Origin of the sequence: Celeribacter baekdonensis B30 (genome assembly GCF_000299875.1) — a bacterium.
GTDB lineage: Bacteria > Pseudomonadota > Alphaproteobacteria > Rhodobacterales > Rhodobacteraceae > Celeribacter > Celeribacter baekdonensis_A.
This window is the reverse complement of sequence record NZ_AMRK01000009.1, coordinates 1-113,926: the sequence shown is the minus strand read 5'-3', so window position 1 is coordinate 113,926 and position 113,926 is coordinate 1. Positions and strand designations below refer to the sequence as shown.

110 protein-coding genes (1 of these 110 cut by a window edge) are annotated in these 113,926 nt (G+C 58.7%); 51 read left to right on the top strand and 59 right to left on the bottom strand.

The genetic code is table 11. The features are described from left to right. The 3 genes from hrpB to nirD all read left to right on the top strand — a co-directional run. Positions 1–1,669 carry the 3' portion of an ATP-dependent helicase HrpB gene (gene hrpB, locus B30_RS15385; protein WP_009573049.1) on the top strand. The gene continues 761 nt to the left of window position 1, outside the view, so the window shows 1,669 of its 2,430 coding nt (coding positions 762–2,430); its start codon lies off the left edge, out of view; the stop codon is at positions 1,667–1,669. A gap of 304 nt (positions 1,670–1,973) precedes the next feature. Continuing rightward, entirely contained in the window at positions 1,974–4,421 is a 2,448-nt protein-coding gene (gene nirB / locus B30_RS15380) for a nitrite reductase large subunit NirB (protein ID WP_040402683.1), read from the top strand. Further along, positions 4,418–4,738: a nitrite reductase small subunit NirD gene (gene nirD / locus B30_RS15375; protein WP_009573046.1), complete on the top strand. Its 321-nt coding sequence runs from the start codon at positions 4,418–4,420 to the stop codon at positions 4,736–4,738. Before nirB ends, nirD begins: the two co-directional genes overlap by 4 nt. A 21-nt stretch (positions 4,739–4,759) precedes the next feature. Here nirD and B30_RS15370 read toward each other — a convergent pair whose 3' ends face one another. Together B30_RS15370 and gndA are read right to left on the bottom strand one after the other, a co-directional pair. Next, entirely contained in the window at positions 4,760–6,187 is a 1,428-nt protein-coding gene (locus tag B30_RS15370; RefSeq protein WP_009573044.1) for a TrkH family potassium uptake protein, read from the bottom strand. 178 nt (positions 6,188–6,365) lie between these two features. Further along, a complete protein-coding gene (gene gndA, locus B30_RS15365; RefSeq protein WP_009573043.1) occupies positions 6,366–7,787 on the bottom strand; it encodes an NADP-dependent phosphogluconate dehydrogenase in 1,422 nt (473 codons plus the stop codon). 197 nt (positions 7,788–7,984) lie between these two features. Here gndA and B30_RS15360 point away from each other — a divergent pair, with 197 nt between their 5' ends. Beyond that, positions 7,985–8,443, top strand: a complete 459-nt coding sequence (locus B30_RS15360; RefSeq protein WP_009573042.1) for an NUDIX hydrolase — start codon at positions 7,985–7,987, stop codon at positions 8,441–8,443. 180 nt (positions 8,444–8,623) lie between these two features. Further along, a complete protein-coding gene (locus B30_RS15355; protein ID WP_009573041.1) occupies positions 8,624–10,096 on the top strand; it encodes an inorganic phosphate transporter in 1,473 nt (490 codons plus the stop codon). A 79-nt stretch (positions 10,097–10,175) separates the two neighbouring features. On the opposite strand, the gene argF is transcribed toward B30_RS15355, so the two are convergent. From argF to B30_RS15335, 4 genes are all read right to left on the bottom strand, one after another. Next, on the bottom strand, positions 10,176–11,102 hold the full coding sequence (argF, locus tag B30_RS15350) for an ornithine carbamoyltransferase (RefSeq protein WP_009573040.1): 927 nt from the start codon (positions 11,100–11,102) through the stop codon (positions 10,176–10,178). A 19-nt stretch (positions 11,103–11,121) separates the two neighbouring features. Next, the gene (locus B30_RS15345) at positions 11,122–12,288 is read right to left on the bottom strand and encodes an aspartate aminotransferase family protein (RefSeq protein WP_009573039.1); all 1,167 of its coding nucleotides are present in this window, start codon (positions 12,286–12,288) and stop codon (positions 11,122–11,124) included. A 254-nt stretch (positions 12,289–12,542) separates the two neighbouring features. Next, positions 12,543–13,373, bottom strand: a complete 831-nt coding sequence (locus B30_RS15340) for a trypsin-like serine peptidase (RefSeq protein ID WP_009573038.1) — start codon at positions 13,371–13,373, stop codon at positions 12,543–12,545. 62 nt (positions 13,374–13,435) lie between these two features. Beyond that, on the bottom strand, positions 13,436–14,248 hold the full coding sequence (locus tag B30_RS15335) for an ABC transporter permease (RefSeq protein ID WP_009573037.1): 813 nt from the start codon (positions 14,246–14,248) through the stop codon (positions 13,436–13,438). Positions 14,249–14,479: 231 nt separating this feature from the next. On the opposite strand from B30_RS15335, the gene B30_RS15330 reads away from it, so the two are divergent. The 4 genes from B30_RS15330 to B30_RS15315 all read left to right on the top strand — a co-directional run bounded on the left by B30_RS15330 (position 14,480) and on the right by B30_RS15315 (position 17,827). Continuing rightward, a complete protein-coding gene (locus B30_RS15330) occupies positions 14,480–15,070 on the top strand; it encodes a GcrA family cell cycle regulator (protein ID WP_009573036.1) in 591 nt (196 codons plus the stop codon). A gap of 328 nt (positions 15,071–15,398) precedes the next feature. Then, positions 15,399–16,325, top strand: coding sequence for an ABC transporter ATP-binding protein (locus B30_RS15325; RefSeq protein WP_009573035.1), 927 nt, complete (start codon positions 15,399–15,401; stop codon positions 16,323–16,325). Then, positions 16,322–17,083, top strand: coding sequence for an ABC transporter permease (locus B30_RS15320; RefSeq protein ID WP_009573034.1), 762 nt, complete (start codon positions 16,322–16,324; stop codon positions 17,081–17,083). The genes B30_RS15325 and B30_RS15320 overlap by 4 nt, the downstream gene beginning before the upstream one ends. A gap of 168 nt (positions 17,084–17,251) precedes the next feature. Further along, positions 17,252–17,827 (top strand): YceI family protein, encoded by a 576-nt coding sequence (locus tag B30_RS15315; protein ID WP_009573033.1) that lies wholly within the window; start codon positions 17,252–17,254, stop codon positions 17,825–17,827. A 91-nt stretch (positions 17,828–17,918) separates the two neighbouring features. Here the strand turns inward: B30_RS15315 and B30_RS15310 are convergent, their stop codons facing one another. Together B30_RS15310 and B30_RS15305 are read right to left on the bottom strand one after the other, a co-directional pair. Continuing rightward, positions 17,919–19,142 carry a cytochrome b/b6 domain-containing protein gene (locus B30_RS15310; protein WP_009573032.1) on the bottom strand — a complete coding sequence of 408 codons (1,224 nt, stop codon included), beginning with the start codon at positions 19,140–19,142 and terminating at the stop codon, positions 17,919–17,921. A 184-nt stretch (positions 19,143–19,326) separates the two neighbouring features. Then, positions 19,327–20,595 carry an OmpP1/FadL family transporter gene (locus B30_RS15305; protein ID WP_009573031.1) on the bottom strand — a complete coding sequence of 423 codons (1,269 nt, stop codon included), beginning with the start codon at positions 20,593–20,595 and terminating at the stop codon, positions 19,327–19,329. Between the two features lie 249 nt (positions 20,596–20,844). Here B30_RS15305 and rimO point away from each other — a divergent pair, with 249 nt between their 5' ends. The 3 genes from rimO (at position 20,845) to B30_RS15290 (ending at position 23,580) form a co-directional block, all read left to right on the top strand. Next, on the top strand, positions 20,845–22,266 hold the full coding sequence (gene rimO, locus B30_RS15300; RefSeq protein WP_009573030.1) for a 30S ribosomal protein S12 methylthiotransferase RimO: 1,422 nt from the start codon (positions 20,845–20,847) through the stop codon (positions 22,264–22,266). 135 nt (positions 22,267–22,401) lie between these two features. Then, positions 22,402–23,085, top strand: a complete 684-nt coding sequence (locus B30_RS15295) for a DUF5677 domain-containing protein (RefSeq protein WP_009573029.1) — start codon at positions 22,402–22,404, stop codon at positions 23,083–23,085. A gap of 102 nt (positions 23,086–23,187) precedes the next feature. Further along, a complete protein-coding gene (locus B30_RS15290; RefSeq protein ID WP_009573028.1) occupies positions 23,188–23,580 on the top strand; it encodes a rhodanese-like domain-containing protein in 393 nt (130 codons plus the stop codon). A gap of 7 nt (positions 23,581–23,587) precedes the next feature. Here B30_RS15290 and B30_RS15285 read toward each other — a convergent pair whose 3' ends face one another. After that, complete coding sequence (locus B30_RS15285) at positions 23,588–23,938, bottom strand: YigZ family protein (protein ID WP_040402715.1); 351 nt, start codon at positions 23,936–23,938, stop codon at positions 23,588–23,590. A gap of 165 nt (positions 23,939–24,103) precedes the next feature. Between B30_RS15285 and B30_RS21510 the strand changes: the two genes are divergently transcribed. Then, complete coding sequence (locus B30_RS21510; RefSeq protein ID WP_009573026.1) at positions 24,104–24,643, top strand: DUF4405 domain-containing protein; 540 nt, start codon at positions 24,104–24,106, stop codon at positions 24,641–24,643. 66 nt (positions 24,644–24,709) lie between these two features. On the opposite strand, the gene B30_RS15275 is transcribed toward B30_RS21510, so the two are convergent. The 4 genes from B30_RS15275 to B30_RS15260 form a co-directional block, all read right to left on the bottom strand. Then, the gene (locus tag B30_RS15275; protein ID WP_040402682.1) at positions 24,710–25,006 is read right to left on the bottom strand and encodes a DUF6455 family protein; all 297 of its coding nucleotides are present in this window, start codon (positions 25,004–25,006) and stop codon (positions 24,710–24,712) included. A gap of 24 nt (positions 25,007–25,030) precedes the next feature. Next, a complete protein-coding gene (locus B30_RS15270; protein ID WP_009573024.1) occupies positions 25,031–25,300 on the bottom strand; it encodes a DUF6455 family protein in 270 nt (89 codons plus the stop codon). 347 nt (positions 25,301–25,647) lie between these two features. Then, positions 25,648–26,289 carry a pentapeptide repeat-containing protein gene (locus B30_RS15265; protein ID WP_009573023.1) on the bottom strand — a complete coding sequence of 214 codons (642 nt, stop codon included), beginning with the start codon at positions 26,287–26,289 and terminating at the stop codon, positions 25,648–25,650. A gap of 79 nt (positions 26,290–26,368) precedes the next feature. Continuing rightward, entirely contained in the window at positions 26,369–27,076 is a 708-nt protein-coding gene (locus B30_RS15260) for a M48 family metalloprotease (protein ID WP_009573022.1), read from the bottom strand. Between the two features lie 153 nt (positions 27,077–27,229). Here B30_RS15260 and B30_RS15255 point away from each other — a divergent pair, with 153 nt between their 5' ends. Continuing rightward, complete coding sequence (locus B30_RS15255) at positions 27,230–27,469, top strand: hypothetical protein (RefSeq protein ID WP_009573021.1); 240 nt, start codon at positions 27,230–27,232, stop codon at positions 27,467–27,469. 9 nt (positions 27,470–27,478) lie between these two features. Here the strand turns inward: B30_RS15255 and B30_RS15250 are convergent, their stop codons facing one another. After that, on the bottom strand, positions 27,479–27,742 hold the full coding sequence (locus tag B30_RS15250; protein WP_009573020.1) for a DUF167 domain-containing protein: 264 nt from the start codon (positions 27,740–27,742) through the stop codon (positions 27,479–27,481). 110 nt (positions 27,743–27,852) lie between these two features. Here B30_RS15250 and B30_RS15245 point away from each other — a divergent pair, with 110 nt between their 5' ends. Both B30_RS15245 and B30_RS15240 read left to right on the top strand, forming a co-directional pair. After that, positions 27,853–28,431: a nitroreductase family protein gene (locus B30_RS15245; protein ID WP_009573019.1), complete on the top strand. Its 579-nt coding sequence runs from the start codon at positions 27,853–27,855 to the stop codon at positions 28,429–28,431. After that, the gene (locus tag B30_RS15240) at positions 28,431–29,126 is read left to right on the top strand and encodes an EI24 domain-containing protein (protein WP_009573018.1); all 696 of its coding nucleotides are present in this window, start codon (positions 28,431–28,433) and stop codon (positions 29,124–29,126) included. Before B30_RS15245 ends, B30_RS15240 begins: the two co-directional genes overlap by 1 nt. A 2-nt stretch (positions 29,127–29,128) precedes the next feature. Here the strand turns inward: B30_RS15240 and B30_RS15235 are convergent, their stop codons facing one another. Together B30_RS15235 and mce are read right to left on the bottom strand one after the other, a co-directional pair. Then, positions 29,129–29,410 (bottom strand): DUF1467 family protein, encoded by a 282-nt coding sequence (locus B30_RS15235; RefSeq protein ID WP_009573017.1) that lies wholly within the window; start codon positions 29,408–29,410, stop codon positions 29,129–29,131. 27 nt (positions 29,411–29,437) lie between these two features. Further along, positions 29,438–29,842 carry a methylmalonyl-CoA epimerase gene (gene mce / locus B30_RS15230; protein WP_009573016.1) on the bottom strand — a complete coding sequence of 135 codons (405 nt, stop codon included), beginning with the start codon at positions 29,840–29,842 and terminating at the stop codon, positions 29,438–29,440. A 175-nt stretch (positions 29,843–30,017) separates the two neighbouring features. Here mce and B30_RS15225 point away from each other — a divergent pair, with 175 nt between their 5' ends. Next, positions 30,018–30,737: a response regulator gene (locus B30_RS15225; protein WP_009573015.1), complete on the top strand. Its 720-nt coding sequence runs from the start codon at positions 30,018–30,020 to the stop codon at positions 30,735–30,737. A 189-nt stretch (positions 30,738–30,926) separates the two neighbouring features. Here the strand turns inward: B30_RS15225 and aspS are convergent, their stop codons facing one another. After that, positions 30,927–32,717, bottom strand: coding sequence for an aspartate--tRNA ligase (gene aspS / locus B30_RS15220; RefSeq protein WP_009573014.1), 1,791 nt, complete (start codon positions 32,715–32,717; stop codon positions 30,927–30,929). 204 nt (positions 32,718–32,921) lie between these two features. Here aspS and B30_RS15215 point away from each other — a divergent pair, with 204 nt between their 5' ends. From B30_RS15215 to B30_RS15205, 3 genes are all read left to right on the top strand, one after another. Then, positions 32,922–34,235, top strand: a complete 1,314-nt coding sequence (locus tag B30_RS15215; protein ID WP_009573013.1) for a glycosyltransferase family 87 protein — start codon at positions 32,922–32,924, stop codon at positions 34,233–34,235. A gap of 98 nt (positions 34,236–34,333) precedes the next feature. After that, the gene (gene carB, locus B30_RS15210; protein WP_009573012.1) at positions 34,334–37,693 is read left to right on the top strand and encodes a carbamoyl-phosphate synthase large subunit; all 3,360 of its coding nucleotides are present in this window, start codon (positions 34,334–34,336) and stop codon (positions 37,691–37,693) included. A gap of 345 nt (positions 37,694–38,038) precedes the next feature. Continuing rightward, the gene (locus B30_RS15205; RefSeq protein ID WP_009573011.1) at positions 38,039–39,367 is read left to right on the top strand and encodes a DEAD/DEAH box helicase; all 1,329 of its coding nucleotides are present in this window, start codon (positions 38,039–38,041) and stop codon (positions 39,365–39,367) included. 116 nt (positions 39,368–39,483) lie between these two features. On the opposite strand, the gene B30_RS15200 is transcribed toward B30_RS15205, so the two are convergent. Further along, a complete protein-coding gene (locus B30_RS15200; RefSeq protein ID WP_009573010.1) occupies positions 39,484–39,948 on the bottom strand; it encodes a hypothetical protein in 465 nt (154 codons plus the stop codon). 407 nt (positions 39,949–40,355) lie between these two features. Here B30_RS15200 and B30_RS15195 point away from each other — a divergent pair, with 407 nt between their 5' ends. Then, complete coding sequence (locus B30_RS15195) at positions 40,356–40,943, top strand: thymidine kinase (protein WP_009573009.1); 588 nt, start codon at positions 40,356–40,358, stop codon at positions 40,941–40,943. Positions 40,944–40,987: 44 nt separating this feature from the next. Here the strand turns inward: B30_RS15195 and B30_RS15190 are convergent, their stop codons facing one another. From B30_RS15190 to B30_RS15175, 4 genes are all read right to left on the bottom strand, one after another. Further along, complete coding sequence (locus B30_RS15190; protein ID WP_009573008.1) at positions 40,988–41,329, bottom strand: tRNA-binding protein; 342 nt, start codon at positions 41,327–41,329, stop codon at positions 40,988–40,990. Continuing rightward, positions 41,329–42,132: a pyrroline-5-carboxylate reductase gene (gene proC / locus B30_RS15185; protein ID WP_009573007.1), complete on the bottom strand. Its 804-nt coding sequence runs from the start codon at positions 42,130–42,132 to the stop codon at positions 41,329–41,331. The genes B30_RS15190 and proC overlap by 1 nt, the downstream gene beginning before the upstream one ends. Positions 42,133–42,287: 155 nt before the next feature. After that, entirely contained in the window at positions 42,288–42,788 is a 501-nt protein-coding gene (locus B30_RS15180) for a YbjN domain-containing protein (RefSeq protein ID WP_009573006.1), read from the bottom strand. Positions 42,789–43,106: 318 nt separating this feature from the next. Next, positions 43,107–43,355 (bottom strand): accessory factor UbiK family protein, encoded by a 249-nt coding sequence (locus tag B30_RS15175; protein WP_009573005.1) that lies wholly within the window; start codon positions 43,353–43,355, stop codon positions 43,107–43,109. 102 nt (positions 43,356–43,457) lie between these two features. Here B30_RS15175 and lgt point away from each other — a divergent pair, with 102 nt between their 5' ends. The 5 genes from lgt (at position 43,458) to B30_RS15155 (ending at position 47,698) form a co-directional block, all read left to right on the top strand. Then, positions 43,458–44,351 (top strand): prolipoprotein diacylglyceryl transferase, encoded by an 894-nt coding sequence (lgt, locus tag B30_RS15170; RefSeq protein WP_009573004.1) that lies wholly within the window; start codon positions 43,458–43,460, stop codon positions 44,349–44,351. 5 nt (positions 44,352–44,356) lie between these two features. Further along, positions 44,357–45,427 carry a class I SAM-dependent methyltransferase gene (locus tag B30_RS15165; RefSeq protein ID WP_040402680.1) on the top strand — a complete coding sequence of 357 codons (1,071 nt, stop codon included), beginning with the start codon at positions 44,357–44,359 and terminating at the stop codon, positions 45,425–45,427. Further along, positions 45,424–46,182, top strand: a complete 759-nt coding sequence (pgeF, locus tag B30_RS15160) for a peptidoglycan editing factor PgeF (protein WP_009573002.1) — start codon at positions 45,424–45,426, stop codon at positions 46,180–46,182. Before B30_RS15165 ends, pgeF begins: the two co-directional genes overlap by 4 nt. A gap of 317 nt (positions 46,183–46,499) precedes the next feature. Further along, positions 46,500–46,646 carry a hypothetical protein gene (locus B30_RS22390; RefSeq protein WP_193217713.1) on the top strand — a complete coding sequence of 49 codons (147 nt, stop codon included), beginning with the start codon at positions 46,500–46,502 and terminating at the stop codon, positions 46,644–46,646. A gap of 242 nt (positions 46,647–46,888) precedes the next feature. Beyond that, positions 46,889–47,698, top strand: a complete 810-nt coding sequence (locus B30_RS15155; RefSeq protein WP_009573001.1) for a Hint domain-containing protein — start codon at positions 46,889–46,891, stop codon at positions 47,696–47,698. Between the two features lie 112 nt (positions 47,699–47,810). Here the strand turns inward: B30_RS15155 and B30_RS15150 are convergent, their stop codons facing one another. After that, positions 47,811–48,311: an Lrp/AsnC family transcriptional regulator gene (locus B30_RS15150; protein WP_009573000.1), complete on the bottom strand. Its 501-nt coding sequence runs from the start codon at positions 48,309–48,311 to the stop codon at positions 47,811–47,813. Between the two features lie 345 nt (positions 48,312–48,656). Between B30_RS15150 and trxB the strand changes: the two genes are divergently transcribed. Then, on the top strand, positions 48,657–49,601 hold the full coding sequence (gene trxB / locus B30_RS15145) for a thioredoxin-disulfide reductase (RefSeq protein ID WP_009572999.1): 945 nt from the start codon (positions 48,657–48,659) through the stop codon (positions 49,599–49,601). A 305-nt stretch (positions 49,602–49,906) separates the two neighbouring features. Beyond that, positions 49,907–51,619: a bifunctional sulfate adenylyltransferase/adenylylsulfate kinase gene (locus B30_RS15140; RefSeq protein ID WP_009572998.1), complete on the top strand. Its 1,713-nt coding sequence runs from the start codon at positions 49,907–49,909 to the stop codon at positions 51,617–51,619. A 75-nt stretch (positions 51,620–51,694) separates the two neighbouring features. Here the strand turns inward: B30_RS15140 and B30_RS15135 are convergent, their stop codons facing one another. From B30_RS15135 to B30_RS15125, 3 genes are all read right to left on the bottom strand, one after another. After that, positions 51,695–52,177, bottom strand: coding sequence for a cytochrome b (locus tag B30_RS15135; RefSeq protein ID WP_009572997.1), 483 nt, complete (start codon positions 52,175–52,177; stop codon positions 51,695–51,697). 273 nt (positions 52,178–52,450) lie between these two features. Further along, positions 52,451–52,690 (bottom strand): DUF1150 family protein, encoded by a 240-nt coding sequence (locus B30_RS15130; RefSeq protein ID WP_009572996.1) that lies wholly within the window; start codon positions 52,688–52,690, stop codon positions 52,451–52,453. 4 nt (positions 52,691–52,694) lie between these two features. After that, on the bottom strand, positions 52,695–53,108 hold the full coding sequence (locus tag B30_RS15125) for an Hsp20 family protein (RefSeq protein ID WP_009572995.1): 414 nt from the start codon (positions 53,106–53,108) through the stop codon (positions 52,695–52,697). A 210-nt stretch (positions 53,109–53,318) separates the two neighbouring features. Between B30_RS15125 and B30_RS15120 the strand changes: the two genes are divergently transcribed. The 3 genes from B30_RS15120 (at position 53,319) to B30_RS15110 (ending at position 55,209) form a co-directional block, all read left to right on the top strand. Next, positions 53,319–53,537 (top strand): YdcH family protein, encoded by a 219-nt coding sequence (locus tag B30_RS15120; protein ID WP_009572994.1) that lies wholly within the window; start codon positions 53,319–53,321, stop codon positions 53,535–53,537. Positions 53,538–53,636: 99 nt separating this feature from the next. After that, positions 53,637–54,122, top strand: coding sequence for a 5-(carboxyamino)imidazole ribonucleotide mutase (purE, locus tag B30_RS15115; RefSeq protein WP_009572993.1), 486 nt, complete (start codon positions 53,637–53,639; stop codon positions 54,120–54,122). Continuing rightward, the gene (locus B30_RS15110) at positions 54,115–55,209 is read left to right on the top strand and encodes a 5-(carboxyamino)imidazole ribonucleotide synthase (protein WP_009572992.1); all 1,095 of its coding nucleotides are present in this window, start codon (positions 54,115–54,117) and stop codon (positions 55,207–55,209) included. The genes purE and B30_RS15110 overlap by 8 nt, the downstream gene beginning before the upstream one ends. 6 nt (positions 55,210–55,215) lie before the next feature. On the opposite strand, the gene B30_RS21505 is transcribed toward B30_RS15110, so the two are convergent. The 4 genes from B30_RS21505 to B30_RS15090 all read right to left on the bottom strand — a co-directional run bounded on the left by B30_RS21505 (position 55,216) and on the right by B30_RS15090 (position 58,885). Then, the gene (locus B30_RS21505; RefSeq protein WP_009572991.1) at positions 55,216–55,716 is read right to left on the bottom strand and encodes a GNAT family N-acetyltransferase; all 501 of its coding nucleotides are present in this window, start codon (positions 55,714–55,716) and stop codon (positions 55,216–55,218) included. A gap of 299 nt (positions 55,717–56,015) precedes the next feature. Beyond that, a complete protein-coding gene (gene groL, locus B30_RS15100) occupies positions 56,016–57,659 on the bottom strand; it encodes a chaperonin GroEL (RefSeq protein ID WP_009572990.1) in 1,644 nt (547 codons plus the stop codon). A gap of 42 nt (positions 57,660–57,701) precedes the next feature. Then, positions 57,702–57,989, bottom strand: coding sequence for a co-chaperone GroES (locus B30_RS15095; RefSeq protein WP_009572989.1), 288 nt, complete (start codon positions 57,987–57,989; stop codon positions 57,702–57,704). A 233-nt stretch (positions 57,990–58,222) separates the two neighbouring features. Then, positions 58,223–58,885: a DUF2161 domain-containing phosphodiesterase gene (locus B30_RS15090; RefSeq protein WP_009572988.1), complete on the bottom strand. Its 663-nt coding sequence runs from the start codon at positions 58,883–58,885 to the stop codon at positions 58,223–58,225. A gap of 119 nt (positions 58,886–59,004) precedes the next feature. Here B30_RS15090 and B30_RS15085 point away from each other — a divergent pair, with 119 nt between their 5' ends. The 8 genes from B30_RS15085 (at position 59,005) to B30_RS15050 (ending at position 65,520) form a co-directional block, all read left to right on the top strand. After that, positions 59,005–59,904 (top strand): hypothetical protein, encoded by a 900-nt coding sequence (locus B30_RS15085; protein WP_009572987.1) that lies wholly within the window; start codon positions 59,005–59,007, stop codon positions 59,902–59,904. A gap of 124 nt (positions 59,905–60,028) precedes the next feature. Beyond that, complete coding sequence (locus B30_RS15080; RefSeq protein ID WP_009572986.1) at positions 60,029–60,949, top strand: manganese-dependent inorganic pyrophosphatase; 921 nt, start codon at positions 60,029–60,031, stop codon at positions 60,947–60,949. A gap of 62 nt (positions 60,950–61,011) precedes the next feature. After that, positions 61,012–61,491, top strand: coding sequence for a GNAT family N-acetyltransferase (locus tag B30_RS15075; RefSeq protein WP_009572985.1), 480 nt, complete (start codon positions 61,012–61,014; stop codon positions 61,489–61,491). A gap of 96 nt (positions 61,492–61,587) precedes the next feature. After that, positions 61,588–62,463: a TIGR01459 family HAD-type hydrolase gene (locus B30_RS15070; protein WP_009572984.1), complete on the top strand. Its 876-nt coding sequence runs from the start codon at positions 61,588–61,590 to the stop codon at positions 62,461–62,463. Between the two features lie 179 nt (positions 62,464–62,642). Further along, positions 62,643–63,086, top strand: coding sequence for a MaoC family dehydratase (locus B30_RS15065; protein ID WP_009572983.1), 444 nt, complete (start codon positions 62,643–62,645; stop codon positions 63,084–63,086). A gap of 27 nt (positions 63,087–63,113) precedes the next feature. Continuing rightward, on the top strand, positions 63,114–64,040 hold the full coding sequence (locus B30_RS15060; protein ID WP_009572982.1) for a bifunctional riboflavin kinase/FAD synthetase: 927 nt from the start codon (positions 63,114–63,116) through the stop codon (positions 64,038–64,040). Then, positions 64,037–64,486, top strand: coding sequence for a YcgN family cysteine cluster protein (locus B30_RS15055; protein ID WP_009572981.1), 450 nt, complete (start codon positions 64,037–64,039; stop codon positions 64,484–64,486). The genes B30_RS15060 and B30_RS15055 overlap by 4 nt, the downstream gene beginning before the upstream one ends. Further along, positions 64,486–65,520 (top strand): threonine aldolase family protein, encoded by a 1,035-nt coding sequence (locus B30_RS15050; protein ID WP_009572980.1) that lies wholly within the window; start codon positions 64,486–64,488, stop codon positions 65,518–65,520. Before B30_RS15055 ends, B30_RS15050 begins: the two co-directional genes overlap by 1 nt. Here B30_RS15050 and B30_RS15045 read toward each other — a convergent pair. Continuing rightward, positions 65,517–66,116, bottom strand: coding sequence for a 2-hydroxychromene-2-carboxylate isomerase (locus B30_RS15045; RefSeq protein ID WP_009572979.1), 600 nt, complete (start codon positions 66,114–66,116; stop codon positions 65,517–65,519). The genes B30_RS15050 and B30_RS15045 overlap by 4 nt on opposite strands. Before the next feature lie 209 nt (positions 66,117–66,325). Here B30_RS15045 and B30_RS15040 point away from each other — a divergent pair, with 209 nt between their 5' ends. Further along, positions 66,326–67,342: a ribose-phosphate pyrophosphokinase gene (locus B30_RS15040; RefSeq protein ID WP_009572978.1), complete on the top strand. Its 1,017-nt coding sequence runs from the start codon at positions 66,326–66,328 to the stop codon at positions 67,340–67,342. A gap of 86 nt (positions 67,343–67,428) precedes the next feature. Here B30_RS15040 and B30_RS15035 read toward each other — a convergent pair whose 3' ends face one another. The 8 genes from B30_RS15035 to B30_RS15000 form a co-directional block, all read right to left on the bottom strand. Further along, positions 67,429–67,698: an H-type lectin domain-containing protein gene (locus B30_RS15035; RefSeq protein ID WP_332835021.1), complete on the bottom strand. Its 270-nt coding sequence runs from the start codon at positions 67,696–67,698 to the stop codon at positions 67,429–67,431. Positions 67,699–67,968: 270 nt separating this feature from the next. Further along, entirely contained in the window at positions 67,969–68,379 is a 411-nt protein-coding gene (locus B30_RS15030; RefSeq protein WP_009572976.1) for an ATP synthase subunit epsilon, read from the bottom strand. A gap of 136 nt (positions 68,380–68,515) precedes the next feature. After that, a complete protein-coding gene (gene atpD, locus B30_RS15025; RefSeq protein ID WP_009572975.1) occupies positions 68,516–69,940 on the bottom strand; it encodes a F0F1 ATP synthase subunit beta in 1,425 nt (474 codons plus the stop codon). A gap of 19 nt (positions 69,941–69,959) precedes the next feature. Then, on the bottom strand, positions 69,960–70,832 hold the full coding sequence (locus B30_RS15020; protein WP_009572974.1) for a F0F1 ATP synthase subunit gamma: 873 nt from the start codon (positions 70,830–70,832) through the stop codon (positions 69,960–69,962). A gap of 23 nt (positions 70,833–70,855) precedes the next feature. Next, positions 70,856–72,391, bottom strand: a complete 1,536-nt coding sequence (gene atpA / locus B30_RS15015) for a F0F1 ATP synthase subunit alpha (RefSeq protein WP_009572973.1) — start codon at positions 72,389–72,391, stop codon at positions 70,856–70,858. After that, complete coding sequence (locus B30_RS15010; protein WP_040402703.1) at positions 72,391–72,951, bottom strand: F0F1 ATP synthase subunit delta; 561 nt, start codon at positions 72,949–72,951, stop codon at positions 72,391–72,393. The genes atpA and B30_RS15010 overlap by 1 nt, the downstream gene beginning before the upstream one ends. Positions 72,952–73,471: 520 nt before the next feature. Continuing rightward, the gene (locus tag B30_RS15005) at positions 73,472–74,320 is read right to left on the bottom strand and encodes a DUF481 domain-containing protein (RefSeq protein ID WP_009572971.1); all 849 of its coding nucleotides are present in this window, start codon (positions 74,318–74,320) and stop codon (positions 73,472–73,474) included. Positions 74,321–74,608: 288 nt separating this feature from the next. Then, the gene (locus B30_RS15000) at positions 74,609–75,358 is read right to left on the bottom strand and encodes a class I SAM-dependent methyltransferase (protein ID WP_009572970.1); all 750 of its coding nucleotides are present in this window, start codon (positions 75,356–75,358) and stop codon (positions 74,609–74,611) included. A 62-nt stretch (positions 75,359–75,420) separates the two neighbouring features. Here B30_RS15000 and gloB point away from each other — a divergent pair, with 62 nt between their 5' ends. From gloB to B30_RS14985, 3 genes are all read left to right on the top strand, one after another. Next, complete coding sequence (gene gloB / locus B30_RS14995) at positions 75,421–76,200, top strand: hydroxyacylglutathione hydrolase (RefSeq protein WP_009572969.1); 780 nt, start codon at positions 75,421–75,423, stop codon at positions 76,198–76,200. Between the two features lie 238 nt (positions 76,201–76,438). Further along, entirely contained in the window at positions 76,439–78,772 is a 2,334-nt protein-coding gene (gene clpA / locus B30_RS14990) for an ATP-dependent Clp protease ATP-binding subunit ClpA (protein WP_009572968.1), read from the top strand. Positions 78,773–78,861: 89 nt separating this feature from the next. Then, on the top strand, positions 78,862–79,833 hold the full coding sequence (locus B30_RS14985) for a M23 family metallopeptidase (protein ID WP_009572967.1): 972 nt from the start codon (positions 78,862–78,864) through the stop codon (positions 79,831–79,833). A 6-nt stretch (positions 79,834–79,839) separates the two neighbouring features. On the opposite strand, the gene B30_RS14980 is transcribed toward B30_RS14985, so the two are convergent. The 3 genes from B30_RS14980 to B30_RS14970 form a co-directional block, all read right to left on the bottom strand. Further along, on the bottom strand, positions 79,840–81,483 hold the full coding sequence (locus B30_RS14980; RefSeq protein WP_009572966.1) for a peptidoglycan -binding protein: 1,644 nt from the start codon (positions 81,481–81,483) through the stop codon (positions 79,840–79,842). Between the two features lies 1 nt (position 81,484). Then, entirely contained in the window at positions 81,485–82,666 is a 1,182-nt protein-coding gene (locus tag B30_RS14975) for a hypothetical protein (RefSeq protein ID WP_009572965.1), read from the bottom strand. 85 nt (positions 82,667–82,751) lie between these two features. After that, the gene (locus B30_RS14970; RefSeq protein WP_009572964.1) at positions 82,752–83,324 is read right to left on the bottom strand and encodes a gamma-glutamylcyclotransferase; all 573 of its coding nucleotides are present in this window, start codon (positions 83,322–83,324) and stop codon (positions 82,752–82,754) included. A 104-nt stretch (positions 83,325–83,428) separates the two neighbouring features. Between B30_RS14970 and B30_RS21500 the strand changes: the two genes are divergently transcribed. After that, the gene (locus tag B30_RS21500; protein ID WP_009572963.1) at positions 83,429–84,430 is read left to right on the top strand and encodes a DUF2125 domain-containing protein; all 1,002 of its coding nucleotides are present in this window, start codon (positions 83,429–83,431) and stop codon (positions 84,428–84,430) included. Positions 84,431–84,433: 3 nt separating this feature from the next. Here the strand turns inward: B30_RS21500 and B30_RS14960 are convergent, their stop codons facing one another. From B30_RS14960 to B30_RS14940, 5 genes are all read right to left on the bottom strand, one after another. Next, positions 84,434–84,970, bottom strand: a complete 537-nt coding sequence (locus tag B30_RS14960) for an extensin-like domain-containing protein (RefSeq protein WP_009572962.1) — start codon at positions 84,968–84,970, stop codon at positions 84,434–84,436. A gap of 224 nt (positions 84,971–85,194) precedes the next feature. Next, positions 85,195–86,118 carry a prephenate/arogenate dehydrogenase family protein gene (locus B30_RS14955; protein WP_009572961.1) on the bottom strand — a complete coding sequence of 308 codons (924 nt, stop codon included), beginning with the start codon at positions 86,116–86,118 and terminating at the stop codon, positions 85,195–85,197. Beyond that, a complete protein-coding gene (gene hisC, locus B30_RS14950; RefSeq protein WP_009572960.1) occupies positions 86,115–87,203 on the bottom strand; it encodes a histidinol-phosphate transaminase in 1,089 nt (362 codons plus the stop codon). The genes B30_RS14955 and hisC overlap by 4 nt, the downstream gene beginning before the upstream one ends. Positions 87,204–87,453: 250 nt before the next feature. Then, entirely contained in the window at positions 87,454–88,074 is a 621-nt protein-coding gene (gene rpsD, locus B30_RS14945) for a 30S ribosomal protein S4 (protein WP_009572959.1), read from the bottom strand. Positions 88,075–88,298: 224 nt separating this feature from the next. Continuing rightward, the gene (locus B30_RS14940) at positions 88,299–89,360 is read right to left on the bottom strand and encodes a Hint domain-containing protein (protein WP_009572958.1); all 1,062 of its coding nucleotides are present in this window, start codon (positions 89,358–89,360) and stop codon (positions 88,299–88,301) included. A gap of 551 nt (positions 89,361–89,911) precedes the next feature. On the opposite strand from B30_RS14940, the gene B30_RS14935 reads away from it, so the two are divergent. After that, complete coding sequence (locus tag B30_RS14935) at positions 89,912–90,763, top strand: sugar phosphate isomerase/epimerase family protein (RefSeq protein WP_009572957.1); 852 nt, start codon at positions 89,912–89,914, stop codon at positions 90,761–90,763. 85 nt (positions 90,764–90,848) lie between these two features. Here B30_RS14935 and B30_RS14930 read toward each other — a convergent pair whose 3' ends face one another. From B30_RS14930 to B30_RS14890, 9 genes are all read right to left on the bottom strand, one after another. Further along, entirely contained in the window at positions 90,849–91,601 is a 753-nt protein-coding gene (locus B30_RS14930; protein WP_040402697.1) for a 3-keto-disaccharide hydrolase, read from the bottom strand. A 97-nt stretch (positions 91,602–91,698) separates the two neighbouring features. Continuing rightward, complete coding sequence (locus B30_RS14925; RefSeq protein WP_009572955.1) at positions 91,699–92,247, bottom strand: gluconate 2-dehydrogenase subunit 3 family protein; 549 nt, start codon at positions 92,245–92,247, stop codon at positions 91,699–91,701. Further along, positions 92,247–93,935 carry a GMC oxidoreductase gene (locus B30_RS14920; RefSeq protein ID WP_009572954.1) on the bottom strand — a complete coding sequence of 563 codons (1,689 nt, stop codon included), beginning with the start codon at positions 93,933–93,935 and terminating at the stop codon, positions 92,247–92,249. The genes B30_RS14925 and B30_RS14920 overlap by 1 nt, the downstream gene beginning before the upstream one ends. A gap of 34 nt (positions 93,936–93,969) precedes the next feature. Next, positions 93,970–94,860: a hydroxypyruvate isomerase family protein gene (locus B30_RS14915; RefSeq protein ID WP_009572953.1), complete on the bottom strand. Its 891-nt coding sequence runs from the start codon at positions 94,858–94,860 to the stop codon at positions 93,970–93,972. Between the two features lie 155 nt (positions 94,861–95,015). Then, positions 95,016–95,951, bottom strand: a complete 936-nt coding sequence (locus B30_RS14910; RefSeq protein ID WP_009572952.1) for an ABC transporter substrate-binding protein — start codon at positions 95,949–95,951, stop codon at positions 95,016–95,018. 34 nt (positions 95,952–95,985) lie between these two features. Beyond that, on the bottom strand, positions 95,986–96,990 hold the full coding sequence (locus tag B30_RS14905; RefSeq protein ID WP_009572951.1) for an ABC transporter permease: 1,005 nt from the start codon (positions 96,988–96,990) through the stop codon (positions 95,986–95,988). After that, positions 96,987–98,492, bottom strand: a complete 1,506-nt coding sequence (locus tag B30_RS14900; RefSeq protein ID WP_009572950.1) for a sugar ABC transporter ATP-binding protein — start codon at positions 98,490–98,492, stop codon at positions 96,987–96,989. The genes B30_RS14905 and B30_RS14900 overlap by 4 nt, the downstream gene beginning before the upstream one ends. Further along, on the bottom strand, positions 98,485–99,609 hold the full coding sequence (locus tag B30_RS14895) for a Gfo/Idh/MocA family protein (RefSeq protein WP_009572949.1): 1,125 nt from the start codon (positions 99,607–99,609) through the stop codon (positions 98,485–98,487). Before B30_RS14895 ends, B30_RS14900 begins: the two co-directional genes overlap by 8 nt. Before the next feature lie 4 nt (positions 99,610–99,613). Then, entirely contained in the window at positions 99,614–100,672 is a 1,059-nt protein-coding gene (locus tag B30_RS14890) for a sugar phosphate isomerase/epimerase family protein (RefSeq protein WP_009572948.1), read from the bottom strand. Between the two features lie 157 nt (positions 100,673–100,829). Here B30_RS14890 and B30_RS14885 point away from each other — a divergent pair, with 157 nt between their 5' ends. The 4 genes from B30_RS14885 to B30_RS14865 all read left to right on the top strand — a co-directional run bounded on the left by B30_RS14885 (position 100,830) and on the right by B30_RS14865 (position 107,304). Further along, positions 100,830–101,840 (top strand): LacI family DNA-binding transcriptional regulator, encoded by a 1,011-nt coding sequence (locus B30_RS14885; RefSeq protein WP_009572947.1) that lies wholly within the window; start codon positions 100,830–100,832, stop codon positions 101,838–101,840. Positions 101,841–103,001: 1,161 nt separating this feature from the next. Beyond that, a complete protein-coding gene (locus tag B30_RS14875; RefSeq protein WP_009572946.1) occupies positions 103,002–103,709 on the top strand; it encodes an ABC transporter ATP-binding protein in 708 nt (235 codons plus the stop codon). Beyond that, the gene (locus B30_RS14870) at positions 103,709–106,072 is read left to right on the top strand and encodes an ABC transporter permease (RefSeq protein WP_009572945.1); all 2,364 of its coding nucleotides are present in this window, start codon (positions 103,709–103,711) and stop codon (positions 106,070–106,072) included. The genes B30_RS14875 and B30_RS14870 overlap by 1 nt, the downstream gene beginning before the upstream one ends. Then, positions 106,069–107,304 carry an efflux RND transporter periplasmic adaptor subunit gene (locus B30_RS14865; protein ID WP_232616930.1) on the top strand — a complete coding sequence of 412 codons (1,236 nt, stop codon included), beginning with the start codon at positions 106,069–106,071 and terminating at the stop codon, positions 107,302–107,304. Before B30_RS14870 ends, B30_RS14865 begins: the two co-directional genes overlap by 4 nt. Positions 107,305–107,638: 334 nt before the next feature. Here the strand turns inward: B30_RS14865 and B30_RS14860 are convergent, their stop codons facing one another. Further along, entirely contained in the window at positions 107,639–108,529 is an 891-nt protein-coding gene (locus B30_RS14860; RefSeq protein ID WP_009572943.1) for a LysR family transcriptional regulator, read from the bottom strand. A 101-nt stretch (positions 108,530–108,630) separates the two neighbouring features. Between B30_RS14860 and B30_RS14855 the strand changes: the two genes are divergently transcribed. After that, a complete protein-coding gene (locus B30_RS14855; protein WP_009572942.1) occupies positions 108,631–109,389 on the top strand; it encodes an SDR family NAD(P)-dependent oxidoreductase in 759 nt (252 codons plus the stop codon). Continuing rightward, a complete protein-coding gene (locus B30_RS14850; protein ID WP_009572941.1) occupies positions 109,386–109,748 on the top strand; it encodes a carboxymuconolactone decarboxylase family protein in 363 nt (120 codons plus the stop codon). Before B30_RS14855 ends, B30_RS14850 begins: the two co-directional genes overlap by 4 nt. A 773-nt stretch (positions 109,749–110,521) precedes the next feature. Here B30_RS14850 and B30_RS14845 read toward each other — a convergent pair. Both B30_RS14845 and B30_RS14840 read right to left on the bottom strand, forming a co-directional pair. Further along, on the bottom strand, positions 110,522–112,201 hold the full coding sequence (locus B30_RS14845; protein ID WP_009572940.1) for a glycoside hydrolase family 13 protein: 1,680 nt from the start codon (positions 112,199–112,201) through the stop codon (positions 110,522–110,524). A 49-nt stretch (positions 112,202–112,250) separates the two neighbouring features. Then, positions 112,251–113,852 carry an alpha-amylase family glycosyl hydrolase gene (locus tag B30_RS14840; protein WP_051130641.1) on the bottom strand — a complete coding sequence of 534 codons (1,602 nt, stop codon included), beginning with the start codon at positions 113,850–113,852 and terminating at the stop codon, positions 112,251–112,253. Positions 113,853–113,926 lie beyond the last annotated feature (74 nt).

Genomic DNA, 113,926 nt, shown 5'->3' with positions numbered 1-113,926 from the left:
CGACCAGCGCGCCGCAATTGCTCCCTGTGCGACGGGTCGCAAGATCGTGTTGGCCACCTCCATCGCCGAGACCTCTTTGACCATCGAAGATGTGCGCATCGTCGTGGACGCAGGCCGGGCGCGGCGGGCACGGTTTGATCCGGCCTCGGGCATGTCGCGGCTGATCACCGAACGCGCCTCAAAGGCCGAGGCCGAGCAACGCCGGGGCCGTGCCGGACGGGTTGCCGAGGGCGTGTGCTTCCGATTCTGGACCAAGGGCGAAGAAGGCGCAATGCCCGCCTTTGCCCCGGCCGAAATTGAAACGGCAGACCTCACGGGATTGGCCTTGGAACTGGCGCTTTGGGGGGCGTTTGAATCGGACCTATCGTTTTTGACGCCCCCACCACCGGGGCCTTTGGCGGAGGCGCGTGCCTTGCTGCATGGGCTGGGCGCGCTGGATGAAACGGGACGGATTACGGCGCATGGCAAGGCTCTATCGACCAAACCGCTGCACCCGAGACTTGCACATATGCTGCAATTGGCGGGGGCGCAGGCGGCAGATTTGGCGGCTTTGTTGAACGAACGCGATCCTTTGCGTGGCGCAGGCGTTGATTTGGCGCTGCGCATCCGCGCGCTGCGTACGCCGGGTCAGGGGACACCGGGCACGATGGATCGCGGCGTGATCGAGCGGGTGAAACAGGAGGCCAAACGGTTGCGTGCGGGCGCGAGTGAAGGCCCCAAAATGAGTCTGGGTGAGATGGCCGCATTGGCCTACCCGGACCGCATTGGCCTGCGTCGCAAAGGCGATCAGGCGCGCTATATCCTGTCGGGCGGCAAGGGCGCGGTGATGGACGATGGTGATCAAATGGCTGGCGTCCGGTTGATCGTCGTCACCGACACAGACGGCGCGCCGCGTGAGGCAAAAATCCGGCAAGCCGTGGAACTCACTGAGGCAGAGCTGCGCGCGCTTTATGGCGAGCAAATCATGTGGCGCGAGATATGCCAATGGGACAAGCGTGAAAAACGGGTGGTGGCGCGCAAACAGGAGTGTTTTGGCGCGCTGGTCTTGGAGGATCGTCAGTGGAAAGAGGCCCCGCCTGAGGCGATGGCCCTCGGGGCGCTCGACGGGCTACGCCAGATCGGATTGCCATGGAGTGACGCTGCCAAACGCTTTGCCGCACGGGTGCGTTTGATGGGAGATGATTTTCCCGATGTCTCTGAGGCGGCTTTGATGGAGACGCTTGAGACATGGCTTTTGCCGCATCTCAAAGGCGCGCGCTCCGAAACGCAATTGCGGTCTCTGGACATCACCGAGGCGCTCCGCGCAATGTTGGATTGGAGCCAAATGCAGCGGCTGGACACAGAAGTGCCCGGACAGTTCGTCAGCCCGGTCGGGCGCAAATTACCGATTGATTATTCCGGCGAGCACCCCGAGGTGACGGGCCGCATTCAAGAGTTTTTTGGCACCACCACCCACCCGACGGTCGGGCCAAACCGCGTGCCGCTCAAGGTGGTTTTAACCTCCCCCGCGCATCGTCCGGTGCAGGTCACGATGGATTTGCCTGGGTTTTGGAAAAGCTCCTACGCCGATGTGCGCAAGGATATGCGCGGGCAATATCCGCGCCACCCCTGGCCCGAAGACCCGACCGAAGCCGATCCGACTCTGCGGGCAAAACGGCGCGGAACTTAGGCACCCCGCCTTTGCTGCACTGCATCATTTCTAAGCGAGACGGCATATCCCTCCGGATTTGGTGCTGAAAATCCGGGCACTCTATAATTTTGCCCCAAAACTCTGGCCAATCTTCGGATTCTGAATTGCTTAATTCAAGGACCGCTTCCAAAAGCAAAGCGTGAAGCTGTTTCACAGGCGATCGCAGAGTGGCGATCCGACCTTTTGTCCCAAAGACCGGGACGCGCGGCAATGGCGCTGCATTCTCACTGAAACGAAACTGGGCTCGCATGATGCGACCCGCGTTCTGAGATGGAGTGCCATTATGTCGAAGAAACACCTAGTGATCGTTGGAAATGGGATGGCGCCTGGGCGGATGTTGGAACATCTGTTTGAGGTGACAGACGCCTATGACGTGACGATTTTCAACGCCGAGCCGCGCGTCAACTATGACCGGATCATGCTGTCGCCGGTGCTGTCGGGCGAAAAAACCTATGCCGATATCATCATCCATGGCGAAGGCTGGTATGAGGAACACGGGATCACGCTCCATCAGGGCGAAAAGATCACCGAAATTCACCGCAACGAGCGTAAAGTCGTCTCTGAGACCGGGCGCGAAGTGGCCTATGACAAGTTGGTGATCGCCACCGGGTCGAACCCGTTTATCATTCCTTTGCCGGGGCATGACCTGCCGGGCGTTTTGGCCTATCGCGATCTGGACGACACCGGCGCGATGATCGAAGCCTCCGACAAAGGCGGGCGCGCGGTTGTGATTGGCGGCGGGCTTTTGGGACTGGAAGCGGCGGCGGGCTTAAAACAGCGCGGCATGGAGGTGACGGTCATTCACCTGATGCCGACGTTGATGGAACGCCAACTCGACACGGCGGCTGGCTACCTGTTGCAAAAGGAATTGGAAGGCCGCGGGATCGAAGTCCTGTGCGAGGCCAACACCAAACAGATTTTGGGCCAAGACCGGGTTGAGGGCGTGGAACTGGCCGATGGCCGGGTGATCGACGCCTCGCTCGTGGTCATGGCCGTGGGCATCCGCCCGAATGTGCAAGTGGCGCAAGAGGCCGGGCTTGAGGTCAACCGCGGTATTGTGACGGATGCGACGATGAAAACCTCTGATCCGAACATCTATTCGGTCGGCGAATGTGTTGAGGTCGGTGGCCTGGTCTATGGCCTTGTCGCACCGCTTTACCGCATGGCGAAAGTGGCGGCGGATCACTTGGCGGGCGCTTCAGAAATGGCCTTTGCCCATGCTGAAACACCGACAAAACTCAAGGTCACCGGTTGTGATCTCTACTCCGTTGGCGATTTTGCCGAGGGCGACGGACGCGAAGACATTGTGCTGCGCGATGCGATGCGCGGGACGTATAAGCGCGTGATCCTCAAGGACAATAAGATCATCGGCGCGGTGCTTTATGGCGATGTCGCCGATGGTGGCTGGTACAACGAGCTGTTGAAATCCGGCGAAGACATCTCCGAGATGCGCGAGACATTGATCTTTGGTCAGGCTTATCAGGGCGGCGCGGGGGCTGACCCTTTGGCCGCGGTCGCAAATCTCTCGGATGATGCGGAGATTTGCGGCTGTAACGGCATTACCAAAGGCACAATTGTGACCGCGATCCAAGCCAAAGGTCTGACCTCGCTGACCGAAGTGCGCGCCCATACCAAAGCCTCGGCGTCTTGCGGCACCTGCACCGGGTTGGTTGAAAATGTCATGGCGCTCACCTTGGGCGATGCGTTTCAATTGCCCGCCTCCGAGGGCATGTGTCCCTGCACCACCCACAGCCACGGCCATGTCCGCCGCTTGATCAAAGCCAAGGGCCTCAAATCCATCCCCGCCGTCATGCAAGCGCTGGAATGGACCACGCCGGAAGGCTGTGCCAAATGCCGTCCGGCGTTGAATTATTACCTCGTGGCCGATTGGCCGGGCGAGTATGTCGATGATCAACAGTCGCGGTTCATCAACGAACGCGTCCACGCCAACATCCAAAAGGACGGCACCTATTCGGTCGTACCCCGGATGTTTGGCGGCATCACCACGCCGGACGAGCTGCGCGCGATTGCCGATGTGGCGGACAAATATGAAATTCCGACCGTGAAGGTAACAGGCGGGCAAAGGATCGACCTTTTGGGCGTCAAAAAGGAGGATTTGATCCCGGTTTGGGCCGATCTCAATGCCGCAGGAATGATCTCCGGGGCCGCTTATGCCAAGGGCCTGCGCACAGTGAAAACCTGTGTCGGTTCCGATTGGTGCCGCTTTGGCACCCAGGACTCCACCGGCTTGGGCATCAAACTTGAGCACTATCTCTGGGGCGCATGGACCCCGGCAAAACTTAAACTCGCCGTGTCGGGTTGCCCGCGCAACTGTGCGGAAAGCACCTGTAAGGACATCGGCATCGTCTGTGTCGATAGCGGTTATGAGGTGCTCTACGGCGGGGCCGCCGGGCTTCACATCCAAGGTACGACCAAACTCGGCACCGTGCCGACCGAAGACGACGTGATCGAGGTGGTCGGCGCATTGACGCAATATTATCGCGAAACCGGGTTTTATCTGGAACGGATTTACAAATGGGCGGATCGGCTGGGCTATGACCACATCCGCGAGGTGATTCTGGACGATCTGGAACAGCGCAAAGCCTATAATGCACGCTTTGCCCATGCCCAGAGTTTCGCGCAAGTGGACCCATGGGCCGAATTTGTTGGCGGCAAAGATGCGCATGAATTCAACCCAATCAACATCAGAAAACTGGAGGCGGCGGAATGAACGTCCAGACCAAAACCTGGGTCAGCATCGGCCCGCTCACCGAGATTCCGCGCCAAGGCGCGCGCTGTGTCAAAAACGGCGACATGAGCATCGCGGTGTTTCGCACCTCACACGATCAGATCTTTGCCCTCGAAGACAAATGCCCGCACAAGAACGGCCCCCTGAGCCAAGGGATCGTACATGACGGCTGCGTCACCTGCCCCTTGCACAATTGGGTGATCTCGCTTGAGACCGGCGCGGCTCAAGGCGCAGATGTTGGTCAGACCACCACATTCGAGATCAAGATCGAAGACGGCAACGTGCTTTTGGCGCTGTGACCTTTTCAGGTCGGGCGCCTCTTACCGAGACGACACCAGTTCGCGCCAAAACAGTGGCGCGAACAGGGCGTAGACTGTGGCCATTTCGAGCCGCCCCAAATACATGCCAAAGGTCAAAACCAGCTTCGACGGCGTGTTGAGCGTGGCGAAATTACCCGCCGGGCCAATGATATCCCCCACCCCCGGCCCGACATTGGCCAAGGCCGTCAGCGAGCCGGAAATGGCGGTGGACATGTCTTGGCCGAAGAAACTCAACAGGATCGCCATCACGCCAAACGTGGCGGAATAGAGCACAAAAAACGCAATCACACCAGAAAGCGCATCGGGGGCGACAGGGCGGCCTTCGTATTTGACAAAAGTGACCCGGTGCGGCGCGTAGCTTTTGCGGATTTGTGCAATCAACGCCCGCCCCGCCACCAACCAGCGCATCGCCTTGGCCCCGCCTGCAGTGGACCCGGTGGCCCCGCCCACAGCGGTCAAAACGAAAAAGGCGGCAACGGCAAAAGGTCCCCAAAGCGTATAATCCGTGGTGGCGTAGCCAGTGGTGGTGACGATGGAGACGACATTGAACGCGACAAGGCGGAGCGCATCAAACAGGGTTTCACCCCGCACCATCATGAGCCAAAGCGACAGGCCGGATATGGTCAACGCAAGGGTCGTCAACATGGCGGAAACCTGTTCAGACTGCCAAACGCCGCGTCGGACCCCTCTGATATACCACGCAAAAGGCAAAGCGCCCGCGAGCATGAATGCGGTGCACACCCATTGCAGGAAGGCGCTGTCGAAATGGCCAAAAGACGCATCATAGCCGGAATAGCCCCCCGTTGAGAGCGTGGTCATCGCGTGGGTGACCGCGTCAAAGGGTGACATGCCGCCGATCAGATAGAGCAAGCCGCAAAGGAAAATCAAAGCGAAATAGATTTGCAGCGTCGCAGAGGCAAACATCGTGGCATTGCGCAGTTCTTTGCCGCCTTGTTCCGAGCTTTCAGAGCGAAACAATTGCATCCCACCGACTTTCAAGATCGGCAAAAGCGCGATGCCGGTGACGATAAAACCGACACCGCCAACGGCCTGAAGCATGGCGCGCCACAAGATAATGCCCCTCGGCGTGGCATCCAGACCCGACATGACGGTGGAGCCAGTGGTGGTGATGCCCGACATCGCCTCGAAAAATGCATCCACAAAGGACAGATCGAACAGGTACAGCGGCCCCGCGCCACACAGAGCGGCCACCATCCAGACCGACGAGGTCATCAAAAACGTGTGCAGCGGCCGCAGCCCGGTGGCGTCCGGCGACGTGGCCAGCGCAAGCGCTCCGCCGAGAAAGCCAAACAAAAGGGCGGGCACTTCAAACAGGCTTGCGGTGTCAGGAAAGAGCAGCGCCACAACGCCCATGAGAGCGGCGAAAAACACCATCACCAACCCATTGATGAAGACGACGAAACTCATGTGCCACTTGCCTTGCTGTGGGCCGCCGTGGCCTCAATCTGGAGGCTCAAGCGATCATGCTTCTGAAAACCACGAAGCCCCTCTCCATGCAAGGGGTGGCATGGAGAGGGGCGGATTTCGCATGGGCGTTGTGTCGGGCGGGTCGCTGCGCGCCTAGATTTATCTCACGAAATTTGCCTCAACTGTGGGACACGGTTCCAGCCCATGGCCCGTGCTGCCCCGCACCGCCATCGACCCGCTCAAACCCGTGCGCGCCAAAGAAATCGCGTTGTGCCTGGACCAGATCGGTGGTGCCGCGGCCCTGACGCATGGTGTCGAAATAAGCCAAGGCATTGGCAAAGGCCGGGATTGGCAGACCTTTGAGCGCAGCATAGGCGACCACACGGCGCAGCGCGGGTGCGCCCTCGCGGATCATATCCGCAAAGGTCGGCGCAAAGATCAGTTGATCATGGGGCAGGCCCGCGCGGATCGCTTGCGCCATGTCGTCAAGCAACGCCGAGCGGATGATACAGCCTTCGCGCCACACTTCGGCAGCGGCGGCAAGATCAATGCCCCAATCATAGGTCGAGGAGGCGGCAATGAGGATTTTGAAGCCTTGATCATAGGCAATGAGTTTTGCCGCCAAGAGCGCTTTTTCAAGCGTGGCATCAGAGGGCATCGGCATGGTTTCAACCGCATCATCGCCAAACAGCGCCTGCCCCGCCTCGCGCGTTGCTTTTTCCGAAGACCACGACCGCGCGGCCACGGCGGCCTCGATGGTAGAGGGCGATTGACCCAGGGTGATTGCCTCAATCGCGGTCCAACGCCCGGTGCCTTTTTGGCCCGCCGTATCGACGATCACATCGACCATCGGCTGGCCGGTTTTGGGATCAGCGGTCTGAAGCACCTTACCGGAGATTTCGACCAGATAGGATTTGAGCGGGCCTTTGTCCCAGGCTTCAAACAGCGCGCCGATCTCGGATGGGGTGCGCCCCGCCCCATCGCGCAACACCCCGTAGACCTCGGCAATCATTTGCATATCGGCATATTCAATCCCGTTGTGGACGGTTTTGACGAAATGCCCGGCCCCATCCGGGCCAAAATGCGCCGCACAGGGCTGACCATCATGTTTGGCGGAAATCGCTTCGATGATGTCGCGGATGACCTCATAGGAGGCTTTGTTGCCGCCAACCATGATCGATGGCCCATGACGCGCGCCCTCTTCGCCGCCCGACACGCCCATGCCGATAAAGTTCAAACCCTTTTCTCGCAGCGCCGCCTCGCGACGGCGAGTGTCGTGAAAATTGGCGTTGCCCGCATCAATAATCATATCGCCCTCATCCAGCAGCGGCCCCAGGTCTGCGATCACCGCATCCACTGGCCCGCCCGCCTTGACCATGATGATGATCGCACGCGGCTTGGACAGCGAGGCCACGAAGTCCTCATAGGTCTGCGCCGGCACAAGCCGCTCGGCCAAATCGCCTGCAGAGGCCACAAACGCATCTGTGACCGCGCCAGTACGATTGTAAACAGCGATGGGAAAGCCGTGATCGGCAATGTTGAGCGACAGGTTTGCGCCCATGACGCCAAGGCCAACGAGGCCGATACGCGCGTGTGACATGATAAGGTCCTTTTGACGTTCGAGAATGTGGCAAGGGCACAGATGCGCGGGGTTTTCAGAACCTCAGGCCGCCCAGCTCCCCTTTCAGATATAGCGCTATCATTCAGGAACAAGACATTTTCCAAGAAAACTTGAAATCCTCTGCGCCTTGCTCTATGTATATACAACAAACAAAAACACAGGCACGTTTCTCACCGATGGTTATGCTTTTCAAATCCGCTCTAACGGGGGTCTTGGACCCCCTTTTGCGCCGCCCTGACCGGGTTCAGGCGGCGGCTTTGTGTTGGCGTAAGGGTAAGAAAGGCAAAGAGGTGCTTTTGATCACCTCGCGCGACACTGGTCGTTGGATCATCCCCAAAGGTTGGCCGATCGAGGGGTTGGACGGCGCGGGCACGGCGGCGCAGGAGGCTTGGGAAGAGGCCGGGGTCAAACCCGGCAAGATCAAGCGTCAGCCGCTTGGTCTCTACCACTATGTCAAACGCCTCTCCAACGGTATCCCTGCCCCGATCGAGGCCTCGGTCTACCCGATCGAAGTGGCGCGTTTGGCGGATAAATTCCCCGAATGCCGTGAACGCAAACGCAGTTGGATGTCGCCCGAACAGGCGGCCATGCTGGTGGACGAACCTGAGCTGCAGGACCTGCTGCGCGCGTTTTAAGGCACCCCTGCGCAGGCTTGCACCCCAAGGCCAAGTCCGGTCGGTGGCCACAGGTCCCGGTTTGCATGCTTCACTTTGTCATGAAACCCTTGAAATACGGTGGCGGGCGCGGTAGCGCTGCGCCGCTTGTAACAGTTTTATGACGACCCTCAGGGGGAGGGAAAGCCATGAGGGATCAACATGAGTGACCAAGACGGCAAACAGTGGACCACACTGGACAAAGACCTCAACCGCATCAGCCAGCTTGAACATGCGACGCTGTACATCGGGCGACCGATGGTGGGCTTGGGTGTGGCGCTGGCCTTTATCATCGTAGCCGGGCTTGGTGCGGCTGTGGTGTTTGGCGGGCAACCGGGGTCGGCCCTGGTGATCGCTGCGGCGGCTTTGGGCGCCTATATGGCGATCAATATTGGTGCCAATGACGTGGCCAACAATATGGGCCCTGCGGTGGGTGCGAATGCATTGACCATGGGCGGCGCGATTGTGATTGCGGCGCTGTGTGAAAGTGCGGGGGCGTTGTTGGCGGGTGGCGATGTGGTCTCGACGATCTCAAAGGGGATCATCGACCCATCCGCCATGGCAAACACCCAGGTGTTCATCTGGGCCATGCTCGCGGCGCTGTTGTCCTCGGCCCTTTGGGTCAATTTGGCGACATGGATCGGCGCGCCGGTCTCCACCACCCATGCCGTTGTCGGCGGTGTCATGGGCGCGGGCATCACGGCGGCGGGCTTTGCCTCCGTCAACTGGGCCTCAATGGGATTGATCGCCGCGTCTTGGGTGATTTCGCCACTGTTGGGCGGGGTGATTGCCGCCGGATTCTTGTGGTTCATCAAAGCCCAGATCATGTACCAGGACGACAAAATCGCAGCGGCGCGCCGTTGGGTTCCGGTTCTGATCGGCATCATGATGGGCGCGTTTGCGACCTATCTGGCGATTAAAGGGCTTAAGAAACTGATCAGCATTGACCTGACAACCGCGCTCCTGATTGGTGCGGCGGTTGGCGGGTTGTCCTATGTGATTTCCGCGCCTTTGGTGCGCCGTCAATCCGAGGGGCTTGAAAACCGAAACAAATCATTGAAGGCGCTGTTTGCCCTGCCCTTGGTAATCTCGGCAGCCCTTTTGTCCTTTGCCCATGGCGCCAATGATGTGGCCAATGCGGTCGGTCCGCTGGCCGCGATTGTGCATGCCAACGCCTTTGGCGAATTCGCCGGCAAGGTCAATATCCCGCATTGGGTGATGGTGATCGGCGCGCTTGGGATTTCTTTTGGTCTGGTGCTGTTTGGGCCGAAACTGATCAAAATGGTCGGCTCACAGATCACCAAACTCAACCCGATGCGCGCCTTTTGCGTCGCACTCTCTGCCGCGATCACGGTGATTGTCGCAAGTTGGCTGGGCCTGCCCGTATCCTCCACCCATATCGCCGTGGGCGCGGTGTTTGGCGTTGGATTTTTCCGTGAATGGTATCATGATAAACGTCTGCGCGAGACTGTGGTCAAAGAGGCGGTGCGCGTGGCAGATGAAGAGCGGAGGCGGCGCAAACTGGTACGTCGCAGCCATTTCATGACCATTGTCGCGGCTTGGATCATCACCGTCCCGGCCTCGGCGGCCCTTTCTGCGGCGGTGTTTTTTGTCCTGTCGCATTTCACAAACTGAGCCGGACCAGACCGCAGCCAACACAAAACGCGCCCAGAGAGTCCTCGGGCGCGTTTTCTTTTGCAAAGCCTGACCTCGGTTAAACCCCGACACACCAGCGCATGATCGCCTTTTGCGCGTGAAGCCGGTTTTCCGCCTCGTCGAAAATCACCGATTGCGGCCCGTCCATCACATTGTTGGTCACCTCATCACCGCGGTGCGCGGGCAGGCAGTGCATGAACAGCGCGTCGGGGTTGGCATGTGACATCAGCTTGCGATCAACCCGGTAAGGGCGCAGTTGATTGTGCCGACGCTCCCGCGCCGATTGCGGATCATGCATCGACACCCAGGTGTCGGTGACCACAAGATCGGCACCTTTGACCGCCTCTTCCGCGTCGCGCACGATCTCGATCTTTGACCCTTTGGCGCGCGCCTCTTCGATAAAGCCCATTTCGGGATCAAGCGGCTCTGGCCCGGCGAAGGTGAAATCAAACCCAAACTGACCGGCGGCATGAATGAACGAGGCGCACACATTGTTGCCATCGCCACACCACACCACCTTTTTGCCTTTGATCGGACCGTTATGTTCCTCAAATGTGAGGATATCGGCCATGATCTGACAGGGATGGGTGCGGTTGGTCAGGCCGTTGATCACCGGGACGGTGGCGTATTCGGCCATCTCCAACAGGGTCTGTTCCTCAAAGGTGCGGATCATGATCATGTCAACATAGCGCGACAAGACGCGAGCGGTGTCGGCGATGGTTTCGCCATGACCCAGTTGCATATCCGCGCCCGAAAGCACCATGGTCTGGCCGCCCATTTGGCGCACACCCACGTCAAAAGACACGCGGGTCCGGGTCGAAGGCTTTTCAAAAATCAGCGCGACCATTTTGTCTTTGAGTGGCAGCTCGGCATCCAGCGCGCCTTTGGGTTGGCCCAAACGCGCCTGTTTGGTGGCTTTCGCGCTTGCGATGATCTGATGAAGATCGTCGGCACTCGTGGTGTGAATATCTAGAAAGTGGTTCATTTTACTATCTTTTCTTATCTCAGAGCGCCTTGGCGGCGGCATCAATCCGCGCCACGGCGTCGGAAATGTCATCGTCGGAAATGTTCAGCGCGGGCAACAGCCGCACCACATTGTCGGCGGCGGGTACAGTCAAAATGCCCGCCTCATAGCCCTTCGCAACCAGATCACCCGGCGCGACTTTGCATTTGAGGCCCAGCATAAGCCCCTGCCCGCGCACGCTTTCAAAAACGTCCGGGTGGGCGGCGACAAGACCTTCGAGCTTTTGACGCATCAGGCTCGCCTTGCGGTTCACCTCGGCCAAAAACGCCGGATCGGACACGATTTCAAGCACTTTGGCCCCAATGGCACAGCCCAAAGGGTTGCCGCCATAGGTCGAGCCATGGGTGCCCGCCGTCATGCCCGACGCAGCCTCTTCCGTGGCCAAAACCGCGCCCAGAGGGAAGCCCCCGCCGATGCCTTTGGCAATCATCATGATGTCCGGCGTCACGGCGGCGTATTCATGGGCGAACAATTTACCGGTCCGGGCCACACCGCATTGGACCTCGTCAAAAATCAACAGGATGCCTTTTTCATCGCACAGATCGCGCAGGCCTTTGAGGCATTGATCGGGCACGACGCGAATACCACCCTCGCCCTGAATCGGTTCGATCATGATCGCCGCGGTTTTGTCAGAGACAGCCGCCATCAGCGCATCGTGATCGCCAAAGGGCAGATGGACAAACCCCGGCATCAAGGGACCAAAGCCCTTGACCATTTTCTCGGCGCCCGAGGCGGCGATGGCCCCGGTCGAGCGGCCATGGAAACAGCCGTCAAAGGTGATGATCTCGATCTTATCCGGCTGGCCCTTGGTGTACCAATATTTGCGCGCCATTTTGATCGCCAGTTCGGCGGCCTCGGTGCCCGAGTTGGTAAAGAAACAGGTGTCGGCAAAGGTCAGATCGACCAGCATATCCGCCAGCTTTTCCTGCGCCGGGATTTTATAGAGGTTGGAAACATGCCAGAGCGTATCGGCCTGATCCTTGAGGGTCTGCGCTAGGTCCGGGTTGGCATGGCCCAGCGTGTTGACCGCGATCCCCGCGCCCAAGTCCAAAAAGCGTCGTCCATCCGCCTCAATCAGCCAAGAGCCTTCGCCTTTGACGAAAGACAGCGGAGCCCGGTTATAGGTCGGCAAAACGGAAGAGATCATGGGGTTTACCCTTTTGAATGAACAGGCCCCATGGGTGGCGCTATGCCTTGGGGCTGTCAACGGTTTCGGAGTGATTTATGAGGCAGATGCGCCAGTTTGGCGCGAAAATGTGCCGGATTGGGCACGGATGAACGGACGTCAGAGAGGCGTTAGCGTCGACGTCGGGGCGTGGAGATATATGTGGTCACGGTGTTCATGCGCCGGGTTTTCCGGCAAATCGCCCGCCAAGTCAAAGCAATTCTCATGTGGCAGGTTTATTTCGCGGGCAGGAATTTGGAATTGCCCAAGCTTTGCGTGCCGCCACTGCCCACAGAAATGCGTTTAGCCACCACGGGTTTGGCCGCAACTTGCGCCGCGCCCAAGGCAATTTGGCGTTTGAGCGCCGCAACCCGGTCACTCAACGCCATGCCAAACCCCACCTTGCGCCCGTCGCGCAACCCCACGGAGGAGACGACAGAGACAATCGCGGGCCGCACCCCGTCATAGGCAAAGACCGGCGCGCCAGAGGAGCCAAAGGTGATGTCACAATCGAAACTGTAAATATCTTGCGAAAAATCAATCACATGGCATTCGCGCTGAATCGAAAGCGCGTCATTGCGACCCCGCCCGTAAGAGGCGACCATAAGTTCTCCACGGGGTTTCGAGGTTCGGTGAATGGGAAAGGGCGCAGCTTGGGCGCGGGCAATCGGCGAGGCCAGTTTGATCAGCGCCACATCGCGGCGAATATTGCCCGCCGTCACGCTATCGGTGATGTCATAGCCGGGCGTCACGGCCACGGCGATCCCGCGCGAGGCGGCAACATAGTCGCCATTACGCAGCCCGGCGCGAAAGGTGATTTGATCTGCCGCATAGGGGCGGTTTTTGCCATCCACCACACAATGCGCCGCCGTCAAAACCAGATCCGGCGCAATCAACGCGCCCGAACAGGTCAAATGCCGCGCCACATCCAGCCGCCCAACGCCCTCCCAGCCAATCAATTCGGCACGGCGATCGGCGCTGTCCAATTCGCTGGGCAGGCTGTCGGCGGCAAAGGCCGCAAGCGGGACGAGCAGGAACAGAATAACGGCAGAAAGGAAACGGACCATGGCACACCTAAACAAGATAATGCCATGGTATATAAATGGTGAATTAGGCCAAAATTTGGCGCTTAGGATTTCAACTTGGTGCCGCGTTTGAACAAGACCCAACAGGTGAAAATCAGTGCCGCCGTCACGACGCCCATCACCACAATGCCAAGCCATGGCGAGCTGTCCGAACGGCCAATGATGCCAAAACGCACCCCGTCAATCAGGTAAAACACCGGATTGAGATGGGTGATGACGCGGAACCACTGCGGCAGGCTTTCGACCGAATAGAAGGTGCCGGAGAGGAAGGAGAGCGGCGTGATGATGAAATTGGTGATCGCGGCCATTTGGTCGAATTTCTGCGACACGACCCCGGCCAAAATGCCCAAAGCCCCCAAAAACAGCGCCCCCAACGCGATAAAGGCGAGCGCAAAAAACGGATGTGCCAGACCAAGCCCGACAACAAGCGCCATGCCCAACCAGATTGCCACGGCGACGAACAGCCCCCGCGCCAATCCCCCGGCCAGATAGCCCAGGACCAATTCAATCGGCGAGAGCGGCGGCATCAAGGTGTCGACAATGTTGCCCTGAACCTTTGAGATCACAATCGAGGAAGAGGTGTTGGCAAAGGCGTTTTGGATCACGGTCATGGTCAAGATGCCCGGCGCAAGGAAATGCACGAAGGGCACCCCCATGACGTCCCCGCGCGACGGGCCGATGGCGAGGGAGAAAATCGTCAAGAACAGCGCAGCCGTGACCAAAGGCGCCAAAAGCGTTTGGGTCCAGACGGTGGCAAAGCGGCGCACTTCGCGCATCGCCAGTGTGTAAAGGCCAAGCCAATTGACCCGACCAAACCGCCGCACCCCCATTTGCACCTCATTATGTGCCATTTCCATTGCCGCTCTCCCTTGCTATAACCCGTTTTGCCCCAAAGGACGCCGCGTGTGGAAACCCGTATTACGATTTCCGCCCGCGCCCGCTTGTAACCGCAAGCGGTGTGTTTAAAATAGGGGTCAACACGAATTCTCAAGCGGTCCTGCCTGCAAACGGGTTGTGCAGGGGCGCTTTTCGCGGTTTGGCTGAGCCGAAAGGCCACCATATGCCGCAAGACAACCGAAGGAAGCATCATGTCCTGGACCGATGAGCGCGTCGAAACTTTGAAAAAAATGTGGGGGGAGGGTCAATCCGCCTCACAAATCGCCAAGGAGCTTGGCGGTGTGACGCGCAACGCGGTGATCGGCAAGGTCCACCGTTTGGGCCTCTCGAACCGTGCGGGCACGACGGGTGCTGCGGCCAAACCGGCGGCGGCAAGCCCGGCCCCCAAACCCAAACCCGCCCCCAAACCCAAACCCGAACTCAAAACCAAGGCGGACGCGCCTGTGGAAAAAGAGATCGAGCCCGCAGCAGAGCCCGCACCTAAACCGATGAGTGCGGCGCGCCGCCAGATCATTCCGGCGGGGCAGCCCTTGCCGCCACAACCCTCGGCCAATGAAATTCCGGCTGAGGCGCTGGCAAAGGTCAGCGAAGTCGAGAAAAAGGCCAAACGGATTTCCGTGATGGAACTGACCGAGAAAACCTGCAAGTGGCCGATCGGCGATCCGGCAACCGAGGATTTTTGGTTCTGCGGCCTACCTTCTCAGGCGGGTAAACCCTATTGCGAGGCGCATGTGGGCGTGGCGTTTCAACCGATGTCATCGCGCCGAGACCGCCGTCGCTAACGCGACGCAACCTCTTGAAACACGTTATTAAAGCGTCACGCCTTTAACCTGAAACGGGGGAAAGGCCTGACGCTGCCAGACTAATCAATGTTGTGGGCGTTCCGCCATAAGCCCGTGAAATCGGGTTTATGGCGGAACGCTTTAAAGGGCCGTTTTTAACAAGCGGCTCTATATGTTTATGTGGTAAAGGTTGCCCGACTTTTCGACCTGTGCGCGGCGCCCAACGATCATGGCTGTGCATTTTAGACCACCGCACCCTGCCACTCTGCGCGCTTGCTTCACTGAAAACACCCCCTATTTAGAGAGCACCCCAATAAAGAGGACCGACATGGCAGCCATCATCTCCATTCGCGATCTGAAGAAATCCTATGACAACGGCTTTGAAGCGCTCAAAGGCGTGTCTTTAGACATTGAAAAAGGCGAAATCATTGCCCTGCTCGGCCCCAATGGCGCGGGCAAAACCACGCTGATCGGCGCGGTCTGTGGGCTGGTCACGATCTCTTCGGGACAGGCCTTGGTCGGCGGGTTTGACGTGGCCAAAGAGCCGCGTCGCGCCCGCCGTTTGATCGGATTGGTGCCGCAAGAACTGGCGCTCGATCTGTTTGAGACGGTGTGGAATTCGGTGCGGTTTACACGCGGGTTGTTTGGCCTGCCCCGCGACGATGCCCATATCGAAAATGTGCTCAAATCCCTGTCGCTTTGGGATAAAAAAGACAATCAATGCAAAGAGTTGTCTGGCGGGATGAAACGCCGGGTGATGATCGCCAAGGCGCTCAGTCACAATCCCGAAGTGTTGTTTTTGGACGAACCGACGGCAGGCGTTGACGTCAATCTGCGCCGCGACATGTGGAAAGTGGTCGGCGATCTGCGCAACACTGGCGTGACAGTGATTTTGACTACGCATTATATCGAAGAGGCCGAAGAAATGGCCGACCGCGTGGCGGTGATCAACAAAGGGTCGATTCTTTTGGTCGAGGACAAAACCCAGTTGATGCAAAGCTTTGGCCGCAAGGTTTTGACACTGGATTTGGGCGCACCGCTCGCAACTCTGCCCGAAAGCCTCGCCGATTATGATCTGAGCCGCTCCGAAGACGGAAAACAGCTGTCCTATGCCTATGACACCCGCGAGGCGCGCACCGGGATCACCCGGTTGATCACCGATCTGGCCGCCGAGGGCATTCATGTGCGCGATCTCGACAGCACAAAAAGCAGCCTTGAGGATGTGTTCCTTGATCTGGTGGAGGAAAAGGCATGAACTGGCGCGCGATTGGTGCAATTTACCGCTTTGAAATGACGCGGTTTTTCCGCACCATCTATCAATCCATTCTCAGCCCGGTTCTGTCCACCGTGCTCTATTTCGTGGTCTTTGGCGCGGCCATCGGCGGGCGGATCGACACGGTCGAAGGCATCGCTTATGGCGCTTTTATCGTCCCCGGCCTGGTGATGTTGTCGGTGCTACAACAATCCATTGCCAACGCCTCTTTCGGCATTTATTTCCCGAAATTCACCGGCACGATCTTTGAACTTTTCTCTGCCCCCGTGTCATTTTTCGAAATCGTCATGGGTTTTGTCGGCGCGGCAGCGACCAAGAGCCTGTTCGTGGCGGTGCTGATCATCGCCACTTCCTTTGTCTTTGTCGATCTCCACATCGTCCATCCAATCTGGGCCATGGTGTTTTTGATTCTGACGGCGCTGAGTTTCTCGCTTTTGGGCTTTATCTTGGGCATCTGGGCGAAAAGTTTTGAACAGCTCAACATCGTGCCAATGTTGGTGGTCACGCCTTTGGTCTTCCTCGGCGGCGCGTTTTATTCCGCCGCGATGTTGCCGGGGATTTGGCAGGTCGTGGTGAAATTCAATCCGGTTCTGTACCTGATCTCAGGCTTCCGCTGGGCGTTTTTTGACGTCGCAGATGTGCCTGTGACCCTCTCCTTGGCGGCGATCACGGTGTTTTTGGCACTCTGCCTTGCGGTGATCGGGTGGATTTTCAAAACCGGATGGCGGCTTAAATCCTAAATTCAGCGGGCAGTTGGTTGGTATTTGCACAGCTATCCGCAAATACCCGCCGATGATCGTTCGTCTGTGCACAAATTCTGTTTGACCCTGTGGAATTGTGTAAACTCCACGGGCGCTTAGATTTGTTGCATCGCAACACAAACAACCCCTTATCAAAGAGAGTTTCGTATGAAATCTATCCTGTTGTCCTCCGCCCTGATCCTTGGCCTTGGCGCTGCGGCTTCCGCAGAGCCGGTGAAATACGTGCTCGACGCCTCGCACAGCCAAATCGTGTTCACCTATGAGCACTTGGGCTTTTCGACCACCACCGGCGTGTTTTCGGGCTTTGACGGCGAAATCATGTTTGACGCCGCAGACGCCGCCGCCTCCTCTGTCACCGTCGCCTTCCCGACCGACAGCCTTTACACCGGTTGGGCCGAACGCACTGCGCACTTCCTGACCGACGATTTCTTTGGCGCAGAGGCCAACCCGACGATTTCCTTCACCTCCACCGGCATCGAAGTGACCGGCGAAACCGAAGGCAAAATCACCGGCGATCTGACCATCAACGGCATCACCAAATCGGTGGTTTTGGATGCGGAAATGACCCAGATGGGCGATCACCCGATGGCCGGCAAACCTTGGGTTGGCTTTGACGCCGAGACCTCCGTGCTGCGCTCCGACTTCGACATGGGCATGTACACGCCCTATATCTCTGACGAGGTTCAGATCGAAATTTCCATCGAGGCGATGCAGGCTGAATAAGCCCCCTCCCGACGCCACAGACATAAAGAAGGCCGCTGGATCACTCCTGGATCACTCCAGCGGCCTTTTCTATTGCGCCGAAACGCCCCGCTCAGGGCGCACGGGTCGCGGTCAGACTGACATCCACGGTGACAGAATAGCCCACGGTTGATTCGTCCGCATACCCCGCGCCCATGCCGAAATCACGGCGATCCAAGGTGGCTTGTCCTGCCATCGTCGCCGTATCCCCTGCAAGATCCAGGGTGAAATCGAGCGTCACAGGCACTGTTTGCCCGACCAAGGTCAGCATGCCCGCCACCTGATGGTCTGGCCCAGCCCCCGTGCGGGTGATCGGACCGGCAAAGGTGGCGGAGGCATAGGTCGCGGTGTTGAAAAACTCCGGCCCCTGCGCCTGTGCGGTGACCGACCCAAGAGTGAGCGAGGTCGTGTCGATGGTCACCGACACCTCCCCCGTGCCCGCGCCCGGGTCATAGGCAATGGCGGCGGACCAAGTGGCAAAGCGGCCCTCGACACCCGCCCCCATTTGCATGACGGTGATCCCCAGACTGCCCTCTTGTACGGTCCAAGCGGGCAGGTCAGAGGTGGGAACTGCGGCGGTTGCGACGGGCGCGCTGGTCGGCATTTGTGCGGCTTCGGCTTCCGGCATCGGCGGCTTCGGCCCAAAGACCGCAAAGCCAATCACCCCAGCCCAAAGCACGATCGCAACCAGCGGCGGCACGGCATGGGGCGTGGTGGCCCTTTGACCCGGCGTTCCGGCATCGCGCCCCTGGAGCATCCGCGCCAAAACACCATCGCGTTCGAACACCGCATGTTTGAGCGCCCCCGCGATGTGCAGACCAACGGTCAGGTAGATCACCAAAGCCGACAGCCCATGCACCGCGCCCGCCGTCTGGGCAAGGGTTTCGGATTTAACGACGAAAGGCAGGTTTTGGCCAAAGGGCCAAAGGATCGGCGCAAAGCCACTTTCCGCCGAATGCAGCACCCAACCGGACAGCGGCATGACGATGATCGCACCATAAAGCGCCCAATGGATGACCTCGGCCAAAAGCGTCTCAGCCCGGCGCGCAGGATGCACCGGCACCGGGCGCGGCTGGGTCAGCGCCCAAAGGATGCGCAACACGGCGAGAAACAGAACACTGACGCCGATGGTTTTATGTACGGAATAGAGAGTTTTAAGGAACTCGGCCGTGTCCGCCGTGCGCGGAGTATTTTCGCCGATCAGGCCCAGCGCCAGATCGGTCAGGATCAAAAGCGCGATGACCCAGTGAAACAGACGGGCGATCAGCCCGTAGCGAGTGTCGGTGTTGGCCAGCATTGTGAAACCTTACGTTGGGGAGGGAACGTTTGGTCCACTCTACGCCAAGCTGCGCATCAAGGCACCCGATTTGGCCGCACAGAATTTGTGCGGGGACGCGCGAGTGGAGCCTGCATAACGCAGCCCCATAACGCAGCAAAAAGGGCGCCCCAACGGACGCCCTTCTCTCGGGGTGTGGCAAAAATCAGAAGGTGCGAGTCCAGCCGATCGAAGCGGAGATTTGGCTCATGTTCAAATCAACCGTGCCGCCCGTTGGTCCCAATGGGGTCATTTCCGGGCCGGAGACGGTGTTTTCCGGTACATAAGAGAGCGAAAAATCAATCCGGTCGCGTGCATTTATCTGACGCGATCCGCCAACCGTAAAATGATCTTCGACCACACCGGGAGCCAGGATGCCAAAGGTCACATCATCCGCGCCCACCGGGTTCGCCGCATGGGCATAGCCCACACGCCATGTCATATCCGGCGAGGCCTTCCATTCCGCTCCCAAACGGATCACCTCGACATCCTCCCAACCAAAACCCGCGCCGCCATCGGCACCAAGCGCGCCTGAGGACATGGGATTGGCCACGGCGGGCGCATCGGAGTAAAAGATTTTCTGGTAATCCAGCAGCAAGGCCAGATCAGAGGTCGGTTGATACGCCAGACCAATGGTGACCGAGGGCGGGATGTCAAAATCGCCCCCGCCCTCAAACAGCCCGGCGTATTTATCAAACTCGGACATATTGAATTTCGTTTGTGCCGAAAGACCGAGGGTCAGTTGATCACTCAGCTCATATTGCAGACCAACGCGCAGGCCGAGGCCGGTGGAATAATCATAGCCATTGTCGGTGAGCGCGGTTGGATCGACGGAAATGCCGGAAAACGCCGCAAGCCCTTTGGCCTCAAACGCCTGCACTGCCAAAGTCGGTGCGATGCCATAAGACAGCCGCCCGAGTTTTTGCGCATAGGTGACCGAGACAAAAAGCTGAGTCAGATCGACCCCCGATTCTCCGCCGCAAAACACCCCCGTGCCGCCGCCACAATTGGCATTGGGCACGGCATCATAGCTTGTGTTCATTCCGCCATTGCCATAGGCGGCAAAGTTGACCACCGCGCCGTTCGACAACGGCAGGTTATAGGCGGCGTTGGGGACGGGGAAAAACGATTTGCCGCTGTCGATGGTGCCGGAGGGGACAAAGCCCGTGCTGTCACCCGTAAATCCACGGCTTGGCGAAAATGCCTGAAGGCCAAGGCTCATTTCCCGGCCCACAGTGGCGACACTCGCCGGGTTGATCGCGCCGGACATGGCGTCTTGAGAATAGGCCACCCCGGCGCCCCCAACACCGCGTTGGGCGGGGCCATAGCCCAGCGCAAAATAACCTTCGGTCGCGCTGGCGGTTTGGGGCAAAGCGCCAGCCATCAGGCACAGCACGACGGGTCCCGCAAAACGGGTTTGGTCTTTGACGAACATTCTTTCCCTCCATTGTTTTCGGGGATGCGACCGCACTCCTCCTTGCGGCGTGATCGCGCCCGAATTCGCGTCACGCGAACATCCCGCGACGCTGTGCATATTATTTATGGGATCACAGTGCCGTGATCTCCATAAACTTATGCGAATATTTATAACCATGCGACAAAATTTTCCGCCGCGTAGCAGCGCAAGGCACGCGGCAACGCAACAGGGCTTTTCCGATCATCCCGTTCGGAGTATATCGCGAGGATGAGTCAGAACCCGCCCAACCTCCGCCCCGATCTTGCGCCCAAAGCGCAGTTTGACACTGTCGCTCGCCCCGAGGACCGCAATGGCCAGCCCACGATTGGGATGGTCTCTTTGGGCTGCCCCAAAGCCTTGGTCGACAGCGAACGCATCCTGACGCGCCTGCGCGCCGAAGGCTATCAAATCAGCGCCGATTATGCCGGGGCCGATGCGGTCATCGTGAACACTTGCGGGTTCCTGGATTCGGCGAAAGCCGAGAGTTTGGAGGCCATCGGCGAGGCCTTACAGGAAAACGGCAAGGTCATCGTCACCGGCTGTCTGGGCGCCGAGCCCGACTACATCACCGGGGTCCACCCGAAAGTTTTGGCGGTCACCGGTCCGCATCAATACGAGCAGGTTTTGAATGCCGTCCACGGCGCCGTGCCGCCCTCCCCCGATCCGTTCATCGACCTTCTGCCCGCTTCTGGCGTAAGCCTGACCCCGCGTCATTTCAGCTATCTGAAAATTTCCGAAGGCTGCAACCACGCCTGCAAATTCTGCATCATCCCGGACATGCGCGGCAAATTGGCCTCGCGTCCGGTTCATGCGGTGTTGCGCGAGGCGGAAAAACTGGTCGAGGCAGGTGTCAAAGAACTCTTGGTGATCTCGCAAGACACCTCTGCCTATGGCTTGGATCGTCGCTATTCGACCCATCCGTGGAAAGACCGCGAGGTGCGCAGCCACATCACCGATCTGGCGCGCGAGTTGGGCCAATTGGCCTCCGCCGATGAGCTTTGGGTCCGGCTACATTACGTCTACCCCTACCCGCATGTGCGCGAGTTGATCCCTTTGATGGCGGATGCGGGCAACGCGGTGCTGCCCTACCTCGACATCCCGTTCCAACACGGCCACCCGGATGTTTTGAAACGCATGGCGCGGCCTGCGGCCTCGGCCAAGGTTCTGGACGAAATCGCCGCCTGGCGCGGCATGTGCCCGGACATCACCCTGCGCTCGACGTTCATCGTCGGCTACCCCGGCGAGACCGAGGCGGAATTTGAATATCTGCTGGATTGGTTGGACGAGGCGCAATTGGACCGGGTCGGGTGTTTTCAGTACGAAAACGTCGCGGGGGCGCGCTCGAACGCCCTGCCCGATCATGTGGCCCCCGAGGTCAAACAAGAGCGCTGGGACCGGTTCATGGAACGCGCCCAAGCGATTTCCGAGGCCAAATTGGCGGCCAAAGTCGGGCAGCGGATGCAGGTCATCGTGGATGACATCGACGAAGACGGCATCGCCACCTGCCGCACCAAAGCGGACGCGCCGGAGATCGACGGCAACCTGTTTATTGATGCGGGGACTGAGGGGCTGAGTGTTGGGGATTTGGTGACTGTGGAGGTGGATGAGGCCGGGGAGTATGATTTGTGGGGGTGCCTCCCAAAGAAATGATCCGGGGGATCATTTCTCGGAGGCAACGCGCGGGAGTGCTGAAAGCACGGAGTGCCGGGTCACTTTCAAATAAAACCAATCCGGATGACTGTTTCCGAAATACACGAAATCATAACTCTTAATTAGGCGAATGCGTTGCAAAAGCGGAACTTCGACGAGGCAAGAAAACTTCAAAACGAGTTAGAGCAGGAACTCGATGAAGTGGAATATATTGTCGGGAGTTTCGAAGCCGCATTCGAACTTAGCCTTCTCGGCACGATCAACTCAATTTGCAAGAGCATTATTATACTTTTTGAAAACTATAGAACATACGACCTCAACATTCTTCTAAGATCACTTTTTGAGCATTTCATAGAACTAAAACTACTGCGCGATGGCCCAGAGCGCCACAAGGACCACGCGTTCAATTTTTTCAAGGGAATACGTACCAACCTGAACGAAGGGAAGAATGGAAATCCGTTTGCGGCGTCTATTGGCAAGATGGAGAACTTGTCAGACCATATAGCCGATACGCAATCAAGACTCGATCAACTGAAAGAGAGCGGTGCCAAGGTGTCCACGAAAGTCGCCGATTGGCAAAAGGCTGGGTACGGCGAAGTCTATGAGATTGTTTACAGAAACCTTTCCCAGTACGCTCATCCATCCTATTCTGGTGGTATAAGTAGAAATATAGCAATTACAGGCGATACGGAGGCTTTTGTGATCTCTTCCAACTCCGAAATGCCTGAAGAATCGGTCTTCACCCTCGTTGACGGGCTTTGCGCCGTGCTTGAGGAAAGCTTGGACATCATCGGGCAAATGAAGGACCCCAGTGACTGACCCGAGGGTCAGGCGCTAGCGATGCCTTGCATCGCTTTGATCTCGGATCAAACTGGACCTCCTCACCTCCACAGGGTTAAATCCCCCAAACGGAGGACCCCCATGCTCAAAAACTACAAAGACCTGCTCGGCGCGGCGCTGGCGATGATTGAGACGATCCCGACAGAAGAGGCGATCAAGCTCGTCAAAGACGACTCCATCGTGTTTGTCGATCTCAGAGACCGCCGCGAGTTGGAGCGCGAGGGTCGCATTCCCGGCGCGTTTCATTGTCCGCGGGGCATGTTGGAATTCTGGATTGACCCCGAAAGCCCCTACCACAAACCGATTTTTGCCGAGGGCAAGACATACGTGTTTTACTGCGCCTCGGCGTGGCGGTCTGCCTTGGCGACGAAAACCTGTGTCGAGATGGGGTTGGAGCCGGTGGCGCATGTCGGCGGCGGGTTTACGGCGTGGAAATTGCACGGCGGGCCTGTCGAAGAGGTCGAAAAGCACTAAGACACTCTCAAAGCCGGTCCAAATAATAGCGCACCGCATCCTGGACATGGCGAAACCGATCGCCGCCCAAATGTTTGCCGCCATACCAACGGGTGACGACGATGAGGTGATCGGTCAGGCCTTCACGTTCCAACATCCGCAGGATCACCATTCCCGCGCCGCTTTCGCCGTCATCGTTTTTGACGGGCGTGCCATCCGCGAGCAAAAGTCCCCATGTGTTGTGGGTGGCCTTGGCGAATTTCTTTTGCTTGCAGAGGGTCTTGATCAGGACCTTTGCGGCCTCCGCGTTGGCACAGGGCGCGCCTGAGACGGCGTATTTGGAGCCGCGATCCGAGATGATGCCATCGAAAATCTGCATAGGCCCGGTATAAATGCCCCGCGCGCCGGGCACCACAGCAATCCGACCCCGCCAAGCCGGGGTCATATCAACGACAGCGTGAAAATTCATGATATTATGGCGGGGCTTCGCGACGGATTGGCACGCCTGTCGCGTAAAACGTGAAAGCACCGTAAAGGAAAGACCATGTCCACCCTCCGTAAATTCGCCACACCGCTGACCATCGGTACATTTTTGATCGTCGGGATCACCGGCACGTTTTGGTATTTCCATATCGTCACCGATTTGGGACGCTGGCTACATGAGATCATCGGATTGGCGATGATGGCCGTGGTGGTCTTTCATGTGGTGCTGAACTGGCGACCGTTTAAACTCTATTTCAAACGCCCGATTGCCTTGGTTTTGATTTTGGCCAGCGTGGCAGTCACCGGCTACGCCTTTGTAGGCGTGGGCGAGACCGAAGGCGCAGGCGGGCCGCCAAACTTTGCCGCGTTCTCGGCGTTTTCGGATGAAAGCCTGACCACGCTGGGGCCGATCTTTGACACCACAGGTGAGATTTTGGTCACGCGCTTGACCGATGCAGGCTATAGCGGCGTCTCCCCCACCTCCACCATCGCGGATGTGGCGGGCAGCAATGTCCGCGCGCAGATGACCGCGTTTTCGGCGCTGGCGGTTGATGGGTCGGGCTTTGGCGGCCAAGCCCGCGGCGCCGCAGCACGCGATTGATGTTGTCACCATCAATCATGCGAAAGGGGCCGATCTGGCCCCTTTTTGCTGCGTCAAAAGACCCGGTCAATTCGCGCTGATCTGGCCCTGAACCGCACGCACATAGTGGAGTTCTTGCGTGTTCAGGCAGTACTCGGGCGGTAAAACTTGCGGCCCCTGATGGTCCAAAAGCCAAATGATACACGCGTCATGTTGAGTGCAATCACCGCATCGGCTCACCATATCAGACAGTTCTTGCAGTGAAATGTCGCCCGAGGCCGCCGCACGTTCGACATCGGCACCAAGGCGCTCGGCCATCCCATGCATCAGGCAAGCGTTGCCCGGACGTGGGTATGTCAGTTGAAAGGGGGCTGTCTGTGACATCATTCGTCCTCCATAGGGCTTGGGTTACCGTACCGCGAGGCGTTCAAGATCGGCTTTATTGCGGCAATACCCCGGAGCCTGTCGTGCGGTCGTTTCCATCTCTGCATGGGCGTCGAGAAATTTGACGCAGAGATCGGGGCAGGTGCAGCTCAGGCAGCGATAAACGCGGTTATGGCCTTCGACCTCTGTCGGTCCTTCGCCACGCTGCGCGATCTCGGTCAAATCCACGCCTAACGTTTCCGCCATCCGATCCACCAAAAGAGCATGCGTGTCATAGTGTCCAAATTTGGTCATAGCGGCCTCCGATCCACGGTTGAGATGCGTTAAATATCCGCAGCAAACCAACCACGAGGCGGCGCACAGACTCTTTGATCCGTGTCAAAAACGGGGGCTGAGGGCCGCTATCGCCGGGATTGCCGCAAACATGCATAAAATTAAGGCGCTCATTGCCGATTTTTGAAACTGTTGTGGGCACGATCTGAACACGTGTCCAATTCGAATCTCAACCCTCAGGCCATGGTCGGCATGTGAGGATCGAACCTGTCGCGGTTTTGGGTCGCACAGGGCAATATGGTTGGCGCAGATTCCAGAAACCAACGGTCATGGGGTCGGCTTTGAGTGTCTGAAGACATCCCCGCCGCTCAAAGAACCAGCACACCCAACCCGTGCAACAACTCTGTTGCTTGGTTTTTCGAAATGATCGCGCCTTTAAAGCAAGTCGCCGTCGAGAAGGTCAGAACGCCAAGGTCCGCTGCCCGCAGGTCTGCACCTTCAAAGCGCGCGGTCGCAAGATGCGCATTTTGCAGGCGGCAATTGTCAAAGGTCGCATCACGAAAATCACACCCGGCCAGATCAGCCTCGGTAAAATCGATGCCATCCAAGTGACATTTTCGAAAATTCATTTCGCGCAAAAATGCACTCGATAGAAGGGAGCCGTTGAAGTCTATTCCAAGTGCACGCGTATCCTTAAAGTCTGCGCCTGTGAGCTTACAATCGTGAAACTTGGCGCTGGACACATCCGCTCCCGTCCAGTTTGCAAGAGACAGGTTGCAGGCCTGAAAATGCGCATCCGACAGGCGCGCGTAACTGAAATCAGCTTTGATCGCTCTGCACGTCAAGAATGTGCACTCTTCCATGAGTGCGCTTCTAAAGCTGCAATCTTCGAAAACGCATCCCTCAAATCGAAACTGTGACAGGTCCATCCCATCAAAACGCTGCGCACGAAACTCGCATGAGATAAAATCCGTCCTGTCGAGATTGCTGATGTCCTCAATGATCTCCATTGGTGGCCAAGCGTCCTTTCCACGACGTTACATCGTGGGTCATGCAATGTGTTTGGATTGTGCGCCCTTCGGCACGGACCTACAGCGTCGCCATGGTCCGGCGCACGGTTTCGATCCGTTGCGTGTTCGGCGGGTGCGAGCCAAGGAAGCGATCGCCCGGATCGGGAATGCGGGTAAAATATTCAGCTCCGCGCACCGGGTTATATCCGGCACGATAGGCGATCACCGTGCCCAATTGATCGGCCTCCAACTCATAGGATTTCGAATAGCTCCGCGCGCCCACCGTGGCACCGATGTTTTGCGCGGTCTCAATCGTCGAGGCATCCCCCCCAATCGCCGCAATCAACACGCCGCCCAAAAGCGCGCCCGTGATGGCCGTCTGCTCCGTGCGTGCCAAGTGACCCGCGATGTGATGCGAGGCCTCATGCCCCATCACAAAGGCCAATTCGTCGGTGTTTTGCACATCCGCGATCAAAGCGACGGTAAAGGTCAGGACAGGCCGACCGTTTGCGTCCAGAGATTGCCACGCGTTCGAAGGGGCTTTGGGATCGGTTTCGACCACAATTTTGAAATCGCAATTCGCCCCAGCGGTGCGGGCGCGACATTCGCGTTCGGCCACGGGTTCGACCCGAGCGACGACCGCGGCAAAATCACTGACCGAGACGGAGCCAGATCGCGACACAGGCGGGGACATAGATTGGGATTGCGGGCGGCTGTCCACAGGCGGTGTCGTGGTCATGTCGACACAGCCGGACAATAGCCCCGCGATCATCACAGTTGCGAACATGTGTTTCACGTTAAAGACAGTCCTTTTTCATCACACCCGAAAGACATGACATCACAGAGATATGCGCCTTAGAAATAGGCGCATGTTGCGCCCCTGGCCAGTCACACAAATGTGCGCACTTGCATTCGGCCATGGGCAGAGTAGCATCGGGACATGTTTACCATTGAACACGACTTCGACGCCACCGTTGTGACCCTTATGGACGAAGGTGAATTCGTCCTGCAAGAGGATGTCATCATCAATGCCTTTTCCGAATGCGTGACGATCGAGCAGCTTGATCCACGCACGGATCGGGTCCAGAAAATCACCCTGTCGATGCGGCAATTGCATGATCTGGGTGCGGCTTTGGACCTCCCCGAGGGGGCGTATCGGTTGACGCCCGTCAAAGACTAGACATCAAAATCAGCTCCGGCGAAACACCTTGTCGCGCGAGGTTTCGCCGCGCACCAGTTCGAGCGTGGATTTGGCAATGCCCAAAGATTTGGCCAAGAGTTTCACCACGTCTTTCGTCGCCTTGCCGCCTTCGGGTACGGTTGTGACATAGACCCGGACTTGCCCGTCCTCCACCGTCACAACATTGCGTGAGGCTTTCGGCGTGACGCGCACGGATAACATATCGCCGTCAAACGCCGCCTCAATCGCCTGTTTCAACGCCTCTTTGTCCATCTTACTCGTCTGTAATTGCTCGGCTTATCGGCCTAATTGCATTTGCCCGGTTGAATCTGACTGTAAAACCTCCGACATGAAACATCAAACGCGCAACCAAAAGGCCAGACATGCCCAACCCCAATTCTGCCGCCCTCGATTTTTTGCTCACCCGTCGCTCTCGCCCGGCCAAAACATTGGTCGCACCGGTGCCGGACAAATACGCGCTCAAACCGATCCTGACGGCCGCCCTGCGCACACCGGATCATGGGAAACTGGAGCCTTGGCGGCTGATTGTGTTGGAAAAAGCGGCGCTGACGCGACTGGCCGGGATGATCGCGCCTTTGGGGCACAGCCTCGGGATCGACCCGGAAAAGATCGAAAAAGCCCGCCACCAATTTGCCGATGCCGATCTGGCCGTGACGGTGGTGTTTTCGCCAAAAGACAGCGAAAAAGTCCCCCATATCGAACAGCTTTATTCCGCAGGCGCTGTCTGCCTGTCGCTTTTAAACGCGGCTTTGGCGGCGGGTTGGGGGGCCAATTGGCTGTCGGGTTGGGCCTCGCATGATCGGTCTTTCGTGGAAAACGGTCTTGGCCTTTTACCGCACGAAAGCATCGCAGGCTTCATCCACATCGGCACAGAATCCTGTGCCCCGCCCGAACGCCCCCGCCCCGAGTTGGATCAGGTTGTAAGCTGGGTGGATCAGTGATGTTTGGCGATTTTTCCAAGGCCTTAGGGCAACTGAGCGACAAACGCTTTCAGGCCGTGTTGCTCAAAGGATTGGGCCTGACCGTGGCGCTTTTGGTTGCAATCTATCTGGCCTTTGTCTGGGTCATCGGGGTGTTTGTGCCGGACACATTCTCCCTGCCCTTCATCGGTGAGGTGCATTGGATCGACAATGCGCTCTCAATCGGCTCGTTCTTCTTTATGATCCTGCTGTCGATGTTCTTGATGGTGCCGGTGGCCTCGGCCTTTACCGGGATTTTCCTCGAAGAGGTGTCGGAGGCCGTCGAAGACCGGCATTTCCCCGGCCTGCCGCCCGTGCCCCGTCAAACGATCTCTGATTTGGTGATCGACAGCTTGGGCTTCCTCGGTGTGATCGTCGCGGCCAACCTTGTGGCACTAGTGCTGTACCTGTTGCTCAACATCGCCGCCCCGGTGATCTTTTGGGCCTTAAACGGCTTTCTGTTGGGACGGGAGTATTTTCAAATGGTTGCGATGCGTCGCCTTGGCCGCGAGGGCGCAAAAGCGGCGCGCAAACGCCATATGCCGGAGATTTGGCTGGCCGGCGCTTTGATGGCCGTGCCTTTGTCGATCCCCGTGGTCAACCTGTTGATCCCGGTGCTGGGGGCCGCCACATTCACCCATATGTTCATGCGGCTTGAGGGCAAACAGATCCGTTAGGCTTAGCTGTCGGCCACGGACGGCAGATTTGCCGTCCAGTCCATATCGTGCCAGGTGATGCCGCTGTAGCTGATCAACCCGACAAGGACGATCCAGATCGCTGTGGCAAACACCGTCACCCAGATCGCTTTGCGTTTGGGATTGTAATTGGCCGGGGCACCGTCATGGGTTCCGGCCACTTTTTCACCCATGTCCCCTTGGGTTTTCAACCCGATGGGCAAAGCGATGAACATGGTCATGAACCATGTCACGGCATAAAGCACGATTGCAGAGGTGATCGCCATGACGCGCTCCTTTTCGGTTCAACCGACTTAGACTTGTTCCAACTCGACCAGACAGCCGTTGAAATCTTTCGGGTGCAAAAACAACACCGGCTTGCCATGCGCGCCGATTTTCGGTTCGCCCGTGCCCAAAACCCGTGCGCCCGCCTCTTTCAACTTATCGCGCGCGGCCAAAATGTCATCGACCTCATAGCAAATGTGATGAATGCCACCCGCCGGGTTCTTTTCCAAAAACCCGTTGATCGGGGAGTTTTCACCGAGCGGGTACAACAGCTCGATCTTGGTGTTGGGCAATTCGATAAACACCACGGTCACACCATGATCCGGCTCGTCTTGCGGCGGATTGACCTTAGCGCCCAGCGTGTTGGCATATTGCGCCGCAGCGGCGTCCAGGTCAGGCACGGCGATGGCGACGTGGTTGAGGCGTCCGATCATGATGTTTCCTCCAAAAGGCAGCTCTTTGGCCCCAGCTTATCACCCGCAGCGGGGTGCCTCGCAAGGGCAAAGCGGCAACGTTTTGCGCAACCATTGTCCAGCTTGTCTCTCGGTTAACCGCTCATTCACCAGTTTTGCGGTTAACTCTGAGTCGCACTGGATGGAGCTGTGACCAATGACCGATGATCTTGAAAGCCTGTTGGCGCCCCAAAGCCCAACTCCCGAACGCCCTCTTTTGGGTCTGACTGTTCTTGTTGTCGAGGACAGCCGGTTTGCCTCTGAGGCGATGCGGCTTTTGTGTTTGCGCTCGGGCGCGCGTATTCGCCGCGCCGACAGCCTTCAGTCCGCACGTAAACATTTGCGGGTCTACCGCCCAAATGTTGTGATCGTGGATCTTGGCCTGCCCGACGGATCGGGCGCGGAATTGATTGACGAATTGAGCCACGCCCGCCCCGGCGTTGACGTTATTCTGGGCATGTCGGGTGACAGTGGTGCTGAGGCACTGGCTTCGGCGGCCGGGGCCAATGGGTTTATCGAAAAACCGATTTCCTCGCTGGGCGCGTTCCAGGAAAAGGTTCTCTCTTGCTTGCCGACGGGCACGCGCCCCACCGGGCTTCATGTTATCACTGACGAAGAAATTTGGCCGGACAAGATCGCGTTGCAGGATGACTTTGTCCATATCGCCGATCTTCTGACCACCGATGGTGGCGAAGATATGTTGGATTACATTGCACAATTCCTGTCGGGCGTGGCACGCACGGCAGGCGATGCGGAAATGGAAACGGCGGCGCATAGCTTGGCCGATCACCGCGAACAGGGGCTGCCCTATGGCTCTGATCTGGCGCGGATTGCCGGGCTGGTTCAGGCCCGGATCGAACCGCGCAAAGTGGTGTGATCCACGCGCTTTGGAGGCTGTGACGGCGATACCCATCCAAAAGCGGTGCCGCCTCACATCCCAAAAGCAAAAGGCGCGAAGGATGCCCTCGCGCCTTTTCTCGGTTTCAAATTTCACAGCCCTGAGACTGCGCCGCGGCCCCGCCTGTTCAGCACTGAAACAGCCCATTGGGCCGTTGTCCGAGCCGCCTCACTCTTGTGGAATGACCCGGATGTTCAACTCGCGCAGCTGTTCATTGGTCGGCTCGTTCGGAGCGCCCATCATCAGGTCTTCGGCGCGCTGGTTCATCGGGAAGAGAATGACTTCGCGGATGTTGTCCTCATCGGCCAAAATCATCACGGCCCGATCAATCCCAAGGGCACAACCGCCGTGCGGCGGCGCGCCGTATTGGAACGCGTTGACCATGCCGCCAAAGCGTTTTTCGACCTCATCCTTACCGTAACCGGCCAGTTCAAACGCCTTGAACATGATCTCCGGCTTGTGGTTGCGGATCGCGCCGGACACCAATTCATAGCCGTTACAGGCCAGGTCATACTGCCAACCCAGCACCTTAAGGGGGTCACCCTCAAGCGCGTCCATCCCACCTTGCGGCATGGAGAACGGGTTGTGTTCAAAGTCGATCTTGCCGGTTTCTTCATCCTGCTCGTAGATCGGGAAATCGACGATCCAGGCGAATTTGAACGCATCGCGCCAATTTTCATCCTCGGGAGCTTTCGGCGTCTCTTCCCAGATCACGGTGCGGGCTTTGCCAGCGACACGTTGGAAAGATTTCGGTTTACCGCCCAAGAAAAAGGCCGCATCACCGATCTCAAGACCAAGCTGTTGACGGATCGCTTCGGTGCGTTCCGGGCCGATGTTTTTGGCCAAGGGACCGGCGGCTTCCATCTGTCCGTCGGTTTCCCGCCAGAAGATATACCCCATCCCCGGCAGGCCCTCTTGTTGAGCGAACTTGTTCATCCGGTCGCAGAATTTGCGCGAGCCGCCTTTCGGGGCCGGAATGGCGCGGACTTCGTTGCCCTCTTGCTCCAAAAGCGAAGCAAAAATGGCAAAGCCAGAACCGCGGAAATGCTCGGACACGTCCTGCATCTTGATCGGGTTGCGCAGGTCGGGCTTGTCGGTGCCGTACCATAGTGCGGAATCGCGATAGGAGATTTGCGGCCAATCGCGGTTCGACAAACGGCCTTTGCCGAATGTGTCGAACATCCCGGCAATCACCGGCTCCATGACATCAAAAATATCCTGTTGGCTGACAAAGGACATTTCCATATCGAGCTGATAGAAATCGGTCGGCGAGCGGTCGGCGCGCGGGTCTTCGTCGCGGAAACACGGCGCGATCTGGAAATATTTGTCAAAGCCCGACACCATCAACAGCTGTTTGAACTGTTGCGGCGCTTGCGGCAGGGCATAGAATTTGCCCGGATGCAGGCGAGACGGCACGAGGAAGTCGCGCGCGCCTTCGGGGGAGGACGCGGTGATGATCGGCGTTTGGAATTCGTTGAACCCGTTGCCCCACATACGCTGACGCAGATCTTTGACCACGTTGGAGCGCAGGATCATGTTTTGTTGCATCGCCTCACGACGCAGATCGAGGTAGCGATATTTCAGGCGGGTCTCTTCCGGGTATTCCTGATCACCAAAGACCATCAAAGGCAATTCTGCCGATGCGCCCAGCACTTCGATATCGCGGACAAACACTTCAATCTCGCCGGTGGGGAGTTTGGTATTTACAAGGCTCTCATCGCGGGCCTTCACGGTGCCATCAATGCGGATACACCATTCCGAGCGGACCTTTTCCATGGCGGAAAACGCCGGGCTGTCGGGATCGCACAGCACCTGAGTGACACCATAGTGATCGCGCAGATCGACGAAGAGGATACCACCGTGATCACGGATGCGATGCACCCAACCAGACAGGCGGACAGTGTCGCCCACATTGGATGTGTTCAAATCGGCGCAGGTATGGCTGCGATAGACATGCATTGACTTTGGCCCTTTGGGTATACGGATGGTTCCTGCCGATACACCCGTCCGAGGCCGGAAAGTCAAGGGCGGGCACACGTGAAAAGCCCCGCCCCCTTGTCGGGCGCATGTCTAAAAGGTTAAGCAAACGCGACCACCCGTTATAAAACAAAACATATTATACTGAATTTTCGTTACTAGGTGACGCGTTCAAGAGGTAGGCAGATGACTGAATTTTGGCGCAGGGTTCTGACCGGCAACGACTGGCTTGGTTTGGCCTTGATCGGTGCCTTTGCCCATATGTGCTACATCACCCTGCTTTTGAAAGGATATTTTGCCACCGATCTGAGCGCCTTCTACGCGGCGGGACTTGCCATCGCCAATGGCACACCGGACATCATGTTTGACACCGTGCCAACGGGGTTGGTGATTGGAACCCCTGAACGGATTCAATCCCTGATGGCCGACGCCGGTCTGCCGATCGACCAAACCCCGCCCTATCTCTACCCGCCGATTTGGGCCTATCTTCTGGCGCCTCTCACCCGCGTTTTGTCAATACATACGTTTTTTGATGTGATGATGGGGGTCCAGTCCTTCATGCTGGCGATGATGCCCTGGATCGGTTATCGAATCGCACGTCCCCGTACGCTCAAAGCCCCGATCTGGCTGCTCTGCGGCTTTTTTCTGTTGTTTGTTTCAACGACCAATCTCACAGCCGTTGCCCAAAACCAGTTACAGATCACAGTCACCTTTATCACCATGCTCGGCCTCTTGGCCCTGACCCGAGGCAAAAGCAAAACCGCAGGCGTGCTCATCGGAGTTGCCGCAGCACTCAAAATCGCACCTGCCGCCTTTGGGCTTTTGTTGCTGATCCGACGCGATTGGCGCGCGCTTGCGGCAATGGCCGTGACGGGGCTGGGTCTCTTGGCCATCAGCCTGATGTTTGGCGGGCTGCCACTGCACCTGACGATGCTTGAACGTCTTCAGGACATCAATGCGGCCACGATCCTCTCAAGAGCCAATCTTTCGCCGGAAATGGTGCTCTATGAGTTACGCCGTGTGGTTTTGAGCATCCCGCCCAATGTCACGCGCATGGGGACGAGCGCGGTTTTTGATGCGCCAGCTTGGATTCAAATCCTCCCGAAACTGTGTGTCCTCGGTGCGCTCATCTGGATTGTGATCATTCATTTGCGCCATCACACCACCGTAGGTCTTGACGCGCTGGTGTTGTCGCTGGCGGTCGCTTTGTTTGGACCGCTGTCCTGGATGCATTATTTTGTCCTACCGCTCGCCCTGACCCCCATATTGTTCACCGTGTTCACGCCCCGCACCAGTTGGCTCTGGGTCATCGCGGGGGGATTTTTGACATCCGTTGCACTGACCGTCAGGCTCAGCGACCTGAACCAAGATGTGATGTGGTCGCCCATGCCCGCAACCGGGTATTACCTCGCTTTATTCGTGGCATTGCTCATCCATGCTGCGGTCATGCCACGGTGCAAAACCGCCAACGGTGAAATTTCGGCAATATCCGCCACCTAAAGCCTTGCACCCACGGTCTCCATAGCTATAACCCACGACAATTTGCGCGCACCCTGTTAGAGGGTACGCAAAAGCTGCTCAAACATCCGGGGTCCGCCATGCCGAAGAGAACCGATATTTCCTCCATCATGATCATTGGTGCGGGGCCGATCATCATCGGGCAGGCCTGTGAATTTGATTACTCCGGGGCGCAGGCCTGTAAGGCGCTCAAAGAAGAGGGCTACCGGGTCATTCTGGTGAACTCCAACCCGGCGACCATCATGACCGACCCGGACATGGCAGACGCAACCTATATCGAACCGATCACCCCCGAAGTGGTGGCCAAGATCATCGAAAAAGAGCGCCCTGATGCGCTTTTGCCCACCATGGGCGGACAGACAGGTTTGAACACCGCGCTGGCGCTGGCGGATCTGGGCGTGTTGGACAAATTCAACGTCGAACTCATTGGTGCGAAACGCGAAGCCATTGAAATGGCAGAAGATCGCAAATTGTTCCGCGAAGCGATGGATCGTCTTGGCATCGAGAACCCGAAAGCCACGATCATTGCCGCGCCGAAAAAAGACAATGGCAAATATGACATCGCGGCGGGTCTGGCCGAGGCGATGGACGCGCTCGAAGACATTGGCCTTCCGGCGATCATCCGCCCCGCCTTCACCTTGGGCGGCACCGGCGGCGGCGTGGCCTATAACCGCGACGATTACGAACTGATCTGCCGCTCTGGCCTTGAAGCCTCGCCGATGGCGCAAATCCTCGTCGATGAGTCGCTTCTGGGCTGGAAGGAATATGAGATGGAGGTGGTGCGCGACACCGCCGACAACGCCATCATCGTCTGTTCGATTGAAAACGTCGACCCGATGGGGGTCCACACAGGCGATTCCGTCACCGTGGCCCCGGCGCTGACGCTGACCGACAAAGAATACCAACTGATGCGCACCCATTCGATCAATGTGCTGCGCGAGATTGGCGTCGAAACCGGTGGGTCCAACGTGCAATGGGCGGTGAACCCGGTCGATGGCCGCATGGTTGTGATCGAAATGAACCCGCGCGTGTCGCGTTCCTCGGCGCTGGCCTCGAAAGCCACGGGTTTCCCGATTGCCAAAATCGCCGCAAAACTGGCCGTCGGCTATACACTGGACGAGTTGGACAACGACATCACCAAGGTCACGCCCGCCTCGTTTGAGCCGACCATCGACTATGTCGTCACCAAAATCCCGCGCTTTGCCTTTGAAAAATTCCCCGGCGCTGTGCCCGAACTCACCACCGCAATGAAATCCGTGGGTGAAGTGATGGCGATTGGCCGGACCTTTCACGAATCGATGCAAAAAGCACTGGCTTCGATGGAAACGGGCCTGTCTGGCTTTGACGAAATCGACCTGCCAGACATGCCGACGCCTGCGCAAATCATCGAGGCAGATGGCAAAGCCGACACGCTGTCACGGATTTTCTTGGGCGTGGATGCCGCAGCGCAACAGATGATCGACAAAACCATCACCCGCGAACTGGCCCGCGCCACGCCGGATCGTCTGCGCGTGATCGCCCAAGCCATGCGCTTTGGCTTTACCGACGAAGAAATCAAAGAGATCAACAGCTTTGATCCTTGGTTCCTGGCCCGGATTCGCGAGATCCTTGAGGCCGAAGCCGGTGTGCGCAAAGAGGGTCTTCCGGTGACCGAAGCGGGCCTGCGCAAGCTCAAGATGCTCGGTTTTACCGACGCGCGTTTGGCGGCATTGACCGGACGCGACGAGGCCAATGTCCGCCGCGCCCGCCGCAATCTCGGCGTCAACGCCGTGTTCAAACGCATTGACACCTGTGCCGCCGAATTCGAGGCCCAGACCCCCTATATGTATTCGACCTACGAATCCCCGATGATGGGTGAAGTCGAATGTGAAGCGCGCCCCTCTGATCGCAAGAAAGTGGTCATTCTGGGCGGCGGTCCGAACCGCATCGGCCAGGGCATCGAGTTCGATTATTGCTGCTGCCACGCCTGTTATTCGCTCACCGAGCAAGGCTATGAGACGATCATGATCAACTGTAACCCCGAGACCGTGTCGACCGATTACGACACCTCGGACCGGTTGTATTTTGAACCGCTGACCTTTGAACATGTGATGGAAATCCTGCGCGTTGAGCAAGACAACGGCACGCTGCATGGCGTGATCGTTCAGTTCGGTGGCCAGACGCCTTTGAAACTCGCCAACGCGCTTGAGGCAGAGGGTATTCCGATCCTCGGCACCACGCCGGACGCGATTGATCTGGCCGAGGACCGCGAGCGGTTTCAGGACCTCGTGACCCGTCTGGGCCTGAAACAGCCACACAACGGCATTGCCTCAACCGACGCCCAAGCCCTTGCGATTGCAGAGGATATTGGCTTCCCTCTGGTCATTCGTCCGTCTTACGTTTTGGGCGGTCGCGCGATGGAAATCGTGCGCGATATGGATCAGTTGAACCGCTACATCTCCTCCGCCGTGGTGGTGTCGGGCGACAGCCCGGTGTTGTTGGATCACTACCTGTCGGGCGCCACCGAGATCGACGTCGACGCCCTGTGCGACGGCACAGAGGTGCATGTCGCCGGCATCATGCAGCACATCGAAGAAGCTGGCGTTCACTCCGGCGATTCCGCCTGTTCGCTGCCGCCCTACTCGCTCAAACCCGAGATCATCGAAGAGCTGAAGGTCCAGACCAAAGCTCTGGCACTGGCGCTCAACGTGGTTGGCCTGATGAACATTCAGTTCGCGGTCAAAGACGATGAGATTTTCCTCATTGAGGTCAACCCGCGCGCCTCGCGCACCGTGCCGTTTGTCGCCAAGGCCGTGAACAGCCCGATCGCCTCGATCGCCGCGCGCCTTATGGCGGGTGAGAAACTAAGCGATTTCACTTTGGTTGACCCAAGCAAAACCGGGCGTTTTGCGGTGAAAGAAGCCGTTTTGCCCTTCGCCCGCTTCCCCGGTGTCGATACGATCTTGGGGCCAGAGATGCGCTCCACCGGCGAAGTCATGGGCACTGACGCGACCTTCGCGCGCGCCTTCCTGAAGGCGCAAATGGGTGCGGGCACCGACCTGCCAAGCGAGGGCAAAGTGTTCATGTCGGTGAAAAACTACGACAAGAAACCAAAGATGGTGGAAGCCGCGCAGACCTTGGTCGAGCATGGTTTCGAGATCATCGCCACCCGCGGCACAGCGAAGTTTTTGCATGAAAACGGCGTGGCCTCGACCGTTGTAAACAAGGTCTACGAGGGCCGCCCAAACATCGTTGACATGATGAAAAACGGCGAGATCGCTTTGGTCCTCAATACGACCGAGGGCACACAAGCTATTGATGACTCGCGCGAAATCCGCAAAGTCGCGCTCTACGACAAAATCCCCTACTTCACCACAGCCGCCGCATCCCACGCCGCCGCCATGGCGATCAAATCGCGCACCGAAGGGGAGATCGAGGTCTGTAGCTTGCAGGATATGTAAGCCCCCCAAACGCACGAACACATCCCCAAACGCCCTGCTTTTTTGCGGGGCGTTTGGGGTCGGTTTTGCAGCGCAGCGATAAACCTTGACTTATCCCCCAAACTATCGCATCTGTCGCCCATCGACACCCAATGCTGCCGCGTGAGCAGCCGCGTTCATGTGAAACGCCTCAGGTGGTCGGTGACGGGCGGAACACGCCCACAAGGTTCCCAAATCACGCAGGGGTCCGGCGGAAAGACGGGGCGGGCATGTGGCCCTCACCGGAGACCTTTTCCGCGACCATTCAAGCCGTCCCATTTTGGGGCGCGTTTCGCGTGTGGGTTGCCGCCCACCCAAAGGATATACATGACTGATTTTTCCACGCTCGGCCTCAAGCCGCGCCTTCTGACGACCTTGGCCGAAATGGGCCTGACCGAGGCCACCCCGATCCAATCCCGCGCCATCCCCGAAGTGATGAATGGCCGCGACGTGATGGGTTTGGCTCAAACCGGCACCGGCAAAACATTGGCCTTTGGCCTGCCGCTTTTGGACATGGCGCTGAGTTCGGGCGACAAACCCGCGGACCGCACCGTGCGCGCGCTGGTTTTGGCACCGACCCGCGAGTTGGTGAACCAAATCGCCGACAGCCTGTTCCCCTTCATGAAGGGCACCCACCTCAAGCTCAACCGTGTTGTCGGTGGCGTGTCGATCAACACCCAAATCAACCGTTTGCAACGTGGCACGGACATTTTGATCGCCACTCCCGGTCGTTTGATGGACCTGATCGACCGCAAAGCGGTGCGCCTGAATGAGACCAATTTCTTGGTGCTCGACGAGGCCGACCAGATGCTCGACATGGGCTTTATCCATGCGCTGCGCAAACTAGTGCCGATGTTGGCCAAAGAACGCCAGACCATGCTGTTTTCGGCCACCATGTCGAAACAGATGAACGAGATTGCCCAAAGCTACCTCACCTCCCCGATCCGCATCGAAGTCTCGCCTGCGGGTAAAGTGGCCGATAAAATCGACCAAGAGGTTCACTTTATCCCGCAACCCGAAAAACTTGACCTGCTCAAAAAACTTCTGGGCGAGCATAAAGACGAACTGGCCTTGGTGTTTTCGCGTACCAAACATGGCGCGGAACGGATGAGCAAACAACTGACCGCCGCGGGCTTTGTCGCCGGGTCAATCCACGGCAACAAATCCCAGGGCCAACGCGAGCGCACCCTCAAAGAGGCACGCACCGGCAAGATCCAGGTGCTGGTCGCGACCGATGTGGCCGCGCGTGGCATCGACATCCCCGAAGTGCGCCACGTCTACAACTACGAGTTGCCGAACGTGCCGGAGAATTTTGTGCACCGAATTGGTCGGACCGCGCGGGCGGGCCGCGCCGGCAAAGCGATTGCGTTTTGTGCGCCTGACGAGCTTGGCGATTTCCGCGCGATTGAAAAAGTGATGAAACTGTCGATCCCGATTGCCACGGCGGCCTCTTGGGCCCATGCCGACGCGAAAGCCCCGGCAAAGGCCAAACAAGGCGGCGGTCGTCGTCGGGGTGGTGGCGGCGGCGGCTTTGGCGGCGGCAATGGTGGCGGTCAGCGTCGCGGCGGCGGTGGCTTTGGCAAACCCGGCGGCGCGCCGAAAGCGGCCAATGGCGGACGCCCCCAGCGCAACCGTGGTCGTAGCGCTGAGGCGTAAATCGGCATTAAGAACCTGATAGAATTGAAAAAAGAAGCGGCTTTGGCCGCTTCTTTTGCGTTTGGATCAGAGGCCTGATCTCTTAGATAGCCTCGCGAACAAGGCAAAGCGACCCTTTAGGTCACCTCATGCTCCAAATGCAATTTCATCGAAATCAGCACATGTTGCAGTTCAAGCGTCTCACGCAAAAGCCGTTTTGCTTCGTTGATGGTGATGATCCCATCCTCGATGGCACCGGAATATTCGGCCATCAGCATCGCAAAACGCTGCGACAGGGCCACGACATCGGTGTTGACTCCACCGTTGCCCGCACGCGCGCCCTCGTTGCGCGCCGCATCATAGGAGAGGGCCACGCCTTTCAGTTCTGCCAAGGCGGAAGTGACATGTGGGTAGCTCGCCGCCGATTCCAGTTGGGCCACAGCGTCCACGGGCATAAAACGATCAGCATGTTCCTCAGACGTTGAATAATACCGACCTAAAGTGGCCTTGGATTTTCCAGTCAAGGCACATGCGGCCTCAAGCCCAACGTCTTTGACCAAAGCCTCAGTGTGCTTTTTCAAATAATTTCCAGCTGCGTCCATAAACACCGTCCTAACACGAACCACGACCCATTCTTTGGGACATTCCCCCGATGGGGAATTCACCCCACCCTTTCCCATTAAATTCCTAAATATCACATGACATACAAGTGTCTACCTGCCGTTGCAGGGAATTCATCAGTATCCGATGCCTTAAAACATCGGGTCGGGTGGAAGCCAGTTTGGGAAGGACGTTGCGTCAACACTGTCAGATCTCGGCACCCTCATCCCCTGCCCATCTGGGCAACCGCCGGTTCTTACTTGGATGTGTCCCCCTCTTCCGGCTTCCACCCGTTCGTGTTCCGAGGTGGCCTTTCTATACATTCTGACCGCGAGAACGGGTAGAATTTTTCGCTTAGCCCCCCCGAGGCATCTTGATCCCAACCAGCCCTTTCTGGCACACCGCCGCCATGGCAAAACTCTATTTCCAATATTCCACGATGAACGCAGGCAAATCGACCCTGCTGCTTCAGGCGTCTTATAATTATCGCGAACGCGGTATGGAGACCTATTTGATCACGGCGCGGTTTGATCATCGCGCCGGAGAAGGTCACATCGCCAGCCGGATCGGCATCGGCGAAGAGGCGGATACGTTTGACGAGGGTGATGATCTGTTTGCCAAGATCAACGATCGCCTGGCGCAAGGCTCCGTGGCCTGCGTCTTTATCGACGAAGCCCAGTTTTTGACCAAGGATCAGGTCTGGCAATTGGCCCGCGTGGTCGATGATTTGAACGTACCGGTGATGGCCTACGGCTTGCGCGTCGATTTTCAGGGCAATTTGTTTCCCGGCTCTGCCGCCCTTTTGGCGCTGGCTGACGAGATGCGCGAAGTGCGCACGATTTGCCATTGCGGGAAAAAAGCAACGATGGTGGTGCGCATGTCGGAGAGTGGCATGGTGTTGACCGAAGGGGCGCAGGTCGAGATTGGCGGCAACGAGCGCTACGTGTCGCTGTGCCGCCGCCATTGGCGCGAGGCCGTGGGTGACCGGGCCGATTGAGCCCGATCTGAGTGTTTAGGTCACGGTAAAGACAGCGGCAAAGATCAATGCATCCGCCCGCCGTTGGGCACCGACAGGTTGGGCTGGGCCAAAACCACCGCACCGTTTTCATCGGGAAAACCCAACACCAAGACTTCCGACATGAAGGGGCCGATTTGGCGGGGTGGAAAATTCACCACCGCCATGACCTGTTGGCCAATCAGGGTTTCGGGCGTGTAATGCACGGTGATCTGGGCCGATGTTTTTTTCTCGCCCACATCAGGCCCGAAGTCGATCCACAGCTTGATCGCGGGCTTGCGCGCCTCGGGGAAGGGTTCGGCGCGCAGGACGGTGCCGACGCGTATGTCGACGGCGAGAAAATCGTCAAAACTGATAGGATCGCTCATCAGGCCAGTTCCTCGTCGCGTGTGATCGCAGCGGCAACGGCGCGCTCCATCAGAGGCACGAATCCGTCCGTCTCATCCATCAAGACCCGCAGCGCCTCGGCGGTGACGCCCCCCGGAGAGGTCACGTTGATGCGCAACTGTGCCGGGCCTTCGTCCGAGTCTTCGGCCAATTGCCCTGCGCCACCCACGGTCGCTTTGGCCAATTGCATCGCCATATCTGCGGACAAACCCGCCTTTTCACCGGCCAAAGCCATAGCTTCGATGAGGTGGAACACATAGGCCGGACCACAGCCGGAAATCGCCGTCAAAGGCCGGATTTGCGCCTCGGTGTCGAGCCGCACCACCTGTCCCACTGCTTTGAGCAAGCCTTCGGCCATATCAAGGGCAGCACCCGAAACCTTGACATTGCCAACGATCCCGGTGATGCCGCGCCCGATGGCGGCGGGGGTGTTTGGCATGGCGCGAATGATCGGCGTGTCTGCGCCCAACATGGTCTCATAAGTGGCAATGGAAATCCCGGCGGCCACGGTCAGGAACACAGTGTCGCCATTGCCAAGCTTTTGCAGCGTGGGCAAGGCATCGCCCATCATTTGCGGTTTGACCGCGACCAAAACGATGGCGGGATTGGCGGGCAGATCGGTGTTGAGCGCCACGCCGGTCGATTGCAGCCACTCAGAGGGATGTGGATCAAGCACGGTGACCGAGCTGGGCGGCAGACCACCCGCGAGCCAGCCCTTGAGCATGGCCGAGCCCATTTTCCCGCAGCCCAAAAGCACGAGCCCTCGTGTTTTCAAATCGTCCATGATCGTATCCTTCACCTTGGCCAAAAAAAGACCCCCTGAGGGGTCAGGGGGCACTTTATCAATCCTCATTCCGAGTGCAACGCACTGAGGCCTTGCGTTTCTGCGCGGGCACCTTGCCCGACGCTCTCATGGGGCCTTGCGTTTCTGCGCGCAGCTTACGCCCGGCCATAGGCCTCGCAAATGGCGACTTCCATCGCCTCGGCGGGCGTCCGATCCGACCAAGCGGCCAATTGGAAGGCCGGGTAAAACCGCTCAGACGCGCCCACTGCAGCCCCGATCAGACGGTCGACCTGTTCCGGCCCAGCGATTTGACCGCCCGAGAGCACCAAACCATAACGATAAACCATCAGATGTTGTTCCGGCCAATAGGTGAAAGCGCCAGTCCAAATCTGATCATTGGCGCGATTGAGCACCTCATAGATGTGCGGCAGCTTGTCTTCGGGCGGCTCCATTTCAAAGGTGCAGATCAGACGCAGGGTCTCGTCAAAATCAGACCATGCGAGCGTGAGCGAATAGGTGCGCCACTGACCCTCGACCGCCATGGCGATCTGATCTTCGGTCACCCGATCGAATTCCCAATCATTGTGTTCGGCCAAATGCTCGCACAGGTCGATCGGATGGATTTCGCTGGAAAAATTTTGCTCAATAAACGACATACGCGGCCTCGTCTGTTTGCGTCCTGTGGCCTGCGCGACATCCCCGTAACGACCACTAAGACTTGGTGCCTGCTCTAGGGGCGGCGGGTTTACCGCGTTCCCTTACCAGATATGGTGTGCGCAAAGCACTGGGCCTGTAAAGCGAAATATTTATGTTATCCCCAGCAATCGACGCTCATCCACAGCTTGCCCATTTTTTTCCACAGAGCTGTAACCCCGCCTGTGGACAAGAAAAAAGGCCCCCGAAACGGGAGCCTGATCGCCGGGCACAGGCCCGGTCATAATGCTGGAAAAGGCGGTCGGTTTGACCCGAGCCCCTCAGACCTTTTTCTTGCGTTCCATCATGTCGAGCCGTTTTTTCAACTCTTCATTCTCTTCGCGGGCCTTTTGCGCCATGGCGCGCACCGCGTCGAATTCATCGCGGGTGACGAAATCGCGGTCGGCCAACCAGCGGTCCACCAAACCTTTGAGCGCGGTGTCCGCCTCTTCTTTCGCTCCCTGAGCCACGCCCATGGCGTTGGTCATCAACTGGGAGATGTCATCGAGGATCTTGTTGCGGGTTTGCATGGCTGTCTCCGAAACGCATTCGTGAATATCTCTTCCCTATATGGGGGGCAAAAGGGCAAATCACAAGGTTGACTTCCCCGCCGCTCTTGAGACAGTTGCGCCATGTTTCAAATGATCCCCGCCGTGATACAATTCCCCGACCTGTCGCCCATCTTGTTTGAGCTGGACCTTGGACCGATTCACTTTGCGCTGCATTGGTATGCGCTGGCCTATATCGGTGGTTTTCTGATCGGCTGGCTGCTGATCATGCGCGCGCTCAAAACGCCGCGGCTTTGGCCGAATGACACTCCACCGATGGATCGCAGCGCGTTCGAAGACCTGCTGACATGGCTGATTTTGGGCGTCATCGTCGGCGGGCGTCTGGGCTATGTGTTGTTTTACAAACCGGGTTATTACCTCTCCCATCCGATTGAAATCCCGATGGTGTGGCAAGGCGGCATGGCCTTTCATGGCGGTTTCATTGGCGTCGTGATTGCCGCAGCCCTGTGGGGCCGCAAACACAAAGTGCCGCTTGGCTCGCTCGCCGACATGTTGGCGATGGCCACGCCTCCGGGCCTGATGCTGGGGCGGATCGCCAATTTCGTGAATGCGGAATTGTGGGGCAAACCGTGGGACGGCCCTTGGGCGGTGATTTTTCCCGGCGATGCAGCACAGGCCTGTGCCACACTGAGCGCCCCCTGCGCCCGCCACCCCTCGCAACTCTATGAGGCGGGGATGGAGGGGCTGATTCTGGGCAGCCTGTTGTTGGTGATGGTTTGGGGATTTCGCGCCTTCAAACGTCCGGGCCTTGTCGCGGGCGTGTTTTTTGCGGGCTATGGCCTATCGCGCTTTATCGTTGAGTTTTTCCGCCAAGCCGACGGCCAATTCATCACCGCAACCAACCCCAACGGCGCCGTGTTTGCCGGGATGCAAATGGGCCAACTTCTGTCCCTGCCGATGATCCTGATCGGCGTGTTTTTCGCCGTCCGGGCGCTGCGTGGACCGCGCCCCGCATGACCCAGATGACGCCGCTCGCTGACCTTCTGACCCGCCGCATCCGGCATGCGGGTCCGATGTCGTTAGCGGAATTCATGAGCGATTGCCTGCTACATCCCGAGCATGGCTATTACACCACACGCGACCCTTTGGGCGCAGGCGGCGATTTCACCACCGCACCGGAAATCAGCCAGATGTTTGGCGAGATGATCGGGCTGTGTCTGGCGCAAAGCTGGTTGGACCAAGGCGCGCCCTCGCCCTTTACCCTCGCCGAGATTGGCCCCGGACGCGGCACCTTGATGGCCGATATCCTGCGCGTGACCAAAGCCGTTCCGGGGTTGCACGCCGCAATGAAAGTACATCTGATCGAGGCCTCCCCGACCTTGCAGGCCACACAGGCCAAGACGCTGGCCGCCTATGAGATCACATGGCTTGAGAGTGTGGCGAACCTGCCTCAAGCGCCTTTATGGCTGGTCGCCAACGAGTTCTTCGACGCCCTGCCGATCCGTCAATTCACCCGCGATGGCGCGGGATGGCGCGAGGCGCAGGTGGGGCTGCTCAATGGGGCTTTGACCCTTGGCCTCTCCGCCGCCACCCCCATGCCAGAACTGGCGCATCGGCTGAAAGACACCAAAGACGGCGACATTGTCGAGATCTGTCCCGCAAGCACGCCGATTGTGACCGAGATCGCCACGCGCATTGCACGGCATGGCGGCGCGGCCCTTTTTGTCGATTATGGCGATTGGCGCTCGCTGGGCGATACGTTTCAGGCGCTTGAGGCGCATCAGATGGTCGATCCCCTCGCGCGCCCCGGTTGCGCCGATCTTACCGCCCATGTGGATTTCGACGCCTTGGCGCGCGCCGCACAGAGCGCGGGAGCCGTGGCGTCTCAGATGATCCCGCAAGGGATGCTCTTGGGACGGCTCGGGATCTCCGCGCGCGCCGAAGCGCTTGCCACAAAGTTGAGCGGTGATGCCCTTAAATCTCACATCGCCGCATTTGACAGGTTGACCTCACCCGCAGAAATGGGAACGCTTTTCAAAGCACTCGCCCTCGCCCCCACAGCCAAATTACTGCCGCCAGGATTTGACGCATGAGCCTTGAAATCATCACCTCCAACGCGCTCGATGGCGTGGCACACGGGTTTTTCACCCGCAAAGGCGGGGCCTCGTCGGGGGTGTTTGAGGGGCTGAACTGTGGGCTTGGCTCCACCGATCAATCCGACATCGTAAAAATCAACCGCGCGCGGGTGGCCAAGGCCATGGATCTGACACCGGATCAGCTCTGCGCCGCGCATCAAATCCACTCCGCCGATGTGGCGATTGTCACCGGACCGCAAAGCGGCGATGTTCCAAAGGCCGATGCTTTGGTCACCGATCAACCGGGATTGGCCTTGGTGATCCTCACCGCCGATTGCCAGCCGGTGCTGTTTGCCGATCGTGACACCGGCGTCATTGGCGCGGCCCATGCCGGGTGGAAAGGCGCGGCGGCCGGAGTGTTGGAGGCCACGATTGAAGCGATGGAAACATTGGGGGCAAAACGGGAGGCGATCACCGCCGTCATCGGCCCGTCGATTTCCCAACGCGCCTATGAGGTTGGTCCTGAATTCTTTGAAGATTTCTATGCCGAGAACCCGATCTACGCGCGGTTTTTCACCAATGGCTCAGGCGACCGCTACCTCTTTGACCTTCCGGCTTTTGGGTTATATCGCCTGCGCGAAGCGGGGGTTGGCCATGCCGAATGGACCCGCCATTGCACCTATTTCGACCCGTCCCGGTTTTATTCCTACCGCCGCTCGGTGCATCGCAAAGAGGCGGATTACGGGCGACTCATATCGGTGATCCGGCTTTAAGACGACCGAACTTTCGGGCCTAGGGCAGGCGCGGCCCCGGCGCATTGTGGCACGAATGCGGCGTAGCCTTGCCCTATTTTTGCCCGAAACAATCCCCAAAACTTGCGCCTATTGTTTCCAAGGTTTGGAAATTAACCTTACATTCTCCATGGTTAACGCGACATCTCCGCTCTGCGCACCATCGACATACTCTCCCACACATCTCGCCAAATTTTCTGCCCCATACGCCGCATTTTTGCCGAAGCCTCCCTGCATATTGGCAGCAACAAAACGGTAAACCGGGCCGAGCGCCCCGATGACATAAAGTGAGAGCAGAGATGAAAAACCGCCGTTGGATGAAATCAATGATCGCCGAAGCCAAAAAGACCGACGTGCAAATGCCATGGGCCCGTGGCCTACGCCGCGATGCGTTCATTGCCAAAAAGACCGGCGTACGGTCGATGAAACTCGTCGCTTCGGCCTAAATCGATTCGCCGCTTTTTCCTTCGGACAGGGGCGCAGCGGGTAAGGTCACCGCAGGATTGCATCAGATTTGAGAAACAATGAAACGGCGGGCCAGCGGACTGGGTCCGCCGTTAACCGTAATTAGATAAAATTTTTGACAATGCATCCGAAACCGGGTGATCGTTGACGCACTGTTCCGGTGGGGGCCGACACAGTGACGAGGTGACCTATGTCGCAGCCCCTAAGAGGTGCATCCATAGCGATGCGCCAGGCCCATACCGTTGCCGATCCGGGTCTCTCTCATCATGACAGATCAGGTCAACCCGCGTGGACGGTGAGGCGCACCCGTCCCTATGAACGCCCCGCCGATCAGCCCACCGTCATGCGGCGCAGCTATGATATTCAATGGCTTGCCGCAAACGGTGACATTCGCGATGCGGCGCTGTCGGCCCCGGCCCTGCCCGTCTTTGAAGCCGCCTTTAATGCCTTTGCCCGTGGCGCGTTGATCCCCACCCCCATGGGACCCGTCGCGATCGAAGACCTGCTGCCCGGCGATCAAGTGGAGGCCGTCGAAGGCGATGTGCAGACGGTAAGATGGATCGGCTCGATGCAGATCGACACAGGTGGCACACGCGCGCAGGACGCAAAACCTGAACGCCTGTACCGGATCACCGCCGACACCTTTGGTCTTGGCCGCCCGTCACCGGATTTGATGCTGGGGGCAGGCGCTCGCTATCTCTACCGCGCCCAGGCGCTCAAATCCTATCTTGGCACGACCCAAGCGCTGGCCCCTGTGCCCAGTCTGGTGGATGGGGTTTCTGTGATCGAAGTGACGCCGATGTCCTCCGTGCGCAGCTACCATATTGGCCTCAGCCAGCATCGGTTGATCCGCGTCAACGGGGTCGAACTTGAGAGCTATCATCCGGGCACCACGGCGTCGCGCCAATTGCCAAGCGAGCTGCGGGCGCAATTCATGGCGCTGTTTCCGCATTTGGACGGGCTTGGGGCCTTTGGCGCGATGTCCTATCCGCGCCTGTCACCGACCGATTTGATCATGTTAGACAAAGCCTGATCGCCGCAGATCTCCACGCCTTTCGATCCCAATCCCTCCAGGTGGCGATCAAAGAAAACGGCCCGGCCAAAAGGCACGGGCCGTTTTTCATCTATGGGGTGGACAGGCCGCGTTAGGCGTTTTGCGCCAAACGGGCTTCGAGCACTTCAAATGGCACACCCGGTTCATCCTTGGCACAGCGGATCACCAGTGAGGTTTTGACGCTGGCGACATTCTCGGTCGACAACAGCTCTCCGGTGAGGAAACTTTGAAAGGTCGACAGGTCGGGTGCCACGCATTTGAGGATGAAATCCACCTCGCCGTTCAACATGTGACATTCGCGGACCAAGGGCCATTCGCGGCATTTCGCTTCGAATTTCGACAGATCGACCTCGGCCTGACTTTGCAGCCCGACCATGGCAAACACCTGAACCTCAAAATTCAGTGCCCGCGCATCGACGACCGCGTGGTAGCCTTTGATGTAGCCGCTCTCTTCCAAGGTGCGCACCCGGCGCAGGCAGGGCGGCGCGGAAATCCCCACACGTTTGGCCAACTCAACGTTGGTCATCCGACCGTCGGCCTGTAATTCAGCAAGGATTTTACGGTCGATGTCGTCGAGCTTGTGAGGGGGCATGTTTTTCTCCGGTCTTTTTGGCCAAATCGGGCATGTTTTTCGAAACATGTGCGCAGGCGGCTCCGCGCGCAACATTCTTTCTCATTTAAGCAAGATCATTTCAAGAGGATTTCACCGAAGAGATGATCAAGATCGCAGCACATGCCCATGCTTTCAGCCAAAATCGGCCAAATCCGCCATCAAAACGGACCTTATTCCGCTGAATGGGGCAACACGGTCGCACAAGCGCTGCGCCGTTTTGAACGCCCATCCGCGCAGAAAGGAACAGCCAACGGGGTTTGCGCTACGCCGCAGTCATGCCTATATCGGAGCCAACACGACAGATCCCAAGAAAGAGGCCCCAAAATGGCGGACACGAAACACACCAAAGTTCTGATCATCGGGTCAGGTCCGGCGGGTTACACGGCGGGCGTTTATGCCTCCCGCGCGATGTTGTCTCCGATCCTTGTGCAAGGAATGGAGCCGGGCGGGCAATTGACCACCACGACCGAGGTCGAAAACTGGCCGGGCGAAAGCGAAATTCAAGGCCCCGAGTTGATGGTCAAGATGCAAGAGCACGCCAAAGCCATGGGCACGGAGATCATTTCCGACCTGATCACCGAGCTCGACACCGATGTGCGCCCTTTCGTGGCCAAAAGCGACAGCGGCACGATCTACACGGCGGATGCGGTGATTTTGGCCACGGGGGCGCGGGCAAAATGGCTTGGGCTCGACTCTGAGGAGGCGTTCAAGGGCTTTGGCGTCTCGGCCTGTGCCACCTGTGACGGGTTCTTTTACCGCGGCATGGAGATCGTTGTGATCGGCGGCGGCAATACGGCAGTCGAAGAAGCGCTGTTTTTGACCAATTTCGCCTCGAAAGTGACGCTGATCCATCGCCGCGACAGCTTGCGGGCGGAAAAAATCCTGATTGATCGGTTGATGAAGAATGAGAAAATTCATCCGCTCTGGAATCACGAATTGGTTGAAGTTTTTGGCGACGAAGCCCCGCTCAAAGGCGTCAACGGCGTGCGCGCCCGCAATGTCAAAACCGGAGAAATCACCGAAATTCCGGCCAAAGGCGTGTTTGTCGCCATTGGGCACGCTCCCGCGACGGAGTTGGTCAAGGGTAAATTGGAACTGCACAACGGCGGCTATGTGAAGGTGAAACCGGGATCGACCGAAACCTCAATCCCCGGTGTGTTTGCAGCGGGTGATTTGACCGATCACAAATACCGCCAAGCGGTGACAAGCGCAGGCATGGGCTGTATGGCCGCCCTTGACGCCGAACATTGGCTTGCCGCCCAAGAGTAAGCTCCGCCATGCCACATACTGCCCGCCCGAAACTGAGTCGCTCCCACGGGCGGCCCGGTCTCTGACGGGCAGCATGCGGTGTCTATGAAAATGACGAAACCGGGATATTGATCTCTCAAGATCGACATTTGTCGGAAAATTGGTCGGAATAGATCAAAGAATGAGGCCTTTGAGCCTCATTTCATCTTTCTGCACCTGCAGCATGTTGATTTTCATGCCGAGCTCAGGCTAATCGGACGAGATTGACCCGATCAGGGTCGATTATTGTACATCGTCGAACTGTCCAGCCAAAAAAGGCCTTCCGTATGTCCCAAAACCTTGCACCGATCCCTGAGCTTTACGTCTCTTATGAGAGCGCACAAAAGCTGAAAGTTGAGGCCGCCAATCTCGTAAGCTGGGACTTGACCCCGCGCCAGATTTGCGACCTTGAGTTGCTGATGAACGGTGGGTTTAACCCGCTCAAAGGGTTTCTGACCGAGGCCGATTATGATGGTGTCGTCGACAACATGCGTCTGGCGGACGGAACGCTTTGGCCGATGCCGATCACACTGGATGTGTCCGAAGCCTTCGCTGAAGCCCTCGAAGACGGCCAAGACATCGCGCTGCGCGACCAAGAGGGCGTGATTCTTGCGACGATGACGGTCACCGATAATTGGGTGCCGAACAAAGCGAAAGAGGCCGCGAGCGTCTTTGGCGCGGATGATGACGCCCACCCGGCCGTGAATTACCTTCACAACACCGCCGGCAAAGTCTACCTCGGCGGTCCGATCACCGGCATTCAACAGCCGGTGCATTACGATTTCCGTGGCCGTCGCGACACGCCGAACGAACTGCGTGCCTATTTCCGCAAAATGGGCTGGCGCAAAGTTGTGGCCTTCCAAACCCGCAACCCGTTGCACCGCGCGCACCAGGAACTGACCTTCCGCGCCGCGAAAGAAGCCCAGGCCAACCTTTTGATTCATCCGGTCGTTGGCATGACCAAACCGGGCGACGTGGATCACTTCACCCGCGTGCGTTGCTACGAGGCCGTGCTGGACAAATACCCGGCCTCGACCACTGCGATGTCGCTTTTGCCGCTGGCCATGCGTATGGCGGGTCCCCGCGAAGCTGTGTGGCACGGCTTGATCCGCGCCAACTACGGCTGTACCCATTTCATCGTCGGTCGTGACCACGCAGGCCCCGGCAACAATTCCAAAGGCGAAGATTTCTATGGCCCCTATGATGCGCAGGACCTGTTCCGCGAGCATCAAGAGGAAATGGGCATCGAAATGGTCGACTTCAAACACATGGTTTGGGTCCAGGAGCGCGCTCAGTACGAAGCCATCGACGAGATCGAAGACAAGGATAAAATCACCATCCTGAACATCTCCGGCACCGAACTGCGTCGTCGCTTGGCCGAAGGTCTTGAAATCCCGGAATGGTTCTCTTTCCCGGAAGTTGTGAAAGAGCTGCGCCGCACCAAACCGCCGCGCTCCAAACAGGGGTTCACCGTGTTCTTCACCGGTTTCTCTGGCTCTGGCAAATCCACCATCGCCAACGCTTTGATGGTTAAACTGATGGAAATGGGCGGGCGCCCGGTCACGCTCCTCGATGGCGACATCGTGCGTAAAAACCTGTCCTCTGAGCTGGGTTTCTCGAAAGAGCACCGTGACCTGAACATCCGCCGCATCGGCTATGTTGCCTCTGAGATCACCAAAAATGGCGGCATCGCCATCTGTGCGCCGATCGCACCTTATGCAACGACCCGCCGCGCCGTACGCGAAGATGTCGAAGCCTTTGGTGCCTTTGTCGAAGTCCATGTCGCGACCTCGATCGAAGAATGTGAAAAACGTGATCGTAAGGGGCTCTACAAACTGGCCCGCGAAGGCAAGATCAAAGAATTCACCGGGATTTCAGATCCTTACGATGTCCCGGAAAAACCCGAACTGCGCGTGGATACGGTTGGTGCCGATGTCGACAACTGTGCGCATCAGGTGATTTTGAAACTCGAAGCCATGGGTCTGATTGCCGCTCAATAACAACCCAACGCCTTTGTCATGAAAAAGCCCCGGTCCTGAGGATCGGGGCTTTTTGCGTAATCAGCGCGAGAGATCTCAGCGCAGTGACATCCGTTTGAGCAGATTGTCTTTCAAAATGAACTGATGATAGAGCGCCGCCGCGACGTGAACGAGGATGAGCAAGACGGTCAGGTTGACCAAAACCTCATGGACATCGCCTGCAATCTTGACCCCAAGAAACCAAGCGGACGCCCCCGCCATTGGCGTCAGGATCATGGTCGCATACAGACCGACATGCACGAGTTGCGCGGCTTTTTCCATCAAAGGGTGCGGCGCGGGCGGCATGGCGGGCGCGCCTTGGATCAGACGAACAAGGACGCGCAGGATCATCAAGACAAGCGTGACAACACCCACGATCACATGGAATTTGGCGGTGAGAGTGTCATTCACCCCCGTCTTCAAGAACGCATCAAGCGCACGCCCCATGCCATCAGAGACGATATAGTTAAACGCAAAGGTCAAAACGACGGCCCAGTGCAACAGCTTTTGCAGCATGGAATAAGATTGGGAGGTTTTCATATGACGCTCACTCTCAGGTCAGTTGGGGAAAGACCGAGCGTGCTGGCTCGGTGGTGCCTGACCTAGAGATAGGGATAAAAGCCCCCCAAGCGCAAATACTGTTTTGGCTTTTTAGGGGGACTATACCTTGGGTTTACCTGGTTTGGCGCAGGATGCGGGTCTTTAAAGTCTTTTGCATCTTTCCTGAATCAGGAAATTTGCAAAAGTCCCACGCGCCTTCGAAATTGCGGGCGCTTTGCTCCTGATCTTAATCAGATCAAAAGCAAAAGCGCTTTAGTGCACATTCACCGGCGCGTAGTCATGTTCACGCGCCAAAGCGAAAGCCAAAGGAAGATTGGCAACAAGCGCAAGCCGTGTGCCCTCAGCGTCATTCACCGAATAGATATGGTCGAGACCCTCGGCCTGACTTTGCACCTCTTTGGGCAAATCAGACACGGCAACGGGACGTACATAGACAATTTTTTCCTCTGATCCGACGCCTGCCGCCGGGAAATGTGGGTATGAAGCATTCATGGGCTTATCCCTTCCGTATTTGAATGGTTTGAACAACGCTTTCGGCCACGGCGCGATTGAGATCTATGTGCAATAGCCCGTTTTCCGTTGACGCACCGGTGACTTCGACCCCATCGGCCAACACGAAAGCACGCTGAAACTGACGGCCCGCGATGCCACGATGTAGGAAAACCCGCGTCTCCGCATCCTCGGCTTGGCGTCCACGCACAACCAATTGCCGGTCCTCCAGCGTGATCGACAGGTCTGCATCCGAAAACCCAGCCACGGCAAGGGTGATCCGATAGGTGTGATCGGAGGATTGTTCAATATTATAAGGCGGATAAGCCCCCGCGTCCGATTTTGCGGTGCGTTCCACCAAACGTTCCAATTGGTCGAAGCCCAATAAAAACGGATGGGCGCCAAAACTTACTTTCGTCATTACACGTCCTCTCCCAGAAGCGACTGTGTTCCATCAAGGGCCCCAAAAGCGGCGGCCCTTTGGTTAAGATATGGGAGTTGCAACGCGGGCTTCAAGAGAGGCGAGCAGAGTGCTTTGAGTTTTGAAAGTTTAGGAGTAGAGTTGAAACAGACCGTGCGCCCGCAATATTGGCGGCGACAACAGACCAGAAAAACAGATAGAGACAACGCGATGAACGTGTCCAACCGAATGGATCATAACGACGTGCTTCGGGTGAAACTTGAAGTGCTCAAACGCGAACATCGTGATCTTGATGCCGCCATTGAAGCGATGCAGCAAACCGGTCATTTGGATGCCCTGCGGCTTCAGCGAATGAAAAAGCAAAAGCTGTCGCTCAAGGACCGGATCGCGGTCATCGAAGATGAAGTCACTCCAGATATCATCGCCTGAAGCGGCTTTTCCAAACGTCCCGTTGCGAAAAATCGGCTGCACGTTATAAGGCGGGCGAGTGCAACACATCGCGAACCTATCTTCTGAGGGATCAATCATATGAGCGTCGACGTCGGCATCATTATGGGCAGCCAATCCGATTGGCCGACCATGAAACGCGCAGCGGAAATTCTGGACGAATTGGGCATCTCTTATGAGGCAAAAATCGTCTCGGCCCACCGCACGCCGGACCGGCTTTGGAGCTATGGCAAAGAGGCCGCAGACCGGGGTCTCAAAGTGATCATTGCTGGGGCCGGTGGGGCGGCGCATTTACCCGGTATGATGGCGTCGAAAACCCGCATCCCCGTGGTCGGCGTGCCGGTTCAAACCCGCGCTTTGTCTGGGGTCGACAGCCTCTATTCCATCGTTCAAATGCCCAAGGGCTTTCCGGTCGCCACCATGGCGATTGGCGAAGCGGGCGCAGCCAATGCCGGCCTGATGGCCGCGGGCATTTTGGCGATCACCGATGCGGGTTTGGCCGTGCGCCTGGATGCGTGGCGCGACGCCCTCTCTGCCTCTATCCCGGATGAGCCCACGGATGACTGATGTGACCCCCCTCCCCGCCCCTCTTCCCTCTGGCGCAACCATCGGCATTCTTGGCGGTGGTCAACTGGGCCGCATGTTGTCGGTCGCCGCCTCCCGTCTGGGATTCAAAACCTGCGTGTTCGAACCCGGCGGCGATTGCCCGGCCTCCCATGTCGCCAACGCTCATGTCCAGGCTGGCTATGACGACGTCGAGGCATTGAAAACATTCGCGCAGTCGGTCGATGTGGTGACCTATGAGTTCGAAAACGTGCCAACGTCGGCGCTTGATCTGATCGAATCCATCGTTCCGATCCGCCCAAACCGCAAAGCCTTGGCCGTGTCGCAAGACCGTTTGTCGGAAAAGGCATTTTTGTCGGGTTTGGGCCTGACGGTTGCCCCCTTTGCCGCCGTCGATGACGCGGTCGATTTGGCCGAAGCCATTGCCGAAATTGGCACCCCCGCCATCCTGAAAACCCGCCGCTTTGGCTATGACGGCAAAGGTCAGGCGCGGATCATGTCGCCCGACGATGCCCCGCAAGCGCTGGCCGATATGGCAGGCGCTTCGGCAGTTTTGGAAGGCTTTGTCAGTTTCACCCATGAAGTGTCTGTGATTGCCGCACGCGGTCAGGCGGGAGATATTTCCTGTTTTGATCCGGGTGAAAACGTTCACATAAACGGCATTTTGCACACCACCACCGTGCCCGCACGCCTCTCCCCCGCCCAACGCACCGACGCTGTGCTTTTGGCCGCTAAAATATTGAATGCGCTGGATTATGTCGGCGTCATGGGGGTCGAACTCTTTGTCACACCGCAAGGGCTTGTGGTCAATGAAGTCGCGCCGCGCGTGCACAATTCGGGCCATTGGACCCAAAACGGCTGTGTGATTGATCAGTTCGAACAACATATCCGCGCCGTGGTCGGTTGGCCCTTGGGCGACGGAACGCGCCACTCCAATGTGGAGATGCTCAATCTCATCGGCGACGATGTGGACCGCATGCCCGAGTTTGCCAAAAACAGCGCTGTCGCGATCCACCTTTATGGCAAAGCGGATGCGAAACCGGGCCGTAAAATGGGCCATGTGAACACGGTCTTGGGGCCTGCGAGCTAAACCGCTTTAGGTGACAAGGTTCTCATTGAGACGCGTGTAGGCATTAGGGTAGATCAATCGCTCAGATTGCATCCCGGTGCCCGGCGCAATCGGATAGAGCGAGGTGTATTCGGAGGCAAAAGGCGTTTCCAAACGCGATGCCGCCAGCGTTGAAAACCCAACCCGGTGGAAATAGGCCGGGTCACCGACAACGACCACGGCTTTGGCGCCTTCGCGCTTGGCATGGTTCATGCCACGGGTCACCAATTCACGCCCCATCCCACGTTTGTGACGGTTGGGAGAAACCGCCAAAATCGACAGCGCCCACCAATCTTGCGGCACAATCATGCGTGCGCAACAAATATAACCGATAATCCGCCCGTCTTCGACTGCCACGCGCTCCATCGCGACCGCGTCTTCCTGACGCAATGCCAGAGCAAATCGGTACATCTCCGGCCCGCCGAAAGTGCCGTCCAACAAGATGGACAGCGGCAAATCATCGTCAGAGGTCAGGGGGCGCAAGAACATGTCTATATCTCTAAAAGGGTTGTTAAAACTTTGCAGGGCGAGCACGGGGCATGCAAGCGGCAACTGGCTTATCTTTGTAAAATCATAGGACTGAGGCGAATATGTTGTTTTTCTGGGCAGGCAGGGTGCGACATATGGCATCAAGAAAGTTTTTTCGCCCCCACCGCACTTAACGCGCCCCACATCTTTGGTGCCCGCACCAGAACCAACCCGGACAAAGAGATAAGGGCCGCCCGAAAGCGACCCTTAGATGATTTAGCGATTGGGCTGAGACCAAGCGATTTCCGAGTGGAAATCCCTTACATCATGCCGCCCATGCCACCCATGCCGCCCATGTCGGGCATACCGCCATTGCCGCCATCTTTCGACGGCTTGTCGGCGATCATGGCTTCGGTGGTGATCAGCAAACCAGCGATGGAAGACGCATCTTCCAAAGCGGTGCGGGTCACTTTGGCCGGGTCGATCACACCGAACGCGAACATGTCGCCATATTCTTCGGTTTGAGCGTTGAAGCCAAAGGTAAGGTCGGTGGATTCGCGCACTTTGCCAGCCACAACAGCGCCATCGACGCCAGCGTTTTCAGCAATCTGACGCAGCGGAGCTTCGAGCGCACGGCGCACGATGGCGATACCGGCGTTCTGATCGGAGTTTTCACCGGTCAGACCTTCGAGCACTTTACCAGCCTGAACCAGAGCCACACCACCGCCAACGACGATGCCTTCTTGGACAGCGGCGCGGGTTGCGTTGAGAGCATCGTCCACACGGTCTTTGCGCTCTTTCACTTCGACCTCGGTCATGCCGCCAACGCGGATCACGGCCACACCACCAGCGAGTTTGGCCACGCGCTCCTGGAGTTTTTCGCGATCGTAGTCAGAGGTGGTTTCTTCGATCTGGGTGCGGATCTGAGCCACGCGAGCTTCGATCTCGGCCTTGGCGCCTGCGCCATCAACGATGGTGGTTTCGTCTTTGGTGATCGAGATTTTCTTGGCGGAACCGAGCATGTCCATGGTGACATTTTCGAGTTTCATGCCGAGATCTTCGGAGATCACCTGACCACCGGTGAGGATCGCGATGTCTTGCAACATGGCTTTGCGGCGATCGCCGAAACCCGGTGCTTTGACAGCTGCGATTTTCAGACCGCCGCGCAGTTTGTTGACCACGAGGGTTGCAAGCGCTTCGCCTTCCACATCTTCAGCGATGATGAGAAGCGGCTTTTGCGACTGGATGACCTGCTCGAGAAGCGGCACCATCGGCTGCAGCGAAGAGAGTTTTTTCTCGTGCAAAAGCACGATGCAATCTTCGAGTTCTGCGATCATTTTGTCCGGGTTGGTGACAAAATACGGGGACAGGTAGCCACGGTCGAACTGCATGCCTTCGACCACGGTGGTCTCGGTTTCCATGCCTTTGTTTTCTTCGACAGTGATGACGCCGTCGTTGCCGACTTTCTGCATCGCATCGGCGATTTGACGACCGATTTCAGCTTCGCCGTTGGCGGAGATGGTGCCAACCTGAGCCACTTCGGCAGTGTCGCTCACCGGACGAGACGCGTCTTTGATCGCCTGAACGACTTTGAGGGTCGCAAGGTCGATCCCGCGCTTCAGGTCCATCGGGTTCAGACCAGCAGCAACCTGCTTGAGGCCTTCTTTGATGATCGCCTGAGCAAGCACGGTGGCGGTGGTGGTACCGTCGCCAGCTTCGTCATTGGTACGCGAGGCCACTTCTTTGACCATCTGCGCGCCCATGTTTTCGAACTTGTCTTCGAGATCAATCTCTTTGGCAACCGACACACCGTCTTTGGTGATGCGCGGCGACCCGAAGGATTTTTCGATGACAACGTTACGGCCTTTCGGGCCGAGGGTCACTTTAACAGCATCTGCGAGGATGTTCACGCCACGCAGCATGCGGTTGCGTGCATCGACGTCGAATTTGACTTCTTTAGCCATGGTAAGCTCCTGAATTCAGGTGAAAGGAAAAGGGGGGCGATCTCAGGCGATGATGCCGAGAATGTCCGACTCTTTCATGATGAGCAGTTCTTCGCCCTCAACGGTGATTTCGGTGCCGGACCATTTGCCGAACAGAACGATGTCACCTGCTTTGACGCTCGGCGCGATCAACTCGCCGCTGTCTTTACGTGCGCCTTCACCAACGGAGACGATTTCGCCTTCGGCCGGTTTTTCTTTTGCGCTATCGGGGATGATCAGGCCGCCCTTGGTTTTTTCATCGCCTTCAACGCGACGAACTACAACGCGGTCATGCAGCGGTTTAAATGCCATCTTCGAGGCTCCCTTGCTCAAAGTTTCAGTTGTCAGCACCACCTCTTTGGGTGGGCGTAAATCTTGCGTTAGCACTCACTGCCTGTGAGTGACAACGCTGCATAGTTAGGGAGGACAAGGAGAGCTGTCAACAGCCGTGATTTGAAAAATTTATGCCAAAGCCTGCGCTCAAATTGCTTGGCGACCAATGGCGAAACCACCGGTGCGCCCACGGTGCAATTTTGCAATAAACTCTAGGATTTCAAAGGTATTTCCACATTCAAGCCCGCATCTGTGAGCGCATAGACGCCGAGAGAGGCACGCATAAACCAGCCATAGTGATTGTCGGCCATGATCCGAGTCGCCTGAGCCACCCCTGTGGCTTTTGCCACCACATGACCTTTGCTCGGCCCATGTTCCAAAAGATGCGCCCGACAGCGCACGGCGTTTTGGCGATAACTCGTCACCCGCCCACCTGCCGGGGTGCCACCAAGGTTAGGATCGCCCTCGCGGGTCGCAAATTCTTTGACCAGTTTGGCAGACTTGGCCTTGTTCTTACGCGGCACAAAGGGCCGGGGATCGTGATGCACCTGCACCGCCTGCTCCGCCACATTCACCGAGATCACCCCAAGCCCCAGACGTTTGCACAGCGCGAGATTGCCTTTGAACATCCGCCAGCCCGCCTTGCCCTTCCACCGCGGCACGGCAAGGTAGACCCGATCAGTCAACGCCTGACGGGCTATGCCCTGTTGCAACAGAATCAGCGAAAACCCGGTCTTCAGCTCAATGATCACCGGGGCCTCATCTGGTTTCACCGCCATCACATCGGCGCCCCTGACCTCGGCTTTCACGTCATAACCAAGCCCCTCGAAATGGGCTTTGACGGGCGAATAAAGATCGGTTTCTTTCAGGGTCATGACGGTATCCCCTCCAATTCACACCCCATTCCGGCAACTAACGAATTCCTCATCGGGAACTTCTGCTATATCTGCGCTCATAAGATATCGCCTCGCATTTGAGAACAGAAGGGATTGACGTGAAACCGAATAAAGTTGCTGCAGTCACGATGGCATGGAATTCTCCCGTACTTCTCAAAAAATGGGTCGAGCATAACGCCGCCGCTTATGGCCGCGAAAACCTGTTTGTCATTTCTCACGGCGATGATCCGGCACAAGCCGCCGTCGCAGAGGGCACAAATTACATCACCCTGCCGCGCGAATTCAACGCGGAATTCGATGCGATCCGGTGGCGGTTCCTGTCCAACTACGCCTCCGGCCTGTTGGAATATTACAAGGTTGTTCAGGTCAACGACGTCGATGAGTTGATCGTCCTGGACCCCGAGGTGGGCACGGACCGCAAAGAGTATTTGCTGTCTTTGGCGGATCAGGGCCATTTTGCCCCTGTCGGCTATGACGTCCTGCCCCTGAATGGCGACCAAAACAATCTTGCGGGACTGGATTGGGACAAGCCTCTGTCTGAACAGGCGCCCTATGCCGTTTTGCGCGCGCGGTTTTGTAAACCCTGCATCATCACAGCGCCGGTCGAAATGATGCCCGGCGGGCATTCCCTCAAGCACACAAAATTCAAAGTGGATAGCGCGTTGATGTTGGCGCATTTGAAACTGTTGGACAGCGCACTGTGGCAATCGCATTACGACACGCTGGCCCATGACGCGCGCATCGCAACACGGCGCGCACGGACAAGGGACGAACGCATTCCGCGCGGCATCCGTGGTTTTGGTCGCGGCGCCGATCAGGTCCGCGCGTTGATCGAGACAGGTATGGATCGCCCCTTTGATCTCAAAGCGGCTCCCGGTGATGCGGCCAGTTTTTTAAACCAACGGCTGGAATTGATTTACGAGGGCTGGCGGGTCGAGCCGCGCGATGAGGAAGAATATATCATTCGCCTCGCCCCTCGATATATCGGGGCGTTTTAGCGCCACATGCTCCTGCACGCGACCGACCGAAACAGCCCTGCGCTCAACAGGTGACAAGCCATGCTGCACCGCCTATAAGGACCGCGAAATACCAATATCCTCACGCTATCTATGGGACAGACATATGACCACGCTCGTTTTCGGCCACAAATCCCCTGACACAGATTCCACCGGTTCCCCGCTCATCTGGGCATGGTACCTCAACGAAGTGAAAGGCGTTGACGCCAAACCCGTGCTTTTGGGCGCGCCGAACACAGAAGCCGCGTTTGTGGTTGAGAAATGGGGCTTTGAAATGCCCGAGATCATTTCTGAGGTTGCTGAAGGCCAGAACGTTGTCATCGTCGACACCAACAACCCGGCCGAATTGCCGGACGCAATCAATGACGCCAATGTCATCGCCATCATTGACCACCACAAACTTGTGGGCGGCCTTGAGACCAAAGGTCCGATCGACATCACCATCCGCCCGCTCGCCTGCACCGCGACAATCATGTATGACCTGATGGGCGACGATGCCGCCAAAATGCCCGACAACATCAAAGGCGCGATGCTGTCTTGCATCCTGTCCGACACATTGGAATTCCGGTCCCCAACCACCACGGACGTGGACAAAGCCCTGGCCGAAAAACTGGCCTCTGAACTGAACATCAACTTGGGCCAATACGCCTCTGAAATGTTCGAAGCCAAATCCGATGTCTCCGCCTTTTCTGACGCCGAATTGTTGCGGATGGATTCGAAAGAATACGCCGTCGAAGGCACCAAATTCCGCGTCTCCGTGTTGGAAACCACCGCGCCGAAAATCGTGCTGGACCGCAAAGCCAGCCTGTTGGCTTCCATGGTCGATGTCGCCAAGGAAGACGGCGTGGATCATGTGCTGTTGTTCGTGGTCGATATTCTGAATGAAGAAGCCACCATGTTCGTGCAAAACGATGTGGTGAAAGCCGTGGCGGAGAAATCCTTTGGCGCCACTGTGACGGGCGACTCTGTTGTGCTGCCGGGCATCATGTCCCGCAAAAAACAGATCATTCCGAACCTGAAGCTGTAATCTAAGCGATAGCCCAAAGGCCCGCCCAATCCGGCGGGCCTTTTTCGTTTGAGGAGCCGTTCATGGCGACACGCCCGGATTTCATGCGCGAACTGAAACGCGGCGAAGAGGACGAGGTCTTCGCCCTTTTGACCGCCGCTTTTGGCCAAAAAGACGAGGCCAAACTGGTCGATGATCTGCGCAAAACCCGCGCGATCGCCGGCGAAATGGTCCTGCCCTCCTCCGAGGGGATTGTCGGCTATGCCGCGCTCTCGACCATGGTCTCACCCAAAGGCTGGCTCTGCCTCGCCCCGGTCGCCATCCGCCCCGATCTGCAACGTCATGGCCATGGTCGACGCCTTGTTGGCATGATCTCGCAATGGTCGGTGATGAGCGGCAACAGCTTGGTCGTTTTGGGCGATCCGGCATTTTACACCCGCTGCGGTTTTGCCCCGATCCCGGCGGGCTTCACCTCTCCCTATCCGCTGGACCACACCTTGATCGCAGGCCCGACACAGACGAAGACTCCCGCGCTGATCTACCCCAGAGCCTTTGAAGGCTGACATGCTGAGGGTCCCGATCCGTTGCGCTTGATGCCGCCCCTCCCCTTTCCGCCCAAATAGCCTATATCAAAGGCGACCCTAAATTCAGAGGCCCCAATGACCCGCCTGATCCAATCGCTCCCCGAGATTTCCACCAATTACGACGCGCTGTTCGTCGATCTGTGGGGATGTGTCCACAACGGCGTAACCGCCTACCCCGAGGCCTGTGCGGCCCTGCAAGCGTACCGTCAAACCGGCGGCAAGGTGGTGTTGGTGACCAACTCGCCGCGACCTTGGCGCTCGGTTGCGACTCAAATCAAAGAGTTCGGCGTGCCGGATGACGCCTATGACGCCATTGCCACCTCAGGCGATTCGGCGCGTTTGGCGATGTATCTGGGCGTGGTGGGGCAAAAAGTGCATCACATCGGCGACATGTTCAAAGACGATTTCATGCAGCCGATGGACATCATTATGGAAGAAGCGCTTGAGATCACCGAAGTGCCGCTGAAGGACGCGGAGGGCATTGTCTGCTCTGGTCCCGAAGACCCTCTGGCCGATCCCGAAGAGTATCGCGGCACCTTCCTCTACGCCAAGCAAAAGGGCATGAAACTGCTCTGTGCCAACCCTGACATTGTTGTCGATCGGGGTGAAATCCGCGAATGGTGCGCCGGGGCTTTGGCCGCGCTTTATACCGAAATGGGCGGTGAGAGCCTCTATTTCGGCAAACCGCACCCGCCGATTTATGATCTGGCGCGGCGTCGCCTGTCGCGCATCGCTGAGGTCGAGGACGCGCGCATCCTATGCATTGGCGATGGCATCGGCACCGATGTGATGGGCGGCATTGGCGAGGGCTTGGACGTATTGTTCATCACCGGCGGCTTGGCGGCCAAAGAATTCGGCCCCGATCCGATCAACCCCGATCCTGCCCGGTTGAAAATGTGGCTCTCCGAGCAAAACCTGGCTCCGACAGCGGCCATTTCCCTTCTGCGCTAAGTGGCTGTGGCGTGGCAAACAGGCCGCGCCACACCACAAACTGCCTCAAATAAGAGACATGTTGTGCGAAATATATTTGCACACAACATCACATTTTAGTTTTTTTCTTTCGCGCAATATTGTTTCGTTTATCATTTGAGTCTATGCTGCACTGCAACACAGCGAAGGATTCGGAGATCATGTTGGACAATATGCCCCGCGGAACCATCTGCATCGAGGACATCGAAATCGGGATGACGCGCTCTTTGCGCAAAACCATCACCGATCATGACATCGAGTTGTTTGGTGAAGTTTCGACCGACCGCAACCCCGTGCATTTCGACGATGACTATGCCAACGACACGATTTTCGAAGGCCGCATCGCCCATGGCATGTTGACGGCGGGTCTCATTTCGGCGGTGATTGGCGAGCAATTGCCCGGCCATGGCACCATCTATATGGGCCAGACTTTGAAATTCCTCGCCCCCGTGCGCCCCGGCGACACCGTGTTGGCCGAAGTGACCGTAACCGACATCATCCACGCAAAACGCCGGGTTGCTCTTGAATGTCGCTGTACCGTAGGCGATACCGTAGTCTTGAAAGGCGAGGCTATGGTGCTTGCGCCGAGCCGCAAATTCGACTGACGCGGGGGGCTCCCCGCGAGGAGCCCCATGCAGATTCACACGCACTGGACCGACATTCCTGACGAGGCCAAAGGCTGTTCTGCCGCCATTGGCAATTTTGATGGTGTGCACCTTGGTCACCGCCGTGTCATTGACCTTGCGCGCCAATATGGCCCACTTGGTCTTGTCACCTTTGAACCCCATCCGCGTGAATATTTTGCCCCCGGCGCCCCGCCCTTTCGCCTGATGAATGCCGAAGCCAAGGCCAATCGACTGGCGAAACTCGGGGTTGAACAGTTGTTTCAACTGCCGTTTGACGCCGATATGGCAGCGATGACGCCAGAACAATTTGCCCGCAGCGTGATCAAAGACGGGCTTGGCCTGAGCCATGTCGTGGTCGGGGCCGATTTTTGCTTTGGCTCCAAACGCGCCGGCAAAGTCGAAGACCTCAAACGGTTTGGCGAAGAGATGGGCTTTGGCGTCACCGTGGCCGAGCTTTTGGAAACCGATGGCGGCGTCTCCTCCTCCTCTGCGATCCGCGTGGCTTTGGCCGAAGGCCGACCGAAAGATGCCGCCAATATGCTGGGTCACTGGCACCGCATCGAGGGCATGGTCGGGCATGGCGACAAACGCGGTCGCGATCTTGGCTTTCCGACGGCCAATATGTCCATCGCTGGGCTGCATGCGCCGAAATTTGGCGTCTACGCGGTGCTGGTCGATGTCCTCACCGGCCCGAACAAAGGCAGCTATCAAGGCGCGGCGTCTCTGGGCGTCAAACCGACCTTTGGCGCAAATCTGCCCTGCCTTGAGACCTTTGTGTTTGATTTTGAAGGCAATCTTTACGACGAACATCTCTCCGTCGCCTTTGTCGATTACCTGCGGCCCGAATTGGTGTTCACTGATTTGGATGCGCTGATCGTGCAAATGAATGCCGATTGCGAGCGGGCGCGTCAGATCCTTGGCGCTCTGGAATGAGCACGCGCCCCCGGTTTTGGGAAACCGTCCCGCTCAAAAAGATGACCCCCGAAGAATGGGAAGCGCTGTGTGACGGCTGCGGCAAATGTTGCCTTAATAAAATCGAGGATGCGGACACCGGCGAGGTGTTTTTAACACGCGTCGCCTGTCGGCTTTTGGATGATCAGTCCTGCCAATGCGGCCAATATCAGATCCGCAAAAACCTTGTGCCTGAGTGCATTCAACTCAGCCCCGAGACCATCGAAACCCATGCCTATTGGATGCCCGTCACCTGCGCCTATCGCCTGTTGTGGCAGGGGCGCGAGTTGCCCGACTGGCATCCGCTGTTGACCGGCGATCCCGAAAGCGTCCATGCCGCAGGCGTCTCTGTGCGCGGACGCACCGTCCCGGAATTCGAGGTCGATGAGGACGAGTGGGAAGACTATATCATTGAGGAGCCGAGCTGATGTTTTTTGGGTCTGACAACACCTCCGGCGTGCATCCAAAACTGATGGAAGCGCTGACCAAAGCCAATGACGGCTACGCCTCCCCCTACGGCACGGACCGCTGGACGGCGGAATTGACCGAGCGGCTGCGCGACCTGTTTCAGGCCCCGGACGCATTGGTCTATCCGATGACCTCCGGCACCGGCACCAATGCGGCGATTCTGGCGGCGATGACCCCGCCCTGGGGCATCATCTATTGCCATAAAACCGCGCATATCGAGGTGGATGAACGCAACTCCGTGCCATTTTATTCCGGCGGGGCGAAACTCAAACCTTTGCCCGGTACGGCCAGCCGTCTGGCCCCTGAGGAGCTGCACGGTGAAGTCATCTCTGACGGCGCCAAAGACGACATTCACGCCAGCCCGCCCGCTGCCGTGTCCCTGACCAACTTGACCGAATTTGGCGAACTCTATCGCCCGGCGGACATCGCCGCGATCGCTGATGCCGCACAGTTGCCACTGCACTTAGATGGCGCGCGGTTTGCCAATGCGATGGCGGCCTCGCACGCCTCGCCATGGGAAATGACCCGCGAAATTTCGGCGCTCTCTTTGGGAGCGACCAAAACCGGCGCGATGGCGGCAGAGGCGGCGATCCTGTTTGATCCATCGCTCAAAAATGCCTTTGAAAGCAACCGGATGCGCGGCGGGCACAATCTCTCAAAAGCGCGCTATGTCTCGGCGCAAATACTGGCGTGGCTTCAGGATGATCTATGGCTTGAGCTGGCAACCCAGGCCAATGCCATGGGTGCACGATTGGCCGCCGGGATCACCGAGATCGGTGGCGAGTTGGCCTATGAGGTGGCGGGCAATATGGTGTTCGCCCGCCTGACTCGCGCCCAACACGCCAAGGCAAAGGCACGCGGCGCGGTCTATAATCTTTGGGGCGCACAGCCCGTGATAGGTGACCCGGATCAGCCGATGCTCGCGCGGTTTGTCGCAAGCTGGTCCACGACTGAGGCCGATGTCGACGCGCTTTTGGCGACGCTTACCGACTAAAGCGCCGCCAAATAAGCGTCCAGATCTTCCAACCGGTCCTGCCCCCAAAACCGCTCGTCCGTGTCGGTCACGATATAAAATGGCGAGCCAAACACCCCGGCCGCAAGCGCGTCCTCCAGGTTGCGCGCATAGACCTCGGCGCCCTTCAACATCCCGGTCATCGACAACATCGGATCAAAGCCAGAGGCCTTGAGCGCCTCGGTGATCACCGCATCCTCGGCGATATTTTTGTCCTCTTCCCAGACCGCGTTCAACAGGCGCTGCACCAATCCGTCGAGATCACCACCCCCCGCCTCTTGCGCCGCGATCACCGCATAGGAGGCAGGCGCAACGTTGGTCGGCCAGAATGCCGGCTCAAACTTCATTGGCTTGTCCAATTTGGCGGCAAAGCGTTTGAGTTCCTGCATCCGGTACAGTTTGCGCCCTTCGGTGCGCTGCGCCGGACGCGGTGCGCCTGTGCGGTCAAACATGGCGAGAATATCATAGGGTTTGTAGTGCACGGTCGCGCCATGACTGGCAGCGATTTCGGCAAAACGGTCACCCGCGAGATAGGTGAAGGACGACAAGAGCGAAAAATAGTAATCAATATGGGCCATTTGGTCCCTCCCGATGGATGCGTTTCGCCATGACGTTACTGTGCGCGGCCCTGGTGGAAAACCAGTTTCACCGCAAAAGAACGAGAAAGACACAGTTCACGCAGCGCCACCCTACCTCTGACATAGACGATGCGCGGTCTGAGTGGTAAGCGGTGGGCACGTTACGATTCCGTGACAGATCTGGCCAAATCACCTCGGGAAATGCGCTCATGCCCTCCACTCACGAACCGAAAATCATTTCAGGAAATGCCAACCGCACGCTTGGCAACGCCATCGCCCGGCGCTTGTCAATGCACCGGGGCATGTCCATCGACCTGTGCGATGCGCGTGTGGAGCGGTTCAATGACGGCGAGATTTTCGTCGAGGTCTATGAAAACGTGCGCGGCGAGGACATGTTCATTGTTCAACCGACCTCAAACCCAGCCAATGACAACCTGATGGAATTGCTGATCATCACCGATGCTCTGCGCCGCTCCAGCGCGGGTCGGATCACTGCTGTGATCCCGTACTTCGGCTATGCTCGTCAGGACCGCCGTACCAAAGCCCGCACACCGATCACCGCCAAACTCGTCGCCAACATGTTGGTCGAAGCGGGGATTGAGCGGGTGTTGACGATGGATCTGCACGCGACCCAGATTCAGGGTTTTTTCGACATTCCGGTGGACAACCTTTACGCCTCGCCGGTGTTCGCCCTCGACATCAAACACAATTTCAAAGAGGGCTTGGAGGACATCATGATCGTGTCCCCCGACGTTGGCGGCGTGGCCCGCGCCCGCGAATTGGCGAAACGCATCGAAGCGCCGCTGTCCATCGTCGACAAACGCCGCGAAAAGGCCGGTGAAGTGGCCGAAATGACCGTCATCGGCAATGTCGCCGGCAAAAAATGTATCATCGTCGATGACCTTGTCGATACCGCAGGGACGCTGTGCAAAGCCGCCGATCTTTTGATGGAACACGGCGCGGCTGAGGTGCACGCCTATATTTCTCACGGCGTTCTCTCAGGCCCGGCTGTTGAGCGCGTGACCAATTCCAAACTCTCTTCACTGGTCATCACCGACTCGATTGAGGCCTCAGATACGGCGAAAGCCTGTAAAAACATCCGCATCGTGCCGACCGCGCCGCTGTTTGCGCAGGCGATCATCAACACGTGGAACGGCACCTCCGTGTCAAGCTTGTTTGAGGACAAGACACTGGTGCCGCTCTATGAGGGTGTCTATCACCCCTGAAGCGTTTCGGATTTAACGATCTGATAGGTGAGACACACGAAAGGCGCGATGGGGTCCCCACGCGCCTTTTTCATGTCAGCCTTGGCTCAATAGAGGTCCCAGTCATCCTCGTGACGTACCGGGCCGATGGCCATCCAATCGGCACGCACACGGGCAATCTTTGTGTCGCCCCAGGTGCGGAAAACGATCACAAACCCGTCCTCGGAGACCATTTCGGCTGTGATATCAACGCGGTGGTTGGTGGTTTGGTCAATGTCGAGCATCGACAAGCTGACCTGAACCATGGGACGCTGACTAAACGCCTCGTCAAATTCGACGACACGCCGCAACTCGCGCGGGCCTTTGCCCGTCCACATCGCTCCGCCGTCCTGAAAATCCGAAAAAAGCAGGATGGACCCCTGTTCTATTCCAATTTGATGACTATCAATTCGTAACATTTGGTCTTTTGATCTCTGTCCCCGGTTCAGATTGCCTAAAAGGTATCTGAAAGGGAAGCGGAAAAGGGCGAGCTGAGTCAATCGAATGCGCACTCTGGTTGCACTCGACGGGTGCCGTGCCTGACATCAGGCAAAGAAAAAGCCCCACAGCGCGAACTGCGAGGCTTTTCAAACCTGTGTCACAGCCAATCAGAGATTGGTGTGGAACCCAAGATCCTCGGCGATATGAACCAGATCAGCGAGGAATTTTTGAGTCATGTGGTGTTCGTCGGGATGCGCTTCTTCGTGGGCTTTGGTGGCCTGCTTGAGAAGATCGGTGACGACCTCTTGGGACATTTCGCCCCGCGGCAGGGCCAGTTCGGCCAAAACAGAGATCGTGTCGGCGGACAGCTCGGCAAAGCCCCCCGTCACGACATATTGCTCCTCAACGCCTGCCCCCGTCGCGGTCAAAAGACCGGGACGCAGCGACAAGATGGTCGGCTCATGACCAGCCATCGCGGTGAGGTCACCATCGGCCCCCGGAATCTGCACCTGCTCCACGAGAACGGAGGTCAATTTCCGCTCAGGAGAGACGAGATCAAATTGGACATTAGCAGCCATGAATGGCCTCCTTCAAATGGTTTTCCCGGCAAGTCGCTCACAATACTGGGGAAAACCTGTGCCCGATATTGATGTCGCGAGCGTTTCGAGATCAATCCCAGGGGGGGCTGTATCTCGAAACGCTTAGGGTGAACGATTAAGCAGCTTCAGCGGCCAGTTTTTCGGCTTTTGCGAGCACGTCACCGATCCCACCAACCATGTAGAAGGCAGCTTCCGGCAGGTGATCGTATTCGCCAGCGACAACAGCTTTGAACGAAGAGATCGTGTCTTCGAGCGGAACCTGCACACCATCAGAGCCGGTGAACACTTTTGCCACGTCGAACGGCTGAGAGAGGAAACGCTGAATTTTACGGGCACGCGCCACGGTCAGCTTATCTTCTTCCGACAATTCGTCCATCCCGAGGATGGCGATGATGTCCTGCAACGACTTGTAGCGCTGAAGGATGTTCTGAACATCACGTGCCACCAAATAGTGCTCTTCGCCAACGATCTGCGGGTCCATGAGACGCGAGGTCGAGTCGAGCGGATCAACAGCCGGGTAGATACCAAGCTCGGAAATCGCGCGGTTAAGAACCGTGGTTGCATCCAAGTGAGCAAAGGTTGTTGCCGGTGCAGGGTCGGTAAGGTCATCGGCCGGAACGTACACAGCTTGGATCGAGGTGATCGAGCCGTTTTTGGTGGAGGTGATGCGTTCCTGCATCGCGCCCATGTCGGTGGCCAATGTCGGCTGGTAGCCCACAGCAGACGGGATACGACCGAGAAGTGCGGACACCTCGGAACCAGCCTGTGTAAAGCGGAAGATGTTGTCCACAAAGAACAGAACGTCTGCGCCGGTCGCGTCACGGAATTGCTCGGCCAGGGTCAGACCGGTCAACGCAATACGCATACGAGCGCCGGGAGGCTCGTTCATCTGACCGTAAACCAGAGCAATCTTGGAGTCCGTGAGGTTGTCAGGAGTCAAAACGCCGGATTCGATCATTTCGTAGTAAAGGTCGTTCCCTTCACGGGTCCGCTCGCCAACGCCGGCAAACACGGACAAACCGGAGTGCACTTTGGCGATGTTGTTGATGAGCTCCTGGATGAGAACCGTTTTACCAACACCCGCACCACCGAAGAGACCAATTTTACCGCCTTTGGAGTAAGGAGCGAGAAGGTCAATCACTTTGATGCCGGTGACGAGGATTTCGGCTTCGGTCGCCTGCTGGTCGAAATCCGGTGCTTCTGCGTGGATCGGACGGAATTCGGTGGCGTTGATCGGGCCTTTTTCGTCAACCGGATCGCCGGTGACGTTCAGGATGCGGCCCAAGGTGGCCGGACCCACAGGGACCGTGATCGGGCCGCCGGTGTTGGTCACGTCCTGACCGCGCACGAGGCCTTCTGTGGCGTCCATCGCGATGGTGCGCACAGAGTTTTCACCAAGGTGCTGAGCAACTTCGAGAACCAGACGGTTGCCGTTGTTGTCGGTTTCAAGAGCGTTCAGAATAGCGGGAAGGTCGCCATCGAACTGAACGTCCACAACGGCGCCAATCACCTGCGTGATCTTGCCTTTTGCTTGTGCCATGTATCTGTCTCCGGTGTTCTTAGAGCGCTTCAGCGCCCGAGATGATTTCGATAAGCTCGTTGGTGATGACGGCCTGACGCGAGCGGTTATACTGGATCGTCAGTTGGTCGATCATGTCGCCTGCGTTGCGGGTTGCGTTGTCCATTGCGGACATGCGCGCACCCTGCTCGGAGGCCGCGTTTTCCAAAAGAGCTGCAAAGATTTGCGTGGCCACGCCGCGCGGCAGAAGGTCAGCCAAGATGGCCTCTTCGGACGGCTCATAATCGTACAGAGCGCCTCCGGTGTCCTCGCTTGCCTCATAGGCGGCGGGGATGATCTGCTGGGCGGTCGGCACCTGTGTCACCACGTTTTGGAACTTCGAATAAAAGATCGTGGCCACGTCAAACTCAAGCGAGTCAAAGCGGGCCAAAAGACCTTTGGCGATGTTCTGCGCGTGGACATAGCCGAGCTTTTTGACATCAGAGAGGTCAAAATGTTCGACAAACAGGTCCGAGTAATCGCGTTTCAGCTGTTCACGGCCCTTTTTGCCAACGGTGATAATTTTCACCGTTTTGCCCTGGGCTTTGAGTTCAGCGATCCGCAGGCGCGCCAATCTTACGATATTGGTGTTGAAGCCACCGCACAGCCCCTTTTCAGAGGTCATGACAACGAGCAGCTGCACATCATCTTTCCCCGTCCCGGCCAGAAGCCGGGGCGCGGTATCAGAGCCACCTACAGAGGCCGACAACGCACCCAGCACAGCGTTAAAACGCTCTGCATAGGGGCGCGAGGCCTCGGCCGCATCCTGGGCCCGCCGCAATTTTGCGGCAGACACCATTTGCATGGCCTTCGTGATCTTCCGCGTGGATTTCACGCTGGCGATCCGGTTTTTAAGGTCCTTGAGGTTGGGCATCTAGCTGTCCTTAATCCTCGGGATTACGCGTAAGTCTTGGCGAATTCGTCCAGAACAGCCTTAAGCTTATCTGCAGGCTCGCCTTTGATCTTGGGATCTTCGTTTGTGATCCACTCAAGAATATCGGCGTGCTGGTTGCGCAGGAACTCAAGCATCTGTGCTTCATATTTGCCAACCTCTTTTACCGGGACTTTGTCCAGGTAGCCATTGGTGCCAGCAAAGATGACGCAGACGATTTCGGCGTTGGTCAACGGCGAGTACTGCGGCTGTTTCATCAGCTCGGTCAAACGCGCACCACGGTTCAGCAAACGCTGAGTGGAGGCGTCAAGGTCAGACCCGAACTGAGCAAACGCTGCCATCTCGCGGTACTGAGCGAGCGACAGTTTCACCGGACCCGCCACGGAGGACATGGCTTTGGTCTGAGCCGAGGAGCCCACGCGGGACACGGAAAGACCGGTGTTCACAGCAGGACGGATGCCTTGGTAGAACAGTTCGGTTTCCAAGAAAATCTGACCGTCGGTGATGGAGATCACGTTGGTCGGAATAAACGCGGACACGTCGCCACCCTGAGTTTCAATGATCGGCAGAGCGGTGAGCGAGCCAGACCCGAAATCTTCGTTGAGTTTCGCAGAGCGTTCCAGCAGGCGAGAGTGGAGGTAGAACACGTCACCCGGATAGGCTTCACGCCCCGGCGGACGACGCAGAAGCAAGGACATCTGGCGATAGGACACAGCTTGTTTCGAGAGATCATCATAGATGATCAAAGCGTGGCGGCCATTGTCGCGGAAGTGCTCCGCCATTGCTGTGGCGGAATACGGTGCCATGAACTGCATCGGCGCCGGATCGGACGCGGTTGCGGCCACAACGATGGTGTATTCGATCGCACCGGTTTCTTCGAGCTTTTTAACAAGCTGAGCCACGGTAGAGCGTTTCTGACCGATTGCCACGTAGATACAGTACAGTTTGTCGTTTTCAGACTTGGCTGCATCGTTATAGGATTTTTGATTGAGGATCGCGTCGAGAGCCACAGCGGTTTTGCCGGTCTGACGGTCGCCAATGATCAGTTCGCGCTGGCCACGCCCGATCGGGATCATCGCGTCCACGGATTTAAGGCCGGTGGCCATCGGTTCGTGCACGGATTTACGCGGAATAATGCCCGGCGCCTTGCTGTCTGCGATGCGACGTTCGGCGGTGTTGATCGGACCTTTGCCGTCAATCGGATTGCCCAGACCGTCCACGATGCGACCCAAAAGGGCGTCACCTGCGGGAACGTCCACGATGGATTTGGTGCGTTTCACAACGTCACCTTCTTTGATCGCGCGGTCGGACCCGAAGATCACGACACCGACGTTGTCGGCTTCAAGGTTGAGCGCCATCCCGCGGATACCACCGGGGAATTCGACCATCTCACCGGCTTGAACATTATCGAGACCGTACACGCGCGCGATCCCGTCCCCGACGGAGAGCACGCGCCCCACTTCAGCGACTTCGGCCTCTTGGCCAAAGTTTTTAATCTGCTCCTTGAGGATCGCAGAAATTTCGGCTGCCTGGATTCCCATTATCCGACCTCTTTCATTGCATTCTGGAGGGAGTTGAGTTTGGAGGCGATCGACGTGTCGATCATCTTCGAACCCACTTTAACGACAAGACCGCCGATGAGGGCTTCATCCACGGTCGCATTGATAGTCACGTCCTTGCCAAAAGTCTCCGAGAGGGTCTTGGCAAGTTTGGTGGTCTGCGTTTTGGTCAGCGCCTTTGCGGACGCAACCTCGGCCGTCACTTCACCACGCTCTTCGGCAAGCATATCGCTCAAAGAGGCCACGAGTTGCGGCAGGGCAAAGATCCGGCGATTCTGAGCCATCAGTGCCAGAGTGTTGGACAAGATGTCCGACAGGCCGGCCTTTTTGGCGATGGCAACAATCGCGGCCTCAAGCTCTTCGCGTGAATAGAGCGGCGATGAGATAAGAGCCGTCAGATCGGCACTCTCACTGAGGGCCGTGGACAATGTTGCCACGTCTCCCTCAAGAGCCTTGATGGCATTGCCTTCTTTGGCCAATTGAAAAATGGCCGTTGCATAGCGTGCGGCGATGCCGCGGGAGATCGAAGCTGGTTCGGACACGTCCACCCTTCCGATGTCTTTGGGCCGTCTCCCAGCCGCCCCGTTGCCGGGATTGTGAACTGAGATTGGGCAGCGTGATAAACCCACGCATCACGCGCGAGCAGCAAAATCAGCGTGGATGTAGCAGAGGCTCATCCATGCCGCAACCTTGTTGCGCGACAGATTGGCGACTTTAGCGCCAACAGTTTGAAAGTTGCTTCGTTTGTATTTCAATACGTTAAGAAATCCGCGACGTGACGGCACAAAAAAAAATTGTAGCAGAAAGTTCCGCCCAAAGTTCCGTCCCCTGTACCGCGTTCACGGAATCGTGCGATTCCCCGCCATCGGGCATCTCCCGGATGCCTTTTTAGGGCCGCGTGCGGCACAGTTCGCGCACAGCCCGCGCCATGAAAGACACAGGGTTTTCGAACCCATTTCATCTGCCCGGAAGAACGGGGCATATAAAACGAAACATCGCGAAAACGGGGGCCCTGCGGCCCCCGTTTCCCGTTGCATACCTGATGTTCAAAAAGCGATCGCGTTATTTCAGCGAATAGACCAGTGACACGCCGAGTGTGTTGTCGGTGTGCTTAAAACCCGCGAGCGGATCACTGTTGAACTCGGTCAAAAGCGACGTGCGCATGGCGAGCGGGCCGTTCAGCGCCACGTTGAACGCCAAATCGTTGGTCACGGACGTGTCTGTGTCAGAGGCGATGATGTCGGTGTCGTTGGTGAAGAACATGCCATTGCCAATGTCATAAAAGAACTTGGAGCTGACAGATCCAGCGACCTCATCAATATCATCTTCGAGAGAGCCATCCGCAACTTCGGCATAACGGTAGCCTGGACCCGCCTGAAGCGACCAAGAGACGTCGTTGGTGTTCACGATACGGTACCCAAGACCAATCCCCACGAAGCTGTCCGTCTCATAAGAGCTGAACTCGTCGTATTTGGTGCGGATTTGACCATAGCCGTAGAGGTTCTCATTGAACATCCGGGTGTAGTCATAGGCCGCAGCCAGAGAGTTCGCGGTCGTATCGTCTTCGTCTTCGCTGTAGTTGTAGCTCAAGGCAAAATCATGGCCGTTGACACCATCACCAAAACCAAGGCGTGCGCCAACACCGAAATCTTTGGTGTCAGAGTTGCCGGAGGTGGCATTGGCCGTTGCGGAGACAGAGCCATAAGCCCCGTTCATGCCTGCGCCGCGACCGAAATTGCGCGAGTTGCGCGCGTCGTCGAACTCGTCCTGGATGCGTTCTTCGATCGCCTCGACATTATCGCCAACAGCATCAACACTGTTGAATACCGTCGTGCTCTCGGCAAAGGCCGGGAGGGCTGCGGTCGAGAGCAAAAGAGCGGCGAGGGCGGGGGTGATTTTCTTAAGACCCATAAATGAAGTCCTTTCCTAGTTAAGAACACAAGGCTGCAATCCTGCGCGCCTTACGGCCTCATCTAAACGCTTGCCCAAGAAGCACCAGAGCCGCCGGGAAAATTCGAGGATTCATTGTATTTCAGCAACTTGAGCAGATTTATGCCGATAAAATCTCGCCATTTTTCGCCCTTTCTGGCGACAATAAGCCGACATTTTCACATCTGCGTGAAAGCCCTTGTCAAAGAATATAGAAATTCAGCACGGTAATTCGGCAAAGTGCCGAGCCCTCTGACATCGGCAAATCAATCAGACCGGCTTTGCCTCCGGGACAGGCCGCAACCCCTCCAACACCCGGCTGGGGCGACGGACCGCTTCGGGGGTGCCTGATCCGGTTTGGGCGTAGACCTGTTTCGACACTTCGACCATCAACACTCCCCCCGCCAGAGCGGTGGAGACACGTCGCCCGACCCGTTCCCACACCGGCCCCCAACGCAACCAAAAGCGTTTGTGCGAGGGTGGTTGAAACAGCACGGCGGCGTGACGTTCAGGGATAAACCCGGCTTGGCGCAATTGGCTTTCGAGTTGGCCCAACGAATAAGGACGACCGTAGCCAAAGGGCGTGCTGTCTGAGCGCGACCAAAGCCCGCCCCGGTTTGGCACCACAAACAGCGCCCGCCCGCCGGGACCAAGCGCCCGCCAGCATTCCGCCAGCAAAGGCTGTGGATTGTCCGACGTTTCCAGCCCGTGCATCACCACCAGTTTATCAACAAACCCGGTCTGGATCGGCCAGCGCGTTTCCGGGCACAGCGCCGACACATTGGGCAAACCTGCGGGCCAATGCATCACCCCCTGTTGATCCGGCATCAAGGCCACAACCCGGCGCGCATCTTCCAGAAAGGGCCGCAACAATGGCGCGGCAAAGCCAAACCCCGCCACGGTCTGACGCGAGGCATCGGGCCAGAATTCCACGACCTGAGTACGGATCGCCCGCTGTGCCGCGCGCCCCAATCCGGTCCGGTAATAAAAATTTCTAAGCTCAACAACGTCGAGATGCATTGCAATCGGTAGCCTTGCGCCAAATGTTAAGGGAACAATGACCCAAAGCCGGAGAAAATGCTATGGCCCATGAGAGAGACGTCGAGATCGTCACTGTCTCAGCCCTGTCTGACAATTACGATTTCCTCGTGCATGATCCGATCAGTGGCCGCACGGCTTTGGTTGACGCCGCCGATCCCGAACCGATTTTGGCGGCACTGGCAGAGCGCGGCTGGCACTTGGACGAAATTTGGCTGACCCATCATCATTGGGATCACATTGACGGCACGGCAGCGCTGGTTGAGGCCACGGGCGCGCAGGTGACGGGCGCGAAAGCCGACCAACACCGCCTGCCGCCTATGGCCCGCGTGGTGGAACCGGGACAGAGCTTTGCGTTTGCCGGGCATCAGGTCAATGTCTTGGCCGCCGATGGGCACACCATTGGTCACATCGCCTATCACATGCCTTCGGCCAAGGCGCTTTTCACCGCCGATAGCCTGATGGCGCTTGGCTGTGGCCGCCTGTTTGAGGGCACGCCTGCGCAGATGTGGGACACGCTCAGCCGCTTTATGGCGCTGCCCGACGATACGGTGATTTATTCCGGCCATGAATACACCGCCGCCAATGCCAAATTTGCCATAACGATTGAGCCCGACAATGCGGCCCTTTTGGCGCGGATCAACGACATCGAGGCCGCGCGTACAAAAGACCAACCCACCGTGCCCTCTGTTTTGGCCTTGGAGCGCGCCACCAATCCGTTTTTACGCGCAGGACTCTTCGAGGTAAAAACGCATCTGGGGCTGACCGGAGCCTCCGATCTCGAAGCGTTTACCGAAATCCGCGCGCGAAAGGACCAATTCTGAGTCTGCTATCTCCTTGCAATCCCTCCGCACTGTCATACATGTTTAAGAGATAAAGAGGGAAATCTGCGTACCAAACCGCCCAAATCTTGATGCCTCACAAAAAAGTAGGGGTGTTAACCACTTTTTTCCTTGAAGCGCGCGCGTTTCAATCGAACTTTAAGAGTATGAGGCCACGGTTATGGTTGCGGGGCCATGAAACGCCCCCCTCCAGACCCCGAAAGCAAGGAGCACAAAAGACGTGCCGTCATTTTCGAACACCCTTGAGCAAGCCATCCATGCAGCCTTGGCGCTGGCGAACGCCCGCCGTCACGAGCTTGCGACCCTGGAACACCTATTGCTGGCCCTGATCGACGAGCCCGACGCGGCGCGCGTGATGCAGGCCTGTAATGTTGAGCTCGAGGAGTTGCGAAAAACCCTGCTGGATTATATAGAAGACGATCTTTCAACACTCGTCACCGATGTTGAAGGATCTGAGGCGGTGCCCACCGCCTCCTTCCAACGCGTGATTCAACGCGCCGCCATCCATGTCCAATCCTCTGGTCGTACCGAGGTCACCGGTGCCAATGTGTTGGTCGCGATCTTTGCCGAACGCGAATCGAACGCCGCCTATTTCCTGCAAGAACAGGATATGACGCGCTATGATGCGGTGAATTTCATTGCCCATGGCGTGGCCAAAGACCCCGCCTTTGGTGAGGCGCGCCCGATCACCGGCGCAGAAGAGCATGAGGATGAGGGTCAGACCTCCTCGCATCAGCCCAGCGGTGAGGACAAAGAATCCGCGCTGGCCAAATACTGTGTCGATCTCAACAAAAAGGCTATGAAAGGCGATGTTGATCCGCTGATCGGTCGCGCCCATGAGGTCGAACGCTGTATTCAGGTGCTTTGCCGCCGCCGCAAAAACAACCCGCTTTTGGTCGGGGATCCCGGCGTTGGCAAAACCGCCATTGCCGAAGGCTTGGCCAAAAAGATTGTTGATGGCGAAACCCCGGACATCTTGGCGCAGTCGACGATTTATTCGCTCGATATGGGCGCGCTTTTGGCCGGGACACGCTATCGCGGTGATTTCGAGGAACGTCTGAAAGCGGTCGTCAAAGAGCTCGAAGAACATCCCGACGCCGTCTTGTTCATCGACGAGATTCACACAGTGATTGGCGCTGGTGCCACATCCGGCGGGGCGATGGACGCGTCCAACCTGTTGAAACCCGCGCTTGCGGGCGGAAAACTGCGTTGCATGGGGTCCACGACCTACAAAGAGTTCCGCCAGCATTTTGAAAAAGACCGGGCTCTGGCACGTCGCTTCCAAAAAATCGACGTCAATGAACCGACCGTGGATGATGCGATCAAAATCCTTCAGGGCCTCAAACCCTATTTCGAGGAACATCACGACATCCGCTACACCCATGATGCGATCAAGGCTGCGGTCGAACTGTCCGCGCGCTATATCCATGACCGCAAATTGCCGGACAAAGCCATCGACGTGATCGACGAGGCCGGTGCCGCGCAACATCTGGTGGCCGAAAGCCGTCGCCGCAAAACCATCGGCACCAAAGAGATCGAAGCGGTTGTGGCGAAAATCGCCCGCATCCCGCCGAAAAACGTCTCGAAAGACGATGCCGAAGTGCTCAAAGATCTGGAGGCCACGCTCAAACGCGTTGTGTTCGGTCAGGACAAGGCGATCGAAACCCTGTCTTCGGCGATCAAATTGGCCCGCGCGGGTCTGCGTGAGCCCGAAAAGCCGATTGGCAACTATCTGTTCGCCGGGCCGACAGGCGTCGGTAAAACCGAGGTGGCGAAACAGCTTGCCGACAGCCTAGGCGTTGAATTGCTGCGGTTTGACATGTCCGAATACATGGAAAAACACGCGGTCTCCCGCCTGATCGGCGCGCCTCCGGGCTATGTCGGCTTTGATCAGGGCGGCATGTTGACGGATGGCGTCGATCAGCATCCGCATTGTGTGCTTTTGCTCGATGAGATGGAAAAGGCCCACCCGGATGTCTACAACATCCTGTTGCAGGTGATGGACAACGGCAAGCTGACCGATCACAACGGCCGCACCGTCGATTTCCGCAATGTGATCTTGATCATGACCTCAAACGCGGGGGCCACCGAGCAAGCGAAAGAGGCCATCGGCTTTGGTCGCGATCGTCGGACAGGCGAAGATACGGCAGCGATTGAACGGACCTTTACGCCAGAATTCCGCAACCGTCTTGACGCCGTGGTGTCCTTTGCGCCACTGCCGAAAGAGGTCATCATGCAGGTGGTCGAGAAATTCGTGCTGCAACTTGAGGCCCAGCTTATGGACCGCAATGTGCATATCGAACTCACCCGCAAAGCGGCGGAATGGCTGGCAGACAAGGGCTATGATGACAAAATGGGCGCGCGTCCGCTGGGCCGCGTGATCCAGGAGTACATCAAAAAGCCGCTGGCCGAGGAATTGCTGTTTGGCAAACTCGCCAAAGGGGGCGTGGTCAAGGTTGGCGTCAAAGATGGTCAGATCGAACTGCGCGTCGAACAGCCGGACGCCCCGCGTATCGGGCGGCAGAAAAAGCCCCCCCTGCTCACTGCGGAGTGATCGCAACACTGTTTGAAAAGGCCCCGTCAAAACTTGACGGGGCCTTTTTCACAGGCGAGCCTGCGCACATATCATTGAGGGATCTCCCGATGCGCCTTGGCCTTTTTCTACTCTGTCTGTCCGCCGCCGCCCCCGCATGGGCGCGTGACCCTGTTCTGTCGGTGCCACTCAACTGCACATTGGGCATGGATTGCTATATCCAAAACTACGTCGATGCCGATCCAGGCGCGGGCGCTGCGGATTTCACCTGTGGCACATTATCCTATGACGGACACACAGGCACCGATTTCGCCCTGCCCACGATCAAAGACATGTGGAACGGCATCGAGGTTTTGGCCGCGGCCCCCGGCACGGTCACGGCCACCCGCGACGGCATGGACGACCATCCGCAAGGTGTGGAAGGCGCGCCGGATGTGAGCGGAAAAGAATGCGGTAACGGCGTTGTCGTCGATCATGGTGGCGGTTGGAACACGCAATATTGCCACATGATGAACGGATCTATTCAGGTGGAAAAAGGCCAACGTGTGACCGCCGCAACCGTCTTGGGCACAGTCGGTCTGTCTGGCCAAACCCAATTCCCCCATGTCCATCTGGCCGTGCGCCACAACGGCACCGTCATCGACCCCTTCAACCCGGACGGCGTGATTTCCTGCGGAATAGAGGCGATTTCGAACGGCACATTGTGGAACGAAGACATGCGCTATGTGCCGGGCGGATTGCTGGCCATCGGGGTCAGCCCCGAAATGCCGGAGTATGAAAGCGTCAAAGCGGGCACGGCCGGTACAGGCCAGTTTTCCACATCCGACCCGGCCTTGGTGGTGTTTGGCCTTGCCTATGGCGGTTTGGCGGGCGACATCATGCGCCTGTCCATTTCAGGCCCCGAAGGCGAAATTGTCGGCTATGACGCCCCTGTAGAGAAGACCCAAGCTCAATTGTTTCGTGGGGCGGGCAAACGCTCCCCCGGCGCATGGCAACCGGGCGGATACCGCGCCTCGGTGCAGCTCATTCGCAACGGCCACACCCTTGACGAACGCCAATTCGACTTCACCGTCATCGAATGATCACCGTTACTTTTCGGTGAGTTTCAACTCAATTCGCCGGTTTTGCGCCAAAGCCTCGGGGCTATTGCCCGTCGCAATCGGTTGGAATTCGCCAAAGCCAGCCGCGACCAAGCGGGACGGCGGGAACCCCAATTCCTGCGACATGTAGCGCACCACGGAGAGCGCTCGCGCCTGTGACAACTCCCAGTTGTCGGCATATTCCCCGGTGCCTGAAAGCGGCGTTTTGTCGGTATGCCCGTCAACGCGAATGACCCAATCAATCTCTGGCGGAATGTCGGCGGCGACCTCTGAGAGGGTGCGGGCGACACGGGCGATCTGGGCTTTGCCTTTTGGTCCAAGGTCGGCAGAGGCCGGTTCAAACAGCACCTCTGAGCTGAACACAAAGCGATCGCCAACGATCTTGACCCCTTCGCGGTCCCCAAGGATTTCGCGCAGCCGCCCAAAGAATTCAGAGCGGTAATTTTCCAACTTCTTCGCCTCTTGCTCCAACCGCTTACGCTCGGCCTCCTCCAAGGCGGCGCGGCGTTTTTCTTCGGCGGCAACCTGTGCCAAGGCGGAATTGAGACGCGTGGTCAGGCTATCGACCTGCACCTGATTTTGCGCATCTTCTGCCGTGCGCATATCAAGCGTCGATTGCAGCGAGGACAGTTGCTTGCGCATCTCGGCGATTTGCGCGTTCAAAAGCGCCACTTTGCGGGCTTCCTCCGCGGTCTTCGCCTCCTCATTGGCAAGCGCCTTTTGCGCCAGAGCCAAAAGCGCCGCCTGTTTATCCGTGTCGCTCACCTGTGTATCGAGTTCGACTTTGAGCTGATCGCGCGCGGTCTCGGCGGCGGCCAAAAGGGTTAGTGTTTCCTCGGCATCACGGCGCACCTCTTCGAGCGCCAGCGTCATCGCCGTCATCTCATCTTGCGAAGCTGCCATCCGATCCTGCAAGGCCTTGAGCGCCGCCGCATCCGCCAAACGTGCCTGTTCGGCCTCCGTCATCTGCGTCTCAGCCGCCTCTGCCTTGGCCACGGCCTCGCCCAGCGCCGCCTCGCGATCTGCCGCTTCCGCCTTCAATTGTGCCACCAAAGCATCCAAAGCTTCGCGCCGCGCGGCGGCCAAACGCGCCTGTTCCATAGCGGCGTCGATCTCTTTGCGCGATTGCGCCAATGCCAGTTGCGCCGCCTCTTGTTCGGAAATCAATGTGGCTTTCGCCGCCTCCAAATCCTCAATCTGCGCGGCCAATTGTGCGCCTTTCGTCAGCGCCGCATCGCGTTCGGTCAACAGGCTTGCGACCTGCGCTTCAAAGGAGGCAATCCGCGCCGCTTGCGCGCTGGTGGTGGCTTCAAGGCCTGCAATGGTATTGGCTTGCGCCTCCGCCGTGGCCCGCGCTTCAGACAGGGTCGCGCGCAGCGTGCCGATTTGGTCTTCCAATCCAGTGCTTTTTTGCTGTTCCAAGCCCAAAGCATTGGCCAAGGCCGTGACCTCGGATGTCAACGCGTCCAATTCGGTGGCTTGGCCTGAAATCTCGTCGCGCAGCATGGATTGCACGACCATGAAGATCGTCAAAACGAACATCAGCACCAGCAAAAGCGCGGTCATCGCGTCAACAAAGCCGGGCCAAATCGACCCCGACATGCGATGGGAGGACCGGCGTAACCCTGCCATTCTACTGTCCCTGTTCGCCGAGCGCGCGCAGGGTGCGGGTCAAATTGGCAATCTCGCCACGCAGTTCGGCAAGGCTTTCTTGACGTCCCGCCGAGAGTTCTTCGAGGATGCGCAACAGTTGCACATCAATCGAGCGCAGGCGCATCCGGCTTTCGGCGTCAAAGGTTTCGTCACCCGCCTCGCGGCTTGAAAGCGCGTCAATCAGGCGTTCTTGGCCCTCCGCCACGCGCATCAGCATTTTGTCGGTCGGCGTTTCGGCCCCCATGCGCGTGACCATTTGGTTCACGGCCCCGGCCAAGTCGCCCAACCGCGCCTCAAGGGCAGCACGCGATCCATCCGCGCGAACGAACAGATCTTGCAGCGCCTCCATCTGTTGACTCATGTGATCCAAAACCACCGCCGCGCCGGACATGTCGCTGCCCTCACCGTCAGAGGCGGAAAAGCCGATGCGAGTGATGGTCGAGAGCCATTCTTCCAACTCGCGGAAGAACCGATTTTGTCCATGCGAGGCAAAGAGTTCAAGCATCCCAACCACAAGTGAGCCGGCAAGCCCCAAAAGCGAAGAGGCAAAGGCCGTACCCATGCCGCCCAACTGGCCCTCAAGCCCGCCCATCAATTTGGTCAAGACGTCGGTCGCATCCTCACCCTCTTTCGGCGTGAGCGAACGAATGGTGTCGACAAGCGCCGGAACCGTGGTGGCAAGGCCATAAAACGTCCCGAGAAGGCCAAGGAATATCAGAAGGTTGGCGATATAACGCGTGATGTCGCGCGCCTCGTCAATCCGGGTTGCCACGGAATCAAGGATCGAGCGCGCCGACGTGGACGAGATTTGCGTGCGCGCGGTGCGATCGCGCAAAAGCGCGGCCAAAGGTGCCAAAAGACGTGGCGCATGCTTGCCCGGCACATTCGGACGCTGACCGGAAAACCGTTCGATCCAATTGACAGAGGCCACCAGTTGCACCACTTGCCAGAAACAGGCGAAAATACCGATGACAAAGACAAAGGCGATGAACCCATTGAGGTAGAGATTGGCAAAAAACACCGGGCCGACCCGCGGCAGCGCCATATAAAACCCAAAGCCCACCAGACCGAGCACGATGATCATCATGGTGATCTGACGTACGGGTTGGGAGAAAAAATTTTGCTTGGCTGCGCGCGGAAGCCTTTGATCCGGTTGGCCCATTGACCTTGTCCTGACCTGTCATTGCCTGTCAGGGTCACGATAGGCGAGGAACCACGATGTGCCAACACGCAATCGCGTGTGTGGGCTATGCGTTTGGAATTTGGCGCACCATTTCGGCCAATTGTGTCAGGTCTGCATCCTCCATACCCAGTTCGGCCAGATGCCGCGCGGTGTTGAACAGGTATTCCGAGTTCGGCCCCCGTCCACCTGTGGCGCGCGCAATGATCTCTGCTTGACGTGCAAGGGAGAGAGGCCCGGTGTATTGGACATGATCGGGATCGACGACATAGGCCAGCGAAGAGACCTCACGCCCATCCGAGAGGGTTAACATCACCCGGCGCTCCAGATAGGCCGAGGACACCAATTCGCGCTCACGCAGATAGGCAAGCGTGGTGGCGGCATGGTCGCGACTGACATGAAAGGCCAAGCCGCGGCAGGAAGCGCGCTCCTCCAGATCCAGCGCCAAAACCAGACCCGGCTCCTCAGGCGTGCCCCGATGATGAATGGACCACATGCAAAAGCTGCGCGCATAACCAACAAGGATCGCAGGCACACGTTCCGCAAAAGCAAAACCCGGGTTCCACATCAATGAGCCATAGCCAAAGACCCAAAACCCCTCTTGGTTCAAATCGTGATCCAACGTTATCCTGCTTTCCATTCTAAGGTCTTTTCGACGCTCCCCCGGCCCGTTAAACACGGGCTGAAACGGAATGAAAAGCCTTTGGCTCAGGTTGACCTGAGCGGGCCGCGAAAGGGCAACACATGCGCAAACTCATCTGGCTCGTCGTGATCGCGGGGCTGGCCTATACCGGCTATTGGTTCATCGGTGCAAAGAGCACGGAAAAGGCGATTGCGGGATGGGCGTCCGCGCGCGCCTCTGAGGGCTGGCAGGCCGAATATAGCGGCATCGACACCCATGGGTTTCCGCTGCGCTTCGACACCACGATCACCAAGCCGCGCTTTGCCGACCCGCGCACCGGCGTGGCCTTTTCGACCCCGCAGTTTGACATCCTGAGCCAAAGCCACCGCCCGACCCGCATCCGCGCGCAGGTCGCCCCCACGGCCACATTGGCCACGCCGCTGCAACGGATGGAGATCACACAAGACAGAGCCGAGGCGGAATTGTTTGTCGAACCGGGTCCAAGCCTGACCTTGGATCATGCCTCCGCCGTGCTCAACGGCTTTTCCGTGACATCGAATCTGGGCTGGGGCGTGACGCTTGAAACCGGGAATTTCAACACCCAGCGCGATATTTCCGATCCGTTCAAACATGATATTCATTTGGCGGTTCAGGGGCTGACCCCGTCTCAAGGCCTGATGGCCTCGCTCGATCCACAGGGGCTTTTGTCGCATCAATTCGAGCAGCTTGAGCTGCGTATGACAACCACATTCAACGGGCCATGGGACATTCACGCCCTCGAAGGCCCACGCCCGCAGCCAACCCATATTGACCTGACCAATTTCTCGGCCAAATGGGGCAAACTGGATTTGCGCATGACCGGGGCTTTTGATGTGGATGGGCGTGGCTATCCCATGGGCACAGTCGCGATCAAAGCGGTGAATTGGCGCGAGATGATCGAAATTGCCATATCAACGGGCATGATCCCGCAGAATATGAGCAATCTTGCATTGCGCGCAGGCGAAATGCTGGCCGGAATGTCAGGGCGCAAAGACACGATTGATGCCGAACTGACGCTGAAAGACGGGATGATCACGTTGGGCTTTATTCCGCTGGGCCCTGCCCCGCGCGTGGTGATCCGGTAAATGTCAGCGGCAATAACTTCCGGCGCGATAGCGCGCCGTGTCGAAATGGAAGTGATCGCGGTGATGGCGGTCTGACTCGGGGCCCAAGACGGTGCCAAACGGACCACAGGCCGAACTGTGCAGCTTGCGCAACAGCTTTCCGTCAACCCGCTGATCCCAGCCGGTGAGCACGCTCAAAGATTTGCCGTTGCGCAACGTAAGAGCCGAAATGTCGATGGCGTGGCCCTTGGCATGTTCTGAAATTTTCGCACCGCTTTGATTGTTGCGGGGTCGACACACATAGCTGGCTGCAATTTTTAACTCTGCAAGCCCGCCGCCAAGCCGTCCGATGGTCGGTTTCGCGCCGGTCTCAATCCAAGTTCGAAGCGTTTTGGCGGTCGTGCAATCGACAATCGCCGGTGTAGACAGGCGCACGCCCGCGACCTCGGTGATCTCAACAGGCTCGGAAATGCCGCAGCCTGCCTTGCCGCGGACCGCACTGATCGTTCGGCCTCGGATGTCGCTCCATCCACAGACCGAGCCCTTTTTGCCATAGCTCACCTGCGCCACCTGCCCGCTGGGAGGCCGCAGTTTCGGACGGGGCTTGGGGAGAGGTGAGACGAAATATGCCGAAGGAGAGGCCTCAGCTGTGACCGCAGCGACGGGAGCTAAAGGAGCGGTGGTTCCGGGACGAGGCAAGGGAATGGGTGACCGATCCATCTGCGCCCAGATCGGCCCGGCAACACAGGCCGAGATCAGCGCAAGCGTTATGCCGGCCCATGCCCTCATGTGCCTTTTTTGGCGCGTCCAAAATCCGGCGCATCCGTGTCCTGACCCGCCTCGATGATGCCGCGACGAATGGCGCGGGTGCGCGTGAAGTAATCGTGCAAATGATCGCCGTCGCCGGTGCGGATGGCGCGCTGAAGCGCAAACAATTCTTCGGTGAAGCGCCCGAGAATTTCCAGGGACGCTTCTTTGTTGGTCATAAACACATCGCGCCACATGGTCGGATCAGAGGCGGCGATCCGGGTGAAATCGCGAAAACCCGCTGCCGAGAATTTGATCACCTCTTGGTCCGTGACGCGGCGCAAATCATCGGCCACACCGACCATCGTATAGGCGATCAGGTGCGGCACATGACTGACCACGGCACAGACGATGTCGTGATGTTCCGGGTCCATCCGCTCGACGTTGGAGCCAAGCGCGCGCCAAAAGCGTTCAAGCTTTTCAACCTCAGCCTCATCCGCGCCCTCGGGCGGCACAATCAGACACCAGCGGTTGTCAAACAGTTCCGCAAAGCCCGAGCGCGGCCCTGAATGTTCGGTCCCAGCCATCGGGTGCGTGCCGATGAAATGCACGCCCTCGGGCGTGTGCGGCAGTACAGCCTCCAGCACGGATTTTTTCACCGAGCCCACATCGGTGACCACCGCGCCGGGCTTCAACACATGTTCAATCTCGGCCATCACCGCACCCATCGCCCCCACCGGCACGGCCAGCACGATCAGATCGGCGTCTTTCACCGCCTCAATGGGACTGTCACAGACCCGGTCAACCAGATGGATCTCGGCGGCGGTGTTGCGGGTGGCCTGCGAGCGAGCAAAGCCGGTGATCTCGCCCGCCACGCCCGCACGGCGCATCGCCAAGGACATCGACCCCGCAATCAGGCCCAGCCCGATCAGGGCGACCCGGTTATAAAGGACCGTGCTCACTTTTTCTGTTCCCGAAACTGGCCAATGACGTGGGCGACCCGACGACAAGACGCTTCGTCCCCCACGGTGATGCGCAAACAATTTGGCAAGCCATAGCCCGCCACCCGGCGCACGATGATGCCGTTTTGTTTGAGGAAGTCATCACAGGCCTCGGCCTCGGCCTGATCCAGAAACCGCGCGAGGATGAAGTTGGCGCAGGATGTGTCTGAGGGCACGCCCAGTTCCATCAACGCCTCGGCCAACCACGCCCGCAAACGGGTGTTGTCGTCGCGGCATTTTTCGACCCAATCGCGGTCTTTCACGGCGGCTTCTGCGGCGGCCAATTGCGGCTCGGACAGGTTAAACGGTCCGCGCACCCGGTTCAGCACATCGATGATGTCTTTCGGGCCATAGCCCCAGCCGATGCGTACACCGCCAAGACCATAAATCTTGGAGAATGTCCGGGTCATCACCACATTGTCGCGCGACTCAACAAGGGCGGCGCCGCCATCAAAGCCTTCGACAAATTCGGCATAGGCCCCATCCAGCACCAAAATCGTCTGGCTCGGCAGGTTGGCGGCAAGGCGGGCAATATCGCGTTGGCCGATCATCGTACCGGTCGGGTTGGCCGGGTTGGCGATGAACACCAATTTGGTGATCTCATTGCACGCCGCCAGAATGGCATCGACATCCACCACGCGTTCGCGTTCGGCCACACAAACCGGGGTCGCCCCCGCTGCCAGCGCCGAGATTTTATACATTGAGAACCCGTGTTCGGTATAAATCACCTCATCGCCCACGCCCGCATAGGCTTGGCACAAAAAGGTGATGACCTCATCCGAACCGACGCCGCAAATGATGCGTTCCGGATCAAGCCCATGCACATCGCCAATCGCTTTGCGCAAAGAAAAGTGATCGGTATTGGGATAACGATGCAGCGTGTGCGCAGCTTTGGCAAAGGCTGCCTTCGCACTTTCTGGCGCGCCGAACGGGTTTTCGTTCGACGACAGCTTGATCACATTCTCTACGCCGGCCACATGGCTTGTCCCGCTCTGATAGAGCGTGATGTCAAGGATGCCGGGCTGCGGTTCGATCAAACGGGTCATAGGTCCACTCGCTTTGAATTACCTGCCTCTCTTAGCGCCGCTTTTCGGCTAAGACCAGACAGATGAGCACCCAAGCCTGTGCTGTTGCTCACACGCGTCGGTTTTCGCACACAGCGTACAGGCACCGTGCCTCACTCAGGTGTGCCTGTCTTAGTTTTGGGCACCCCCGCATATACAAAAGACCACTCCTTACATGCAAAAGACCGCCCCGAAGGGCGGCCTTTCAAAATCTTCAAACTGTCGGCTCAGATTAGTTCTGAGCGTAGAATTCGATGACGAGGTTCGGTTCCATTTGAACAGCGAACGGCACATCGGACAGGCCCGGACGACGCACGAAGGTCGCGGACATTTTGTGGTGGTCTGCTTCAATGTAATCCGGCACGTCGCGCTCAGCCAACTGGGTGGCTTCGAGGACAACTGCGAGCTGCTTGGAACGATCACGCACTTCGATCACGTCACCCTCTTTCACGCGGTAGGAGGGGATGTTCACGCGCTGGCCGTTCACGGTCACGTGGCCGTGGTTCACGAACTGGCGGGCTGCGAACACGGTTGCAACAAATTTTGCACGGTAGACAACGGCGTCGAGGCGGGATTCGAGCAAACCGATGAGGTTTTCGCCGGTATCGCCTTTCATCCGCTCAGCGTCCGCAAAGATGCGACGGAATTGTTTTTCGGTCAGGTCACCGTAGTGGCCTTTGAGTTTTTGCTTGGCGCGCAGCTGCAGGCCAAAGTCGGACAATTTGCCTTTACGACGCTGACCGTGCTGGCCGGGGCCATACTCACGACGGTTAACCGGGGACTTCGGGCGGCCCCAGATGTTTTCGCCCATGCGGCGATCGAGTTTGTACTTGGCAGACGTGCGTTTGGTCACGATCTGGATCCTTTCAGGTTATAATGAAAGGTGCTGTCCTTTGCGTCCACGAACTGTCCGCATTGGGCGGAGTTATCGTTTCGGCCGACAGGCATCCCCTTGCGAGGGCCGCCAACACCAAATAGAGCACCGGCGCACATCTCTGCACACCGGATGGCGGGCTTATACAGGCGGGGCTTGCGGAGTCAAGCGATCCCCGCGCAATTCACGCCAATACGCAAAAATCACGCCACATTATGCATCATGATCGCTGCTTCTGCCGCCGACAGCGTGCGACGGGCCACAGGACCATAGGCTTCGGCCTGCTCGGCAAGATGCGGAAAGCGTTCCAACAACCGCTCGCGTTGATCTTCGCCAATCTCACGCAATCCGGCAAAGCCTGGATGAAAACTCTCGGTCTCCAACCCGTTGGCGATGATCACCTGATGGGCGTCAAACAGAAGATGGATATAATGGACCTCGCGTAGCGTCCGTTCGATGACAATGGAGCGGTCATTGACCAAGTCCTTGGCCGCGACCAAAACCTCATCGGCATTGAATAAGTCACGCGCCGCCGCGCCGCGCACCACCATCCGGTGTTGCGGTGACACGATCAAATCCTCGTCCGGCTGCCCCATGCCCAAAGCATCGGCTTTCAACCGGATCGGACGCAAATGCGGCATCGCGTAAAGCCGCGCCCCCGAAATCCGCCGTCCTCCAATCCAACGCAGAGCCTGCACGCCATTGTCTTTGGTCTGAACCAGATCGCCTTCGCGCAGGGTTTCAACCGCGCGCGGACCGTCCGGCGTCAGAATATCTGTGCCTTGAGCAAAACAAATCACCGCGCCCGGCTGATGTTCCTCAGCCTCGCGCGCGCCTGCGATATGGGTGGACACCACCCAAAGATCGGTGTCCTTTTGCGGCATTTCGCCCAAGAACATCAAAAGCGGCGCACCCAATTCGGCGCTGTCAATCAGGGTGATCTCATAGCGCTTGAGGCCATCGGTGACGTCAAACCCGCCATCGAAAAGCCGCTCTCTCATGTCAGTGTCATGGTAAATGGGAGCCCCCGCCAGCGCGGACCCGATCAAACGACGCACAGATTGCGCCGCGCGTTGATGTAATTCGGCGCGCCCGATTGCGCCGTCTAGGACGTGGACATCGCGTGCGCCATCGACGCACACCGCATCCCCCGACCAGCGCCATGAGGCCCCGACCCTGAGTGCGGAAAGAGGCGCATTGGTGAGGCCGTCGACCTCCCCTTGCGCCCACGCGATGACAAACGTGCCGGAAAAGCCCGTTCTCATTGCCTGTATGCCTGCCAAGTTTTTTATTTTATTGGCGTCACGCTAACACAGGCGATTCGTGCTGTTAACCTTTTTCTGGTCCTACTTCTTGCGTTTTGGAAATCAAACAGGACCGGCATTTCCGGCCAAACCTGTCCTTATGTTTTAAACTGCTTGATCTAACGAAAGTCTAAGCTGTCGCTGGTGCGCCTAGGACCACTGCCCCCTCGGTGCCGGTCGCCGTGGCTCTGCACGATTCTGGAGGCCTGCCTCATCCTCACTCTTTGGTTACGTTGAGACAGGCATATGTAACTACGACCGGAATACAGATCCACGGACTTTTACGACCAATCCCGCGCACTGTCCCCGTTTCTGGCACCGGGCACCGATACTTCAACCGACACTATCGAATGTGACCCAGCCCCCATGCCTAACCTCTAAACCATTGACACCCTGAGTGAAGAATTTTCACAAGTTGGCTTATGTAATGGTTTTCACAACAAATGAAAACCATTACATTTTGATTCGCACGACTCCGCGGAGGGGGTCGCAGCATTCTTGGGAGGATACCTATGACTTACAAATCGACCACCCTTGTGGCCGTTGTCGCCGCGCTTTGCGCCACAACCGCCCTCGCGCAGAACCGCGCTGTCTCGGACCTGCCGATCGCAATCCAGATGTATACGCTGCGCGATCATGGCACCCTTGAGGAGCAACTCGCCGCCGTCGAGGCCGCGGGCATCACCGCCGTCGAGACCGTGGGCTTTCAAAATCAATCCGCCGACGCGCTGAAGGCGCTGCTCGACACGCACGGGATCACCGCAATCTCGACCCACGCCCAACTTGCCGATCTGCGCGATAACCTCGACGAGGTCGTGGCCTTCAACGAAACGCTCGGCAACAGCTATCTCACTGTGCCCTATCTCGCCGAAGACATGCGCCCCACCGACGTCGCGGGCTGGACCGCACTGGGCGAAGAGCTGAAACAGATTGCCAACGAGATCGCCGACGACGGCATGACGCTCGCCTATCACAACCACGATTTCGAGATGGTTGAGTACGATGGGCGCACCGCGCTGGAGATCGTGATGGAGGCTGCAGGTCCTGAGGTCATGGCCGAGATTGATCTGGCGTGGGTCGATCGTGGCGGGCTTGACCCTGCGGAATACCTCGGGCGCTTCGACGGGCGCGTCTTCGCCGTGCATGTCAAGGACAACGCCCCCGAGGGCGAGAACACGGACCAGCGCGGCTTTGCCATTCCGGGTCAGGGCACACTCGACTGGGCGTCAATCCTGCAAGCCGCAGAAGATGCCGGTGTCCACTGGTACATCATCGAACATGACCTGCCTGTGGATGCGGCGGCGGTGGCAACTGAGGGCGCAGACTTTCTCGTCGAAATGCTGCCCGAGAGCGCGACACGCTAACACCATCAGCCGGAAAAACGTAAAGGGCCGCAGTCCCCTGCGGCCCTTTTTCATGTCGCATCCCTTTCATGCCACATCCCCAGGATCAAATCGGACGCAGCCAGATGTTGCGGTAACTCACGTCCGAGTTGTGATCCTGCAGAAAGATCGGCGCACAGCCATGCGCCTCATAGCTGGGCGCACCGATCCAGACCGTGGGTCCCTGAATCTGGGCATGGTTCTGTACGACAACGCCGTTCTGCAACACCGTCACATAGGCCGGACGGCGCAGTGCGCCATGTTCGGAGAAAATCGGCGCATCGAAAAGGATGTCGTAACTCTGCCATTCCCCCGGCGCGCGTGAGGCGTTCACCAGAGGCGGATGCTGTTTGTAAACCGACCCCGCCTGCCCGTTGGCGTAGGTCGCATTGTCGGAGCTGTCGAGAACCTGGATCTCGTACCGCTCCTGCAGGAAAATACCGCTGTTGCCACGGTCCTGCCCGTCAAAGCCTGCCGTCTCAGAAGGCGTGCGCCACTCCACATGCAACTGCACATCGCAGAACGCCTCTTTCGTGCGAATGCCGCCCGACCCCGAAGCGACAGTCATCGCGTCTTCCTCAAGGCTCCAGCCGATCTGACCGCCCTGCTCAGCCTCCCAAGCGTCAAAGCCGGTGCCGTCGAACAGCACCACCGCATCCGAGGGCGGTTGCCCTTCGGTGGTCGCGACGCTGCGCGGCACCGGCTCCCATATTTCGGTCACTTCCGATTGCGCCCTGCGGTTCATCTCCTGCGCCGCCACTGGAGCGGCCATCAGGGCCGGGGCCAACAGCCACACAGCGGCCATACGATAGTCCATCATCATTCGTCTCCTTATACGGTTGCGCCTTGCACAGTTGCGCCATGCACAGTTGAGCCGGGGCATGCCCGCAGACCGCCCCGCACTTCAATCTGGTCAATCAGGTGGCCCAGGCAGGGCCACCGTCATAATCGAGATCGCCGATGTATTCGCCCGGCACCGGCTCGTAGCGCAGCACCTCGTTCGCCCCGAGTTCCGAGGTGAAAAAGCCAAAGAGCGTCAGCTGGTGGATCGGCGTGAACCAGTGCGGCGTTGCGCCCTTTTCCGTCTCTATCCGCGCAAGCCGCGCGATGTCCTCGATCATTGCGGTCTGTTCCGAGGCCGAAAGCGCGCCGAATGGTTTGCCGTAAACATCCTCGCTCCAGCCGCGCAGCGTGGCGAGACTCTCGCGGAAACGCTCCTGTTGCGCGCCCGTGTAGCAGTCGCTGACATAGACGGTCATGAAGCCCCCCACATCGGCGGCACGCGCGCCGGGCGTCTCCGTCTCAGGCAGGATCACCTCGGCCACGTCGTTGAGAAACGCGGCATCCTCGGGGGAAAAGAGGTTTTCGCCAATCGAGGTTTCATCATAGGCCCGCGCCGCGGGTGCACCGATCAACGCGGTCCCTGTGGCGGCAGCGATAAAGGCAAGTAGGTCGCGACGGTTCATCACAGATCTCCAGATTTGAGGCTCTCAACCGCGTGGGCCGCAGCCCGCGCTGTCAGCGCCATGTAGGTAAGCGAGGGATTGACGCAGCTGGACGACGTCATGCAACTGCCGTCGGTGACATAGACATTGGGCGCATCCCAAACCTGATTGTGCTGGTTCAGCACCGACGTTGCGGGATCGCGGCCCATGCGGGCGGTGCCCATTTCGTGGATGCCCATACCGGGGGCATAGTCGCTTTCAGTCGGCTTCACGTCGACGAGGCCTGCAGCTTCGAACATCTCCACCGCATCCTGCTGCATGTCGACGCGCATTTTCTTTTCATTCTCGCCAAGCTCGACGCTGATCGCCAGAACCGGCAGACCCCATTTGTCGGTCACTGTGCCATCGAGCGCGATACGGTTGGCGTGATCGGGCAGCATCTCGCCAAAGCCGGTCATACCGATACGCCAGTCGCCGGGTTTCGACAGCGCCTCTTTGAGATCCTTGCCGATGTTCAGCTCGGCGATCTCGCGTTTCCAACCCTGACGGCTGGCCGAGCCCTGATAGCCAAAGCCGCGCAGGTAGTCGCGCGGCGCGCCCTCGACGTTGCGAAAGCGCGGAATGTAGAACCCCGCTGGGCGGCGGCCGAAGTAGTACTTGTCATCATACCCCTCGACACGGCCCTCTGCCCCGACGCGGAAATGGTGATCCATGACGTTGTGCCCAAGCTCGCCCGAGGACGATCCAAGCCCCCCCTCCCAGACATCGGTGGCCGAGTTCATCAACACCCATGTGGAATTGAAGGTCGAAGCGTTGAGGAAGATCACGTCGGCGGTGTATTCGTAGGTCTGCCCGGTCTCGGCATCTATGACCTCGACCCCGGTGGCACGCTTGCGGTCCCGGTCGTACATCACCTGCCGCACGATCGAGAAGGGGCGCAGCGTCAGGTTGCCTGTCGCCACCGCCACCGGAAGTGTCGCCGACTGGGTGGAGAAATAGGCCCCATAAGGGCACCCCAACCAGCACTTGTTGCGATACTGACAATTCAGCCGGTTCTGTTCCGGTTTGGGTTCGGTGATGTTGGCGACGCGGGCGTTGATCAGATGGCGCTTGCCGCCAAAGGCCTTTTGCAACCGGGCCGCCACGTCCTTCTCGACGATATTAAGCGGGATCGGTGGCAGGAACTCACCATCGGGCAGAATATCAAGCCCGTTGCGCGCCCCGGAAATTCCGGCGAAGCGCTCAACATGGTCGTACCACGGCGCGATATCGGCGTAGCGGATCGGCCAATCAACCGCGACGCCCTCCTTGGCGTTGGCCTCGAAATCCGTATCCGACCAGCGGTAGCTCTGACGCCCCCAGAGCAGCGAGCGCCCCCCCACGTGGTAGCCCCGGAACCAGTCAAAGCGCTTGTGCTCGACATAGGGGTTGTCCTGTTCGTCGGCCCACATGCCGTTGGTGGGCTCGTTGAGCGGGTAGTCACGCTGCAGCACCGGATGCTTGCGTTTCATCTCTGTCGTCGGGCTGCCGCGGTGCGGGTAGTCCCACGCTTCCTTGTCGGCATTCACGTAATCGGTCAGGTGCTCGATGTTGCGCCCGCGTTCGAGCATGAGTACCTTGAGTCCGCGCTCGGTCAGTTCCTTGGCGGCCCATCCTCCGCTGATCCCTGATCCGACGACGATCGCGTCGTAGTGCATGTTGTCTGCCATCTGGCTTTCCTCCTCCTGATGAAAATGCTGGCGGTTAGACGTCACAGGTCGCGACGGCGGCGCGCAGCGCCTCCGCGGCCGCGGCCGGTGTTTTGTTGCTGGGCACGAACTCCTGTGCGATCCAGCCGTCAAAGCCGGTGTCGCGGATCGCCCGACAGATCGCCGGGTAATTCAGTTCCTGATTGTCGTCGGGCTCGTGGCGGCCCGGATTCCCAGCGGTGTGATAATGACCAAAGCAGTCGTGGTGCTCAGTGATCCGGCGGATCACGTCGCCCTCCATGATCTGCATGTGATAAATGTCATAGAGCAGCTTGAAGTTTTCGGACCCCAACCGCTGGCAAAGCGCGACGCCCCATGCGGTGGTGTCACAGAGATAGTCGGGGTGGTTCACCCGCGAGTTCAGCAGTTCCATATGCAGCACCACGCCACGCGCCTCGGCGGCACCGATGATGCGCTTTAGCCCGCTCGCGCAGGCGGCGAGCCCCGCTTCGGGGTCCATGCCACGGCGGTTGCCGCTGAACAGGATGAGATTGCGGTAACCGGCGTCGGCCACAAGATTGATGTGGCGCAGGTAGCGCCCGATCAGTGCATCGTGGTTGGCAGATTCCGCCCAGCCGTCCTCAAGCCCAAGTTCGGCACCATTGCACATCGAGCTGTCGAGCCCATGCGCCTTTAGTATCGGCCAGTCGTCCGGCCCGCAGAGATCCACAGCACCGATGCCGATGTCGCGGCAAAGCGCACAGAGCGCGTCGAGCGACAGGAATCCGTAGGTCCAGCGCGCAACGGAATGACGAATGTTGCCTTTGAGCGGTGCAGCGGTGGATTGAGCAACAGCCGGAGCAGAGAGCGCCCCGCTGGTGCCTGCGACCGCAAGCCCCTGCATCAGGGCACGGCGCGTGAGTCCTCGTTCTGACAGATCAGTCATGTCGTCCTCCTCGACAGCGACAGATGGAACCCGGCGGAAGTCCGCCGGAAACGGATGCGCGCGTGAAACCGATTACATTGATGGACGCACTGCGCCTCGGATCACTATGTCAGCTCCGGTGCGCGGCAGGTGACCGCGCGCCGGATGAATTCGGATCAGTACGGGCTGTCTTCGAAGTAAAAGTCGTCGGCGTTATCGAGGGTGATGAGCTCAGAGGCGATGATGAAGTCGCCGCTCATGGGGGCGTTGCCGACGATGCCCGCAGCCGTCATCTCGATGGCCGTCGAGATCATTGCGGGCGGATATGTGACGTTCACCGGCACGCTCTTGTCGCCGCTGCGGATACGGTCGACCATCTCCTTCATGCCAGCGCCGCCGACCACGAACATCTCGCCGGTGCGGCCCGCCTGTTCGATGGCTGCCAGCGCACCCACGGCCATGTCGTCATCGGCGGCCCAGACTGCGTCGATCTGCCCGAAGCGCGACAGCCAGTCCTGCATCAAAGTGAAGGCCGTGTCACGATTCCAATTGCCATGATCCATCGCCAGTACCTCAATACCAGCGCCGTCAATCGCGGCCTCGAATCCCGCCACACGCTCGTTGTCGACGGTTGACGGGATGCCGCGCATCACCACGACCTTGGCGCCTTCGTCGAGCGTCTCGGCAAAATACTCACCCGCAGTGCGCCCGAAGCTGTTGTTGTCGCCCGCCACATAGAGATTCTCGATGCCGTCCACGGCAAGGCCGCGGTCAACCACTGTGACCCAAGTGCCGCTGTCGGCGATACGCTGAATTGGACCGGTGAGGGGTTCGGATTCGAAGGGCAGCACCACAAGCGCGTCGATGCCGCGGGTGGCGACCATGTCCTCAAGATCCGAGACTTGCGTGGCGCTGTCGGGGGTGGTGGTCAACACGAAGTCGAGATCCGGGTAGACCTTTTCCAACCGCTCGACCGTACGTTCGGCGTGGAAATTCAACGCGCCCGCCCAACCGTGAGTGGCAGCGGGAATCGAGACGCCGATGGTCTCGGCCCCGGCTGCGGCGCTGAAGCCGGTGACGAGTGCGGTGGTTGCAATCAAAGTCTTTATCATCTGTAAGTTCCTCCCAAGAAAGATGACGTTTCGTTTACCGGTCCGCCGCACCCTTGCGCTGCAGCACGACCGCCAGAATAATCACGGCCCCCTGAATGGCACCGTTGAGATAGGGGCTGACGAAATCCGTAAGGTTGAGGATGTTGCCGATTAGGCTGAGGATCAGCACCCCCACCACGGTGCCCCAGATCCGCCCAAAGCCGCCCTTGAGCAGTGTGCCACCAATGATGACGGCGGCGATGGCCTCAAGCTCCCACAAAAGCCCGGTCGAGGCCGAGGCAGAACCCAGACGCGGCACATACATCACCACAGCGAAGCCCACGAGCACGCCAAGCAGCACATAGGTCGCCAGCCGCACCCGCAGCACAGCGATCGACGAATAGCGCGCGACGCGCTCATTCGACCCGATGGCGGCACAGTGGCGTCCGAAAGCGGTGTGGCGCATCACGATTTCACCGATGATTGCCACCGCCACGAAGGCAAGGATCGGCCAGCTGATGCCGGCAATGCCACCGTAATAGACGGGACGATAAAGCTCGCGCATTTCAAAGCCGAGCGACAGCGTGCCACCGTCTGCGAGCCAGGTGATGAGCGAACGGTAGATGCCCATGGTGCCAAGCGTAACGATGAAAGCCTCGATGCCGACGCGGGTGATGAGCAAGCCGTTGATGAGCCCCGCCACCAGCCCCGAGATCAGCGCCAAAGCCACGCCCGCGAAGATCACAGGCAGCGTGACCCCGAGACGGTCGGTCAAAAGGTTCATCACGAGAATCATCAGCCCCGCCACAAAGGCCGCCATGGAACCGACTGACAGGTCAAGACCGCCAGCCGTGATGACGAAGGTCATGCCCACGGCGATGATGCCAATAAAGGACGAGCGCGCCAGCACGTTGGTGATATTGGCGTAGCTCAGAAAGTTGGAATTGAGCGCCATACCGATGAGGACGAGCGCAATCAGGGCCACGATCGGGCCAACGACCTGCAGGTCAATCCGGCGCCGTGCGGGCGTGCTTATCTTTTGTGCCGGGGCCATGCTCATGCCGCCGCTCCTTCTCTGTTGTCGTCGAGCCCCATCGCCAGCCGAACGATGGCGCCTTCGGTTACATCGTCCCCTTCAAGTGCGCCGGTGATCCGCCCCGCGTGCATCACCAGCACCCGCGAGGCGAGACCGATGAGCTCGGGCATCTCAGAGGAAATCACAAGGATCGCGCACCCCTCGGCAGCAAGTCCGGCGATCAGCGCGTAAATCTGTTGCTTGGTGCCAATGTCGATGCCACGGGTGGGCTCGTCGATCAGGATCACCTGCGGGTCGCTGAGCAGCGTCTTGGCCAGCAACAGTTTCTGCTGGTTGCCTCCCGAAAGATTGCCCACCCGCATCCTCCGATCCGGCGCGCGAATGGCAAACTCCTCAATGGCACGATCAAGCGCCGCCTCTTCGGCACGGCGGTCGATGAGCGGGCCACCGAAGCGCTCAAGCAGCGGCAACGTCAGGTTCTCGCGCAGCCCTTTGTCGAGCAGCAACCCCGCACCCTTGCGGTCCTCGGTGAGGTAGACCAGCCCGCGCTGCAGCGCCGTGCGCACTTCCGACGCGGGCAAATCCTCGCCCATCAGCCGCACCCGGCCCTCGCGTGGGCGCAGCCCGGCAAGGGCTTCGGCAAACTCGGTCCGCCCCGAGCCTACCAGCCCACCCAGACCCAGCACCTCGCCCCGGCGCAGTGTCAAGCTCGCGCTCTCAACGACACCCGGCACTGACAGGTTCTCGACCTCAAGCAGCACCTCATCGCGCGGCACCGCCTTAGCTGGGTAGAGATCCGACAGCTCGCGGCCCACCATGGCAGCCGCCATCTCCTCCTCGGTGATGTCCGACACGGGGGCCGAGCGCACCATGGCTCCGTCACGCAGTACCGTGACCCGGTCGCAGAGCCGCGTCACCTCAGACAGTTTGTGCGAGGTGTAGAGGATCGCCACGCCCTTGGCCCGCAACCGCTCGATCTGGCGAAACAGGATTTCACACTCGCGTTCGGTCAGCACAGCGGTGGGCTCGTCCATGATAAGCACCCGAAGGTCGCGCGACAGCGCCTTGGCGATCTCGACCATTTGTTTGGCCGGCACCGACAGCCCCGAGACCCGCACCGCAGGATCGACCCGGCATTCGAGGCGGTCCAGCAGCTCGGCGGTGCGGGTGCGCATCGCCTTGTGGTCCAGCCGCCAGCCCCGCGTGATCTCGCGCCCCAGAAAGACATTCTGGTCGACGCCCAGATGCTCGGCAAGGTTGAACTCCTGATGGATCATGACGATCCCGCGCGCCTCGGCTTCATCAGAGGAAGGGAAGTGGGTCGGCTGGCCGTGCCAGAGCACCTCGCCTGCGGTAGCGTCGATGTAACCGCCGAGGATCTTCATGGTGGTCGATTTGCCCGCGCCGTTCTCTCCGATCAGCGCATGGATCTCTCCGGGACGCAGTTCGAAATCGACGTCATGCAAGACCTCAATCGGGCCAAATGACTTGCTGATGCCTTTCAAGGACAGAATAGGGTCAGACATGGCCGATCTCCACCCAGGCATTGTCCGAGGCAGCGGAGCGCAGACAAGCGTCGATGAACTCAAGCCCCTCCACACCATCGCGGATGCCGGGCAGCAGGCTCTCATATGGCTGACCCGTCTGGCGCGCGCGAATGGCGTCCGCAGCTTCGGCATAGATGTTCGCAAAACCCTCAAGATAGCCCTCGGGGTGGCCCGGCGGCACCCGGCTTCCCGCCATGGTCGCGGCGCCACGGCGCAGCTTCTGCGCCGGCTCCCCCAGCCGTGTGAACCACAGCGTCTCGGGTGTTTCATGCGTCCAGACCAGCCCGGCGCGGTCACCGTAGATTCTGAGCGTCAGCCCGTTCTCGCTCCCCGGCGCGACCTGACTGCACCAAAGCGCACCCTTGGCTCCAGAGGCGTAGCGGAGCATCACCTGCGCGTTGTCATCGACCCGGCGGCCCGGCACGAAGCTGGTCAGGTCCGCCGCGATCCGCTCAGGCACCATGCCAGACACGAACCGCGCGAGTTGCCATGCGTGGGTGCCGATGTCGCCTATGGCACCCCCGGCCCCGGCCTTGGCCGGATCGACGCGCCACGCCGCCTGCTTGCTGTGCGCAACCTCAGTCAACCAGTCCTGCGCATACTCCACCTGCACCAGCCGGATCTGGCCCAGATCCCCCCGCGCCACCATCTCGCGCGCCAACCGCAACTGCGGATAAGCCGAGTAATTATGCGTCAGCACGAAAAGCGCCTCCGATGTCTCAACGATGCGGGCGAGCGCACGCGCATCGTTGAGCGTCGAGGTCATCGGCTTGTCGCAGATCACATGGATACCGGCTTCGAGAAACGCCTTCGCGGCGGGGAAATGCAGATGGTTCGGGGTGCAGATCGACACCGCCTCGATGCCATCAGGACGCGCCGCCTCAGCGCGCGCCATCTCGACGAAATCGTCGTAGGTCCGCTCGGGGGCAAGACCTATGGCGGCTGCACTTTCGGCGTTGCGCCTCGGTGTCGAGGAGAGTGCCCCCGCAATCAGATCAAAGCGTCCATCGAGTCGCGCCGCGATGCGGTGGACTTCGCCGATCATGGCGCCAAGACCGCCGCCAACCATGCCGAGTCGAATCGGAGTTTGTATCATTCACCTAGCCCTCCAGCCCAAGCATGCGCCGATTGGCGGCCGCGTCGCTGCCCGTGGCCGCGAAATTGTCGAAGGCTTGTTCCGTCACGCGGATGATGTGATCCTTGACGAACTGTGCCCCCTCGCGGGCGCCGTCCTCTGGGTGCTTCAACGCGCATTCCCATTCGACCACCGCCCAACCATCGAAACCCATGGCGGTGAGTTTGGAAAAGATCGCCTTGAAATCCACCTGACCGTCGCCGGGACTGCGAAAGCGGCCCGCGCGGTCAACCCAAGGCTGAAAGCCGCCATAGACCCCCTGCCGACCAGTGGGACGAAACTCGGCATCCTTGACGTGGAACATGCCGATGCGCTCAGCGTAGATGTCGAGGTGATCGAGATAATCGAGCTGTTGCAGGACATAATGGCTTGGATCGTAGAGCATCATTGCCGCCGGGTGCTGTTCGACACGATCAAGGAACATCTCAAAGCTCACCCCGTCGTGCAAATCTTCCCCTGGGTGGATCTCGAAGCAAATTTTCACGCCCCTCTGCGCGGCATGGTCCAGCAACGGGCGCCAGCGCGCAGCGAGTTCGTCAAAGGCGGCCTCCACCAGTCCCGCAGGCCTTTGCGGCCAAGGATAGAAATAGGGCCATGCGAGTGCGCCGGAAAACGCCGCCATACGGTCGAGTCCCAGATTGGCACTGGCGTCGATGGTCTGCCGCACCTGATCGACGGCCCAAGCCTGCCGTGCCTTTGGATCGCCGCGCACCGCTTCGGGGGCGAAGCCATCGAAGGCCAGATCATAGGCCGGGTGCACCGCCACAAGTTGCCCTTGGATATGGGCCGAAAGCTCGGTGATCTCGACCCCCGCCTCAGCGGCGGTGCCACGCAGCGTGTCGCAATAGTCGCGCGACCCCGCAGCCTTCGCGAGATTCATCAGCCGCGCCTCGACAGTGGGAAGTTGCACACCCAAATAGCCACAGCCCGCCGCCCAGCGGGTGATCGCCTCAAAGCTGTCGAACGGCGCGTCGCTGCCAACGAATTGCGCCAGGAACAGGCCGGGGCCCTTCATGGTTTGCATCTCTCCTCCCTCTGCCAATCAATACGCGACATAGAAACTGTCGCAATGTAATCGGTTTCATGAACGTGACACAGGATGAAAAGGTTTTCAACACCTGTTTTCCACCGTATCGTCTTTTCTACCCGTATCGTCGTCCACCAATTGCAAGGAACCGCCCGTGACTGACCCCACCAACCCACCCAAAATCCGTGATGTTGCCCGATTGGCAGGGGTCTCGGTCGCCACGGTCAGCCGCGCCCTGTCGAATCCCGCCATCGTCTCGGAACAGGCGCGGATTGCGGTGGAAAAGGCCGTCGCGGAAACCGGTTACACGGTGAATCTCATGGCGCGAAACCTGCGCCAACAGCAGGTGGGCGCAGTGCTCGCGCTGGTGCCAAACCTAGCCAACCCGTTCTTCTCCGAAATCCTCGCCGGCATCTCGGACACCCTGCGGGCCGAAGGGCTGAGCCTGCTGGTGCTCGACACCCTGCGGACCGACCCCGACACGCCAAACGGAGGAATTCGGTCCTATCTCAGCCGTTCGCGGGCCGACGGGGTGATCGTACTCGACGGCACCCTTGACCCCGCGCTCTTTGCCCATGGCTCCTGCCCGCCCCTGGTGCAGGCCTGCGAATGGATCGAAGGACTGGCGGGGCCAAGGGTGCTCGCCGACAACGAAACCGGCGCGCGACTGGCAATCGAGCACCTGCTCGGGCTCGGCCACCGCGACATCGTGCACCTGACCGGCCCCGCCAAAAACACCCTGTCGATCTCCCGCGCCGCCGGGGTCGACGCCGCGCTCGCCACCGCGGGGTTGCCGCCTGCCCACCGTCTTGAGGGTGCCTTCACCCTCAGTTCGGGACGCGCCGCCGCTGAGGCTCTGCTGGCGCGCACGCCCCGCCCCACCGCCGTCTTCTGCGACAACGACGAGATGGCGATCGGTCTCATGGCAGGGCTGCGCGCTGAAGGCCTCGACGTGCCGCGCGACTTCTCGATCGTGGGCTTTGACAACATCGAGATGTCCGCCTACGCCAGCGTGCCCCTCACCACCATCCGACAAAAACGCGCCCACCTCGGGCGCTGCGCTGCCGAGAGGCTGCTTGCACAACGCACCGCCCCCACCCCGGACGAAACCCTCATCCTCCCCGTCGAACTCGTCATCCGGGACAGCACCGCGAAAAGGGTCTGAGACCGCGCCGATCAAGGCAGGCGCATGAGAGGCCATAAGCCGAGTGGAAGCATCGACACATTGCGCAGCGACATCACGACAAACAAGACATCGGTGCCGCACGCCGGTTTCAAGGCGTTCCAGTCCGACGCAACAACGATAGCTGGGATCGAAATGACCCCATGATCCGCAACGGCCAATTCGCCCAAACAGACGCACCAGCATTCAAGCCGTTCACGGCCCTCACAGTATAACTGCGTCCAATGAAGGCTCTTCTTCAGGCAACAAAGCGCAGAATGTGCAGAATGGGCGTGTCGCGTTTTCGTGCCGCTCCAAGTGCTCGCTAGGCCTCTTTCCGTTCGAAAGCGACCAGGCTTTTCCAGCCAAGTGCTGCAAGGCCGACAGTTGACGCCGCCTCATCCTGCGGACATCTCTGAGCACCGATCTTTGCCCAAAACTCCTGAGAATACATGACATTAGATCGCAGTGGTAGAAAAGGTCGGCCGGAGCGCGTTGGGTCAGTTTAGTGACGTAAAAGTCAATTTCGTCTGACGTTCAACAACTGTGTCGAATGCCGCGCATTTCCGACTCTTGGCGGCGATTCTTTTGAATCTTGTCAGTGGGCGGTGCCAAGCAATTCCGACCCAACAGGACGTTCGGCACCAAGCCGCAAGAAGGGTCGCTATATATAGGGGAGCGAGCGTGGTTCCTGAGCGGTCCGTCATCACACCTCCTGACATTTACTGCACCTGCAAGTGCTCTTTTACAGACTGGTAAAAGCAGCCATTCAAGCCCTCACAGACCAGCGCCAAATGCGGCGCAACATACCAAGGGCAGCAATCCGCAGGAAGTCGACTTTGCAAAGCGGAGCGCACAGCCCATATCAGTCATCAGCGTGCGGCTTAGCGAATGGCCGCTCGAGTTCAAAGCGTTTTTCCACGACTTCAGAAACTTGCCTAAAATACGCACTTTTCCTGCGAAGCCGGACCAGTACGGATTCCTAATCTTCCCTGATTACTCATTGTCCATCTGGAGAATACATCAGCATTCACTTTCCAGTCGGATCAAAATCGAAACGCGGCAGACTGGAACGGTTCATGCCTTCCTTGCGGCAGATCAATACTCGGACGTGCAGCGCCTACTATACTTGGTTGAGGCGCAACAGGAAATCAGCCCAACCAGATGAAAACCTCTATTCTCAGAACCGAAAGTATCACCAAGGTCTACCACACCGGTGCGGTGGATGTGCATGCCCTGCGCGGCATTGATCTTTCGCTTTTCGAGGGCGAGGTCGTCGTGCTTCTGGGCGCCTCCGGGTCCGGCAAGTCCACCCTGCTCAACATCCTCGGCGGGCTTGACCGGCCCAGCGAGGGCCGGGTCTTTTTCCGCGACGAAGACCTCACCCGCCTGTCGGACAGCGCCCTGACCGAGTTCCGGCGCGACCATGTTGGGTTCGTGTTCCAGTTCTACAACCTCGTTCCCAGCCTCACCGCGCGCGAAAACGTGGCGCTGGTGACCGAAATCGCCAAAATCCCGATGTCGCCGGAAGAGGCGCTGGACCGTGTCGGGCTTGCCGATCGGATGTCGCATTTCCCGGCGGAACTTTCGGGCGGCGAACAGCAGCGCGTCGCCATCGCCCGCGCCATCGCCAAGCGGCCCGACATCCTGCTTTGCGACGAACCCACAGGCGCACTCGACAGCAAGACGGGCACCACCGTTCTGGAAGCCCTGATCGAGGTCAATCGCAGCCTCGGCACGGCGACCGCGCTGATCACCCATAACGCCGCCATCCGCCGGATCGCGCATCGCGTCATCTACATGACCGACGGCCGGATTTCGCATATCGAGGAAAACGCCGAACGGGTCGCGCCGTCCGAGGTCAGCTGGTAATGCGGGCGCTCGACCTCAAATTGCTGCGCGACATGCGCCATATCTGGGCTCAGAGCCTTGCCATCGCGCTGGTACTGGCCTGCGGGATCATGGTCATGACGCTTGCGTCCGGAACCCAGAGATCCCTGACAGAAACGCGCGCGGCCTATTACGAACGCCACCGCTTTGCCGATGTCTTCGCCAGCCTCACCCGCGCGCCCAAGCAGGTTCTGGACGAAATCGCCCGGATCGACGGCGTGACACGGGTGGAAGGGCGCGTCGTCTTCACCGCGCTTCTGGATCTGGAAAACATGCGCGAACCGGCTTCTGCCCGGGTGATTTCGCTGCCCGCCTCGGGCGGGGCCATCCTGAACCTGCCCCTGATCCGCCACGGCCGCCTGCCCGAGGCGCTGCATCAGAACGAGGTCGCCATTTCCGAACCCTTCGCCGATGCCAACAGACTTAGGCCGGGCGACACGTTCCGCGCCATCCTCAACGGCCGCAAACGCGAACTGGTGGTCACCGGCATCGTGCTGTCGCCCGAATATATCTATACGATCGGCGCGGGCGCCTTGATGCCGGATGACCGGCATTTCGGCCTGATCTGGATGCGCGAAACCGCCTCCGCGCCGGTCAAGGAACTGGAAGGGGCGTTCAACGACCTCACCCTCAGCCTGTCGCGCGACGCCAACGAAGCCGCCGTCATCGATGCGGTGGACCGCATCCTCGCCCCGTATGGCGGCACCGGCGCCTACGGGCGTGACCGGCAGCCATCGAATGTCTTCATCGACGGCGAACTGAAGCAGCTGGGTGCCCTGGCCACGGTGCAGCCGCCGATCTTCCTCGTTGTATCTGCCTTCCTGGTGAACATGGTTCTCAGCCGTCTCGTCGCGCTTGACCGAGCGCAGATCGGGCTGTTCAAAGCGGTAGGATACACCACCCGGACGATCGCGCTGCATTACCTGAAGATGACCGCGGGCATCGGCATTCTAGGCGTTCTGATCGGCTGGGGCTTCGGCTGGTGGCTGGGTCACGAGATGACCGAGATGTATACCGATTTCTTCCGCTTTCCCTGGCTGCTCTACCGCCCCGGTCCCTGGCAGCTGGTGATCTCGGGCATACTGGGCATCGCCGCGGTGATTCTCGGCGCGCTGCGCGCGGTACGCGCTTCGGTGCGCCTTGCCCCGGCCGTGGCGATGTCGCCACCCGTGCCGCCCGTCTTCCAGCGCGGCTGGGCCGACAGCCTGGGCGAAATGCTGTCTCTGCGGCAGACCACGATGATGATCGTCCGCTCGATCATCCGCTGGCCGGGGCGCGCGGCGGTGACACTGTTTGGGGTGTCGGGATCGGTCGCCGTTCTGGTGGTGTCGTTCTTCACCTTCGATGCGATCGACCTGATCATGGCGGAACTGTTCGAACACACGAACCGGCAGGACGCGACACTCACCCTCAGCGGCAATCTGAACGACCGCGCCGTGATCGACGCGGGCAACCTGCCCGGCGTGCTGCGGGCCGAGGGCATCTATGCCATTCCGATCCGACTGGTGAACGGCACGCAAACGCGGCTGGTAACGCTTCAGGCTCGCGCGCCGGGCGCCATGCTGACCCAGATCCTCGATACCGAAGGCCGCGCGATCACCCCCTCCACCGCGGGCGTCGTTTTGCCCGAGGAACTGGCCCGGCGTCTGGGCGTCGCCCCGGGCGACAGTCTGCGCATCGAGCTGCTGAGCCCGCCACGCGAAACTTGGCAGGTGCCCGTCGCATCGGTGATCCGCCAAAGCCTCGGGCAGGACGCCTATTTCGACCGTGACACGCTGTTTCACCGGCTGCGGCAGACGCCGCAGGTCAACATGATCCATCTGGCCATCGATCCGAACCGGCTGACCGATCTCCAGGCCAAGGTGCAGGAAACCCCCGCCATCGCGGGGTTTACCCTGTGGGAAGATGTGCGCAACGAATTCGTCGCCACCCTCAGCGAAAGCCTTATCACCATGTCGGTGATCTTCGCCACGCTCGGGATGCTGATCACGGTTGGGGTCGTCTACAACGCCGCGCGCATCCAGCTGGCCGAACGCGCCCATGAATTGGCAAGCCTGCGCGTACTGGGGTTCAGACGGTCCGAGGTCGGCTACGTTCTGGTGGTCGAACAGATGCTGCTGACCGTCTTCGCCATTCCCGTGGGCTGGCTTGCCGGATACGGTTTCGCGCTGCTCATGGCGCAGGGTTTTTCCACCGATGTGGTCACCATTCCCGTCGTCGTCACCCAACGCACCTTTGCGCTGGCCGCCCTGATCGTACTAGGCTCGGCCCTGGGCGCCGTCCTTTTCGTCATGCGCAGGTTGGACCGCGTCGATATCGTCAGTGCATTGAAACAGAAAGAATGAACCAGATGCGAATGTTCCGGATCATCGTAGGCGTAGCACTTGCCGCACTCCTCCTCGGGGCCCTTGTCTGGGCGCTTCTGCCCAAGCCGGTGCTTGTTGATCTGGCCGAAGCGCGGCGCGGTCCGTTGGAAATCACCGTTTCTGCCGAAGGCGTCACCCAGGTGCGCGAAAAATGGGCCGTGACCGCCCCCGTGACGGGCAACACCCTGCGGTCCCCCGTCGATGTCGGCGACGAGGTGGAAAAGGGCAATACCGTCGTGGCCGTCATCCAGCCAGCCGAACCCGCTTTTCTTGACGCGCGCGCCCGCCGCCTTGCCGAAGTGTCGGTGGAAGAAGCCACCGCCGCGGTGCGGCTGGCCGAAGCCAACCTCGCGCGTAGCGAGGCGGAGCTTGAACATCTCGAGGCCGAACTGGAACGCTATCGCATCCTGGCCGACCGCGGGGCGGTGTCGCGCACAGTGCTGGAAGATGCCGAGCAAAGCGCGATAACTGCCCGCGCCGATCGCGAGGTCGCATTCTACGAACTGGAACAGCAGAAAGCCACGAAGGCCCGCATGGAAGCCCAGCTTTCGGCCCCGTCCACGCCCGATCCCGACAGCGACCCCGGCGACTGCTGCCTGCGCATCACCGCGCCCCATGACGGAACGGTTCTCGACGTGGTCGACGTCAACGCGCGCCTGGCCGAAGCCGGGACCGCCCTGCTGACGATCGGCGACCTGTCGGATCTCGAAATCGAGGTCAATCTGCTGTCCACCGACGCGGTGGAAATCGAACGCGGCGCGCGCGCCTATATCGAACGCTGGGGAGGTACGGGCGTGATCGACGCGCAGGTACGCCGGATCGATCCTTCCGCCTTCGCCCGCGTTTCGGCCCTGGGGATCGAGGAACAGCGCGTGCGCCTTCTGCTTGACATCCTCACCCCGCCGGAACAGCGGCAGGGTCTGGGCGATCAGTACCGCGTCTTCGTACGCATCGTCTCCTGGGCGGGCGCGGACGTTCTGCAGATCCCGCAAAGCGCGCTTTTCCGCCATGCGGAACGCTGGGCCGTCTTCGTGGAAGAAGATGGCCGCGCCGCGCTTCGCTATGTCGAAATCGGCCACATGTCGGGTGATACGGCCGAGGTGCTGGCCGGCGTGGAACTGGGCGAACGGGTCGTCGCCTATCCCGGCGCCGCGATCGAAACCGGCGTGAAGATCGAACCGCGCGCCCTGAGCACAGATTCCGGCAACTGAACGGTCGTGTCTGCTGATATCGGGCCACATGAGAAGGAAACGGAGTATCACGATCAACCGGAGCAATAGACAACGCTCGGAACACTTTGAGGCTAACGGCTACATCAAAAATACGTCTTTGACGCCTACTTAATCAGCGCGACGGACTTTTGGGCGCTCAGCAGTGAACAACCGCTTCTCGCTCTTGCAGGACAAAGGTCATGTCCGGTTTGGGCGAAAATCGGTCATCCGGTTGGTCGCGCCGCAGCCTGCAACGTCAAGTTTGGAGTGCCGCGCCGCCTCAAGCCCGATTTGAGCCCTCTTTGACCAATTCTGCAGCTTCCTTAAATGTCGGCTATACGAGTTGGCTCCTAAAAACTGACTTCACGAAATCGATGAATTTTGTTAGCCTTTGCGGCCTGTACCGGTCACGGTGATAGATCAGGGCCATAGGTTGTTCAGGCAAGTTCCAATCAGGTAATAGCTGCACTAACTTACCCGCTGAGATGTCACCTCTGACGAGAATTTCTGGCAACATGGCGACGCCCATGCCTGCAATTGCAGCAACACGTACAGCCTGACCGGAATTCACTGAAATTCTTGTTTGAGGGGTCCAGCTTCGTTCTTCGGACCCTTGTTTGAATCGCCACGGCTTGCGTCCGGTTCTTGAAAAGAGAACTGCGCGAAAGCGATTCAGATCTGATGGTATCTGCGGTTCACCGTGTTCTGCTAAATATTCACCGGACGCGCAGATCATCATCCTGTAGGGGGCGAGTTGAATTTGCAGGAGGGCGCTGTCTTCCATCTCTCCAATGCGAAAAGCAGCGTCAAACCCTCCGGCGATCAGATCTTCATTGTTGTCGGATAAGGTCAATTCGATTTCTACCTCTGGTGCGATCTCGGTGAAGCCCTTTAGGGCGGGCATCAGCGCGGCTGATCCAAAACTCACCGGGGCCGCGATACGCAGCCGCCCCTGAGGTTGTCGCTGCTGATCGCTTGCCTTGCCCTCGGAGAAATCAACCAATTCCAGAATGTCCCTACATTGCTCGAGATAGCTTGCGCCAAAATCTGTGAGCTTCTGTTGTCGCGTCGTTCGATTGAGCAATTTCGCCTGAAGGTAATCCTCTAGGCCAGCGATCCTTTGCCCAACTAAAGCGCCGCTCACATTGAGCCTAAGCCCGGCGGCATTCATGGAACCGGCTTGAGCCACTTCGACAAAAGTGCGCATCGCAGTGAATAGATCCATTGTAAAGGAATCCCTTTCTATGACTAAACATATTGGTCAATTATCATAGTTCCACTGTTAATATAGCGTCCTCTCTGAACAACCCTAAGAGAGAGACCGATATGGAAAACCAATTTGAAAACCGCGCCGTGCTTGTGACGGGTGCAGGAACTGGCATGGGGCGAGCGGTGGCGCTTGCGCTAGCGAGTGAAGGTGCTTCTGTGACGCTTTGGGGGCGGCGCAAGACACCTCTCGAAGCAGTTGCAAAAGAAATCCAAGAGGCTGGTGGCTCTGCACTGCTCCAAGTCTGCGACATCTCCAAGCCGGACGAGATTGCCGCAAACCTCAAAGCATCTATTGCTCACTTCGGGAAGTTAGATGCGGTCTTTGCTAATGCCGGGCATCTGGGTGAGTTCAAACCACTCAGGGATACTCAGGCTGACGACTTTGCGGATCTTATCCAAACCAACCTTATTGGCACGCAGCAAACGGTGGCACAGTGTCTATCCCACATGAAAAATGGTGTCGTGCTGATAAATGCGTCTTGGACGGCTGGCGCTGTTATGCCTGGGTCTGGTGCGTATGCGGCAACAAAAGCCGCGCTCCTTGCGATGATGCGCGTGTTAGCTGTCGAGGAAGGACCTCGTGGCAATCGGATCAATGCGATTAGCCCTGGGATCATTCTGACCCCAATGGCAGACGAAGTTTTAGATCCAGAAATTTCCGCGCGTCTTTCGAACCACACACCGCTTCGACGGAACGGTAGACCAGAGGACGTAACAGGAACAGCAATGTGGCTCTTGTCGGGCAACTCTGGATTTGTAACGGGTCAAGATGTCGTAGTAGATGGTGGATTTACTTTGGGCGGAGCGTTGAGATGACAACGATGAACGGTGCACAACTCGCCGATGATCTCAATCCCGGCGTTCGGGCCGTATTGGAAGAACGATATGGGCACCTCTTGCCGGGCATGGCAGATACAGTGATCGACATGGCCTACGAACGCTTTTATGCGCGTCCGGGTCTCGACCTGAAAAGTCGGTACATTGCAACAATCGCGGCATTGTCGGCCATGGGGGCCCAAACTGCACCGCAACTACGGATCAATATTCAAGCTGGATTGAAAGTTGGTTTGAACGAAATGGAGATCGCCGAGGTAATTTGGCAAATGGCGCTCTACGGTGGTCTTCCCGCTGCCATTAACGCGCTGAATACGCTGCGGTCTATAAATGACGAGTGATGAATGCCGTTTCCGGGCCTTCGCTTTCAGTGCAGCGAAGGCCCGCTTTGTCCCGGATTCTATTGAAAAAGTCTTTGCTGCATTTGCAAATTTCGGAAATGTGGGAAACGATTCCTCGACGAGCTGATTGCACCCCGTGACGCCGCTAGAATTTGAATAATTCGGAATATTGTTCTGCCAAATTTGGCCCCAAAGCGCTGCATGAGAGTTTTTCAACACAATCTGCGCATTGCTGCCATTTGCTGCGTGCGCGAACCAGTTCTGCCTGATTGATGGAAGCTGACCTTCTGGGTCTTCCAAAGTAGCGCTCTATTCTGCGACGCCGCATGGAGGCGCAAATAGAACGGGCTGTCACGTTGAAAGGAGAGCTTGCTGTGACCGCGGAGTTTCCACGGTCTGCCCCCGGGTTCGATCCGGTCGCCGGCACAATGCCGATTGCCAAAACGTCGATCTGGGCCAAATCTCGGGGGAGCGGACCGCAGCCCTTTTGGGCACGCGACCGTTGTACACAACATTCGAGCTATGCGCGGCACGCACGCCACTGCAGGCGGACGACGCCTGTTGCGACATGCGATGTTCCAAGCGGCCCTTTTCACCAACCGACACGACTCGGTCCTGAAGGCTCTTGCTGATCGGCTTCTTGACGCCGGAAACCCACACAGGCCGGCTTCACGGTGGCCGCCCACAAGGTCGTCATAAAAGCATACGCCCTATGCAAAGCCTGCCAGGAAAAGGCAGATCAACCTGCCCAAGAAATGCAGCTGCCACCATGCCTATTGGCGATCGCCACAAGACCGCTCGGATCCGATCGACATTGCGAAGGCCTCGAAAGGTCCCAAGCTCAGGCGTCGCTCCAGACTGGTCCGCGGCACGTCGTTCGACAGCAGGCAGCGACCGGCGCCGACAAACTCAACGGGCAGGTCGAAATCCGTTTCTTCGGCGGTGAAGTTTGCGATCACCGCCACGCGAACGCCATCCAGCTCCCGCAGATAGGCGAAAACTGCGCCGTCATCCTTCGCGATGGGGCGGTATGTGCCGTGCACGATGACCTGCCAGTCCTTACGCAGAGCGACCAGGCGTTGGTAATACGCGAATATGCCATCCGCATCTGTGCGGTCGGCTTCGGCGTTGACCCTCTCATGGTTCGGATTGACCTCGATCCAAGGCGTGCCGTCAGTAAAGCCGGCCTTCGGTCCGGCATTCCATTGCATTGGCGTGCGCGCGTTGTCGCGGCCGTTCTCGTTGACGCCGGCGATGAAATCCTCGGGTGCGACGCCGCGCGCGATCTCTTCTGCGTAATGACCGAGCGTCTCGATGTCGCGGAACTGGTCGATGCGGGTGAAGGTGGCGTTGGTCATGCCGATCTCCTCGCCCTGGTATATGAAGGGAGTGCCCTTCAAAAGGTGGATCACGGTCGCCAGCATCTTCGCCGATTTCACCCGGTATGCGCCGTCATCGCCGTATTTCGACACCTGCCGCGGCAGGTCGTGGTTGCTGAGGAACAGCGAGTTCCAGCCATCCTCGGCCAGCGCTGCCTGCCAGTCGTTCAGCACCCGTTTGAAAGCGACCAGGTCGAAGGGTTTCGGCTTCCACTTGCCATGCACCGGATCCCAGCCCTCGACCACGTGATTGAACTGGAAAACCATGTCGAGCTCGTGCCGGTCGCGCCCGCAATAGAGCCGCGCGGTATCGGTGCTGACGGACCAGCTTTCCCCGATGGTGACAATGTCGCGGTCGGCCAGCGTTTCGCTGTGCATCTCCTGCAGGAACTGGTGCAAAAACGGGCCTTCTTCGAACAATCCGGCATCCACATCCTTGCCGATCAAGCTGATGACGTCCATGCGGAACCCGGCAATGCCCCGGTCGAACCACCAGTTCATCATATCATAAATCTCTTGCCGGAGAACCGGGTTTTGCCAGTTGAGGTCCGGCTGTTCAGGGCTGAAATGGCCCAGGTAGTACTTGCCCACCCCTGGCACGAAAGTCCACGCCGAGCCGCCGAACGCGGCCTGATGGTCGTTCGGTGGCCCACCGTCCGGCGCCGCATCGCGCCAGATGTAATATTCGTGTTCCGGCGCTTCGCGAGAGGTGCGCGCAGCGTGGAACCAGGGATGGTCCGAGGAGCTGTGATTCACCACAAGGTCCATGACGATGCCGATGCCGCGCGCCTTCGCCTCGGCCACCAGCCGGTCGAAATCCGCCATCGTTCCGAACTCGGGCGCGATGTCCCTGTAATCCGAGATGTCATAGCCGTTGTCGGCCATCGGCGAGCGGTAGACCGGTGAGAGCCAGATGAACCCGATTCCGAGGTCGCACAGGTGGTCGAGTTTGGAGATGATGCCCGGGATGTCGCCGATCCCGTCACCGTTCGAATCGCAAAAGCTGCGCGGGTAGATCTGGTAGCCGGTGGCCGACTGCCACCAGCGGGTGGGCTCTCTGAGTGTGTGGTTCATGTTGGTCTTCCGTTGGGTTGAAGTGCAGGCGGAACAAGTCGCGGGCCGGTCAGCCTGCTTTGAGGATGAGAGCGCCATGCGGAGCGATCTGGCCTGCATGCGCAGCGCCGTCGCCCTCATGGACGTAAGAGGACAGGACCACCTCGCCCGACACCGGGCAGGGCCTGGGGGTGTCGGTGAAGTTCAGGCAGACGTGGTAGCTGTCGCCATCGAGATGGCGCGCAAAGACGTAGACCCCGTCCTGGGCCGTTATGGTCTCATAGCTGCCAAGCGTCAGCGCGGGCGTCTTGCGGCGCAGGACGATCAGCGCACGGACATGGTTCAGCATCGACGCAGGGTCCGCGCGTTGTGCCGCCGCGTCCCCCTCCACCGGAACAAAGACCGGTAGCCAGGGTTGGCTGTTGCTGAAGCCGTGGGTCGGCCCCGGCTCCCAAGGCATCGGCGTACGCGCGGGGTCGCGGCCAAGGCCGAGCCCCGGCACCTGCTTTTCCCAGGGGTCCTGCACGGCCTCGGGGGGAATGACCGCGCTCTCCATCCCCAGCTCATCGCCCTGGTAGAGCGTCGGCGTCCCGCGCAAGGTCAGCAGCAGCGTCGCGGCAACGGCGGCCTGCGCGGGGCCGGCCCGGCTGGCGATGCGGGCACAGTCGTGGTTGCCCAGTACCCAGTTGCCCCAGGCCCCCTCTGGCAGTGCGGCCTCGTAGGCCTCGATGCGACGGACGATTTCCGGCAGCTCCCAGGGCGCGTCCTGCAGGGTAAAGTTGAACGGCAGCTGGAAGGCGTCGAAATCCGCGCCGTAATAGGCCATGACCTCTTTCAGCTCGCCATCCGTCTCGCCGATCAGCACACGGTCCGGGAATTCCTCGGTCACCTGCCGCATCATCCGCACATAGTCGAACCCGGCGGGCTGGTGCTTAGAATGCACCTTGAGAAAGCGCTGCGACGGGTTCATTTCGGCGCGCCAGGCGGGGTTGGGCGGATGGTCGCCCTTGTCGGGGTCGGGCGCGACGTGGGTGATGGCATCGACCCGGAAGCCATCGACCCCGCGCATGTACCAAAAGCGCATCGTGTCCAGCATCTCTGCCTGAACTTCGGGATTGCGCCAGTTCAGCGCGGGCTGTTCCGAAAGGAAGATGTTGAGGTAATACTGCCCCGTGCCCGCGTCCCAGGTCCAGGCGGAAGGGCCGAATTCGCTGATCCAGTTGGTTGGCGGACTGCCATCCGGTTTGGCGTCGCGCCAGATATACCAATCGCGTCTGGCGCTGGTCCGCGAGGATCGCGCCTCAACGAACCAGGGATGCTTTTCCGAGGTATGGCTGGGCACGAAATCGAGGATCAGTTTCAACCCGCGCCGATGGGTGGCGGCGACCAGGCGGTCGAAATCCTCCAGCGTGCCGAACATCGGGTCGATGCCGCGATAGTCCGAGATGTCATAGCCGAAATCGGTCATGGGGGAGGGGAAGATCGGCGAAATCCAAATCGCATCGATGCCGAGGTCGACGAGGTAGTCAAGTCGGCTCTCGATGCCCCTCAAATCGCCGATTCCGTCGCCGTCGCTGTCCTGAAACGAGCGCGGATAGATCTGGTAGATGATGCCGGTTTTCCACCACTCCTGAACGGTATTGGGGGCGGTTTGGATGGTTTGCTGATTCATCGCGTGTTGGTCCGTGATTGATGGCGCTCCGCCGGTCGCGCGGAGGCTGTATTGAGAACTGCCCGGGGGGGGGG

What these genes read in the sequence shown, in the direction of transcription:
- B30_RS21500 (WP_009572963.1), top strand. Translation starts at nt 83,429, where the DNA reads ATGCGCAAACTCATCTGGCTCGTCGTGATCGCGGGGCTGGCCTATACC.
- B30_RS14865 (WP_232616930.1), top strand. Translation starts at nt 106,069, where the DNA reads ATGAACCAGATGCGAATGTTCCGGATCATCGTAGGCGTAGCACTTGCC.
- B30_RS15110 (WP_009572992.1), top strand. Translation starts at nt 54,115, where the DNA reads ATGACTGATGTGACCCCCCTCCCCGCCCCTCTTCCCTCTGGCGCAACC.
- B30_RS15305 (WP_009573031.1), bottom strand. Translation starts at nt 20,595, where the DNA reads ATGTTCGTCAAAGACCAAACCCGTTTTGCGGGACCCGTCGTGCTGTGC.
- nirD (WP_009573046.1), top strand. Translation starts at nt 4,418, where the DNA reads ATGAACGTCCAGACCAAAACCTGGGTCAGCATCGGCCCGCTCACCGAG.
- B30_RS14875 (WP_009572946.1), top strand. Translation starts at nt 103,002, where the DNA reads ATGAAAACCTCTATTCTCAGAACCGAAAGTATCACCAAGGTCTACCAC.
- B30_RS15140 (WP_009572998.1), top strand. Translation starts at nt 49,907, where the DNA reads ATGTCCCAAAACCTTGCACCGATCCCTGAGCTTTACGTCTCTTATGAG.
- lgt (WP_009573004.1), top strand. Translation starts at nt 43,458, where the DNA reads ATGTTTCAAATGATCCCCGCCGTGATACAATTCCCCGACCTGTCGCCC.
- atpA (WP_009572973.1), bottom strand. Translation starts at nt 72,391, where the DNA reads ATGGGAATCCAGGCAGCCGAAATTTCTGCGATCCTCAAGGAGCAGATT.
- B30_RS15355 (WP_009573041.1), top strand. Translation starts at nt 8,624, where the DNA reads ATGAGTGACCAAGACGGCAAACAGTGGACCACACTGGACAAAGACCTC.
- B30_RS15075 (WP_009572985.1), top strand. Translation starts at nt 61,012, where the DNA reads ATGGCGACACGCCCGGATTTCATGCGCGAACTGAAACGCGGCGAAGAG.
- B30_RS14905 (WP_009572951.1), bottom strand. Translation starts at nt 96,990, where the DNA reads ATGAGCATGGCCCCGGCACAAAAGATAAGCACGCCCGCACGGCGCCGG.
- B30_RS14985 (WP_009572967.1), top strand. Translation starts at nt 78,862, where the DNA reads ATGCGCCTTGGCCTTTTTCTACTCTGTCTGTCCGCCGCCGCCCCCGCA.
- B30_RS15325 (WP_009573035.1), top strand. Translation starts at nt 15,399, where the DNA reads ATGGCAGCCATCATCTCCATTCGCGATCTGAAGAAATCCTATGACAAC.
- B30_RS15020 (WP_009572974.1), bottom strand. Translation starts at nt 70,832, where the DNA reads ATGCCCAACCTCAAGGACCTTAAAAACCGGATCGCCAGCGTGAAATCC.
- groL (WP_009572990.1), bottom strand. Translation starts at nt 57,659, where the DNA reads ATGGCTAAAGAAGTCAAATTCGACGTCGATGCACGCAACCGCATGCTG.
- B30_RS15070 (WP_009572984.1), top strand. Translation starts at nt 61,588, where the DNA reads ATGACCCGCCTGATCCAATCGCTCCCCGAGATTTCCACCAATTACGAC.
- B30_RS15060 (WP_009572982.1), top strand. Translation starts at nt 63,114, where the DNA reads ATGCAGATTCACACGCACTGGACCGACATTCCTGACGAGGCCAAAGGC.
- B30_RS14840 (WP_051130641.1), bottom strand. Translation starts at nt 113,852, where the DNA reads ATGAATCAGCAAACCATCCAAACCGCCCCCAATACCGTTCAGGAGTGG.
- B30_RS15055 (WP_009572981.1), top strand. Translation starts at nt 64,037, where the DNA reads ATGAGCACGCGCCCCCGGTTTTGGGAAACCGTCCCGCTCAAAAAGATG.
- B30_RS15035 (WP_332835021.1), bottom strand. Translation starts at nt 67,698, where the DNA reads ATGTGGACGGGCAAAGGCCCGCGCGAGTTGCGGCGTGTCGTCGAATTT.
- rimO (WP_009573030.1), top strand. Translation starts at nt 20,845, where the DNA reads ATGAGTCAGAACCCGCCCAACCTCCGCCCCGATCTTGCGCCCAAAGCG.
- B30_RS15250 (WP_009573020.1), bottom strand. Translation starts at nt 27,742, where the DNA reads ATGGACAAAGAGGCGTTGAAACAGGCGATTGAGGCGGCGTTTGACGGC.
- B30_RS14925 (WP_009572955.1), bottom strand. Translation starts at nt 92,247, where the DNA reads ATGAACCGTCGCGACCTACTTGCCTTTATCGCTGCCGCCACAGGGACC.
- B30_RS14980 (WP_009572966.1), bottom strand. Translation starts at nt 81,483, where the DNA reads ATGGCAGGGTTACGCCGGTCCTCCCATCGCATGTCGGGGTCGATTTGG.
- B30_RS14895 (WP_009572949.1), bottom strand. Translation starts at nt 99,609, where the DNA reads ATGATACAAACTCCGATTCGACTCGGCATGGTTGGCGGCGGTCTTGGC.
- B30_RS15155 (WP_009573001.1), top strand. Translation starts at nt 46,889, where the DNA reads ATGCGCCAGGCCCATACCGTTGCCGATCCGGGTCTCTCTCATCATGAC.
- B30_RS15125 (WP_009572995.1), bottom strand. Translation starts at nt 53,108, where the DNA reads ATGACGAAAGTAAGTTTTGGCGCCCATCCGTTTTTATTGGGCTTCGAC.
- B30_RS15095 (WP_009572989.1), bottom strand. Translation starts at nt 57,989, where the DNA reads ATGGCATTTAAACCGCTGCATGACCGCGTTGTAGTTCGTCGCGTTGAA.
- B30_RS15120 (WP_009572994.1), top strand. Translation starts at nt 53,319, where the DNA reads ATGAACGTGTCCAACCGAATGGATCATAACGACGTGCTTCGGGTGAAA.
- purE (WP_009572993.1), top strand. Translation starts at nt 53,637, where the DNA reads ATGAGCGTCGACGTCGGCATCATTATGGGCAGCCAATCCGATTGGCCG.
- B30_RS14920 (WP_009572954.1), bottom strand. Translation starts at nt 93,935, where the DNA reads ATGGCAGACAACATGCACTACGACGCGATCGTCGTCGGATCAGGGATC.
- B30_RS15200 (WP_009573010.1), bottom strand. Translation starts at nt 39,948, where the DNA reads ATGGACGCAGCTGGAAATTATTTGAAAAAGCACACTGAGGCTTTGGTC.
- B30_RS15045 (WP_009572979.1), bottom strand. Translation starts at nt 66,116, where the DNA reads ATGGCCCATATTGATTACTATTTTTCGCTCTTGTCGTCCTTCACCTAT.
- B30_RS15315 (WP_009573033.1), top strand. Translation starts at nt 17,252, where the DNA reads ATGAAATCTATCCTGTTGTCCTCCGCCCTGATCCTTGGCCTTGGCGCT.
- B30_RS14910 (WP_009572952.1), bottom strand. Translation starts at nt 95,951, where the DNA reads ATGATAAAGACTTTGATTGCAACCACCGCACTCGTCACCGGCTTCAGC.
- B30_RS21505 (WP_009572991.1), bottom strand. Translation starts at nt 55,716, where the DNA reads ATGTTCTTGCGCCCCCTGACCTCTGACGATGATTTGCCGCTGTCCATC.
- proC (WP_009573007.1), bottom strand. Translation starts at nt 42,132, where the DNA reads ATGGACGATTTGAAAACACGAGGGCTCGTGCTTTTGGGCTGCGGGAAA.
- trxB (WP_009572999.1), top strand. Translation starts at nt 48,657, where the DNA reads ATGGCGGACACGAAACACACCAAAGTTCTGATCATCGGGTCAGGTCCG.
- B30_RS15225 (WP_009573015.1), top strand. Translation starts at nt 30,018, where the DNA reads ATGACCGATGATCTTGAAAGCCTGTTGGCGCCCCAAAGCCCAACTCCC.
- aspS (WP_009573014.1), bottom strand. Translation starts at nt 32,717, where the DNA reads ATGCATGTCTATCGCAGCCATACCTGCGCCGATTTGAACACATCCAAT.
- gloB (WP_009572969.1), top strand. Translation starts at nt 75,421, where the DNA reads ATGGCCCATGAGAGAGACGTCGAGATCGTCACTGTCTCAGCCCTGTCT.
- B30_RS22390 (WP_193217713.1), top strand. Translation starts at nt 46,500, where the DNA reads ATGAAAAACCGCCGTTGGATGAAATCAATGATCGCCGAAGCCAAAAAG.
- B30_RS15345 (WP_009573039.1), bottom strand. Translation starts at nt 12,288, where the DNA reads ATGATCTCTTCCGTTTTGCCGACCTATAACCGGGCTCCGCTGTCTTTC.
- B30_RS14930 (WP_040402697.1), bottom strand. Translation starts at nt 91,601, where the DNA reads ATGATGGACTATCGTATGGCCGCTGTGTGGCTGTTGGCCCCGGCCCTG.
- B30_RS14915 (WP_009572953.1), bottom strand. Translation starts at nt 94,860, where the DNA reads ATGACTGATCTGTCAGAACGAGGACTCACGCGCCGTGCCCTGATGCAG.
- B30_RS14890 (WP_009572948.1), bottom strand. Translation starts at nt 100,672, where the DNA reads ATGCAAACCATGAAGGGCCCCGGCCTGTTCCTGGCGCAATTCGTTGGC.
- B30_RS14855 (WP_009572942.1), top strand. Translation starts at nt 108,631, where the DNA reads ATGGAAAACCAATTTGAAAACCGCGCCGTGCTTGTGACGGGTGCAGGA.
- B30_RS14975 (WP_009572965.1), bottom strand. Translation starts at nt 82,666, where the DNA reads ATGGGCCAACCGGATCAAAGGCTTCCGCGCGCAGCCAAGCAAAATTTT.
- B30_RS15205 (WP_009573011.1), top strand. Translation starts at nt 38,039, where the DNA reads ATGACTGATTTTTCCACGCTCGGCCTCAAGCCGCGCCTTCTGACGACC.
- B30_RS15040 (WP_009572978.1), top strand. Translation starts at nt 66,326, where the DNA reads ATGCCCTCCACTCACGAACCGAAAATCATTTCAGGAAATGCCAACCGC.
- carB (WP_009573012.1), top strand. Translation starts at nt 34,334, where the DNA reads ATGCCGAAGAGAACCGATATTTCCTCCATCATGATCATTGGTGCGGGG.
- B30_RS15080 (WP_009572986.1), top strand. Translation starts at nt 60,029, where the DNA reads ATGACCACGCTCGTTTTCGGCCACAAATCCCCTGACACAGATTCCACC.
- B30_RS15180 (WP_009573006.1), bottom strand. Translation starts at nt 42,788, where the DNA reads ATGTCGTTTATTGAGCAAAATTTTTCCAGCGAAATCCATCCGATCGAC.
- B30_RS15135 (WP_009572997.1), bottom strand. Translation starts at nt 52,177, where the DNA reads ATGAAAACCTCCCAATCTTATTCCATGCTGCAAAAGCTGTTGCACTGG.
- B30_RS15215 (WP_009573013.1), top strand. Translation starts at nt 32,922, where the DNA reads ATGACTGAATTTTGGCGCAGGGTTCTGACCGGCAACGACTGGCTTGGT.
- B30_RS15265 (WP_009573023.1), bottom strand. Translation starts at nt 26,289, where the DNA reads ATGGAGATCATTGAGGACATCAGCAATCTCGACAGGACGGATTTTATC.
- B30_RS14900 (WP_009572950.1), bottom strand. Translation starts at nt 98,492, where the DNA reads ATGTCTGACCCTATTCTGTCCTTGAAAGGCATCAGCAAGTCATTTGGC.
- B30_RS14845 (WP_009572940.1), bottom strand. Translation starts at nt 112,201, where the DNA reads ATGAACCACACACTCAGAGAGCCCACCCGCTGGTGGCAGTCGGCCACC.
- B30_RS14935 (WP_009572957.1), top strand. Translation starts at nt 89,912, where the DNA reads ATGACTTACAAATCGACCACCCTTGTGGCCGTTGTCGCCGCGCTTTGC.
- B30_RS15240 (WP_009573018.1), top strand. Translation starts at nt 28,431, where the DNA reads ATGTTTGGCGATTTTTCCAAGGCCTTAGGGCAACTGAGCGACAAACGC.
- mce (WP_009573016.1), bottom strand. Translation starts at nt 29,842, where the DNA reads ATGATCGGACGCCTCAACCACGTCGCCATCGCCGTGCCTGACCTGGAC.
- B30_RS15050 (WP_009572980.1), top strand. Translation starts at nt 64,486, where the DNA reads ATGTTTTTTGGGTCTGACAACACCTCCGGCGTGCATCCAAAACTGATG.
- B30_RS15005 (WP_009572971.1), bottom strand. Translation starts at nt 74,320, where the DNA reads ATGGGTCTTAAGAAAATCACCCCCGCCCTCGCCGCTCTTTTGCTCTCG.
- B30_RS15290 (WP_009573028.1), top strand. Translation starts at nt 23,188, where the DNA reads ATGCTCAAAAACTACAAAGACCTGCTCGGCGCGGCGCTGGCGATGATT.
- B30_RS21510 (WP_009573026.1), top strand. Translation starts at nt 24,104, where the DNA reads ATGTCCACCCTCCGTAAATTCGCCACACCGCTGACCATCGGTACATTT.
- B30_RS15165 (WP_040402680.1), top strand. Translation starts at nt 44,357, where the DNA reads ATGACGCCGCTCGCTGACCTTCTGACCCGCCGCATCCGGCATGCGGGT.
- B30_RS15370 (WP_009573044.1), bottom strand. Translation starts at nt 6,187, where the DNA reads ATGAGTTTCGTCGTCTTCATCAATGGGTTGGTGATGGTGTTTTTCGCC.
- B30_RS15130 (WP_009572996.1), bottom strand. Translation starts at nt 52,690, where the DNA reads ATGAATGCTTCATACCCACATTTCCCGGCGGCAGGCGTCGGATCAGAG.
- B30_RS15360 (WP_009573042.1), top strand. Translation starts at nt 7,985, where the DNA reads ATGGTTATGCTTTTCAAATCCGCTCTAACGGGGGTCTTGGACCCCCTT.
- B30_RS15065 (WP_009572983.1), top strand. Translation starts at nt 62,643, where the DNA reads ATGTTGGACAATATGCCCCGCGGAACCATCTGCATCGAGGACATCGAA.
- B30_RS15260 (WP_009573022.1), bottom strand. Translation starts at nt 27,076, where the DNA reads ATGTTCGCAACTGTGATGATCGCGGGGCTATTGTCCGGCTGTGTCGAC.
- B30_RS14860 (WP_009572943.1), bottom strand. Translation starts at nt 108,529, where the DNA reads ATGGATCTATTCACTGCGATGCGCACTTTTGTCGAAGTGGCTCAAGCC.
- hisC (WP_009572960.1), bottom strand. Translation starts at nt 87,203, where the DNA reads ATGACCCGTTTGATCGAACCGCAGCCCGGCATCCTTGACATCACGCTC.
- B30_RS15175 (WP_009573005.1), bottom strand. Translation starts at nt 43,355, where the DNA reads ATGCAAACCCGCAACAAGATCCTCGATGACATCTCCCAGTTGATGACC.
- B30_RS15330 (WP_009573036.1), top strand. Translation starts at nt 14,480, where the DNA reads ATGTCCTGGACCGATGAGCGCGTCGAAACTTTGAAAAAAATGTGGGGG.
- B30_RS15335 (WP_009573037.1), bottom strand. Translation starts at nt 14,248, where the DNA reads ATGGAAATGGCACATAATGAGGTGCAAATGGGGGTGCGGCGGTTTGGT.
- B30_RS15195 (WP_009573009.1), top strand. Translation starts at nt 40,356, where the DNA reads ATGGCAAAACTCTATTTCCAATATTCCACGATGAACGCAGGCAAATCG.
- B30_RS14940 (WP_009572958.1), bottom strand. Translation starts at nt 89,360, where the DNA reads ATGAGAACGGGCTTTTCCGGCACGTTTGTCATCGCGTGGGCGCAAGGG.
- B30_RS14870 (WP_009572945.1), top strand. Translation starts at nt 103,709, where the DNA reads ATGCGGGCGCTCGACCTCAAATTGCTGCGCGACATGCGCCATATCTGG.
- B30_RS15285 (WP_040402715.1), bottom strand. Translation starts at nt 23,938, where the DNA reads ATGCAGATTTTCGATGGCATCATCTCGGATCGCGGCTCCAAATACGCC.
- B30_RS15275 (WP_040402682.1), bottom strand. Translation starts at nt 25,006, where the DNA reads ATGTCACAGACAGCCCCCTTTCAACTGACATACCCACGTCCGGGCAAC.
- B30_RS15190 (WP_009573008.1), bottom strand. Translation starts at nt 41,329, where the DNA reads ATGAGCGATCCTATCAGTTTTGACGATTTTCTCGCCGTCGACATACGC.
- B30_RS15030 (WP_009572976.1), bottom strand. Translation starts at nt 68,379, where the DNA reads ATGGCTGCTAATGTCCAATTTGATCTCGTCTCTCCTGAGCGGAAATTG.
- B30_RS14970 (WP_009572964.1), bottom strand. Translation starts at nt 83,324, where the DNA reads ATGGAAAGCAGGATAACGTTGGATCACGATTTGAACCAAGAGGGGTTT.
- B30_RS15255 (WP_009573021.1), top strand. Translation starts at nt 27,230, where the DNA reads ATGTTTACCATTGAACACGACTTCGACGCCACCGTTGTGACCCTTATG.
- B30_RS15340 (WP_009573038.1), bottom strand. Translation starts at nt 13,373, where the DNA reads ATGGTCCGTTTCCTTTCTGCCGTTATTCTGTTCCTGCTCGTCCCGCTT.
- atpD (WP_009572975.1), bottom strand. Translation starts at nt 69,940, where the DNA reads ATGGCACAAGCAAAAGGCAAGATCACGCAGGTGATTGGCGCCGTTGTG.
- B30_RS15310 (WP_009573032.1), bottom strand. Translation starts at nt 19,142, where the DNA reads ATGCTGGCCAACACCGACACTCGCTACGGGCTGATCGCCCGTCTGTTT.
- B30_RS15245 (WP_009573019.1), top strand. Translation starts at nt 27,853, where the DNA reads ATGCCCAACCCCAATTCTGCCGCCCTCGATTTTTTGCTCACCCGTCGC.
- B30_RS15320 (WP_009573034.1), top strand. Translation starts at nt 16,322, where the DNA reads ATGAACTGGCGCGCGATTGGTGCAATTTACCGCTTTGAAATGACGCGG.
- B30_RS15270 (WP_009573024.1), bottom strand. Translation starts at nt 25,300, where the DNA reads ATGACCAAATTTGGACACTATGACACGCATGCTCTTTTGGTGGATCGG.
- B30_RS15000 (WP_009572970.1), bottom strand. Translation starts at nt 75,358, where the DNA reads ATGCATCTCGACGTTGTTGAGCTTAGAAATTTTTATTACCGGACCGGA.
- B30_RS15090 (WP_009572988.1), bottom strand. Translation starts at nt 58,885, where the DNA reads ATGACCCTGAAAGAAACCGATCTTTATTCGCCCGTCAAAGCCCATTTC.
- B30_RS15235 (WP_009573017.1), bottom strand. Translation starts at nt 29,410, where the DNA reads ATGGCGATCACCTCTGCAATCGTGCTTTATGCCGTGACATGGTTCATG.
- B30_RS14850 (WP_009572941.1), top strand. Translation starts at nt 109,386, where the DNA reads ATGACAACGATGAACGGTGCACAACTCGCCGATGATCTCAATCCCGGC.
- gndA (WP_009573043.1), bottom strand. Translation starts at nt 7,787, where the DNA reads ATGTCACACGCGCGTATCGGCCTCGTTGGCCTTGGCGTCATGGGCGCA.
- argF (WP_009573040.1), bottom strand. Translation starts at nt 11,102, where the DNA reads ATGAACCACTTTCTAGATATTCACACCACGAGTGCCGACGATCTTCAT.
- B30_RS15150 (WP_009573000.1), bottom strand. Translation starts at nt 48,311, where the DNA reads ATGCCCCCTCACAAGCTCGACGACATCGACCGTAAAATCCTTGCTGAA.
- nirB (WP_040402683.1), top strand. Translation starts at nt 1,974, where the DNA reads ATGTCGAAGAAACACCTAGTGATCGTTGGAAATGGGATGGCGCCTGGG.
- pgeF (WP_009573002.1), top strand. Translation starts at nt 45,424, where the DNA reads ATGAGCCTTGAAATCATCACCTCCAACGCGCTCGATGGCGTGGCACAC.